Source organism: Faecalimonas sp. (assembly GCA_029264305.1).
Taxonomy (GTDB): domain Bacteria; phylum Bacillota; class Clostridia; order Lachnospirales; family Lachnospiraceae; genus Faecalimonas.
The window spans coordinates 1-115,343 of the sequence record JARICA010000022.1 but is presented as its reverse complement, the minus strand read 5'-3'; the positions used below and the strand labels follow the sequence as shown (position 1 = coordinate 115,343).

At 33.3% G+C, this 115,343-nt stretch carries 99 protein-coding genes, 2 tRNA genes and 2 pseudogenes (1 of these 103 running past the window's edge); 91 read left to right on the top strand and 12 right to left on the bottom strand.

Translation table 11 applies throughout. From position 1 onward, the window contains the following. The 6 genes from ACY2U7_RS08630 to nrdR all read left to right on the top strand — a co-directional run. Positions 1-1,543 carry the 3' portion of an ABC transporter ATP-binding protein gene (locus tag ACY2U7_RS08630; protein WP_461816246.1) on the top strand. 194 nt of this gene lie to the left of the window's left edge, so 1,543 of the gene's 1,737 nt are visible here — the last part of the coding sequence; its start codon lies off the left edge, out of view; its stop codon occupies positions 1,541-1,543. A 22-nt stretch (positions 1,544-1,565) separates the two neighbouring features. Beyond that, positions 1,566-2,894 (top strand): MATE family efflux transporter, encoded by a 1,329-nt coding sequence (locus ACY2U7_RS08625; protein WP_461816245.1) that lies wholly within the window; start codon positions 1,566-1,568, stop codon positions 2,892-2,894. 81 nt (positions 2,895-2,975) lie between these two features. Continuing rightward, positions 2,976-3,749 carry an ABC transporter ATP-binding protein gene (locus ACY2U7_RS08620; RefSeq protein WP_461813065.1) on the top strand — a complete coding sequence of 258 codons (774 nt, stop codon included), beginning with the start codon at positions 2,976-2,978 and terminating at the stop codon, positions 3,747-3,749. Next, the gene (locus tag ACY2U7_RS08615) at positions 3,750-4,964 is read left to right on the top strand and encodes an ABC transporter permease (protein ID WP_461813064.1); all 1,215 of its coding nucleotides are present in this window, start codon (positions 3,750-3,752) and stop codon (positions 4,962-4,964) included. It begins immediately after the preceding gene. Positions 4,965-5,020: 56 nt separating this feature from the next. Beyond that, positions 5,021-5,281: a PRC-barrel domain-containing protein gene (locus tag ACY2U7_RS08610; RefSeq protein ID WP_461813063.1), complete on the top strand. Its 261-nt coding sequence runs from the start codon at positions 5,021-5,023 to the stop codon at positions 5,279-5,281. Positions 5,282-5,336: 55 nt separating this feature from the next. Beyond that, a complete protein-coding gene (gene nrdR / locus ACY2U7_RS08605) occupies positions 5,337-5,789 on the top strand; it encodes a transcriptional regulator NrdR (protein WP_461813062.1) in 453 nt (150 codons plus the stop codon). A gap of 45 nt (positions 5,790-5,834) precedes the next feature. Here nrdR and coaBC read toward each other — a convergent pair whose 3' ends face one another. Continuing rightward, the gene (gene coaBC, locus ACY2U7_RS08600) at positions 5,835-7,028 is read right to left on the bottom strand and encodes a bifunctional phosphopantothenoylcysteine decarboxylase/phosphopantothenate--cysteine ligase CoaBC (protein ID WP_461813061.1); all 1,194 of its coding nucleotides are present in this window, start codon (positions 7,026-7,028) and stop codon (positions 5,835-5,837) included. 171 nt (positions 7,029-7,199) lie between these two features. On the opposite strand from coaBC, the gene ACY2U7_RS08595 reads away from it, so the two are divergent. Genes ACY2U7_RS08595 through ACY2U7_RS08575 form a run of 5 tightly spaced genes read left to right on the top strand, consistent with a single transcriptional unit; the run spans position 7,200 to position 10,693 of the window. Then, positions 7,200-7,859, top strand: a complete 660-nt coding sequence (locus tag ACY2U7_RS08595; RefSeq protein WP_461816244.1) for an ECF transporter S component — start codon at positions 7,200-7,202, stop codon at positions 7,857-7,859. A gap of 10 nt (positions 7,860-7,869) precedes the next feature. Beyond that, positions 7,870-8,634 carry a type III pantothenate kinase gene (locus ACY2U7_RS08590; protein WP_461813059.1) on the top strand — a complete coding sequence of 255 codons (765 nt, stop codon included), beginning with the start codon at positions 7,870-7,872 and terminating at the stop codon, positions 8,632-8,634. 9 nt (positions 8,635-8,643) lie between these two features. After that, a complete protein-coding gene (gene truA, locus ACY2U7_RS08585; RefSeq protein ID WP_461816243.1) occupies positions 8,644-9,381 on the top strand; it encodes a tRNA pseudouridine(38-40) synthase TruA in 738 nt (245 codons plus the stop codon). 18 nt (positions 9,382-9,399) lie between these two features. Continuing rightward, positions 9,400-10,152 carry an exodeoxyribonuclease III gene (xth, locus tag ACY2U7_RS08580; RefSeq protein ID WP_461816242.1) on the top strand — a complete coding sequence of 251 codons (753 nt, stop codon included), beginning with the start codon at positions 9,400-9,402 and terminating at the stop codon, positions 10,150-10,152. Between the two features lie 10 nt (positions 10,153-10,162). Further along, complete coding sequence (locus ACY2U7_RS08575; protein WP_461813056.1) at positions 10,163-10,693, top strand: isochorismatase family protein; 531 nt, start codon at positions 10,163-10,165, stop codon at positions 10,691-10,693. 39 nt (positions 10,694-10,732) lie between these two features. Here the strand turns inward: ACY2U7_RS08575 and ymfI are convergent, their stop codons facing one another. Then, on the bottom strand, positions 10,733-11,464 hold the full coding sequence (ymfI, locus tag ACY2U7_RS08570; protein ID WP_461813055.1) for an elongation factor P 5-aminopentanone reductase: 732 nt from the start codon (positions 11,462-11,464) through the stop codon (positions 10,733-10,735). 165 nt (positions 11,465-11,629) lie between these two features. On the opposite strand from ymfI, the gene ACY2U7_RS08565 reads away from it, so the two are divergent. The 10 genes from ACY2U7_RS08565 to ACY2U7_RS08520 all read left to right on the top strand — a co-directional run bounded on the left by ACY2U7_RS08565 (position 11,630) and on the right by ACY2U7_RS08520 (position 20,778). Then, a complete protein-coding gene (locus tag ACY2U7_RS08565; protein ID WP_461813054.1) occupies positions 11,630-12,163 on the top strand; it encodes an HD domain-containing protein in 534 nt (177 codons plus the stop codon). 76 nt (positions 12,164-12,239) lie between these two features. Beyond that, a complete protein-coding gene (locus ACY2U7_RS08560; protein ID WP_461813053.1) occupies positions 12,240-13,250 on the top strand; it encodes an asparaginase in 1,011 nt (336 codons plus the stop codon). A 9-nt stretch (positions 13,251-13,259) separates the two neighbouring features. After that, positions 13,260-14,120, top strand: coding sequence for a YitT family protein (locus ACY2U7_RS08555; protein ID WP_461813052.1), 861 nt, complete (start codon positions 13,260-13,262; stop codon positions 14,118-14,120). Between the two features lie 47 nt (positions 14,121-14,167). After that, positions 14,168-14,818 (top strand): HAD family hydrolase, encoded by a 651-nt coding sequence (locus tag ACY2U7_RS08550; RefSeq protein ID WP_461816241.1) that lies wholly within the window; start codon positions 14,168-14,170, stop codon positions 14,816-14,818. Positions 14,819-14,832: 14 nt separating this feature from the next. Further along, positions 14,833-15,210, top strand: coding sequence for a CidA/LrgA family protein (locus tag ACY2U7_RS08545; protein ID WP_461816240.1), 378 nt, complete (start codon positions 14,833-14,835; stop codon positions 15,208-15,210). Then, on the top strand, positions 15,191-15,883 hold the full coding sequence (locus ACY2U7_RS08540) for an LrgB family protein (RefSeq protein WP_461813049.1): 693 nt from the start codon (positions 15,191-15,193) through the stop codon (positions 15,881-15,883). The genes ACY2U7_RS08545 and ACY2U7_RS08540 overlap by 20 nt, the downstream gene beginning before the upstream one ends. 303 nt (positions 15,884-16,186) lie before the next feature. Continuing rightward, entirely contained in the window at positions 16,187-17,491 is a 1,305-nt protein-coding gene (locus tag ACY2U7_RS08535) for a four-carbon acid sugar kinase family protein (protein WP_461813048.1), read from the top strand. Between the two features lie 11 nt (positions 17,492-17,502). Continuing rightward, complete coding sequence (gene pdxA, locus ACY2U7_RS08530; protein ID WP_461813047.1) at positions 17,503-18,501, top strand: 4-hydroxythreonine-4-phosphate dehydrogenase PdxA; 999 nt, start codon at positions 17,503-17,505, stop codon at positions 18,499-18,501. An 11-nt stretch (positions 18,502-18,512) separates the two neighbouring features. After that, the gene (locus ACY2U7_RS08525; RefSeq protein WP_461813046.1) at positions 18,513-19,916 is read left to right on the top strand and encodes a GntP family permease; all 1,404 of its coding nucleotides are present in this window, start codon (positions 18,513-18,515) and stop codon (positions 19,914-19,916) included. 109 nt (positions 19,917-20,025) lie between these two features. Continuing rightward, on the top strand, positions 20,026-20,778 hold the full coding sequence (locus tag ACY2U7_RS08520; RefSeq protein WP_461813045.1) for a DeoR/GlpR family DNA-binding transcription regulator: 753 nt from the start codon (positions 20,026-20,028) through the stop codon (positions 20,776-20,778). A 34-nt stretch (positions 20,779-20,812) separates the two neighbouring features. On the opposite strand, the gene ACY2U7_RS08515 is transcribed toward ACY2U7_RS08520, so the two are convergent. After that, a complete protein-coding gene (locus ACY2U7_RS08515) occupies positions 20,813-22,291 on the bottom strand; it encodes a DUF1846 domain-containing protein (RefSeq protein ID WP_461813044.1) in 1,479 nt (492 codons plus the stop codon). Between the two features lie 195 nt (positions 22,292-22,486). Between ACY2U7_RS08515 and ftsH the strand changes: the two genes are divergently transcribed. From ftsH to ACY2U7_RS08490, 5 genes are all read left to right on the top strand, one after another. Next, the gene (ftsH, locus tag ACY2U7_RS08510) at positions 22,487-24,466 is read left to right on the top strand and encodes an ATP-dependent zinc metalloprotease FtsH (RefSeq protein ID WP_461816239.1); all 1,980 of its coding nucleotides are present in this window, start codon (positions 22,487-22,489) and stop codon (positions 24,464-24,466) included. A gap of 175 nt (positions 24,467-24,641) precedes the next feature. After that, a complete protein-coding gene (locus ACY2U7_RS08505) occupies positions 24,642-26,045 on the top strand; it encodes an APC family permease (protein WP_461813042.1) in 1,404 nt (467 codons plus the stop codon). A gap of 96 nt (positions 26,046-26,141) precedes the next feature. Then, positions 26,142-27,983, top strand: a complete 1,842-nt coding sequence (gene uvrC, locus ACY2U7_RS08500; protein WP_461813041.1) for an excinuclease ABC subunit UvrC — start codon at positions 26,142-26,144, stop codon at positions 27,981-27,983. Between the two features lie 43 nt (positions 27,984-28,026). After that, positions 28,027-28,962 carry an HPr(Ser) kinase/phosphatase gene (gene hprK, locus ACY2U7_RS08495; protein WP_461813040.1) on the top strand — a complete coding sequence of 312 codons (936 nt, stop codon included), beginning with the start codon at positions 28,027-28,029 and terminating at the stop codon, positions 28,960-28,962. Between the two features lie 12 nt (positions 28,963-28,974). After that, complete coding sequence (locus tag ACY2U7_RS08490) at positions 28,975-29,907, top strand: type III pantothenate kinase (RefSeq protein ID WP_461813039.1); 933 nt, start codon at positions 28,975-28,977, stop codon at positions 29,905-29,907. Between the two features lie 55 nt (positions 29,908-29,962). On the opposite strand, the gene ACY2U7_RS08485 is transcribed toward ACY2U7_RS08490, so the two are convergent. Continuing rightward, complete coding sequence (locus tag ACY2U7_RS08485) at positions 29,963-32,503, bottom strand: transglycosylase domain-containing protein (RefSeq protein ID WP_461813038.1); 2,541 nt, start codon at positions 32,501-32,503, stop codon at positions 29,963-29,965. 163 nt (positions 32,504-32,666) lie between these two features. Here ACY2U7_RS08485 and ACY2U7_RS08480 point away from each other — a divergent pair, with 163 nt between their 5' ends. Next, a complete protein-coding gene (locus ACY2U7_RS08480) occupies positions 32,667-33,323 on the top strand; it encodes a YigZ family protein (RefSeq protein WP_461813037.1) in 657 nt (218 codons plus the stop codon). Between the two features lie 58 nt (positions 33,324-33,381). Here ACY2U7_RS08480 and hpf read toward each other — a convergent pair whose 3' ends face one another. The 4 genes from hpf to typA all read right to left on the bottom strand — a co-directional run bounded on the left by hpf (position 33,382) and on the right by typA (position 37,440). Further along, positions 33,382-33,918, bottom strand: a complete 537-nt coding sequence (gene hpf, locus ACY2U7_RS08475; protein WP_461813036.1) for a ribosome hibernation-promoting factor, HPF/YfiA family — start codon at positions 33,916-33,918, stop codon at positions 33,382-33,384. Positions 33,919-34,062: 144 nt separating this feature from the next. After that, the gene (locus ACY2U7_RS08470; RefSeq protein ID WP_461816238.1) at positions 34,063-34,674 is read right to left on the bottom strand and encodes a phosphate-starvation-inducible PsiE family protein; all 612 of its coding nucleotides are present in this window, start codon (positions 34,672-34,674) and stop codon (positions 34,063-34,065) included. A gap of 25 nt (positions 34,675-34,699) precedes the next feature. Then, positions 34,700-35,617 carry a phosphatase PAP2 family protein gene (locus ACY2U7_RS08465; protein ID WP_461813034.1) on the bottom strand — a complete coding sequence of 306 codons (918 nt, stop codon included), beginning with the start codon at positions 35,615-35,617 and terminating at the stop codon, positions 34,700-34,702. Then, on the bottom strand, positions 35,617-37,440 hold the full coding sequence (gene typA, locus ACY2U7_RS08460; protein WP_461813033.1) for a translational GTPase TypA: 1,824 nt from the start codon (positions 37,438-37,440) through the stop codon (positions 35,617-35,619). The genes ACY2U7_RS08465 and typA overlap by 1 nt, the downstream gene beginning before the upstream one ends. Before the next feature lie 290 nt (positions 37,441-37,730). On the opposite strand from typA, the gene ACY2U7_RS08455 reads away from it, so the two are divergent. The 9 genes from ACY2U7_RS08455 (at position 37,731) to ACY2U7_RS08415 (ending at position 47,131) form a co-directional block, all read left to right on the top strand. Continuing rightward, entirely contained in the window at positions 37,731-38,360 is a 630-nt protein-coding gene (locus ACY2U7_RS08455) for a single-stranded DNA-binding protein (protein WP_461813032.1), read from the top strand. Positions 38,361-38,363: 3 nt separating this feature from the next. Then, positions 38,364-39,275 (top strand): 4-hydroxy-tetrahydrodipicolinate synthase, encoded by a 912-nt coding sequence (gene dapA / locus ACY2U7_RS08450; RefSeq protein ID WP_461813031.1) that lies wholly within the window; start codon positions 38,364-38,366, stop codon positions 39,273-39,275. Further along, positions 39,268-39,957 carry a 4-hydroxy-tetrahydrodipicolinate reductase gene (locus ACY2U7_RS08445; RefSeq protein WP_461813030.1) on the top strand — a complete coding sequence of 230 codons (690 nt, stop codon included), beginning with the start codon at positions 39,268-39,270 and terminating at the stop codon, positions 39,955-39,957. The genes dapA and ACY2U7_RS08445 overlap by 8 nt, the downstream gene beginning before the upstream one ends. 110 nt (positions 39,958-40,067) lie before the next feature. After that, positions 40,068-40,325, top strand: coding sequence for a hypothetical protein (locus ACY2U7_RS08440; protein ID WP_461813029.1), 258 nt, complete (start codon positions 40,068-40,070; stop codon positions 40,323-40,325). A 172-nt stretch (positions 40,326-40,497) separates the two neighbouring features. Beyond that, the gene (secA, locus tag ACY2U7_RS08435; protein ID WP_461813028.1) at positions 40,498-43,065 is read left to right on the top strand and encodes a preprotein translocase subunit SecA; all 2,568 of its coding nucleotides are present in this window, start codon (positions 40,498-40,500) and stop codon (positions 43,063-43,065) included. Positions 43,066-43,082: 17 nt separating this feature from the next. Then, positions 43,083-44,193, top strand: a protein-coding gene (gene prfB / locus ACY2U7_RS08430) for a peptide chain release factor 2 (protein ID WP_461813027.1) whose coding sequence is annotated in 2 segments (ribosomal slippage) — positions 43,083-43,157 and positions 43,159-44,193 — 1,110 coding nt in all. Because the reading frame shifts where the segments join, the coding sequence is not laid out codon by codon here. Positions 44,194-44,216: 23 nt separating this feature from the next. Further along, complete coding sequence (locus ACY2U7_RS08425; RefSeq protein ID WP_461813026.1) at positions 44,217-44,654, top strand: ACT domain-containing protein; 438 nt, start codon at positions 44,217-44,219, stop codon at positions 44,652-44,654. Between the two features lie 5 nt (positions 44,655-44,659). Beyond that, complete coding sequence (locus tag ACY2U7_RS08420; RefSeq protein WP_461816237.1) at positions 44,660-45,877, top strand: homoserine dehydrogenase; 1,218 nt, start codon at positions 44,660-44,662, stop codon at positions 45,875-45,877. Positions 45,878-45,919: 42 nt separating this feature from the next. Then, entirely contained in the window at positions 45,920-47,131 is a 1,212-nt protein-coding gene (locus ACY2U7_RS08415; RefSeq protein WP_461813024.1) for an aspartate kinase, read from the top strand. Positions 47,132-47,144: 13 nt separating this feature from the next. Here ACY2U7_RS08415 and ACY2U7_RS08410 read toward each other — a convergent pair whose 3' ends face one another. Next, positions 47,145-47,600, bottom strand: coding sequence for a CYTH domain-containing protein (locus tag ACY2U7_RS08410; protein WP_461816236.1), 456 nt, complete (start codon positions 47,598-47,600; stop codon positions 47,145-47,147). Positions 47,601-47,740: 140 nt separating this feature from the next. Here ACY2U7_RS08410 and ACY2U7_RS08405 point away from each other — a divergent pair, with 140 nt between their 5' ends. The 8 genes from ACY2U7_RS08405 (at position 47,741) to ACY2U7_RS08370 (ending at position 55,926) form a co-directional block, all read left to right on the top strand. Continuing rightward, a complete protein-coding gene (locus ACY2U7_RS08405) occupies positions 47,741-48,292 on the top strand; it encodes a DJ-1 family glyoxalase III (protein WP_461816235.1) in 552 nt (183 codons plus the stop codon). A gap of 10 nt (positions 48,293-48,302) precedes the next feature. Further along, entirely contained in the window at positions 48,303-48,968 is a 666-nt protein-coding gene (locus tag ACY2U7_RS08400) for a hypothetical protein (protein WP_461813021.1), read from the top strand. A gap of 88 nt (positions 48,969-49,056) precedes the next feature. After that, positions 49,057-50,343 carry a trigger factor gene (tig, locus tag ACY2U7_RS08395; RefSeq protein WP_461813020.1) on the top strand — a complete coding sequence of 429 codons (1,287 nt, stop codon included), beginning with the start codon at positions 49,057-49,059 and terminating at the stop codon, positions 50,341-50,343. A 31-nt stretch (positions 50,344-50,374) separates the two neighbouring features. Further along, positions 50,375-50,956, top strand: a complete 582-nt coding sequence (gene clpP / locus ACY2U7_RS08390) for an ATP-dependent Clp endopeptidase proteolytic subunit ClpP (RefSeq protein ID WP_009460425.1) — start codon at positions 50,375-50,377, stop codon at positions 50,954-50,956. A 61-nt stretch (positions 50,957-51,017) separates the two neighbouring features. Then, positions 51,018-52,265: an ATP-dependent Clp protease ATP-binding subunit ClpX gene (gene clpX, locus ACY2U7_RS08385; RefSeq protein ID WP_461813019.1), complete on the top strand. Its 1,248-nt coding sequence runs from the start codon at positions 51,018-51,020 to the stop codon at positions 52,263-52,265. A 70-nt stretch (positions 52,266-52,335) separates the two neighbouring features. After that, positions 52,336-54,657 (top strand): endopeptidase La, encoded by a 2,322-nt coding sequence (gene lon, locus ACY2U7_RS08380; protein WP_461816234.1) that lies wholly within the window; start codon positions 52,336-52,338, stop codon positions 54,655-54,657. Positions 54,658-54,665: 8 nt separating this feature from the next. After that, positions 54,666-55,271 (top strand): ribosome biogenesis GTP-binding protein YihA/YsxC, encoded by a 606-nt coding sequence (gene yihA / locus ACY2U7_RS08375; protein WP_461813017.1) that lies wholly within the window; start codon positions 54,666-54,668, stop codon positions 55,269-55,271. Next, positions 55,255-55,926, top strand: coding sequence for a Crp/Fnr family transcriptional regulator (locus ACY2U7_RS08370; protein WP_461813016.1), 672 nt, complete (start codon positions 55,255-55,257; stop codon positions 55,924-55,926). The genes yihA and ACY2U7_RS08370 overlap by 17 nt, the downstream gene beginning before the upstream one ends. Before the next feature lie 43 nt (positions 55,927-55,969). Here ACY2U7_RS08370 and trxA read toward each other — a convergent pair whose 3' ends face one another. Then, positions 55,970-56,278, bottom strand: a complete 309-nt coding sequence (gene trxA, locus ACY2U7_RS08365; protein WP_461813015.1) for a thioredoxin — start codon at positions 56,276-56,278, stop codon at positions 55,970-55,972. A gap of 145 nt (positions 56,279-56,423) precedes the next feature. Between trxA and ACY2U7_RS08360 the strand changes: the two genes are divergently transcribed. Then, entirely contained in the window at positions 56,424-57,773 is a 1,350-nt protein-coding gene (locus tag ACY2U7_RS08360; protein ID WP_461813014.1) for an MATE family efflux transporter, read from the top strand. A gap of 77 nt (positions 57,774-57,850) precedes the next feature. On the opposite strand, the gene ACY2U7_RS08355 is transcribed toward ACY2U7_RS08360, so the two are convergent. Beyond that, the gene (locus ACY2U7_RS08355) at positions 57,851-59,200 is read right to left on the bottom strand and encodes an MATE family efflux transporter (RefSeq protein WP_461816233.1); all 1,350 of its coding nucleotides are present in this window, start codon (positions 59,198-59,200) and stop codon (positions 57,851-57,853) included. 131 nt (positions 59,201-59,331) lie between these two features. Between ACY2U7_RS08355 and ACY2U7_RS08350 the strand changes: the two genes are divergently transcribed. Genes ACY2U7_RS08350 through ACY2U7_RS08330 form a run of 5 tightly spaced genes read left to right on the top strand, consistent with a single transcriptional unit; the run spans position 59,332 to position 65,800 of the window. After that, on the top strand, positions 59,332-60,729 hold the full coding sequence (locus tag ACY2U7_RS08350; RefSeq protein ID WP_461813012.1) for a Wadjet anti-phage system protein JetA family protein: 1,398 nt from the start codon (positions 59,332-59,334) through the stop codon (positions 60,727-60,729). Further along, on the top strand, positions 60,730-61,368 hold the full coding sequence (locus ACY2U7_RS08345) for a DUF4194 domain-containing protein (protein WP_461816232.1): 639 nt from the start codon (positions 60,730-60,732) through the stop codon (positions 61,366-61,368). Beyond that, positions 61,325-64,708, top strand: a complete 3,384-nt coding sequence (locus tag ACY2U7_RS08340) for an SbcC/MukB-like Walker B domain-containing protein (RefSeq protein WP_461816231.1) — start codon at positions 61,325-61,327, stop codon at positions 64,706-64,708. Before ACY2U7_RS08345 ends, ACY2U7_RS08340 begins: the two co-directional genes overlap by 44 nt. Beyond that, complete coding sequence (locus ACY2U7_RS08335) at positions 64,686-64,850, top strand: hypothetical protein (RefSeq protein ID WP_461816230.1); 165 nt, start codon at positions 64,686-64,688, stop codon at positions 64,848-64,850. Before ACY2U7_RS08340 ends, ACY2U7_RS08335 begins: the two co-directional genes overlap by 23 nt. Positions 64,851-64,882: 32 nt before the next feature. Further along, positions 64,883-65,800 (top strand): Wadjet anti-phage system protein JetD domain-containing protein, encoded by a 918-nt coding sequence (locus ACY2U7_RS08330; protein WP_461816229.1) that lies wholly within the window; start codon positions 64,883-64,885, stop codon positions 65,798-65,800. Here the strand turns inward: ACY2U7_RS08330 and ACY2U7_RS08325 are convergent. Then, entirely contained in the window at positions 65,788-66,297 is a 510-nt protein-coding gene (locus tag ACY2U7_RS08325; RefSeq protein WP_461813008.1) for a DUF6512 family protein, read from the bottom strand. The two genes, ACY2U7_RS08330 and ACY2U7_RS08325, sit on opposite strands and share 13 nt — an antisense overlap. Before the next feature lie 435 nt (positions 66,298-66,732). On the opposite strand from ACY2U7_RS08325, the gene uvrB reads away from it, so the two are divergent. From uvrB to ACY2U7_RS08120, 41 genes and pseudogenes are all read left to right on the top strand, one after another. Beyond that, positions 66,733-68,721, top strand: coding sequence for an excinuclease ABC subunit UvrB (uvrB, locus tag ACY2U7_RS08320; RefSeq protein ID WP_461811851.1), 1,989 nt, complete (start codon positions 66,733-66,735; stop codon positions 68,719-68,721). A 9-nt stretch (positions 68,722-68,730) separates the two neighbouring features. Continuing rightward, positions 68,731-71,577 (top strand): excinuclease ABC subunit UvrA, encoded by a 2,847-nt coding sequence (gene uvrA / locus ACY2U7_RS08315; RefSeq protein WP_461811852.1) that lies wholly within the window; start codon positions 68,731-68,733, stop codon positions 71,575-71,577. Positions 71,578-71,698: 121 nt separating this feature from the next. Further along, positions 71,699-72,688: a rod shape-determining protein gene (locus ACY2U7_RS08310; RefSeq protein WP_461810485.1), complete on the top strand. Its 990-nt coding sequence runs from the start codon at positions 71,699-71,701 to the stop codon at positions 72,686-72,688. Positions 72,689-72,751: 63 nt separating this feature from the next. After that, positions 72,752-74,965 carry an SF1B family DNA helicase RecD2 gene (gene recD2 / locus ACY2U7_RS08305; RefSeq protein WP_461816228.1) on the top strand — a complete coding sequence of 738 codons (2,214 nt, stop codon included), beginning with the start codon at positions 72,752-72,754 and terminating at the stop codon, positions 74,963-74,965. A gap of 20 nt (positions 74,966-74,985) precedes the next feature. After that, positions 74,986-75,681: a ComF family protein gene (locus tag ACY2U7_RS08300; RefSeq protein ID WP_461811854.1), complete on the top strand. Its 696-nt coding sequence runs from the start codon at positions 74,986-74,988 to the stop codon at positions 75,679-75,681. 57 nt (positions 75,682-75,738) lie between these two features. Then, positions 75,739-76,134, top strand: coding sequence for a hypothetical protein (locus tag ACY2U7_RS08295; protein ID WP_461811855.1), 396 nt, complete (start codon positions 75,739-75,741; stop codon positions 76,132-76,134). Then, on the top strand, positions 76,135-77,163 hold the full coding sequence (locus tag ACY2U7_RS08290) for a hypothetical protein (RefSeq protein WP_461816227.1): 1,029 nt from the start codon (positions 76,135-76,137) through the stop codon (positions 77,161-77,163). A gap of 44 nt (positions 77,164-77,207) precedes the next feature. Next, entirely contained in the window at positions 77,208-78,092 is an 885-nt protein-coding gene (gene cdaA / locus ACY2U7_RS08285; RefSeq protein ID WP_461811857.1) for a diadenylate cyclase CdaA, read from the top strand. Continuing rightward, the gene (locus ACY2U7_RS08280; protein WP_461811858.1) at positions 78,070-79,332 is read left to right on the top strand and encodes a CdaR family protein; all 1,263 of its coding nucleotides are present in this window, start codon (positions 78,070-78,072) and stop codon (positions 79,330-79,332) included. The genes cdaA and ACY2U7_RS08280 overlap by 23 nt, the downstream gene beginning before the upstream one ends. Positions 79,333-79,357: 25 nt before the next feature. Then, positions 79,358-79,624 carry an HPr family phosphocarrier protein gene (locus ACY2U7_RS08275; protein WP_461811859.1) on the top strand — a complete coding sequence of 89 codons (267 nt, stop codon included), beginning with the start codon at positions 79,358-79,360 and terminating at the stop codon, positions 79,622-79,624. A 110-nt stretch (positions 79,625-79,734) separates the two neighbouring features. Further along, a complete protein-coding gene (locus ACY2U7_RS08270) occupies positions 79,735-80,652 on the top strand; it encodes a nucleotidyltransferase family protein (protein WP_461816251.1) in 918 nt (305 codons plus the stop codon). 12 nt (positions 80,653-80,664) lie between these two features. Next, the gene (rfbB, locus tag ACY2U7_RS08265) at positions 80,665-81,741 is read left to right on the top strand and encodes a dTDP-glucose 4,6-dehydratase (RefSeq protein ID WP_461816226.1); all 1,077 of its coding nucleotides are present in this window, start codon (positions 80,665-80,667) and stop codon (positions 81,739-81,741) included. A 97-nt stretch (positions 81,742-81,838) separates the two neighbouring features. Further along, positions 81,839-82,085: pseudogene (locus ACY2U7_RS08260) on the top strand (hypothetical protein); the annotation flags it as partial. 571 nt (positions 82,086-82,656) lie between these two features. Continuing rightward, positions 82,657-84,078, top strand: a complete 1,422-nt coding sequence (locus tag ACY2U7_RS08255; RefSeq protein ID WP_461816225.1) for an O-antigen ligase family protein — start codon at positions 82,657-82,659, stop codon at positions 84,076-84,078. Positions 84,079-84,139: 61 nt separating this feature from the next. Then, positions 84,140-85,246 carry a glycosyltransferase gene (locus ACY2U7_RS08250; RefSeq protein WP_461816224.1) on the top strand — a complete coding sequence of 369 codons (1,107 nt, stop codon included), beginning with the start codon at positions 84,140-84,142 and terminating at the stop codon, positions 85,244-85,246. A gap of 2 nt (positions 85,247-85,248) precedes the next feature. Continuing rightward, positions 85,249-86,259, top strand: a complete 1,011-nt coding sequence (locus tag ACY2U7_RS08245) for a glycosyltransferase family 2 protein (protein ID WP_461816223.1) — start codon at positions 85,249-85,251, stop codon at positions 86,257-86,259. 329 nt (positions 86,260-86,588) lie between these two features. Then, positions 86,589-87,869: a sugar transferase gene (locus ACY2U7_RS08240; protein ID WP_461816222.1), complete on the top strand. Its 1,281-nt coding sequence runs from the start codon at positions 86,589-86,591 to the stop codon at positions 87,867-87,869. Continuing rightward, positions 87,869-88,969 (top strand): UDP-galactopyranose mutase, encoded by a 1,101-nt coding sequence (gene glf / locus ACY2U7_RS08235; RefSeq protein WP_461816221.1) that lies wholly within the window; start codon positions 87,869-87,871, stop codon positions 88,967-88,969. Before ACY2U7_RS08240 ends, glf begins: the two co-directional genes overlap by 1 nt. 11 nt (positions 88,970-88,980) lie before the next feature. Beyond that, entirely contained in the window at positions 88,981-90,045 is a 1,065-nt protein-coding gene (locus ACY2U7_RS08230) for a glycosyltransferase family 2 protein (protein WP_461816220.1), read from the top strand. Beyond that, the gene (locus tag ACY2U7_RS08225) at positions 90,045-91,118 is read left to right on the top strand and encodes a glycosyltransferase family 2 protein (RefSeq protein ID WP_461816219.1); all 1,074 of its coding nucleotides are present in this window, start codon (positions 90,045-90,047) and stop codon (positions 91,116-91,118) included. The genes ACY2U7_RS08230 and ACY2U7_RS08225 overlap by 1 nt, the downstream gene beginning before the upstream one ends. 174 nt (positions 91,119-91,292) lie before the next feature. Next, positions 91,293-91,712: an acyltransferase family protein gene (locus ACY2U7_RS08220; protein ID WP_461816250.1), complete on the top strand. Its 420-nt coding sequence runs from the start codon at positions 91,293-91,295 to the stop codon at positions 91,710-91,712. Then, entirely contained in the window at positions 91,694-92,155 is a 462-nt protein-coding gene (locus ACY2U7_RS08215; protein WP_461816249.1) for an acyltransferase family protein, read from the top strand. Before ACY2U7_RS08220 ends, ACY2U7_RS08215 begins: the two co-directional genes overlap by 19 nt. Positions 92,156-92,237: 82 nt before the next feature. Next, positions 92,238-95,516 (top strand): triple tyrosine motif-containing protein, encoded by a 3,279-nt coding sequence (locus ACY2U7_RS08210; RefSeq protein WP_461816218.1) that lies wholly within the window; start codon positions 92,238-92,240, stop codon positions 95,514-95,516. A 254-nt stretch (positions 95,517-95,770) separates the two neighbouring features. Then, the gene (locus ACY2U7_RS08205; protein WP_461816217.1) at positions 95,771-97,033 is read left to right on the top strand and encodes an oligosaccharide flippase family protein; all 1,263 of its coding nucleotides are present in this window, start codon (positions 95,771-95,773) and stop codon (positions 97,031-97,033) included. Then, the gene (locus ACY2U7_RS08200) at positions 97,020-97,703 is read left to right on the top strand and encodes a LicD family protein (RefSeq protein WP_461816216.1); all 684 of its coding nucleotides are present in this window, start codon (positions 97,020-97,022) and stop codon (positions 97,701-97,703) included. Before ACY2U7_RS08205 ends, ACY2U7_RS08200 begins: the two co-directional genes overlap by 14 nt. 108 nt (positions 97,704-97,811) lie before the next feature. Continuing rightward, a complete protein-coding gene (locus ACY2U7_RS08195) occupies positions 97,812-99,038 on the top strand; it encodes a DUF1015 domain-containing protein (protein WP_461816215.1) in 1,227 nt (408 codons plus the stop codon). 28 nt (positions 99,039-99,066) lie between these two features. Next, positions 99,067-100,881, top strand: a complete 1,815-nt coding sequence (locus tag ACY2U7_RS08190) for an aminotransferase class I/II-fold pyridoxal phosphate-dependent enzyme (protein ID WP_461816214.1) — start codon at positions 99,067-99,069, stop codon at positions 100,879-100,881. A gap of 3 nt (positions 100,882-100,884) precedes the next feature. Next, positions 100,885-102,012: an NAD/NADP octopine/nopaline dehydrogenase family protein gene (locus ACY2U7_RS08185; RefSeq protein ID WP_461816213.1), complete on the top strand. Its 1,128-nt coding sequence runs from the start codon at positions 100,885-100,887 to the stop codon at positions 102,010-102,012. Between the two features lie 147 nt (positions 102,013-102,159). After that, positions 102,160-103,368 carry an LCP family protein gene (locus ACY2U7_RS08180; protein ID WP_461816212.1) on the top strand — a complete coding sequence of 403 codons (1,209 nt, stop codon included), beginning with the start codon at positions 102,160-102,162 and terminating at the stop codon, positions 103,366-103,368. An 80-nt stretch (positions 103,369-103,448) separates the two neighbouring features. Then, complete coding sequence (locus ACY2U7_RS08175) at positions 103,449-104,588, top strand: LCP family protein (RefSeq protein ID WP_461811880.1); 1,140 nt, start codon at positions 103,449-103,451, stop codon at positions 104,586-104,588. Positions 104,589-104,696: 108 nt separating this feature from the next. Further along, the gene (locus tag ACY2U7_RS08170) at positions 104,697-106,124 is read left to right on the top strand and encodes a cohesin domain-containing protein (protein WP_461811881.1); all 1,428 of its coding nucleotides are present in this window, start codon (positions 104,697-104,699) and stop codon (positions 106,122-106,124) included. Between the two features lie 429 nt (positions 106,125-106,553). After that, positions 106,554-107,789 carry a S1C family serine protease gene (locus ACY2U7_RS08165; RefSeq protein WP_461811888.1) on the top strand — a complete coding sequence of 412 codons (1,236 nt, stop codon included), beginning with the start codon at positions 106,554-106,556 and terminating at the stop codon, positions 107,787-107,789. 262 nt (positions 107,790-108,051) lie between these two features. Then, positions 108,052-110,289, top strand: a complete 2,238-nt coding sequence (locus ACY2U7_RS08160; RefSeq protein ID WP_461811882.1) for a heavy metal translocating P-type ATPase — start codon at positions 108,052-108,054, stop codon at positions 110,287-110,289. A gap of 24 nt (positions 110,290-110,313) precedes the next feature. Continuing rightward, entirely contained in the window at positions 110,314-110,610 is a 297-nt protein-coding gene (locus ACY2U7_RS08155; protein WP_461811883.1) for a metal-sensing transcriptional repressor, read from the top strand. A gap of 15 nt (positions 110,611-110,625) precedes the next feature. Continuing rightward, positions 110,626-110,823 carry a heavy-metal-associated domain-containing protein gene (locus ACY2U7_RS08150; RefSeq protein WP_461811884.1) on the top strand — a complete coding sequence of 66 codons (198 nt, stop codon included), beginning with the start codon at positions 110,626-110,628 and terminating at the stop codon, positions 110,821-110,823. Positions 110,824-110,827: 4 nt separating this feature from the next. Further along, positions 110,828-112,564 (top strand): DUF3114 domain-containing protein, encoded by a 1,737-nt coding sequence (locus ACY2U7_RS08145; RefSeq protein ID WP_461811885.1) that lies wholly within the window; start codon positions 110,828-110,830, stop codon positions 112,562-112,564. Positions 112,565-112,574: 10 nt separating this feature from the next. Continuing rightward, positions 112,575-113,246, top strand: a complete 672-nt coding sequence (locus ACY2U7_RS08140) for a hypothetical protein (protein WP_461811886.1) — start codon at positions 112,575-112,577, stop codon at positions 113,244-113,246. Positions 113,247-113,312: 66 nt separating this feature from the next. Continuing rightward, positions 113,313-113,387, top strand: a tRNA-Pro gene (locus tag ACY2U7_RS08135). Between the two features lie 4 nt (positions 113,388-113,391). Continuing rightward, positions 113,392-113,462 (top strand) — tRNA-Gly (locus ACY2U7_RS08130). Between the two features lie 218 nt (positions 113,463-113,680). Beyond that, positions 113,681-114,136 (top strand): annotated as a pseudogene (tnpA, locus tag ACY2U7_RS08125) (IS200/IS605 family transposase). A gap of 448 nt (positions 114,137-114,584) precedes the next feature. Continuing rightward, the gene (locus tag ACY2U7_RS08120) at positions 114,585-115,109 is read left to right on the top strand and encodes a zf-HC2 domain-containing protein (RefSeq protein ID WP_461812124.1); all 525 of its coding nucleotides are present in this window, start codon (positions 114,585-114,587) and stop codon (positions 115,107-115,109) included. Positions 115,110-115,343 lie beyond the last annotated feature (234 nt).

Sequence of the window (115,343 nt, the reverse complement as noted above, 5' to 3'; positions counted from 1 at the left end):
AATCAAACTGGTAGGGGTAACTGTTATTACTAGTTTAACGCAATGGTTAATGAATTTATGTAATAATAGAATAACATATCATATTGTAAATAATGTTCGCACAGATGCTTTTGTACATTTGCAAAAATTACCTTTAAAATATATTGATTCTCATCAATATGGTGAAATGATGAGTAGAGTAATTACAGATGTAGAACAATTTTCGGATGGATTATTAATGGGATTTTCTCAATTATTTACTGGAATAATCACTATTTTAGGAACACTTATTTTTATGCTATCAATACATTTTCAAATCTCGTTAATAGTTATTCTGATTACTCCTCTTTCTTTTTTTGTAGCTGGTTTTGTAGCGAAGAAAACATATATATTATTTCAAAAACAATCAGAAGTGAGGGCAAAAATGACGTCTCTCACTGATGAAATAGTTGGAAATCAAAAAACAGTACAAATATTTGGGTATCAGGACAGGGCGCTAAAGCGTTTCAAAAAAATCAATGAAGAATTAAAAGAATGTAGTGTGAACGCAATTTTCTTTTCTTCTATAACAAACCCTACTACGCGATTTATTAATGGACTTGTGTATACTGGTGTGGGAATTTCAGGGGCAGTTTTTGCTATTCATGGAGGAATTAGTGTGGGACAATTATCCAGTTTTTTGAGTTATGCAAATCAATACACAAAACCATTTAATGAGATTTCCGGTGTTATCGCGGAATTACAAAATGCATTGGCATGTGCGAATCGTGTGTTTGATTTTATGGAAGAAAAGGAAGAAAAAGAGGATCCAAAAGAAAAAGAAGTTTTAAACAAAGTAGATGGTAATGTGGAATTAAAAGAAGTTACCTTTTCTTACGAATCGGGAAAAGAATTATTGAAAAATTTAAATTTAAATGTACAGACAGGACAGAAAATTGCCATTGTAGGTCCTACAGGATGTGGTAAGACAACATTGATTAATCTTCTTATGCGGTTTTATGATATAGAACAGGGAGAAGTGATAGTTAGTGGAAGAAATATACAAAATATAACTAAAGATAGTCTTCGTGAAAGTTACGGAATGGTTCTACAAGATACATGGCTGAAATCATGTAGCATTGCTGATAATATTGCATATGGAAAACCGAATGCAACAAGAATAGAAATTGAGCAGGCTGCAAAGAAAGCGTTTGCACATGAGTTTATTCAACGTATGGAAAGAGGATATGATACCGTCATTGAGGAGGATGGGGGAAATCTTTCTCAGGGGCAGAAACAGTTGATTTGTATTGCGAGAGTAATGCTCAAACTTCCATCTATGCTTATTTTGGATGAAGCAACTTCATCCATTGATACAAGAACAGAGGTGAAAGTACAAAATGCTTTCCAGAAAATGATGAAAGGAAGGACAAGTTTTATTGTAGCACATAGACTTTCGACAATACAGGAGGCAGATTGCATTTTGGTAATGAAAGATGGAAATATCATAGAGAAAGGAAAACATGAAGAATTATTAGAACAAAATGGATTTTATACGAAATTGTATAATAGCCAGTTTAGTTAACTCTAAGAGGAGAGAGAAAAGTATGTCAAATTCAATTGCAAAGGAATTCAAATTTTTTTCGTTGTTACAATTTGCGTTTCCTACAATGATAATGATGGTATTTATGTCATTGTATACAATTATAGATGGGATTTTTATTTCAAGATTAGTTGGAACAGATGCACTTTCGGCAACGAATATAGTATATCCGGTAATTAGTTTAGTGATTGCAGTGGGAGTTATGTTGGGAACAGGAGGAAGTGCCATTATTTCAAAGAAAATGGGAGAGAAGAAAGAACAAGAAGCTAGGGAAGATTTTTCGTTTATTATTCTTTCGGGAGTTGTTATCGGAATTATTTTTATGGTAGTCGGAAATATTTTTATTGATCAGATTTCTAGAATGCTTGGAGCAACAGACACACTTAAGGAGTATTGTGTTGGGTATCTTGGCATTTCACTTTTATTAGCCCCAGCTTGTATTTTACAATTATTATTTCAGACTTTTTTCGTTACAGCGGGAAAACCTACTTTTGGACTCGTATTGACAATAAGCGGTGGTATTGCGAATATGGTCTTGGATTATCTGTTTATGGGGATAATGGATATGGGGGTAGAAGGTGCAGCACTTGCCACGGGAATAGGACAATCCATACCAGCCTTGGTTGGAGTGATATATTTCTTTTTTGTGCGTCATTCGTTGTATTTTGTTAAACCTAAAGTAAGATGGTCCGTTTTGGCTGAAAGTTCTTTTAATGGAGCATCGGAAATGGTAACGAACCTTTCAGGTGCTATTGTAACTTTTTTATATAATATTGTGATGTTGAAGTTGGCAGGAGAGGCAGGAGTTGCAGCAATTACTATTGTATTATATGGACAGTTTTTATTTAATGCACTGTATATTGGATTTTCCATGGGAGTAGCACCTGTAATTAGCTATAATTATGGAAGTGGAAATAATCGAATGTTGAAAAAAATTTTTAAAATCTGTATTTCATTTATTATTGTTTCCTCAATTCTTGTTACAGTGTTTGCATTTATTATGTCACCGATAATCGTGAAAATTTTTACACCTGATGGCACAAAGGCATATGAACTTGCAAAAACAGGATTTTTTCTGTTTTCATTAAATTTTATTTTTGCGGGAATGAATATTTTTGCTTCTTCTATGTTTACGGCATTTTCAGATGGAAAGACTTCAGCACTAATATCTTTTGTTCGAACATTTATTTTAATTGTGATAAATATATTAATTTTACCTATATTAATTGGAGTAAATGGGGTATGGCTTTCAGTACCTTTAGCAGAGTTTATGAGTATATTTTTGTCAGGATATTTCTTTGTAAGAAAAAAAGAAAAATATAATTATATGTAGAGAGAAAATATTTATTGACAAATAAGAAAGAAACATATATTTATATAAATATATCAATGCGAAAGAAAATGGGAGGCGCCTATGATTGAAATTAAAAACCTTACCAAAGTGTTTAAATTAAACAAAAAACAAATGAAGGAATCAAAGACAAAAAGGAATACAAAAGTTGCTGTAGATCAGTTGAGTTTAACTGCAAATAGTGGGGAAATTTATGGTTTGCTAGGACCGAATGGTGCTGGAAAGACAACAACACTTAGATGTATTGCCACAATTATAAAGCCAACAAGAGGAGAAATTTATGTGGCAGGGCATGACGTTTTAAAAGAGGCAGAGGCTGTTCGTAATAGTATTGGTTTTTTGACAAGTGATATTAAGTTAGATCCTCAGTTTTCTCCAGATTATATGTTTGATTTTTTTGGAAGATTACATAATGTATCGAAAGATGTTTTGAAAGAGAGAAAAGAAAAGTTATTTACTTATTTTGGTATTAAAGATTTTGCACATAAACAGATTAAAGAATTGTCAACAGGAATGAAGCAAAAGGCAGCGATTGCTGTTAGTCTTGTACATGATCCTGAAATTGTTATTTTTGATGAACCGACGAATGGATTAGATATTGTTACAGCAAGGAGCGTTACGGATTATTTAAAAAAATTAAGAGATGAAGGAAAACTTGTCATTGTTTCTACACATATTATGTCAGAAGCAGAAAAACTTTGCGATAGGATAGGTGTAATTATTGATGGAAAGAAAGTAGCAGAAGGAACACTTAAGGATCTGCTAGAGGAAACGCATACAGATGATTTAGAAGATGCTTTCTTTGAATTATATAAGAGAAAAAAGGAGGAAGCATAAATGAATGGAATGAAAGAGATTTTTAAAAAAGAAATTGTTCGTGTATTTAAAGATAAAAAAATGGTATTTTCTGTATTTGTTCTTCCAATTGTTGCCATGCTTGGAGTTTTGTATTTGATGGGAAATGTTATGAGTAATATGCATGATGATATTGAAGCGCATCAATCAAAAGTATATATACAAAATAAACCAGCAGGATTTGAAATGTTTTGTAAGACGACAAAATTGGATATGCAAATAGAAAATGCAGACAAAACTATGGAGAAAAATATTAAACAGGAATTAAAAGATGGGAAAGCAGATTTGTACATTGTATTTCCAGAGAAATTTGAAGAACATATTCAAAATTATAAAGAAGGTGATAAAGTACCAGAGATAACTGTTTATCATAATCCATCGGAGGAGTATTCTCAAGCAGCATATAATAAAATAGGTGTACAGGCACTTGAGGGCTATAGACAGACACTATTGAAGGTGAGAATTGGAGATATGAGTAGGATTTCGATTTTTACTGTAAATGCTGATACACAAGAGACGATTATTCAGGATGATAATAAGGCAAGTGGAAAGGCGCTTGGAACAATGCTTCCATATCTTTTAACACTTCTTTTATTTGCTGGAGCAATGTCAATTGGAACAGATATGATTGCAGGGGAAAAAGAGAGAGGTACGATGGCTAGCCTTTTGGTTACCCCAATAAAAAGAAGTTCTATTATTTTTGGAAAAGTATTTGCACTTATGGTAATTTCAGGAATATCAGCAGTTGTTTCTGTTGTAGGTATGGTTGTAGGGATGCCAGTCATTCAAGAGCAGATGATGGGTGGAGCAGAGCAAGGAATGAGTATGCAATGGAGTGCGAAACAAATCATTATGTTAGCTGCCTTGATTATTGCATTGTCATTTTTATATGCAACAATTATTGCCCTTGTATCCGTATTTGCGAAAACAATTAAGGAAGCAAATGCATTTGTTATGCCAGTTTATATGATTGTTTTGGTCGTTGGATTACTAACTATGTATACAACAAAAGAACCAACAACGCTTTCGTATTTTATTCCATTTTACAATAGTGCTATTGCATTACAAGGAATCTTGACTCAGGAAGTGTCAATGATGCAGTATGGGATTACGCTTTTTATTACGTTAGGCGGAGGTATTCTTTTGACTGGTGTAATAGCAAAAGCTTTTGAGAGTGAAAAAGTAATGTCATCATAAGAAGTAAAGAAAGTCGCATATATTACTACAGATAGCGGTAGGAGGGGTAGTAGTATATGCGACTTTGTGAATTGAGGGAAAAGGAAGTAATCAATTCTTGTAATTGTAAAAGGCTTGGTTGTGTGGTAGATTTAGAAGTAAATTTTTGTACTGGAAATGTGGAGGCAATTATTATACCTGGGCCAGGAAGAATATGCGGATTTCTTGGAAATGATACAGAATATATTATTCCCGTTGAATGTATAAAAAAAATAGGAGAAGATATTATTTTAGTCGAAATAAATGAGGAAAAATTCTTGAAAAATTGTAAATATTGACAAGTTTTAAGTGAACTTATATACTAAAGAAAATAAGTGAAAAGAGGGAAGAAACATGAAATGCCCATATTGCAATCATGAAGATACAAGAGTAATTGATTCAAGACCTGCGGAAGACGGGACTTCCATTCGCAGAAGGCGTTCTTGTGATGAATGTGGAAAACGTTTTACCACATACGAGAAAGTTGAAACAATTCCGCTTATCATAATTAAGAAAGATAATAATAGAGAACAGTATAACCGCTCTAAAATAGAGGCGGGAGTTCTTCGAGCTTGCTACAAACGACCAGTATCAGCGGAAGAAATACAAAGAACAATAGATGCCGTTGAAACAGAGATTTTTAAGCGAGAAGAGAAAGAAATTTCGAGTAATATCATAGGTGAAATTGTTATGGAGAAACTGAAGGATTTGGACGCAGTTGCTTATGTGAGATTTGCCTCAGTATATCGTGAATTTAAAGATGTGAATACGTTTATGGCTGAGTTAAAGAAGATATTAGATAAATAATAAAGAAGCGGGATTATATCACACAGATTTTCCCGCTTTTTCATTTTATAACAGTTTTTTAAGAATGGTATCTATGATTACAGTTGCTACTTCATCTTTTGACATAATATCAAGGGAAATTTGATTTTCTCTTGTAATTAGAGTTACAATATTGGTGTCTGTACCAAAACCGGCACCGCTTTGTTTTAAGTTATTCGCTACAATCATATCTACATTTTTCTTATCTAGTTTTTTCCTAGAGTTTTCTAACATATTTTCAGTTTCCATTGAAAATCCACAAATAAATTGGTGTTCTTTTTTATTTTCTCCTAAGTATTGAAGAATATCATCTGTTCTTTCTAAATGGATAGAAAATGTATCGTCTGATTTTTTGATTTTTTCTCCAGAGATCGTTGTTGGCCGATAATCAGCTACAGCTGCTGATTTAATGATAATATCTTGTTCTTTTGCATGATTACATACAGCATCAAACATTTCTTTTGCTGATACAACCGGAATAACATGAACAAAAGGAGGAGGGACGATATTGGTTGGACCTGTAATTAATGTGACATCAGCACCGCGAAGCATACAATTTCTTGCTAGAGCATATCCCATTTTTCCAGTTGAGTGGTTAGTAATATAACGAACAGGATCGATAGCTTCTTGAGTTGGTCCAGCGGTAACAAGAACACGTTTTCCAATCATATCTTTTTCAAAAGCAATTTCTTTGAGAATATATTGGAGCAATACTTCAGGAGAAGGCATTTTACCTTTGCCAATATCTTCGCAAGCAAGAAATCCAGTATCTGCTTCAATAATTTCAAATCCATAATGTTGTAATTTTTTTAAGTTATCTTGTACGATAGGATTGCAATACATATTTGTATTCATGGCAGGGGAAATGATTTTTTTGCATGTACATGCAAGTACAGTTGTTGTTAACATATCGTCAGCAATTCCATTTGCCATTTTTCCAATTATATTTGCAGTTGCAGGTGCGATAAGAACAATATCTGCTCGTTTTGCAATAGAAATATGTTCGACTTTATGTTGAAAATTTCGATCAAACGTATCGATAAGACATTTATTTTTTGTCAGTGTTTCAAAAGCAATTGGATGAATAAAGTTAGTTGCATTTTCTGTCATGATTACTTGAACATTACAATGTAGTTTTACAAGCATACTTGCCAAATTGGCAATTTTATAGGCTGCAATTCCACCTGTTACACCAAGAACAACAGTTTTTCCTTTTAACATAATTTACCTCCCTAGTATTTTCTATGTACGATTGTAGCATAGTTTTAAAATGAAATCCAACGCTTTAGTAGAGAATAGTAAAACAAATATTGCGAGAAAGGATTAGGCATGCTATAATTACGCGGTATTGTATTGTATCTCGCAATGAGAATAATAACAAGGAGGAAAAAAATGAATAACACAGCAATTGGCAATAAGCCACACACACAAGTAAAGGGAATGGTTCAGGTTGCACTTTTCGCGGCACTGATTGTTATTATGGCCTTTACCCCATTTCTAGGATATATCCCGCTCGGATTTACAAGAGCGACGATTATTCACATACCCGTCATTATAGGTGCTTTAATATTAGGTCCTCAAAAAGGAGCGATTTTAGGATTTGTATTTGGATTAACAAGTTTAATTAATAATACAATGAATCCAACGGTCACTTCTTTTGTATTCTCACCATTTTATTCTTTGGGAGAAATTTATGGAGGAATTGGAAGCATTATTATCTGTTTTTTACCAAGGATATTAGTAGGAATTGTTCCATATTATGTATATCAGTTCATGATGAAAATTACGAAAAAATGGAAATCATCTATGATTTTTTCATTGGGCATTTCAGGAATTATTGGCTCATTAGTAAATACATTATTAGTTATGAATTTGATTTTTGTTTTCTTTAGAAAAGCCTATGCAATGGCAAATAATGTATCAGCGAAAGCAGTATATGGATTTATTCTTTCAATTATTGGAATAAACGGAGTACCAGAAGCCATTGTGGCAGGAGTTATTGTTACCTTTGTTGGAAGGGTACTGTTAAAGTCAAAAAGTGTGGTAGGTTAAGGAGAATAATATGATTTTAGCAATAGATATCGGAAATACAAATATTGTAATAGGTTGTTGCGATGAAAACAAAATTTATTTTGTGGAGCGCTTATCAACGAATAGTACAAAGACAGAATTAGAGTATGCGATTAGTTTTAAAAATGTATTGGAATTATATAAGATTGATCCTAAAGAGATTGATGGAGGAATTATATCTTCTGTTGTACCACCGATAACGAATATTGTTCGTGATTCGGCTGAAAAAGTATTAGGAAAAGCAGTAAAAATAGTAGGACCAGGAGTAAAAACCGGATTAAATATTCTAATGGATAATCCAGCCCAAGTTGGAAGTGATAGAATTGTAAATGCTGTAGCAGCAATCAATGAATACGCAACTCCTCTTATCATTATAGATATGGGAACAGCAACAACATTTTGCGTTGTAGATGAAAATAAAAATTATATTGGTGGTATGATTCTTCCTGGGGTAGGTATTTCTGTGGATGCATTGACAGCAAGAACATCTCAATTGTCAAGAATTAGTATCGAATCACCGAAAAAACTTATAGGGAAAAATACAATTGATTGTATGAAAAGTGGAATTATTAATGGAAATGCAGCTTGTATTGACGGTATGATTACACGAATTAATCGAGAACTTGGTCAAGAAGCTACTGTTATTGCAACAGGAGGATTATCCAAAAAAATTGTTCCGTATTGTGAACAAAAAATTTGTATAGACGATGAACTTTTGCTAAAGGGACTTCGCTTAATATATGAAAAAAATAAGTAGTGGTATAGTATGAGAAATTATAAAATGATAATTGCTTATGATGGAACGAAATATCAGGGGTGGCAAAGACAGTCTAGTACCCCCTTGACTATACAGGGAATATTGGAAACTACAATTAGTGAAATAGTAGGATATTTTGTGGAAATAGATGGTTCTGGACGCACTGATAGAGGAGTTCATGCGATTGGACAGGTAGCTAATGTGAAATTAGCAGGGAAGATAGAAGAAAGAAAATTTCAGGAACAGTTGAATAAAAAATTACCTGAGGATATTCGCATTCGACAAATAAAGCTTGTTCCCAATTGTTTTCACAGCAGGTTGAGCGCTGTTGCGAAAACATATGAATATGTTGTGGATACACGGGAAAAACCAAATGTATTCACAAGGAAATATTGTTATCATTATACGAAAACGCTAGATGTGCAATGTATGCAAGAAGCTGCAAAAAAATTAGTAGGTAGACACGATTTTTCGGCGTTTACAGATAAAAAAGATGAGAAATCAGCAGTGAGAATACTGTACAATATAAAAATAGAAAAGCATGGTTATAAAATATATTTTCGTTTTTATGGAAATGGATTTATGTATCATGAGGTTAGAATTCTTGCAGGCACATTGTTAGAAGTTGGAACAGGCGAACGTACTATACAAAGTATATCTGAAGCGTTACAATCGAAGAATAGAAGTGATGCAGGTTTTTTAGCGCCAGCACTTGGACTTGTATTGAAAAAAGTAGAGTATAAATAATCTAAAGGGGGAGAAAGAATGAAATTAATTTCGTGGAATGTAAATGGAATACGTGCCTGTGTTCAAAAAGGGTTTTTAGATTTTTTTCATGAAGTAGATGCAGATATATTTTGTATACAGGAAAGCAAAATGCAAGAAGGGCAACTCAGGTTAGAATTGGAAGGATATCATCAATATTGGAACTATGCGGAACGAAAAGGATATTCGGGTACGGCGATTTTTACCAAGGAAGAGCCGATCTCTGTTTCGTATGGAATGGGAATAGAAGAGCATGATAAAGAAGGAAGAGTAATCACATTGGAGTTTCCAGAATTCTATTTAATCACTGTATATACTCCAAATTCTCAAAATGAATTGGCTAGATTAACCTATCGAATGAAATGGGAAACAGATTTTCTTTTATATTTAAAAAAATTAGAAGAAAAGAAGCCAGTGATTTTTTGTGGAGATCTTAATGTAGCACATAAAGAAATAGATTTGAAAAATCCAAAAACAAATCGAAAAAATGCAGGATTTACGGATGAAGAAAGAAATAAGTTTGAAGAACTTTTAAATGCAGGTTTTATAGACACATTTAGATATTTTTATCCAGAAAAAGAAGGAATATATTCTTGGTGGTCATATCGGTTTAAGGCAAGAGAAAAGAATGCAGGATGGAGAATAGATTATTTTTGCGTATCAGAATCTTTACAAGATAAATTGGAAGATGCAAAAATTTTAACAAATATATTTGGATCAGATCATTGTCCGGTAGAGTTGGACTTAAAATAGGAGGCATGATATGAGAATAAAAGCAGAAGATGCGATTGCGATTGTGGTTGATTATCAGGAAAAATTGATTCCTGTTATGCATAAAAAAGAAGACTTATTGAAAAATACAAGTATTTTGCTTTCTGGTTTGAAGGAACTACAGATTCCTATTGTTGTTACACAACAATATACAAAGGGACTTGGACAAACGGTCAAAGAGATTTCAAATGTTATAGGACAATTTAACTATTTGGAAAAAGTTGCATTTAGTGCTTTTGAAGAGATTAAACAAGTAATCGAGGGGAAAAAATACGTTATTGTATGTGGAATTGAGGCACACATTTGTGTATTGCAGACGTTACTTGATTTAAAAGAAAATGGATATATTCCAGTGTTAGTCGAAGATTGCATTTCTTCACGCACACTACATAATAAGGAAATCGCATTGGAGAGAGCAAAACAAGAAGAAGTTATTTTGACAACATATGAATCGATATTGTTTGAATTAATGAGAACTGCAGGAACAGATACGTTTAAGAAAATACAAAAATTAATAAAATAAGGTGTGAGCAATTTGCTCTCACCTTATTTTATTTGTTTACTACCACCCACCATCTAAACCGATAATTTGACCTGTTAGGTAGTTATGATCATTTGCAATATCAAATACAAGTTTTGCCACTTCTTCAGGTTTTCCGAATCGACCTGCTGGAATTTCTTCTTCTAAAACAAGGCGTTCTTCTGCATCTAGTTGTGCGTTCATAACTGTATCAATGGCACCACAGGCGATGGCGTTTACCTGTATATTACTTGGAGCAAGTTCTTTAGCTAAAGCCTTTGTGAATCCGTGTAGACCTGCTTTTGATGCAGAATATGCAACTTCACAGGAAGCACCTACATTTCCCCAAATAGAAGAAATTTGTATGATTTTTCCGCTTTTTTGTGATACCATATGAGGTATGGCTTCTTTAGAACAGTAGAAAGCAGATGAAAGGTTTGTTTGTATTAAATGATTCCATTCTTCAATAGTCATATCCGTGAGTAAACCAATATAAGAAATGCCGGCATTATTGATTAGGATATCAATACCATCGCATTTGTTCTGGATTTGTGCAAATATATTTTTTACATCGTCAGGTTTCCCAATATCACCTGTAACAATGTAACACTCACCTGTATTCATGGACTCAATTTCCTGTTTTACTTTTTCTAAATCAGAAATAGAACGTGAACAATTAATAAAGACACGAAAGTTCTTTTGAGCAAAAAGCAATGCAATGGCTTTTCCTATACCTCGAGAAGCTCCAGTAATAAGTACGTTTGTTTTGTTCATAGACCTATCCTCCAGTTAGACATTTTTTAAAAATGCTCTTTTGAGATATTATACATAAAAAACAAGAATAGTCAAAGGCAATACTTTTCACATATATGGAAAAGTGGTATGATAAAAATGTCATTTTATAACGGAAAAAGGGAGTTCCCAGGAAGGATGTGGCCTATGATAGAAGAAGCAATTCGATTTGCAACAAGAGCACATGAAGGACAATTCAGAAAAGGAACGAATAAGCCTTACATTGTGCATCCACTGGAAGTTGGTGAGATTCTTTCGGAAATAACAGAAGATGAGGAAATTATTGCAGCAGGAATTTTACATGATACAATTGAGGATTGTGCTAATGTAACAGCAGATATTTTGAGAAAACAATTTGGAGAACGGGTTGCCACATTGGTATTGCATGAGAGTGAGGATAAAACAAAAAGTTGGAAAGAAAGAAAAAGTACTACAATTGAAAAATTAAAAACAGCACCATTGGAAGTGAAATATATTGGATTAGCAGATAAATTATCAAATATAAGAGATATAGATAGAGATTATCCAATATATAAAGAGGAACTTTGGAAGCGGTTTCGTATGAAAGATAAAAATATAATAGGGTGGTATTATAAAGGAATAAGAGAAGCACTTAGAGATTTGCGAGAACTTCCAGCTTATAAAGAGTATTGTCGACTTGTAGATAAAAATTTTTCTTAATCTATAGTGGGTTGATTATCTTTTGTTCTTGCGATAGAATAGTAATGCTAATTTAAAACAGAGGAGAAAATAATAAATGAGAAAACGAATATTGATGATTGGTACAGGAGGAACGATTGCATCAAAACAGACGGAGAATGGATTGAAACCAGGATTGTCCTCAGAAGATATTTTATCCTATATTCCACAGGTAGAACAAGTATGTGAAGTAAGGACGATGCAAGTATGTAATATAGATAGTACAAATGTTACCCCAGAACATTGGACGATTTTATCAAAAACAATAGAAGAACAATATGATAAGTACGATGGATTTGTTATTTGCCATGGAACAGATACATTGGCATACACAGCTTCAGCTCTTTCTTATATGATTCAACACTCAAGAAAACCTATTGTTATCACAGGGGCACAAAAACCAATTAACATGGATGTGACAGATGCAAAAACAAATTTATTAGATAGCTTTATTTATGCTGCTGATGAGGAGTCGCAAGATGTTAACATTGTGTTTGATGGAAAAGTTATTGTGGGAACTCGTGCAAAGAAAGTAAGAGCAAAGAGTTATAATGCATTTGAAAGCATTAATTTTCCATATGTTGCAGTCATTCAAGATGGTAATATTATACGCTATATTCCAACTGTTCCACATAAAAGCAGAGTACGTTTTTATCATGAGATGAAAAATAGTATTTATGTATTGAAATTGATACCAGGAATGAAACCGGATATTTTATCTTATATTTTTAAAGATTATGATTGTATTGTAATAGAAAGTTTTGGAGTAGGCGGAATGCCAGAAAGTATTGTACACGAATTTTATGATCAAATGTCTTCATGGAAAGAAAAAGGGAAGTTGGTTGTTATGACAACACAAGTAGCCAACGAAGGCAGTAATATGACAGTGTATGAAGTTGGACAAAAAGTAAAGCAAGATTTTGATTTGATTGAAGGATATGATATGACATTAGAATCTATTATTACAAAGTTGATGTGGCTTATGACTTTGCCTAATTTACAGTTTGAAGAAATCAAAGAAATGTTTTATCAGACGCTGAATCATGATATTCTGTTTAGAGAAAACTAGGAGGAAAAGATGGATAAGAAAAAGTTTATTAAAGAATATGGATTTATAACACTTGGAATTTTTATTATTTCTCTTGCTGTATATTTTTTCATGATCCCAAGTAATGTTATTGTGGGAAGTTTATCTGGTCTTGTTATTGTTCTTGCAAATTTTATTCCGTTACCAATATCTGTAATGACGTTCATATTAAATGCGGTATTACTTGTGATTGGATTTATTTTTATAGGAAAAGAGTTTGGTGCTAAGACAGTTTATACTTCTATAATGCTTCCAGTATTTTTGTTTCTTTTTGAGAAAATTGTACCAAATAATAAGTCGTTAACAAATGATATTTTAATCGATACTATTTGCTATATACTTGTTGTAAGTATTGGTCTTGCCATGCTATTTAATGCAAATGCATCATCAGGTGGACTTGATATTGTAGCAAAGATTGTAAATAAATACCTTCATATAGAAATTGGAAAGGCAATGACAATTACAGGCATGTGTGTGGCTGTAAGTTCTATGCTAGTATATGGTACAAAAGAAGTTATCTTAAGTATTTTAGCGACTTATGTAAATGGTATTGTTATTGATAACTTTATTGGAGGATTCAATAGAAGAAAACGTGTTTGCATTTTGTCAGATCATTATGAAACTGTGCAGAAATTCATAACAGAAGAATTGAAACGTGGAGTAACATTGTATACGGCTATGGGTGGTTACAATAAGACGGAGAAAATTGAGGTTGTAACAATTCTTACACAAAATGAGTATGGAAAACTTCTTGAATATCTTCACACAGTAGATATGCGTGCGTTTGTAACTGTTTCGACAGTTAACGAAGTTATTGGGGAATGGAATGTAAAAACAAAAGCGAGAGGATAAAAATAGGGACGGGAACGTCCCTTTGTTATTTTAAAGGAGAAAAAAAGATGAAAAATTATCAATATATTTTATTTGACTTAGATGGAACATTGACAGATTCACAGGTAGGTATTACCACCTGTGTTGCATACGCTTTGGAGGATTTTGGTATACATACAGAAAATCTTGAGGAACTTAAAAAATTTATAGGACCTCCGTTAAAAGAATCCTTTATGAAGTATTACAATTTGACAGATGAAGAAGGCGATAAGGCTGTTGAAAAATATAGAGAACGTTTTGCAACGATTGGCTTATATGAAAACGAAGTGTATGTAGGAATTCCTCTATTGCTAGAAAAACTAAAAAAACAAGGAAAAACACTTCTTGTTGCTACATCAAAACCAACTGTATATTCTGAGAAAATCTTAGAACATTTTGGATTAAATAAGTATTTTTGTTTTGTTGCAGGAAGTGAATTAGATGGTACTAGGGTAAATAAGGCTGAAGTTATTCAGTATGCATTAGAAAAAAATGATATTACAGATTTGCAAAAGGTTGTAATGATTGGTGATAAAGAACATGATATGATCGGTGCAAATTTCTGTGGAGTAGATTCTATTGGGGTTCTTTATGGATTTGGAGACCGTGAAGAATTGGAGAAGCAAGGAGCAACATATATTGCAGAAACAGTTAATGATTTAGAAAAAATATTATTGTAATAAAGGATGAAAAGATGAGGTTATTATATCAATTTGGTGTTATTTTAACGATGACATTTATTGGAGAGGTTTTGCATAGTGTTATTCCTCTACCAATTCCAGCAAGTATTTATGGACTATTATTAATGCTATTTTGTCTGTGTACAAAGATTATAAAATTAAATCAGGTAAAAATAGCTGGAGATTTTTTAATAGATATTATGCCTCCTATGTTTATTCCAGCAGCTGTTGGGATTATAGTGGCGTGGGCGGATTTAAAGGAAATATTACTACCAGTGATAGTTATTACATTTATAACAACAGTAATTGTTATGGTGTGTACAGGAAAGATTACGCAGATGATAATTCGCTTAAAGAAGAGGGGGGAAAATAGTGAAAACAATAGTAACTGAATCAGTTTATTTTGGGGTGACAATTAGCATTGTCGCTTATGGGATTGGATTATTTTTAAAGAAAAAATTAAAGTGGGGAATTTTAAATCCGTTACTTGTGTCAATCGTATTTGTGGTTGGTTTTCTTCTTGTTTTTCACATTGATTATGATACGTATAATGAAACGGCGAAATATTTAAGTTATCTTTTAACCCCAGCAACGGTAGCATTGGCAATTCCTCTTTATCAGAAGATTACTCTGTTGAAAGAAAATGGTCTAGCGATTTTTCTTGGAATAGTATCAGGTGTTTTATCTAGTCTTTTTAGTGTATTGGTATTGGCATATCTCTTTGGATTATCTCATCGAGAATATGTTACATTATTACCGAAGTCTATTACAACGGCTATAGGAATCGGGGTAGCAGATGAACTTGGTGGAATTACAACAATTACAGTAGCTGTTATTATTGTGACTGGAGTACTTGGCAATGTCATAGGACAAAGCGTGTGCAAACTGTTTAAAATATATGAGCCGATTGCGGTAGGACTTGCGTTTGGTACTTCTTCCCATGCTGTGGGAACAGCAAAAGCATTGGAAATTGGAGAAATCGAAGGGGCTATGAGTAGTCTTTCGATTGTAGTATCAGGATTGATTACAGTTGTTGGAGCATCTGTATTTGCAACGTTTTTATAAATACTTCTAATAGTGGATGATTATTCTTAGGGAAACCGTATTTTTACGGTTTCCTCAATTCTTTCAATTCTAAATAAATTTTCCTAAAAGAAAATGATTTTGTAGTTTTAAATAAATTCAATATAGTTATTTCCTAAATAAAGAATGTTTGAAAATGTTATTTTGAACAAAAAAGAACATAAATATAATTAAAATATTGACTAAATTTGATAAAAGTAGTAATATAAAACAAAATAAAACAAAAACAAACATCAATTAACATTCGAAGGTGTTATAAGAAGAAATTTAGAAAGGGGTGAAAATATGCCACAATGTGTAGTGATTGCAGATGATTTGACAGGAGCAAATGCCACTGGAGTGTTATTAAAAAAGATGAATTATAAAGCATATACCGTTATGAACATGGAACGAATTGAATTGGAAATGGTATCAGAATGTGATTGCGTGTTATATCCGACAGATAGCAGAGGAGTAGATGCGGAAATATCTTATAACCGGGTGAGAAATGTTTGTAAACTGTTGAAGAATGAAGAGGTAAAAGTATATTCAAAAAGAATTGATAGTACCCTTAGGGGAAATTTAGGGAGTGAGACAGATGCAATGTTAGATGAGTTAGGGGAAGAATATATAGCGATTGTTGCTCCCTGTTTTCCGAGTTCGAAAAGAATTGCCATAGGTGGATATATGTTAGTGAATGGAATTCCCTTGCACAAAACAGATATTGCTATTGATCCCAAAACTCCAGTAAAAAAATCAGAGATTGCAGTATTATTTGCTGAACAAAGCAAATATAAAGTGTCGTTGATTTGTATGAAGGATTTGATGCATGGAAAACATTATTTAGCGAATAAAATGAAAGAATGTGTGCGAACTGGAAGTAGAATTTTAGTGTTAGATTGCATAACCCAGGAAGATTTGGACTTGATTGCAGATGCGGTTATTACGAGTAAATTAAAGATTGTAGCAGTAGATCCAGGAGTATTTACCGCAACATTATCTAGAAAATTAATTGTTCCAGCAGAGAAAAACGAAAAAAGTCGAATACTTGCAGTTGTTGGAAGTGTAAATCCTAATACGAGATATCAACTAGAAGAGCTATGGTTATCACAGCGTACAAATAATGTATTTGTACAAACAAAAGAATTATTAGAAGGAGAGTCAAAAAGAACAAAGGAAATTGAACGTGTAATAGAAGCGATTCTTGCAGAAAGCAGTAAGAATATTATATCTACAGTAGTTGGAGATGGTATTTATCCGGAAAATAGAATTGATTTTATTCCATATATGGAGAAAAATAATTGTTCATTGGAAGAAGTGACAGAGTGTATTAACAGTGCTTTTGCAGAAATTACATATCAGATTTTTAAAAGGGAAACAAGTTTTAAAGGGCTGTACACAAGTGGAGGAGATATAACAGTAGCTATTTGTAGAAAATTCAAGACAGCAGGTCTCTTATTAAAAGATGAAGTGCTTCCATTAGCAGCATACGGGCAGTTTTTGAAAGGTGAGTTTGAAGGCGTACATATTATTACAAAAGGGGGGAGTCAGGGAGAAAATGATGCTATTAATCGGTGCATAACATATCTAAAAGAAAAATTATACATTTAGGAGGGAAAAAGATGAAGAAACCATTTATAGCAATTCCTATTGGAGATCCAGCAGGTGTTGGACCAGAAATAGTAGCAAAATCTCTTGCGACCAAAAAAGTAGTAGAGGCTGCAAATTGTGTGATTGTTGGAAATAAAGAAGTAATGGAAAATGCTATTAAAATTACGAAAGAAAATTTGACAATTCGTATGATTGATGAAGTAGACCAGGGAGACTATAGAGAAGGTGTTTTAAATCTTATTCATATGGATAATATGGATATGGGGCAATTTTCATTTGGAAAAGTAAATGGAATGTGTGGAAAAGCAGCATATGATTATATAGAAAAGAGTATTGAATTAGCGAATGATGGAAAAGTAGATGCAGTAGCTACAACTCCTATTAATAAAGAATCTTTACGTGCAGGAAGTGTTGATTTTATTGGTCATACGGAAATTTTTGGAGCATTAACGCATACAGAGGATCCTTTGACAATGTTTGAAACAAATGGATTAAGAGTATTTTTTCTTACAAGGCATGTTTCTTTAAGAGAAATGTTAGATATGATTCGGAAAGATAGAATTATAGATTATGTAAAACGTTGTACAAAAGCATTAGAAAAATTAGGGGTAGCAGATGGGGTTATGGCAATAGCAGGATTAAATCCACACAGTGGAGAGCATGGTTTATTTGGATGGGAAGAAGTAGAGGAAATCGCTCCAGCAGTTAAAGAACTACAAAGGCAAGGGTACAGTGTAGAAGGTCCTATAGGGGCAGATTCTGTATTTCATCAAGCTGCACAAGGAAAATATAGTAGTGTGTTGTCTTTGTATCATGATCAAGGGCATATTGCAACAAAAACATTAGATTTTGAGAAAACAATTGCAATTACAAATGGAATGCCAATTTTAAGAACGTCTGTAGATCATGGAACGGCATTTGATATTGCAGGAAAAGGATTAGTAAGTGCAGTTAGTATGATTGAAGCAATTTTACTCGCAGCGAAATATGCTCCAAATTTTAAAAGATAGGAGGTCAGATTATGGTAAATGGACTTAGCGGAGAACGAATGTTACTTGGACTTGGGATTGGAATTATTGTTTTAATTTTTTTGGTATTAAAAACAAAAATACAAGCATTTTTAGCGCTGATTATTTGTACAGTTATTGTAGGTGTAGTAGGGGGCATGCCGTTAAATAATATTACATTAGAAGATGGAAGAACATTCGGTATTTTGAATTCAATTACAAGTGGATTCGGTGGAACATTAGCTAGTATAGGAATTATAATCGGTTTTGGAGTTATGATGGGACAAATCTTTGAGGTGACTGGAGCTGCAAAGAGAATGGCTCATACATTTTTAAAATTGTTTGGCAAGAAAAGAGAAGAAGAGGCATTGGCTTTTACTGGCTTTCTTGTGTCTATTCCTATTTTTTGTGATTCTGGATTTGTTGTACTTGCACCAATCGCAAAAGCAATTTCAAAAGTAACAAAGAAATCTGTCATTGGGCTTGGAGTTGCTTTAGCGGCAGGTTTAGTTATCACACATTCACTAGTTCCACCTACACCAGGACCATTAGGAGTGTGTGGGATTTTTGGTGTTGATGTTGGAAGTTTTATTTTAATGACAATCCTTTTAGCAATTCCTATGGCGATTGCTTGTATTGCATATTCACGGTTGTATTTGTCTAAAAAATATTATCGTATTCCTAACGAAAATGGAGAAATTGTAGAAGCGAAATATCAAGAACCAGATTATGATGCCGCTTTTTCTATGGATATGAAAAATCTTCCAGGTGTATTAGAATCCTTTATTCCATTACTTATTCCTATCATTTTGATTTTAGTGAATACAGTAGCAACAGCAATGGGGAAGACAAAAGGAATTATGAGTGTATTGATATTCTTAGGACAACCGATTATTGCTGTTGGGCTTGGCTTAGTAGTAGCTATTTTTACATTGGGAAGAAAATTAGATAGACATACCGCATTGGTAGAAATGGAAAAAGGAATGATGTCAGCAGGAATTATCATGTTGGTTACTGGTGGTGGTGGTGCACTTGGACAAATTATTAAAGATTCGGGACTTGGAAATTTTATGGCAGAAGGACTTGCGAAAACAGCAATTCCAATTATTATATTACCATTATTAATTGCTACGGCAATGAGATTTATTCAAGGATCTGGAACGGTTGCAATGACGACGGCAGCAAGCATTTCGGCTCCAATCATTATTGCATCTGGAGCAAGCCCACTTTTAGGAGCTGTAGCTTGTTGTGTTGGTTCATTGTTCTTTAGTTATTTTAATGATAGTTATTTTTGGGTAGTTAACCGCACATTAGGTGTTAGCGAAGCGAAAGATCAACTTAGGGTATGGTCAATTACATCGACAGTAGCTTGGGCAGTTGGTGTAGTAGAATTATTAATCTTAAATATCTTTATGTAAACAAATACTTGGAATATTACGTTATGAAACAAGGTATTCCAAGTGTTTTTTTGCTTTAACTATGGTATACTGAAAACAAGTTAGGTTAGCGATGCAAGGAGGGAATGAAATGCTTGCGGCAGAAAGAAGAGAGAAAATAACAGAATTTCTCCATCAGCACGGTAGTGTAGAGGTTGAAGAATTGGCAAAAGATTTAAATGTGAGTACGATGACCATACGACGAGATTTGTTGAAACTTCAACAAGATGGAAAAATTGAGAGATGCCATGGTGGAGCAGTAATAAAACAAGAAGTAACATATATAGATAAACAAACGAGTTATCGTGAAGAAAAAATTGCAATTGCAGAAAAATGTGCTGAGTATGTGGAGTCAGGAAATACAGTATTTTTAGATGCAGGAACAACAACATATGAAATTGCTAGAAAAATCATGGAGATTCCAGATATTTTGGTTGTAACAAATGATTTGGAGATTGCACAATTATTGAAAAATAGTCAGGTTGAATTATTTGTATGTGGAGGGTATGTACAAAAATCTACGGGAAGCATGTTTGGGCGTTATGCAACACAGATGTTAAAAGATTTTAAATTCGATATAGGATTTTTTGGTGCTGCATCTATAAATGATCAATTTGAGGTGATGACACCTACCATAGATAAAATGTGGTTGAAAAGAGAAACACCGAAACAGTGTACGAAAGTTTATTTAGCTGTGGACGGTTCTAAATTTGGTAGACAAGCAATGTCAAAGATTAATTGTTTAAGTGATTATACTGGAGTTGTTACAGAAAAAAGTTTTAGTAAAGAAGAAGAAGAAATTTTGAGCAAAATGGGAGCAAATATTATAAAGAGTACCATATAAAAAAGGAAAGAGAAAAAACTCTTTCCTTTTTATGTTATTGATAAATTCTTTTGTTTTCATCTTTTGATTCTGTTGTTAATTGAATTCCAAGGCGTTTAAACATTTTTGTATCTACCGAAGATAAACGAACAGTTGTGTGTACTTGACATCCCTTTAATTTTGGAATTTGTTCTAAGGCAAGTTCAGCATTTGAATTAGATGCAGCACTGATTGATAGAGCAAGAAGAACTTCATCTGTGTGTAAACGTGGATTTTTACTTCCAAGATATTTTGTCTTTAAAGTTTGAATTGGTTCTATTGCTTCTGGTGAAATCATATGAAGTTCATCATTTATTTTGCAAAGATATTTCAATGCATTTAAAAGAAGAGCAGCGGATGCTCCGAGTAAATTAGATGTTTTTCCAGTAATAATTGTTCCATCATCTAATTCAATTGCAGCAGCAGGTGCACCTGTTTCTTCAGCACGTTTTAATGCAGCAGAAACAACAATGCGATCATCAGTTGTAACGTGAGCTTGTTTCATTAATAATTCAATTTTGAAAATCTCTTCTTCTGAATGAGTTCCTTCAGAAAGCCCATTTAATGCGTCGTAATATCTACGAATAATTTCCTGTTTAGATGCGTTTTGACAAACTTCATCGTCGGAAATACAGTTTCCAACCATATTTACCCCCATATCTGTTGGAGATTTGTATGGATTTTCACCGTAAATTTTTTCGAAAATTGCATCAAGTACAGGAAAAATTTCTACGTCACGGTTATAATTTACTGTAGTCACACCGTAGGTTTCTAAATGAAAAGGATCAATCATATTGACATCATTTAAGTCGGCGGTAGCAGCCTCGTAAGCGAGATTGACAGGATGTTTTAGTGGGATATTCCAAATAGGAAAAGTTTCAAATTTGGCATAGCCAGCACGAACACCTCGTTTATGTTCATGATAAAGTTGAGAAAGGCAAGTTGCCATTTTTCCACTTCCAGGACCTGGAGCTGTAATGATAACAAGGGGTCTTGAAGTTTCGATGTAATCATTTTTTCCATATCCATCATCACTTACAATGAGAGGGATATTTGAAGGATATCCTTCAATACAGTAATGAATATATACTTTGATTCCTAAATGTTCGAGTTTACTTTTAAATAAGTTGGCACTATTTTGTCCAGAGTATTGAGTAATTACAACACTTCCTACAAATAGCCCATTTTCTTTAAATGCTTCCATCAAACGAAGAACATCAGTGTCGTATGTGATTCCTAAATCACCACGAATTTTATTTTTTTCAATGTCCCCAGCACTGATAACAATAACAATTTCCGCTTGATCAGAAAGTTGCATAAGGAGGCGGAGTTTACTATCAGGAGCAAACCCTGGTAATACTCTAGATGCGTGATAGTCATCAAATAGTTTTCCTCCAAATTCTAAATATAATTTGTTATCAAATTGGTTGATGCGTTCACGGATATGTTCCGATTGCATTTTTAAATATTTGTCATTATCAAATCCGATTTTCATAAACTTGCTTCCTCTTCCTTTAATTTGTATAAGTAACTTGTCATACCTAAAAAAACAGTATACTACAAAAAGAGAAATTTGTCTAAAACTATTTAATAGAAGTTTTAGAAATGGATAGTAGTTTTCACAATCTTTTTATTGATTTATAAGGAAGCCATACTTATAATAGAATAGATGATAAATAGGAGGAAGGATATGGATAATAAAAATAATAAAAATAAGAATAAAAACCAGAAAAACAACAAGCAGGGTTGGGCGATTATTCTTTTTACAACACTAGTGACATTGCTTTTAGTGTTAGGATTATATCAATTTATGCCAGGAAGTAATCCAAAGGAGATCTCGTATAACAAGTTTTTGGAAATGGTTGATCAAGGGAAAGTACAAAAAGTTAAGGTTTATTCAGATAAGATAGAGATTACTCCAAAGAAAAGGGATGGAAGCAAGGATACAGAATTTATGTTTCCAGGGATGGCACCGAAATATTATACGGGTGTTATGAAAGATGATACATTATCAGATAGATTGTATAAGGCAAAAGTAGAATATAGACGTGATATTCCAGATTCTGGTAGCGAGATTTTTTGGAACATTATGCTTACATTGGTATTACCTACATTACTCTTATTTGGAGTGTTCTCATTTTTTATGAGAAAAATGTCAAAAGGTGGAGGAATGATGGGAATTGGCAAAAGTAATGCCAAGATGTATGTAGAGAAACAAACTGGAGTAACCTTTAAAGATGTGGCCGGTCAGGATGAAGCAAAGGAATCGTTACAGGAAGTAGTTGATTTCCTTCATAATCCAGGAAAATATACAAGTATTGGTGCAAAACTTCCAAAAGGTGCGTTGCTTGTAGGACCACCGGGAACAGGGAAAACACTTTTAGCAAAAGCTGTTGCGGGAGAAGCGAAAGTACCATTCTTTTCGCTTTCAGGTTCGGCATTTGTGGAAATGTATGTTGGTGTAGGTGCTTCGAGAGTAAGAGATTTGTTTAAACAGGCACAAGCCATGGCACCATGTATTATTTTTATCGATGAAATCGATGCTATCGGAAAAAGTCGTGATAATGCTATGGGAAGTAATGATGAACGTGAACAAACACTAAATCAATTGTTAGCAGAGATGGATGGATTTGATACAGATAAAGGACTTTTATTATTAGCTGCTACAAATAGACCAGAAATTTTGGATCCAGCTTTACTAAGACCGGGACGTTTCGATAGACGAATTATTGTAGATGCACCAGATTTAAAAGGTCGTGTCGATGTGTTAAAAGTACATGCAAAAGATGTAAAAATGGATGAAACGGTGGATTTAGAGGCAATTGCTCTTGCAACTTCAGGAGCTGTAGGTTCAGATCTTGCGAATATGATTAATGAAGCTGCAATCAATGCGGTTAAAAATGGAAGGCAAGTAGTTTCACAAGCAGATTTATTTGAAGCTGTAGAAGTTGTTCTTGTAGGAAAAGAAAAGAAAGACCGTATTATGAATGCAGAAGAAAGAAAAATTGTTTCATATCATGAAGTTGGTCATGCATTGGTAAGTGCATTGCAAAAAGATGCAGAACCTGTGCAGAAAATTACAATTGTACCGAGAACAATGGGAGCTTTAGGATATGTTATGCAGACTCCGGAAGAAGAGAAGTTTTTAAATACGAAGAAAGAGTTAGAAGCAATGCTTGTAGGTATGCTTGCAGGTCGTGCTGCAGAAGAAATTGTTTTTGATACAGTTACAACAGGGGCTTCAAATGATATTGAAAAAGCAACCAAGATTGCTCGAGCAATGATTACGCAATATGGAATGTCTGAAAAATTTGGTTTGATTGGTTTGGAATCTATTCAACATAAATATTTAGATGGACGTCCAGTAATGAATTGTGGAGAAGAAACGGCAGCAGAGATTGATAGAGAAGTAATGAAAATGTTAAAAGATGCTTATGAGGAAGCAAAACGTCTTCTTTTGGAAAATCGTGAATCATTGGATAAAATTGCTGCATTCTTAATTGAAAAAGAGACAATTACAGGTAAAGAATTTATGAAGATTTTTCATGAGGTGCAAGGAAGTGAAGAGGAGCCACAGAAATCAAGAATAGAAATGAGAGTGGAAGAATCGGAACAGTTAGAATCTGTGAAAGAAGAAAATACAGAAGAACTTAAGAAAACGGAAGAGTAAAGAACTCAAAAGATTGCGACTATGTTCGCAATCTTTTTTTTGTAGTGAGTATTGTTAAAGTTGAATAAAAAAATGCAAAAATAAAAAATATATAAAGAAAAAATGAAATATTTCTTGCAAAATAAAGGGGAGTGTTATACCATAAATATAGTAATTAAACAAAAGGAGAAAAACTATGAATCAAAAAAACGAAAAAAAAATTCTGTGGTACAGCCTTGCGTTTATGGCGTTTGGTGGTGTATGGGGATTCGGTAATGTTATTAATGGATTCTCAGAATACAATGGTCTACAGGCAATCGTTGCTTGGATAATTGTATTTGGTATTTACTTTGTACCATATGCGTTGATGGTAGGTGAACTTGGTTCTGCATTTAAAAATGCGAATGGTGGTGTAAGTTCGTGGATTTCAGCGACTATGGGAAAGAGACTTGCTTACTATGCAGGTTGGACATATTGGGTAGTACATATGCCTTATATTTCACAGAAACCAAATTCAGCAGTTATTGCAACAAGTTGGATTTTGTTCCAAGACAGTAGAGCGAGTCAAATGAACACAACAGTGATGCAAATTTTATGTCTTGCAATCTTTTTCTTAGCATTATATCTTGCATCTAAAGGTGTTTCTATGTTAAAGAAAATTTCTACACTTGCTGGAACAACAATGTTTATCATGTCTATTTTATACATTGTATTAATGATGGCTGCTCCAGCAATTACAAATGCACCATTATTAGAAATTGATTGGTCTTTAAAAACATTCATGCCAACATTTGATATGAAATTCTTTACAGGTTTATCAATTCTTGTATTTGCAGTAGGTGGTTGTGAGAAATTCTCACCATATGTAAATAAGACAGAAAATCCAGCAAAAGATTTTTCAAAAGGTATGATTGCTTTGGCTATTATGGTTTCTGTATGTGCTATTTTGGGAACAATTTCAATGGGAATGATGTTTGATTCTAAACATATTCCTGCTGACCTTATGACAAATGGTGCATATTATGCATTCCAAAAATTAGGAGATTACTACCATGTAGGAAACTTATTTGTAATTTTATATGCCATTACACAATTTCTTGGACAGTTTTCTGTTATGGTTATTTCTATTGATGCACCACTTTGTATGTTACTTGGAAACTCTGATGAGAACTATATTCCAAAATCAATGTTTAAACAAAATAAACATGGTGCATATACTAATGGACATAAATTAGTGGCAGTAATCGTAAGTATTTTAATTATTATTCCTGCATTTGGTATTAAAAATGTAGACGTTTTAGTAAAATGGCTTGTAAAATTAAATTCAGTATGTATGCCATTACGTTACTTATGGGTATTTGTTGCTTATATTGCATTGAAAAAAGCAGGAGAAAAATTTGCTCCTGAATATAAATTTGTAAAGAATAAAACAGTGGGTATTATTTTTGGAGCATGGTGCTTTATCTTCACAGCAATCGCTTGTGTTGGTGGAATTTATTCAGAGGATTTATTCCAACTTGTATTAAATATTCTTACACCATTTGTTCTTTTAGGATTAGGTGCGATTATGCCTGTTTTAGCAAAAAAATCAAATAAATAGAAATATGAATAAAAAGGTATATCCTGTTTTACGGGATATGCCTTTTTTGCATATATAAGATGTGTTAAAATATAAAGGGTAGAAAGGAAAAATGAAATGTTTAATATAGAGGAAGAATTAAAAAAATTGCCAAGCAAACCCGGTGTATATTTAATGCACGATGAAAAAGATGATATTATTTATGTTGGAAAGGCGATTAGTTTAAAAAATCGTGTGAGACAATATTTTCAAAGTAGTCGAAATAAGGGGGCTAAAATTGAGCAGATGGTTACGCATATTTCGCGTTTTGAGTATATTGTGACAGATTCTGAATTAGAGGCTTTGGTATTAGAGTGTAATTTAATTAAAGAACACAGACCAAAATATAATACAATGTTAATGGATGATAAAACATATCCATTTATTAAAGTAACGGTGGAAGAAGAGTATCCAAGAATTTTGTTTGCGCGAGAGATCAAGAGAGATAAAGCAAAATATTTTGGGCCTTATACAAGTGCAAGTGCAGTAAAGGATACGATAGATTTGATTCGTAAACTTTATCATATACGAAGTTGTAATAGAAATTTACCTAAAGATATTGGTAAGGAACGACCATGTTTAAATTATCATATCAAACAATGCTATGCACCGTGTCAAGATTATATTTCGAAGGAAGAATATAGAACGTCAGTACAACAGGCATTAAAATTTCTAGGTGGCGAATACGATAAGGTTATAAAAACACTAGAGGAAAAGATGCAGCAAGCATCAGATGAACTGAATTTTGAAAAAGCAATTGAGTATAGAGAATTATTAAATAGTGTAAGACAAATTGCCCAGAAGCAGAAAATAACAAATAGTGACGGAGAAGATAAAGATGTTTTGGCGGTTGCTGTAGAAGAGGATGATGCAGTTGTACAAGTGTTTTTCATTCGCAGTGGAAGGTTGATTGGACGGGATCATTTTTATATGAAAACGAATAAAGCAGAAACGAAAAGTGAAATTTTAGAGAATTTTATTAAACAGTTTTATGCAGGAACACCATACATTCCACGCGAGATTATGATACAAGAAGAAGTGAAAGACAGTAAACTTTTAGAAGAATGGCTTACACAAAAAAGAGGACACAAAGTATATATTACAATTCACCAAAAAGGACAGAAAAAGAAGTTAGTAGATTTAGCAGAAAAAAATGCAAAAGTTGTTCTTTCTACAGATAAAGAAAGATTGAAAAAAGAAGAAAGAAAAACAATTGGTGCAATAAAAGAAATTGAAAAGTTACTTGGATTATCGAATCTTTTTCGAATAGAAGCGTTTGATATTTCGAATACAAACGGGTTTAATTCGGTTGGCTCTATGATTGTATATGAAAATGGGAAACCAAAGAGAAATGATTATCGGAAGTTTAAAATAAAAGGTGTTCATAATATAGACGATTATGCAAGTATGGAAGAAGTTTTGACAAGACGATTTGAGCATGGTATAAAAGAAAAAAAAGAAGGAAAAGAACTTGGAAGTTTTACATCATTTCCGGATTTGATTATGATGGATGGTGGAAAAGGGCAGGTAAATGTTGCGTGTAGTGTTCTAGAAAAACTGCATTTGCATATTGCAGTTTGTGGTATGGTAAAAGATGATCATCATCGAACAAGAGGGTTGTATTATCATAATGTGGAAATACCGATAGATAAAAATTCAGAGGCTTTTCGTCTTATTACGCGTATTCAAGATGAAGCACATAGGTTTGCTATTGAATTTCATCGAAAATTACGTGGACAAGGACAAGTTCATTCGATTTTAGATGATATAAATGGAATAGGGCCGGCGAGAAGAAAAGATTTAATGAAACATTTTTTGAGTTTAGAGAAAATAAAAAATGCAACAGTTGAAGAATTGAAAAAGTTGCCATCGATGAATGAAAAATCTGCTCAGGAAGTGTACAATTTTTTCCATAAATGATATACTAAACAAAGTGAGTATTTTAAATAGGAGGAGGAAATGTATGAGTTGCGCTGGAAGTGTTGAGTTGGAAAAACTAGTAAAAAAAATGGAGTTAGAAAATCTCACACCAGATATAGATATGACGAAGAGAGTAATTACTGTGCCAGATATTAATCGACCTGCGTTACAGTTGACTGGTTTTTTTGATCATTTTGACTCAGAACGTATTCAAGTAATAGGGTATGTAGAGTATACTTATTTACAAACGATGCCAGAGGAGAGAAAAGAAATTATATACGAGCAATTATTATCGTATGATATTCCATGTTTGATATATAGTACAAAAGTATATCCAGATGAATTGATGTTGAAAAAAGCAAATGAAAAAAATATTCCAGTATTTGCTACAGATAAAAAAACATCTGCATTTATGGCAGAAGCAATCCGTTGGTTGAATGTAGAGCTTGCACCTTGTATTTCTATTCATGGTGTTTTGGTTGATGTGTATGGTGTAGGCGTATTGATTATGGGAGAAAGCGGTATTGGGAAAAGTGAAGCAGCTTTGGAATTAATCAAGAGAGGTCATAGACTTGTAACAGATGATGTGGTTGAGATTAGAAAAGTCAGTGATGAGACACTTGTTGGTACAGCACCAGATATTACTAGACATTTAATTGAATTACGAGGTATTGGAATCGTAGATGTTAAGATGCTTTTTGGTGTGCAAAGTGTAAAAGAAACACAAAATATTGATCTTGTTATAACCTTGGAAGATTGGAATAAAGAAAAAGAATACGATAGACTTGGCTTAGAAGAAGAGTATACGGAATTTCTTGGCAATAAAGTGGTGTGTCATTCTATTCCAATTCGTCCGGGACGAAATCTTGCAATTATTGTGGAATCTGCATCTGTAAATCATAGACAGAAACAGATGGGATATAATGCAGCACAGGAATTGTATAGAAGAGTACAAGAAAATTTAACGCAAAACAAATAGGAGAGAAAAGAAATGAGATATTGCTTTGGAGTTGATATTGGTGGAACAACAGTTAAAATGGGATTATTCCATTTTGATGGTTCATTAGTAGAAAAGTGGGAAATTGAAACAAGAAAAGAAAATCATGGGGAAAAGATCCTTCCAGATGTAGCAGCTGCTATACAGGAAAAAATGAAAGCACATAAGTTGAATCAAGAAGCAATTTTAGGTGTAGGAGTCGGAATTCCAGCACCAGTTACAGATGAAGGAATTGTACAGGCAACAGCCAATTTGGGTTGGGGATACAAAGAAGTAAAACATGAATTAGAAACATTAGTAGGAATCCCAGTAAAAGTAGGAAATGATGCCAACGTAGCTGCTTTAGGCGAAATGTGGAAAGGTGGCGGATTTGGTCATAAAAATATGATTATGGTAACACTTGGTACAGGTGTTGGTGGTGGAATTATTTCCAACGGACACATGGTAGTAGGTGGACATGGTGCAGGCGGTGAAATAGGACATGTCTGTGTAAATTATGATGAAACAGAACAATGTGGTTGTGGAAATAGAGGATGCTTAGAACAATATGCATCTGCAACAGGGATTGTAAGATTGACTAAAAAACGTCTTGAAAAAAATGAAGATGCAACTGTGTTGCGTAATGAAGAAATTAGTGCAAAAACAGTGTTTGATGCAGTAAAAGCAAAGGATGCGGTTGCAATTGAAATAGCAAGAGAATTTGGAAAATATTTAGGATATGCGTTAGCAAATTTAGCGGCAGCAGTAGATCCAGAAATGATTGTAATTGGTGGTGGAGTTTCCAAAGCTGGGACAATACTTTTAGATTACATTACAGAATCATTTAGAGAAAGAGCGTTATTCGCTAATAAAGAATGTCGTTTTGAATTAGCTCGACTTGGAAATGATGCTGGAATTTATGGTGCAGCAAAGTTGATTTTAGAATAATTTGAATAAAATTTTAGAGACCAAAGTGTTTGAAAACACTTTGGTCTCTTCTACGTTATGGAAAAGTTGGAGGAACAGGTTGCCCCGTGTTCTGATTTGCATCGGAATCATTACTATTAGTATTTTCATCGTCTTCATCAGTATCCGTATCATCTTTATCAGATGGATTTGGATTTGCGTTATTTTCATTCGGAATCGTACTGTTTTCGATTGGTTTATTTGGTTCATGTGTTATTCCACCAACAGAGCCTGAATATCCAGCATGACTCGAACAAACTTTATCTGAACCACCATCTAGTGCAATGTATTCCATATGATATGGACAAGAACTAGAAGCTACTTTTCCAGAAATAGAGCAAACTTTTCGTTTGGCTACAGTGTTCGGTATTTCAAAATCTTTATATGGAAGACTTTTGTGAATTCTTGCCATAATACTTTTCCATAATTTTTGGTTATAATTTCCATGTGGAAGTTCTTTGTTATCATCAAAACCGACCCATACGGAGCCAGTGTAATAAGGGGTGTAGCCACAGAACCAAATATCTACGCGAGAAGTTGTTGTACCTGTTTTTCCAGCAACTGGCATATTTGGAAGGGCGGCCTCTTTACCAGTTCCTTGTTTAACAACATCCTCCATTGCACTTGTCAAAAGGTATGCTGTAGATTCACGTAAAGCCGTTCTTGATTTAGATGTATTGTCAATAAGAACATTCCCCTCATGATCTAAAATTTTTGTATAAAAGATAGGAGAGTTATACACACCGCCGTTAGCAATTGCGGCATAAGCGCCTGTCATTTCGAGATTAGAAACACCATCTGTGATACCTCCAAGAGCTGTTGGAAGTTGTAAATCACTATATACTTTTCCATTAATTTTTTTTGATTTAACTAATGTTGTAATCCCCAATTTTTCTAAGTATTCAAATCCTAGTTGAGGAGTAATTTCCTCGAATGTTTTTAAGGCACTGATATTGATTGAATCCTGAATAGCCGTTCTCATTGTGACATTGCCTTTAAAACCAGGATAGGCATTTTTATAAGATTTTCCGTTTCTTTCAAAAGGCTCATCTTTTGTTACTGTGCCTAAAGATTGTCCAGCACTATCTAGTGCAGGAGCATAAACAGCTACAATTTTAAAAGCAGAACCTGGTTGTCTTAAAGAACCAGTTGCACGGTTTAAACTTCTATTTGACTGTTTTTTTCCGCGTCCACCGACAAGAGCTTTTACTTCTCCAGTGTGTTGATCTAGAATGACTGCAGAAGCTTGAGGTTGAGGAGAAAAGAGGATTTTCTCATCGTACTTATCGCCCTCTTGTGCAAGAGATGCTTTAAATGCTTCTATACGAGCCTTTGCTTTCTCAGGAGAAGAAAAGAGAAGCCCTTGTTTATCTTTGTATCGTTCTTTTCCGAATCTTTTGAGATGTCCTGAACTATAGTTTTCTTGCGTTCCATCTTTCCGAGTGATAGTTAATGCATATTCAACACCAGTATATACAGATGAAGGATAGTTTCTATTATTATTCATTTCTTCGTCAACAATTTTTTGAATCGCAGAGTCTTGTGTGGCGTAAATAGTTAATCCACCACTATATAATGCGTTAATAGCTTGTGCTTCAGAATAACCAGGATAACCAGCATCTGTTCGTTGTAAATCTTCAATTACTTGATCTGCTAGGGCATCAATAAAATAAGAATCAACATCTGAACTTGCAAGTTGTGTATTTACATTTTGAATACGAGCATATACATCATCTGCTAATGCTTCATCATATTCAGCCTGTGTAATAAATTCCTGTTCCATCATTTTAGTTAAAACTTTTTTGCGGCGCTGCTCATTCTTTTTAGGGTTTGTCACAGGGTTAAATGTACTTGGACTCTGTGTGATTCCAGCGATAGTAGCACATTCAGATAACGTTAGTTGAGAAACATCTTTATTGAAATAGCGCTTAGAAGCAGCTTGAACACCTAGGGTGTTCTGACCTAAGTTGATGGTGTTCATATAATTTTCTAGAATTAAATCTTTATCCATCTGCTTTTCTATTTCTAGAGCAAGATATTGTTCTTGAATTTTACGTTCCAGACTTTCAAAAAAACTATCTTCATTCATAAAATCAGGAAAGACAGTATTTTTAATTAATTGTTGTGTAATTGTACTAGCACCTTCAGAAAAATTTCCACTGGTTAATCCAACAATTCCTGCACGCACAATTCCTTTTAAATCTACGCCGTTATGCTGATAAAATCGAGAATCTTCAATGGCAATAAATGCATGACGAAGATGAATTGGGATTTGATCAAAAGTTTTGTATACACGGTTAGAACCAGAAGAAACAAATTTTTCTATTTCTTTTCCATTTTTATCAACAACAAATGTTGTATACCCGGTAGGTTTTACATTTGCTGGGGATATGTTAGGTGCATTGTCTATAGTTTTCTTTACAAAGAAACCAGCACCAATTATACTGACAATTCCAATGAGTAGAATACAAAGTATAACGGATTTAAAAAGGCGGGAAAAAATTCGTTTTTTCTGCATTTTCGATTTAGAAGTAATTTCCCGTTGCTTTTTTGAAGCGTTCTTTTTTCCATAATTCATGAGTTTTGCCTCCTTTTACTATGATATTATAACAAATAACCAATTTTAAATAAAGCGAAAAATAAAAAGTTCATAAATAGTAGGAAAAACTTAAGAAAATCTTGTGAATAATAAGAATTTCTTTTATAGTAATAGTAAATAAGTAAGAAAAGGTGAAATGAATATGTTATTAGAATATAAAACGGTATATAAAGGTGGAGAGGCAGAAATCATAGAAAAAAAATCTAGATTTATTGCAATTGTGCAACCAATTGAAACAGAAGAGGACGCCTTAGAATTTATTGAACAAGTGAGAAAAAAGCATTGGAGTGCGACTCATAATTGTTTTGCATATACAGTAGGAGAGCGGTTTGAAATACAACGATGCAGTGATGACGGAGAACCTAGTGGTACAGCAGGCAAACCTATGTTGGATGTTCTTTTAGGTGAAAAGATTCATAATGTAGTAGTTGTTGTTACAAGGTATTTTGGCGGTACGCTTTTAGGTACAGGTGGTCTTGTTCGGGCTTATTCAAAGGCTACACAAGAAGGAATTGCAGTTAGTAAAATTATAACCAAAATGCATGGATGTAAACTGCAAATAACAACAGATTATACGGGGTTGGGGAAAATTCAATATATTTTAGGACAAAGTGGGATAACTGTTTTGGAACCAATTTATACGGATAAGGTTGTGTTAAACGTTCTGGTTCCAGAAGAAAATGAAAAGAATCTTATTGCAGAAATAGTAGAAGGAACAAACGGACAGGCACTTATTGAAAAAGGTGAGGAATGCTATTTCTCTAAAATAGATGGAGAAATGGTTATTTTTCAGGATTAAGAAAAGAATAATAAGAAAAGAGCCTCAGTTGAAGGCTCTTTATCTTTGAAAGGGATATTTATTGAAATTCTGGTTCGATTAAACCAAATGAACCATCCTTACGTTTATAAACTACGTTTACTTGTTCTGTTTCTGCATTGCTAAATACGAAGAAACTATGTCCTAATAAATCCATTTGCATACAAGCATCTTCAGGGAACATCGGTTTGATTCCGAAGCGTTTTGTACGAACGATTTTAATTTCATCAGATTCTGAAGCGTTATCTTCTGATTCAAAGAAAGATTGATTGAAATTTCCACCTGCTTGATGTCTTGCTACTAATTTGTTTTTGTATTTTCGAAGTTGTCTTTCAATAACTTCTTCTACTAAATCAATGGATACATACATATCATTGCTTACCTGCTCCGAGCGAATAATGTCTTTTTTAACAGGAATAGTAACCTCAATTTTTTGACGATCTTTCTCTACACTAAGTGTTACAATAATTTCCGTGTCAGGAGTGAAGTATCTTTCTAATTTTCCGAGTTTGTGCTCGATGGTTTCTTTTAAACCTGGTGTTACCTCAATGTTTTTTCCGCTAATAATAAAATTCATGCTGCCCAACTCCTTTTCGATATATTGTACAAAAGATAGTTTGTACTATGTGTATATTATACATAAAATCAAAAAGAAATGCAATAAAAAGAAAGATAAAAATATTAAAAAAAAATAAAAGACTGACAATTACAATTCTATAGTTTATTTGATTGACCGAATGACTTCTACACGGGAGATTTCACCTTTGTGCATTTTTGCAACACGAAGTCCTAGATTCGAAAAATAAGCACATGCACCAACTCCGATATCTTCGTGGTGTTTCTCTAATTGTCGAATAATGACATCTCGTAGTGTGTCACCTTCTTCAAAAGGAATACTTACATGAATTAGACGATTAACAAGGAATACTTTTTGTGTTGCACGAAAAAGTATTTTTTCGGATTCATCAAATTCACAGAATAAGAATTTTCTTGTTGCAAATAGAGCAGCAATAGCGATTACTCCAATAAGGCTGTTTAATGGAGAATTGTGCTCTATAATGACTTGGCGTGCAATGGCAAAAAGTAGCACTTCAAAAACAGTTGAAGGCTTATGAGTATACACCATTCGAATCAATTCTACTCCAATAATTAGATTAAAACAGTTTTTCAACAAATCGTCATAATTTGGAGAAACTTCTAAATTGGGAATATGAATCAAATCAAGAGTAAGTTTTGCAGAAAGTAAAATAATACCAACAGCAAGTAGAAAAGCAATAAAAAGTTCCATTGCATTTGCCAATTTTTTCAAAATTGCAGATAGATATTTTGCCATAAAAAGCCCTCGCTTCCCTTTTCTTTTATTCTATCGAATCTTTCCTTTTCTGTAAAGAATATTTCTGTATTAGGTTAAAGCAGTATGGATAGATAACAAGGATCCAAAGTACAAGAATAAAATATTCTGTCATTTTCCCAAAAATGTTATTCCCTATGAAATAGGTAAGAATCAATTTTATGAAAAGAGCGATAGAAAGTCCTATAATTACTTTCAAAAATTGTGTGTAAATGTGTTTGGTTTTTACATTGAATGTCAAATAAGTTTGTTCTATATACCAACCGAATGCAAAACCGATACCAGCACCGCAAGCTTTTAAACAGTCGGAAGCATATTTGTAGGAAATTTTATCGAATTTCAATAAAAAAAGTGCGTATATAGAAATAAGAATAGCAATGCTAGTTAGACATAGAAAAATATATTTCTGATTTTTCTTTTTGTCTAAGAAAAAATAGGAAAAGTGTGTAGTTAGCCATGCAAAAAACAATGAAATTCCCATAGAAACAAATACGTCTTTTGGTGTATGTACGCCAAGATACATACGTGAAAATCCTACGAGTAAAAAAGCACATGTACAGCAAATAGAAACAATACGTTTTTTGGTGTGCAAGGCGATTGGAGCAAAAAGCGAAGTGGCTCCTTGGGTATGTCCGCTAGGAAAGGAGTATCCTGTGGCAGCTGGAACAGCGCTTTTTACAGGGGAAAAATTTGGATCAAGTATCCATGGTCTAGGTATGCGAAACGTAATTTTTAAAGTTTGTACACAAAGTCCGGCAGTGAAATAAGTAAATCCCAATATATAAGCAAAGCGCTTATTTACACACCAATAAAGTGTGCAAATAAACGCAATGATTAATAGTTCTTGACCAAAATAAGTGATAAATTGAAAAAAGTTATTTAAAATAGGAGAACGAATCCCCTCAAGAAATCTTAAAAAATTCACTATTTTATTCCTCTTTTTCTCATTTTAGAATCTAGAATTTTTTTGCGAATACGCAATGTTTTTGGAGTGACTTCTAATAATTCATCTGTGTCAATAAAGTCTAAGGCTTCTTCCAAACTTAAAATACGAGGAGTTGTTAATTTTAAAGCATCATCAGAACCTGAAGAGCGAGTGTTTGTTAAATGTTTTGTTTTACATACATTTAATTCAATATCTTCAGCTTTTCCATTTTGCCCAATGACCATACCAGAATAAACTTTTTCCCCTGGTCCGATAAATAATGTTCCTCTTTCTTGAGCGCTAAACAGTCCGTATGTTACAGATTCTCCAGTTTCAAAAGCGATAAGAGATCCTTGTTTACGATATTGAATATCTCCTTTATATGGAGCGTAACCTTCAAATGCTGTGTTTAAAATACCGTTTCCTTTTGTATCGGTCATAAATTCTCCGCGGTATCCAATAAGTCCTCTAGCTGGGATGGAAAATTCCAAACGAGTATAGCCTCCGTTTGATGCTCCCATGTTTTGAAGTTCACCTTTTCGTTGGCTTAATTTATCAATAACTGTTCCTGTGAATTCGTCAGGCACATCAATATAAGCAGTTTCAATTGGTTCTAATAATTTGCCCTTTTCATCCTTTTTATATAATACTTCGGCCTTACTAACGGCAAATTCGTATCCTTCTCGACGCATATTTTCAATCAATACCGATAAATGAAGTTCCCCACGTCCTGATACACGGAAACTATCAGCACTTTCGGATTCCTCTACACGAAGGCTTACGTCAGTATTTAATTCTTTTAAAAGACGTTCACGTAAATGACGAGAAGTTACATATTTACCTTCCTGTCCAGCAAAAGGGCTATCATTTACAATAAATTGCATAGCAATAGTTGGTTCGGAAATTTTTTGGAATGGAATGGCAACAGCGTTTTCAGGTGAGCAAAGTGTATCTCCAATAGCAATATCAGAAATTCCAGAGATAGCAACAATTGAACCAATTCCGGCTTCTTTTACTTCTACTTTATTTAAACCATCAAATTCATATAATTTACTGATTTTAACTTTTTTCTGCTTGTCGGGTTCGTGAGCATTTACAACAACCATATCTTGATTTACAGAAATTGTACCATTATCAACTTTTCCTACACCGATACGACCAACATATTCATTATAATCAATTGTACTAATTAAAACTTGTGTATCTGCATCAGGATCTCCTTCAGGAGCAGGAATGTAGTCTAAAATTGTTTCAAATAAAGGTACCATATTTTTAGGATCGTCAGTTAAATCCAAAATAGCATGTCCTGCTTTAGCAGAAGCGTAAATAAAAGGACAATCTAATTGTTCATCTGAGGCATCTAAGTCCATGAAAAGTTCTAAAATTTCATCTATAACTTCGTCTGGGCGAGCTTCAGGACGGTCAATTTTATTAATACAAACAATAACAGGAAGTTGTAATTCTAATGCTTTACGAAGAACAAATTTAGTTTGTGGCATTGCACCTTCAAAAGCATCTACAACAAGAATAACACCGTTTACCATTTTTAACACACGTTCTACTTCTCCACCGAAATCGGCATGTCCAGGGGTGTCAATAATATTGATTTTTGTATTTTTATAATATACGGCAGTATTTTTAGCAAGAATAGTAATTCCACGTTCACGTTCAATGTCATTTGAGTCCATAACACGCTCTGCAACTTCTTGATTCTCGCGGAACACACCACTTTGTTTTAATAATTCGTCAACAAGAGTTGTTTTACCGTGGTCTACATGGGCGATAATAGCAATATTTCTTATATCTTCTCTTTTGGTTTTCATTGTAAGTTACCTTCTTTCTTTTATCAAAAGCCAATTCATTGGCTTATTACCAAATTACAACTTATACAGTTTATCACATTATCATTAGATTACAAGGGGTTTGAAAGAAAAAATACATATATATATGAAACTAATTTTAAACTAGGAGATGAAGTGTTAGAAAAATGTCGAGAAAAGTTGTCGAGAAAAGGCATACGGTTTTCGGGAGATTTTGGTCTTAAAGAGAAAAGAAGAGAATAAGATAGTATAGACAAAAAAATACGACGAAGAGGAAGGGAGAATTACAAATTATGTCGGATAAGGTTATTGAAAACAATCAAGTTACAATTATGGGAGAGGTAGTATCTGAATTTATGTTCAGCCATGAGGTGTTTGGAGAAGGATTTTATATGGTTGAGGTTTTAGTAAAAAGACTCAGTAATTCAGATGATAGAATTCCATTAATGGTTTCTGAAAGACTTATTGATGTGACACAAGATTACCGGGGAGAATATATTATGGTCACAGGGCAATTTCGCTCATATAACAGACATGAAGAAGATAGAAACAGACTTGTATTATCTGTATTTGCACGAGAAATTTCTTTTGTTGAAGAAGAATTAGATGGAGCCAAAACAAATAATATTTTATTAGACGGATATATCTGCAAGACACCGGTTTATCGAAAAACACCATTGGGAAGAGAGATTGCAGATTTATTATTGGCAGTTAATAGACCATATGGAAAATCAGATTACATACCATGCATTTGTTGGGGAAGAAATGCGAGATATGCATCTTCGTTTGAGGTTGGAGAACATGTCCAAGTTTTGGGGCGTATTCAGAGTAGAGAATATGTAAAAAAACTATCAGAAGTTGAAACGGAAAAAAGAGTTGCTTATGAGGTGTCAGTTAGTAAATTAGAATGTGTTGGAGAATAGAAAATGGAATCTATTTTTGTCGGTTCAGGAGTTGCTTTAGTAACTCCTTTTTGTAAAGATGGAAGTATTAATGAGAAAATGCTAGAAGAATTGGTGGAATATCATTGTGTGCATCAGACGGATGCGATTATTGTTTGTGGAACAACAGGTGAATCAGCTACTTTATCAAAAGAAGAGAGATTGTTTTGTATAAAAAAGACAGTGGAATTTGCTAAAGGGAAAATACCGATTATAGCAGGGACAGGAACAAACTGTACTCGAACAACAGTACAACTATCAAAAGAGGCAGAAGCTTGTGGTGTAGATGGTGTGCTTGTAGTTACTCCATATTATAATAAACCGACGCAAGAAGGACTTAGAGTACATTATGGAAAAGTTGCGCAAAATATAAAAATTCCGATGATTATATATAATGTAGGAAATCGAACGGGGTGCAATATTCAGCCAGAGACGATTTCTTTACTTGCACAGGAAAATGAAAACATTATAGGAGTTAAAGAGGCGTCAGGAAGTATTTCACAGGTGGCAAAAATCATAGAGCTTACAAATGGAAAAATAGATGTTTATGCGGGAAATGATAATCAAATTGTGCCGGTATTATCTCTTGGTGGAAAAGGTGTGATTTCTGTTTTGGCAAATATAGCACCTAGAGAGGTTCATAAAATTTGTAATGATTTTTTTGTGGGAAATATAAAAGAAAGTTGTGCTTTACAATTAAAAGCACTACCTCTTATACGACAATTAGCTTGCGAGGTAAATCCTATTCCGATAAAAAAAGCATTGTCGTTTATGGGCAAAGATGTTGGGGGGCTTAGAATGCCATTGTTGGAACTGGAAGAAGAAAAAGGGAAAAAATTGGCACGCATTATGTGCGAATATGGGATAAGAGTATCGCAGAAGGTGAAGTATGGTTAATATAATTTTACATGGATGTAGTGGGAAAATGGGGAGAATTTTTACTACAGTAACTAAGGAAGATAAAGGAGTGCAGATAGTGGCAGGAATAGATAAATGTAGCGGGGAAGAAACAACATATCCTGTATTTAGAAATTTAAGGACATGTACGGTAAAGGGGGATGTTATTGTTGATTTTTCAGATGCTTCCGGAGTAAATGAACTGGTGAAATTTTGTGAAGAAAACAAGATTCCATTGGTGACATGTACAACTGGACTATCAGAAATTCAGCAAAGAAAAGTAGAAAAACTTGCGGAAAGAGTGCCGGTTTTACAATCGGCTAATATGTCGATGGGGATTACAACATTATGCGAGTTGCTAAAAGGATTGAGAAAAAAATTAATTTTTCAAGAATATGATATAGAAATTATTGAAAAACATCATCGCCATAAAAAAGATGCACCTAGTGGAACTGCAATTCTTTTGAAAAAAGCTATAGAAAAAGAAGAAGTTCCTATTATTTCGATTCGTGGTGGAACGATTGTGGGTGAACACCAAGTGAGTTTTGCAGGTCAAGATGAAGTAATTGAAATTAAACACACAGTGTATTCTAGAGCAGTGTTTGCAAGAGGGGCATTGAAAGCGGCAAAATTTTTGGTGGAACAAAAAGCGGGTTTGTATACAATGGAAAATATTTCATAAAATGGCAAAACTTTCTAAGGTTTAAATGTGTATAGAAAAAAAAGAATTGTAAATAGTACTGATAAGAAGCAATTCTTAATGCATCAAATACACAGAAAGGGAGAGTTTAGATGAAACAAATAAAAAAGATAGTTGTAGCATTGTTGTGCATATGCACGCTTTTTACAGTTGGTTGTGGAACGAAAGAAAATGCAAATGATAATGGAAATAGAACTACAAATACAGAGGGAGTTATGGAAGATGTTGGTGAAGGAATAGATAAAGGAGTTCGAGATACTATAGACGGGGTAGAAGATACGGCAGATCATATTGCTGGAAAAAAACAAAATCCAACAAAAAGTAGCGGGAATACTACAACAAAAAAATAAGTTGAACGAGAAAGAGTGGGGCAACAAGCAACACTCTTTTTTGTGTATTTCTCATAGAGACATTTGTAAGAGAAAATAGTTGAATTGACGTATATATAGTGATAGAATGGAACATAGTTGGACTTCGGAAAAGAGACCGAAGATTCTTGAATTTTCAAACAAGGAGAAAGATATGGGCTTATTAGAAAAAATTTTTGGTACACATAGCGAACATGAATTGAAGCGTATTTATCCAATTGTCGATAAGATTGAAGCATTAGAGCCAGATATGCAGAAATTATCAGATGAGGAATTAAGAGGAAAGACAAAAGAATTTAAAGAAAGATTAGGAAAAGGAGAAACGCTTGATGATATTTTACCAGAAGCATTTGCTACGGTAAGAGAAGCTGCTGTTCGTACCTTACATATGAGACATTATAGAGTACAGTTGATCGGTGGTATTATTTTACATCAAGGGCGTATTTCTGAGATGAGAACAGGTGAAGGAAAAACTTTAGTTTCTACATTACCTGCTTATTTGAATGCGTTAGAAGGAAAAGGAACACATATTGTTACGGTTAATGATTATTTGGCAAAACGTGATGCTGAATGGATGGGACAGGTGCATGAGTTCCTTGGACTTAAAGTTGGTGTTGTATTGAATTCGATGGATAATGATGAACGTCGTGAAGCATACAACTGTGATATTACTTATGTAACAAATAACGAACTTGGTTTTGATTACTTAAGAGATAACATGGTTATTTATAAAGAACAGTTAGTACAAAGAGGACTTCATTTTGCGGTGATTGATGAGGTCGATTCAGTATTGATTGATGAAGCAAGAACACCACTTATTATTTCTGGACAAAGTGGAAAATCCACAAAATTATATGAAGCATGTGACATTTTAGCAAGACAGATGGAGCGTGGAGAAGCTAGTGGAGAATTTTCTAAGATGAATGCCATCATGGGAGAAGATATTGAAGAAACTGGGGACTTTATTGTTAATGAAAAAGAGAAAAATGTAAGTCTTACAGAAGATGGAGTTAAGAAAGTAGAAAGATTCTTCCACTTAGAAAATTTAGCAGATCCTGAAAATCTAGAAATTCAACATAATGTTATTTTAGCACTTCGTGCACATAATTTAATGTTTAAGGATCAAGATTATGTTGTTACTCCTGAAGGTGAGGTTGTAATTGTCGATGAATTTACAGGTCGTATTATGCCGGGACGTCGTTATTCGGATGGACTTCATCAGGCGATTGAAGCAAAAGAACATGTAAAAGTAAAAAGAGAAAGTAAGACACTTGCTACAATTACATTCCAAAACTTGTTTAACAAATATAAAAAGAAAAGTGGTATGACAGGTACTGCGTTAACGGAAGAAAAAGAATTTAGAGATATTTATGGGATGGATGTTGTGGAAATTCCAACAAATCTTCCTGTGCAGAGAAGAGATTTAGACGATGCAGTTTATAAAACAAAAGAAGAAAAATTTAGAGCGGTTGTAGATGCAGTTATAGAGGCACATGCAAAGGGACAGCCAGTTCTTGTTGGTACAATTACAATTGAAACATCTGAATTGTTAAGCAGAATGTTGAAAAAAGAAGGAATCCCTCATAATGTGTTGAATGCAAAATTCCATGAAATGGAAGCAGAAATTGTAGCTCAGGCCGGTGTACATTCAGCAGTCACAATTGCTACAAACATGGCTGGTCGTGGTACGGATATTAAATTGGACGAAGATGCAAAGAATGCAGGCGGACTTAAGATTATTGGTACAGAACGTCATGAATCAAGACGTATTGATAATCAGTTGCGTGGACGTTCTGGACGACAAGGGGATCCAGGAGAATCAAGATTCTATATTTCGTTAGAAGATGATTTGATGAGATTGTTTGGATCAGAAAAACTTATGGGTATTTTCAATACACTTGGAGTTGAAGATGGCGAACAAATTGAACATAAGATGCTTTCAAATGCAATTGAAAAAGCACAGAAAAAGATTGAGAGTAATAACTTTGGTATTCGTAAGAATCTTCTAGAATATGATCAGGTAATGAATGAACAAAGAGAGATTATCTACGAAGAAAGACGTCGTGTATTAGACGGGGAAAGCATGAGAGATTCGATTTATCATATGATTACAGAATATGTGGAAAATCTTGTAGATGCTTGTATATCACCAGACTTAGAGTCAGATGAGTGGGATTTATCTGAATTGGAAAGAAGTCTTCTTGCTACAATTCCGATGAAATTTGTTACTCCTGATGAAGTGAAAAACATGCGTCAGAAAGAATTAAAACACGTATTGAAAGAAAGAGCTGTAAAAGCATATGAAGCAAAAGAAGCTGAATTCCCTGAAATCGAACATTTAAGAGAAGTAGAGCGTGTTATCTTGTTGAAGGTGATTGATGCAAAATGGATGGATCATATTGATGATATGGATCAGTTACGTCAAGGTATTGGACTTCAAGCATACGGACAAAAAGATCCATTAGTAGAATATAAGATGCTTGGATACGATATGTTTGGAGCAATGACAAATGCTATTGCAGAAGATACAGTGCGTTTGCTATTCCATGTAAGAATTGAACAAAAAGTGGAAAGAGAACAGGTTGCCCAGGTAACAGGTACAAATAAAGATGATACATCTGTGAGAGAACCTAAAAAGAGAGAGGAAAAGAAAGTTTATCCAAATGACCCATGCCCATGCGGAAGTGGGAAAAAATATAAACAGTGTTGTGGAAGAAAATAATTAAAAGAGGTGAAAAAATGGTTGAATTAGACCAATTTAAAAGTGTCATAAATTCATATGAGGAGCCATTAAATGAATTGAGGGATTCACTTTGACCTAGAAGGAAAACAGGCTAGAGTAGAAGAATTACAAAAGAAAATAGAAGAGCCTAGTTTTTGGGAAGATACGGAAGGTTCCCAAAAGGTCATGCGCGAATTAAAAGGACTCCAAAGTTTTTTGGAAACAGCAGAAAATCTCTTTATAAATTATGAAGATATAGGTGTGTTAATAGAAATGGCATACGAAGATAATGATGAAAGTATGATTGATGAAATACGTAAGGAAATTCGTCAGTTTGAAAATAATTTTGAGGAAATTCGTATTAACACTTTACTTTCGGGTCCATACGATAAGGATAATGCGATTGTAACCTTGCATGCGGGAGCTGGAGGAACAGAATCGTGTGATTGGGCAAGTATGCTTTATCGAATGTATAGTAGGTGGGCTGAGAAAAAAGGATTTTCTATTTCTGTTTTAGATTACTTAGACGGTGATATTACGGGGATAAAAACAGTTACATTTGAAGTGAATGGGGAAAATGCATACGGTTATTTACAGTCAGAAAAAGGTGTTCACCGATTAGTGCGTATTTCTCCGTTTAATTCAGCTGGGAAAAGGCAAACTTCGTTTGCATCGTGTGATGTTATACCGGATATAGAGGATGATATTGACATTGAAATCAATGAAGATGATTTGAAAGTTGATACATATAGAGCAAGTGGGGCGGGAGGACAACATGTAAATAAAACGTCTTCCGCCATCCGAATTACGCATTTACCTACAGGAATAGTTGTGCAATGTCAAAATGAGCGTTCGCAACATTCCAATCGCGAAAAAGCTATGCAGATGTTGAAAGCAAAATTATATTTGATTAAACAACAGGAGCAAGCGGATAAAGTTTCAGATATACGTGGGGAGGTAAAAGAAATCGGATTTGGTAATCAGATCCGCTCTTATGTTATGCAGCCATATACGTTGGTAAAAGACCATAGAACAAGTGTTGAAAACGGAAATGTAACTGCAGTATTAGACGGAGATATAGAGCCGTTTATTAATGCATATTTAAAGAAAAGAAACGAAGATGAGTAACGAAGGCGAAAGGAAGGTGCGACATGGATTCAAATTACTATGTCATTAAGAAAAAAGCAGTTCCTGAGGTACTTCTTAAAGTGGTAGAGGTAAAAAGATTACTTGCGACTGAGCGATTCATGACAATACAGGAAGCGACAGAGAAGATAGGTCTTAGTCGAAGTTCTTTTTATAAATATAAAGATGATATTTTCCCATTTCATGAAAATGAAAAGGGACAAACCATTACTTTAGCAATTCAAATGGATGATATGCCGGGACTTCTTGCCGAAATCTTGCAGGAGATTGCAGAGTATAAAGCAAATATTCTTACTATTCATCAGAGCATTCCGTTGAATAGAGTAGCCACCTTGACAATTAGCGTGGAAATTCTTTCTACAACAGGAAATATTTCTGATATGGTAAACGAAATAGAAAATAATGAAGGTGTGCATTACTTAAAGATTGTAGGCAGGGAGTGATACAGATGATAAAAATAGCGGTGTTGGGTTATGGAACAGTTGGTTCAGGTGTTGTTGAAGTATTAGAGAAAAATAGAGAAATTATAGCAAAACGCGTAGGAAGTGTAATTGAAGTAAAGTATATTTTGGATAAAAAAGACTTTTCTGGAACACCAATAGAAAACAAGATTATAAATGATTTTGAACAAATTGTTCAAGATAAAGAAATTGAAGTAGTTGTGGAAGTACTTGGAGGGGTTGAACCGTCATACACATTTGTGAAACGTTCATTACAGGCAAAAAAAAGTGTAGTAACTTCTAACAAAGAATTGGTATCACAGTGTGGAACTGAACTTCTTGCGATTGCTGAAGAAAATGAAGTAAACTTTTTATATGAAGCGAGTGTTGGGGGAGGAATTCCAATTATTCGCTCTCTTCATCAGGCGTTGACAGGGGATAAAATTGAAGAAATTACTGGTATTTTAAATGGAACAACAAACTATATGATGACCAAAATGTTTAATGAAGGTGCCGAGTATGAAGAAGTATTAAAAGAAGCTCAAGAGAAAGGCTATGCAGAAAGAAATCCAGAAGCAGATGTGGAAGGATATGATGCCTGTAGAAAGATTGCTATTTTATCTTCTGTAATATCTGGACAATCTGTAGATTATAGAGAAATTTATACAGAGGGAATTACCCAAATTACAGCTATAGATATGAAATATGCCAAGAAATTAAAGAAAACAATTAAACTTCTTGCTTCTGCAAAGAGAGAGGGAGAAAAAATAAGTGCGATGGTTTCTCCTTGCTTATTGGATGATACACATCCGCTTTACCATGTGAATGGAGTATTTAATGCTGTGTTTGTAAGAGGAAATATGTTAGGAGATGCCATGTTTTATGGTAGCGGCGCAGGAAAACTTCCTACGGCTAGTGCTGTTGTGGGAGATATAGTAGATGCAGTCCGAAACAAAGGAAGGATTGTAATGCCTGTGTGGACAGAAGAAAAAGTTGTGTTGAATGATAAGGGAAATGCAGAAAAAAAATTCTTTATTAGAATGAAAGGAACGTTTGAAGAATACACAAGTCAGATAGAGAAAGTGTTTGGAGCAACAAAAAAAGTGCTTTTGGAAGATGTGCCAGGAGAATTTGGGGTTATGACAGAAAAAATGCAAGAAAGTGTTTATGAGGAAAAAGCGTCACACTTTTCCAATATTTTGCATATGATGCGTGTGGAAGAATAAAATGACTGTAATAATAGATAACCACCAAGGCAGGAGGAATTTATGTTAATTGTAAAAAAATTTGGAGGAAGTTCCGTAGCAAATAAAGAAAGAATTTTTAATGTTGCGAAACGTTGTATAGAAGATTGGCAAAATGGGAATGACGTTGTTGTGGTACTTTCGGCTATGGGAGATACTACGGATGAATTGCTTGCAAAAGCCACAGATATTAATCCGAAAGCAACGAAGAGAGAAATGGATATGTTGTTAACAACAGGAGAGCAAGTTTCAGTGTCGCTGATGGCGATGGCCATGCAATCAATGGGGGTTCCAGCAATTTCATTAAATGCATTTCAAATTTCCATGCAGTCTACTTCAAAATACGGAAATGCAAGGTTTAAACGGATTGATACAGAACGTATTACACACGAATTGGAAAATAGAAAAATTGTTATTGTAACTGGATTTCAAGGAATAAATAAGTATGAAGATTATACAACACTTGGAAGAGGTGGTTCAGATACAACAGCAGTTGCTTTGGCAGCAGTACTTCATGCAGATGTATGTGAAATTTTTACAGATGTGGATGGAGTATATACGGCAGATCCAAGAGTTGTTAAAAACGCAAAAAAATTAGAAGTAGTCACCTATGATGAAATGTTAGAATTTGCCACTTTAGGAGCACGAGTCCTTCATAATCGTTCTGTAGAAATGGCGAAAAAATATGGCGTGACATTGATTGTACGTTCAAGTTTAAATAATGAAGAAGGAACGATAGTGAAGGAGGCAGTGAAAAAAATGGAAAAAATGCTAATCACAGGTGTGGCGGGAGATAAAAATGCAGCAAGAATATCTGCAATTGGAGTGAAAGATGAACCAGGTATTGCATTTAGTTTGTTTCATACGCTTGCCAAAAATAATATTAACGTAGAGATTATTTTACAGTCAGTTGGAAGAAATGGAAGGAAAGATATTTCTTTCACTGTATCGCAAGATGATTTACAAGCGACGATTGAATTGTTGGAGGATAAAAAAGAAGTTCTTACTATTCAAGAAGTTGAATATGATGAAAATGTAGCAAAAATTTCTATTGTAGGTGCGGGAATGATGAGTAATCCAGGAGTAGCTTCTAGAATGTTTGAAGCACTTTACAATTCGAGAGTCAATATTAAAATGATTTCTACATCAGAAATTCGAATCACAGTATTGATTGATGAAAAAGATGTAGATCGAGCGTTAAATGCTGTTCATGAGGAATTTAATCTTGGAGAATAAAAAAGGTCTGCTTCTAGGGAAGCGGGCCTTTTTGGCTAAGAGAACTATTCTGATATGCAGGAGAGAAAGTTACATCCTTGCCAAACCAATTTGGAGGAATAAATGCATTGGCTGAAGTTTCATCAGGAAATTCTACTTCTGCTAAAATAAGAGGAGAAAAATCACCTAAAAAATAATCGAGTTCTATTGTAAGATGATTGTCATAAGGAATGTTATATCTTTCTTTTGTGATTAGGAACCCATCAATTTTAGATTTTAAATGCTCATAAGATAAATGGGTAAGAGGAAGAGTGTGTTCTTCTCGAATCATTAACCCCTTTGATTTATAAGTTAATTCGTATTTTTCCCCATCTTTGCGTATACGTATAACAGGATCTGTGGAAAGATAACCTTGTTCGATTATTCGGTGTGGATAAGAAGAAAGATTTTCGGGAAGATGGTTGATTAAATATTTTCTTTCGATTTCCATATGTTTTCGCCTTTCTTTGTGTATGAAAAATAATTCTTTTGACAAATATCATAATATAGAGTAGAACAAATGTAAATATTTGCTTTTTTTTTGGTTGTCTGCTAAAATGCAAGGTAATCTGTGAAAAGGAGGGAAAAGATATGACGAAAAAAGTATGTGTATTTCTTGCTGACGGGTTTGAAGAAGTTGAAGGATTGACTGTAGTAGATATATTAAGACGAGCTGAAATCAAAGTTGAAACAGTATCTGTTACAGGAAATAGAGAAATACATGGAGCACATGAGATAAACGTACAGGCAGATACGCTATTTGAAGAAGCGAACTTTGAAAATGCGGAAATGCTTGTTCTTCCAGGTGGAATGCCTGGAACCATTCATTTACAGGAACATAAAGGACTAGAGGCATTATTGAGAAAATTTTATGGGAAGAAAAAATATGTGGCTGCAATTTGTGCTGCACCCACTATTTTTGGAAAATTAGGATTTTTAGAAGGAAGAAAAGCCACCTGTTATCCAGCAATGGAAGAAGGATTGATTGGTGCCGATGTAACAAAAGAAATGGTTGCTATAGATGAGCATATCATTACAAGTAGAGGAATGGGGACAGCAATTCCATTTGCACTTTATCTTGTAGAAGTGCTCATGGGAAAAGAAAAATCAGAAGAAATTAGAACAGCTATTGTTTATGAATAAGGAGAACAGCATGAAACGATTAAAACAAGTAGTAGTTCTTCTCCTATGTTGTAGTCTTATATTTGTTATGACAGCTTGCGGAAAATTTGATGCAAAAGGTTATGTACAAGCATTATTAGATCACAGATTTCAAGGAGAGACAGAAAAGTTACTCAAGTTTGACAAAGATATTGAAAAGAAAAAATTAAAAGACGATTATGAGCAATATATTCATACGTTTTCTCAAGGTTTAACAGAGGGATTGAATGCTAGCGAGAAAATGGAAGAAAAATTTTATGTAATATGTAAAGAGATTTTCCGATCGGTGAAATATAATGTGGTTAAAGAAGAAAAAATCAGTAGTGATGAATATAAAGTAACTGTAGAAATACAACCAACAGATGTATTAGTAAAATGGAAAGCTATGTTGAAAGAAAGTATGGCAGAAGTTCAACAAAAATCCGACCGAGGAGAATATAAAGGAACGAAAGAAGAAATTCTTCAAGCGATGCTGTTAGATATTACGGCACAGTCGTATGAATTGTTAGAAACAGCTTATGAAGATACAACTTACGGGGAGAAAGAATCCGTTACACTTACAATTAAAAAAGGTGAAAATAAGGAATTTGCTCCAAAAGAGGAAGAAATATCCGGTTTAATCACGAAAATACTGCGTTTAGATGCAATTCAAGACTAGAAATTTATAAGATATTATGATATACTACGCTAATGAGTGTGAAAGAAGAAAGCCACAAGGCGTTTTTCATATAAGGAGGAAAAGGTAAATGAGTTTACAAGTAGAAAAATTAGAGCACAATATGGCAAAACTTACAGTAGAAGTTTCAGCAGAAGAATTTGAAAAAGCACTTAATGGTGCATATATGAAACAAAAAGGAAAAATCAGCGTTCCAGGATTCCGTAAAGGAAAAGTACCTCGTCAAATGGTAGAAAAAATGTATGGTGTAGAAATCTTTTATGATGATGCGGCAAATGCAATTATTCCAGGAGCATATGCAAAAGCATATGATGAAGCTGATTTAGAAATCGTTTCTCAGCCAAAAATTGAAGTGGTACAGATTGAAAAAGGAAAAGAATTTATCTTCACAGCAGAAGTTGCTTTAAAACCAGAAGTAACTTTAGGTGAATACAAAGGATTAAAAGTTGACAAATACTCTAACAGAGTAACTCAGAAAGAAGTAGAAGAAAGACTTGTAAAAGAACAGGAAAAGAATGCTAGAACAATCGCTGTAGAAGGACGTCCTGTACAAGATAAAGATGAAGTTGTATTAGATTTTGAAGGATTTGTTGACGGTGTTGCATTCGAAGGTGGAAAAGGAGAAAATTATCCATTAACAATTGGTTCAGGAGCATTTATTCCTGGATTTGAAGAACAGTTAATCGGTGCTGAAGCAGGTAAAGAGGTAGAAGTAAATGTAACATTCCCACAGGAATATCATGCACCTGAATTAGCAGGAAAAGAAGCAACATTCAAATGCACAGTACACGAAATTAAAGCAAAAGAACTTCCAGAATTAGATGATGAATTTGCAGCAGAAATTTCTGAATTTGATACATTAGATGAATTAAAAGCAGATATTAAAGCAAAAATTAAAGAACAGAAAAATGCTGATGGAAAGAGACAGAAAGAAGATCAGGCTATGGAACAGGTTGTAGAAAATGCAACTATGGATATTCCAGAAGCAATGATTGAAACACAAGTACGTCAGATGGCTGATGATTTCGCACAAAGAATGCAACAACAAGGATTGAACATGGAACAGTACTTCCAGTTTACAGGAATGACAGCTGAAAAAATGTTCGAAGAATTAAGACCACAGGCTGTTAAGCGTATTCAGACAAGATTAGTGTTAGAAGCAATCGTTAAAGCAGAAAACATTGAAATTACAGATGAAAAAATTGATGAAGAATTAGCAAAAATGGCTGAAGCATACAAGATGGAAGTAGAAAAATTAAAAGAATTCATGGGCGAAAACGAAAAAGCGCAGATGAAAATGGATCTTGCAGTGCAAGAAGCAGTAACTTTAGTAGTGGACAACACAGTAGAAAAATAATTAATAGTATTTTAAATAAGGAGGCAGCATGATGAGTTTAGTACCTTATGTTATTGAACAGACAAGTCGCGGTGAACGTTCTTATGATATTTATTCAAGACTTCTAAAAGATAGAATTATCTTTCTTGGAGAAGAAGTAACAGATGTGTCGGCAAGTATTATTGTGGCACAGTTATTACATCTTGAAGCGGAAGACCCTGAAAAAGATATTCAGTTGTATATCAATAGTCCGGGTGGTTCGGTAAGTGCAGGGCTGGCAATCTATGATACAATGCAGTACATTAAATGTGATGTATCTACAACCTGTATCGGAATGGCTGCGAGCATGGGTGCATTTTTGTTGGCAGGAGGAGCAAAAGGAAAACGTTTCGCACTTCCAAATGCTGAGATTATGATTCACCAACCATTAGGTGGAGCACAGGGGCAAGCAACGGAAATTCAAATCGCTGCAGAACATATTTTAAAAACACGTCAGAAATTAAATGAAATTTTAGCTGAAAGAACAGGAAAAAGTTTTGAACAGATTTCTGCGGATACAGAAAGAGATAATTTTATGTCTGCTAAAGAAGCAGAAGAATATGGCTTGATCGATAAAGTAGTTGTAAGCCGTTAATAAGAACAAAGGGGGTGTCTAAAAGACATCTCCTTTGCGTGTGTAAAAAAGAGGTGAAAGTATGGCAAAAGTGGACGAAGCAATCAGATGTTCATTTTGTAACAAATCGCAGGCGCAGGTACGCAAATTAATTGCTGGACCAAACGGTGTCTTTATTTGTGACGAATGTATTGACGTTTGTTCAGAAATTATAGAAGAAGAATTGGAATATGAAGAAGATAATGAGTTTAGTGAAATTAATCTGATAAAACCAGAAGAAATGAAAGCTTTTCTTGATGATTATGTAATTGGTCAAGATGAGGCGAAAAAAGTTTTGTCAGTAGCTGTATATAATCATTATAAAAGAATTATGGCGGAAAAAGATTTGGGCGTGGAATTGCACAAAAGTAATATTTTGATGTTAGGTCCTACTGGATGTGGAAAGACACTTCTTGCCCAGACACTGGCAAAAGTTCTAAATGTACCGTTTGCAATCGCAGATGCTACCGCATTGACAGAAGCAGGATATGTCGGGGAAGATGTGGAGAATATTTTGTTAAAAATTATTCAAGCAGCAGATGGAGATATACGCAGAGCAGAATATGGAATTATATATCTAGATGAAATTGATAAAATTACAAGAAAATCAGAGAATCCGTCTATTACTCGTGATGTATCAGGAGAAGGAGTGCAGCAAGCACTTTTAAAAATTATTGAAGGTACAGTTGCTTCTGTTCCACCTCAAGGTGGAAGAAAACATCCACATCAGGAATTAATTCAGATTGATACAACTAATATTTTGTTTATTTGTGGTGGAGCATTTGAAGGCATTGATAAAATTATTGAGACTCGTATTGATAAGAAGTCAATTGGGTTTAATGCTGAAATTGCAGAAAAACATGAATATGATATTGACAGATTACTTGGGCAGGTATTGCCTCAGGATTTAGTGAAATTTGGTCTTATTCCTGAGCTCGTTGGACGAGTTCCAGTAACAGTTTCTTTGGAAATGTTAGATGAGGAAGCATTAATTCGTATTTTGACAGAACCAAAAAGTGCTATTGTAAAGCAATACCAGAAATTATTGGAATTAGATGGTGTTGAGTTGGTGTTTGATCAAGATGCACTTGTAGAAATCGCAAAAACTTCTTTAGCAAGAAAAACAGGAGCAAGAGGACTTCGTGCAATTATGGAAAAAATTATGATGGATACAATGTATCATGTTCCATCAGATGATAGTATTAAATTCTGTAGAATTACAAAGGAAGTTGTACAAGGAATTGGAAAGCCAGTTTATGAGACAGAGAATAAAGAAGTAGTCAGTGCGTAAACTTGAAAAGAAATTAAGACGGCGTTGATGGGTAACCAGAGACCCGTCTTTTTGAATAGAGGGAAAACAGATGAATGAAAAGATAAAAAGATTGCCTATGGTAGCTCTTAGAGGAATGACAATCATGCCAAAAGAAGTTGTTCATTTTGATGTGAGTAGAGAAATTTCTTTGGAAGCTATTCAAAAAGCAATGGCAGAAGAACAACAAATTTTCCTATTGACACAAAAATGCATTGAGGCTGAAAATATAACACAGGATGATTTGTATGAAATAGGAGTTATTGCTTCTATTAAACAAATTGTAAAAATGCCGAAAAAGATTTTGCGTGTGCTTGTAGAAGGGGAAAAAAGAGCGAAACTCAATGAACTTGTGCAAACAGAACCATATTTAGAAGCAGATATTACTGTAGTTGATGAATATCCGTATGTAGAAGAAGAGCCGGTTAAGCAGGAAGCCATGTGTAGAACATTGCAGGAATTGTTTTTACAGTATGCAGCAAAAAATGCAAAAATGACAAAAGAAATTGTAGAACAAATTGCTAAAATTGACGATTTAAAAAGGCTTATAGATGAGGTTTGTGCAAATGTTCCTTTTCGGTATGAAGAAACGCAGGAATTATTAGAAGAAACGAATCCCACAAAGTGCTATTCTCTTTTAATAGAAAAATTGGAAAAAGAAATAAGAGTGTTTCAAATTAAAGAAGAATTGGAAGAAAAGGTAAAAGCGAGAATAGATAAACATCAAAAAGAATATTTACTTCGAGAAGAATTGAAAGTGATTCAGGAAGAGTTAGGAGACGATTCTACGCTTTCAGATGCAGATGAGTTTGCAAAGGCGATAAAGGAACTAGATGCCTCTGAAGAAGTAAAAGAAAAACTTCGTAAGGAAGTAAGAAGATTTCGAAATACAGTAAATGGTCCAGCAGAAAATGCAGTCACAAGAACATATATTGAGACGATGTTGGAAATGCCATGGAATAAAATGGGTGAGGATAACTTAGATATTCACTATGCGAAAGAAATTTTAGAAGAAGAACATTATGGATTAGAACAAGTGAAAGAAAGAATATTAGAATTTTTAGCTGTTCGTGCCTTGACATCAAAAGGAACTAGTCCTATCTTGTGTCTTGTTGGTCCTCCGGGAACAGGGAAGACATCCATTGCCAGATCATTAGCAAAAGCTCTACATAAAAAATATGTTCGCATTTCTCTTGGAGGAGTAAGGGATGAAGCAGAAATTCGAGGACATCGTAAAACTTATGTTGGAGCAATGCCAGGTCGTATTGCAAATGGATTGAAAATGGCTGGTGTTCGAAATCCTCTTATGTTGTTAGATGAGATTGATAAAGTAAGTACAGATTACAAAGGGGACACATTTTCAGCATTGCTAGAAGTGTTAGATAGCGAACAAAATGTAAAATTTAGAGATCACTATTTAGAAGTTCCAGTAGATTTATCTGAAGTATTATTTGTAACAACGGCAAATTCGCTACAAACGATTCCAAGACCTTTGTTAGATAGAATGGAAATTATTGAGGTAACGAGTTATACGGATAATGAAAAATTTCATATTGCAGAGAAGCATCTCATCCCAAAACAATTAAAGAAACATGGATTAGAAAAAAATATGCTTACAATAAGCAAAGGAGCAATTTGGAAAATTTCAAATAATTACACAAGGGAAGCAGGGGTTCGCCAGTTAGAAAGACAAATTGGGGATATTTGTAGAAAAACTGCAAGAGAAATATTAGAAAAGAATAAGAAAAAAATTAGAGTGACAGAGAGCAATTTAGAAAAATATCTTGGAAAAGAAAAATATACTTATCAAAAAGCAAATGAAAAAGATGAGGTAGGAATTGTTCGCGGATTAGCATGGACAAGTGTAGGGGGAGATACACTTCAAATAGAAGTGAATGCAATGCGTGGAAAAGGTGAAGTGATGCTGACAGGGCAGATGGGTGACGTAATGAAAGAATCAGCAAGAACAGGCATTAGTTATATAAGGTCTATTGCTGAAGAGTTTAATATTTCTAAAGAATATTTTGAAGAGCATGACATTCATATTCATATACCAGAGGGAGCTGTACCAAAAGATGGTCCATCGGCAGGAATATCTATGGCAACGGCTAATTTTTCAGCGATTACTAATAAGAAAGTTCGAGCAGATGTGGCAATGACAGGTGAAATCACATTGCGTGGTCGCGTACTTGCAATTGGTGGACTAAAAGAAAAGTTACTAGCAGCAAAAGTTGCGGGAATTAAAACAGTAATTATTCCTTTTGAAAATAAAAAAGATGTAGAAGAACTTTCTTCCGAAATTACAAAAGGATTAGAAATCATTCCGGTAAGTCAAATGAGAGAAGTTTTAGAAATTGCACTTGTAAAAGAATAGGAGGGCATATGGTAATTAAAAATGTAGAATTAGAAATTGTGTGTGGGATTACAAGCAAACTCCCAGATACAGATTTAATGGAAATTGCATTTGCAGGAAAATCAAATGTAGGAAAATCTTCTTTGATTAATGCTTTGTTAAATAGAAAATCTTTGGCAAGAACATCGGCTACACCAGGAAAAACACAGACAATTAATTTTTATAATGTAAATAAAGAATTATATTTGGTAGATCTTCCTGGATATGGATATGCAAAAGTATCGCCAAAAGAAAAAGAGCAGTGGGGGAAATTAATAGAGAGATATTTGAATACATCTAAAAAACTAAAAGCGGTATTCCTTTTAATAGATATACGGCATGAACCAACTGCTAATGATAAAATGATGTATGATTGGATTGTATATCATGGATATAATCCGATTATTATTGCAACTAAACTAGATAAATTAAAACGAAGTCAAATTCAAAAACATATAAAAATGGTAAAACAGGGATTAGATTTAATTCCAGGTACAAAAGTAATTCCTTTTTCTTCTGTAACAAAACAAGGACGGGAAGAAATTTGGGATTTAGTGAAGACGATGGAAGATGAGGAAGATGACAGAACAGAATAGAAAATATTTAGAAGAAAGACTCACTTTTTGGAATCAGATTACAAAAGAAGAGCAGGAAATATTGATACAAAATACTGCGGTAGTAAAATATACACAAGGACAAAACATTTACGATGCACAGCAGGAATGCATAGGGGTATTGCTTATTAAAAGTGGAGAACTGAGAACGTATATTCTTTCTGAAGAAGGAAAAGAAGTGACGTTGTATCGTTTGAGTGATGATGATGTATGCATTTTATCAGCTTCTTGTATTTTGAAAAATATTACATTCGATGTTCATGTAGATGCAGAAAAGGATACGGAAGTACTATTAATTAACTCATCGGTATTTTCAGCATTAAGTCAGAAAAATATTTATGTAGAGGCATTTGGTCTTCGCTTGACTGCAGATCGATTTTCGGATGTTATGTGGGCGATGGAACAAATTTTGTTTATGAGTTTTGATAGAAGATTGGCAATTTTTTTGCTTGATGAAATGGCAAAAATGGGAACAGATATACTTCCGTTTACCCATGAACAAATTGCAAAGTATGTAGGAAGTGCAAGAGAAGTCGTATCAAGAATGTTGAAATACTTTGCTAAGGAAGGGATGGTTGAACTTTCTCGGGGAAGTATAAAGATTGTTGATAGACAGAAATTGAAAAAATTATTATAAAATAAGAAGCAAGGTGTGGAATATATGCACCTTGCTTTCCCTATTATCCGATTAATTCTAAAATTTCTTCTTTTGATTTAGCGCCAACTTCACGTTTAGCAACCTCTCCATCTTTTACAACTATAAGAGTTGGAATACTTAATACGCGGAATTTTTTTGCCAATTCAGGTTGCTCATCCACATTTATTTTGCAAATTTTTGTGTCAGTTACTTCTTCTGCAAGTTCTTTAATAATTGGAAGTACCATTTGGCAAGGACCACACCATGGTGCCCAAAAATCAATTAGTACAGGTTTATCTGATTGCATAACCTCTGTTTCAAAATTATCTATTGTGATATTTAAAGCTTCCATAATCAAATCTCCTTTTCGTTTGTTTTAATGATAGTGTCATTATAGTTGGTATACCCTGTTTTATCTGTGACTATGTCACAAAAAATGAAAACTTTTCAAAAAGTGTTGTTTTTGATAGAATAAAAGTAGAAATGGAGGAATGAGTATGGAAATAACTACGTCAAAAAACTTGATGACAGAAGGATCAATATGGAAAAAGATTACATTTTTTGCAATGCCGATTTTTTTAGGAAATCTATTTCAACAAATGTATAATACAGCCGATTCGTTGATTGTTGGAAATTTTTTAGGGAGTAATGCATTGGCGGCAGTGAGTTCTTCTGGAAATCTTATTTTTTTGATGATTGGATTTTTTAGTGGAATTTCTATTGGTGCTGGTGTTGTTATTGCGAGATATTTTGGAGCAAGAAATAAAGAAAAAGTAGAAAAAGCGGTACATACCACAGTTGCATTTGGTTTAGTTGCAAGTGTGATTTTAACAATTTTAGGTGTATTTTTTGCACCACAAATCTTAATTTGGATGGATACACCGAAAAATGTATTGCCTGAATCAATTGCATATTTTCGAATTTATTTTATGGGTTCTCTTGGATTTGTTATGTATAATATTTTTGTGGGAATTTTACAGTCTGTAGGGGATAGTAAACATCCTTTATATTATTTGATTGTTTCTTCACTCATAAATATTGTATTGGATATTGTATTTATTGCGGGATTTCATTATGGTGTAGGAGCAGCAGCTTTAGCAACAACAATTTCCCAATTTGTAAGTGCATTTTTGTGTATGGGACAGTTGATGCGAACAAAAGAAGAATATCGTTTGTGTTTGAGAAAAATTCGATTTGATAGAGAAATACTAGGACAAATCATTCGTATTGGGTTGCCATCGGGGATTCAGAATTCGATTATTGCCATTGCAAATGTTGTTGTGCAATCTAACATCAACTCTTTTGGAGAGATGGCAATGGCAGGATGTGGTGCATATTCGAAAATAGAAGGCTTTGGTTTTTTGCCAATTACAAGTTTTACCATGGCATTAACAACTTTTGTGGGGCAGAATTTAGGAGCAAAGCAGGAGGAAAGGACGAAAAAAGGAGCCAAATTTGGAATTTTAACAACGGTCATTCTTGCAGAACTCATTGGAGTCTTGATATTTATTTTTGCATCACCACTTACACGAGCATTTGATAGTAACCCTGAGGTAATAATGTATGGTGTTGCAAGAGCAAGAACAGCAGCGCTATTCTTTTGTCTGTTAGCGTATTCTCATGCGATTTCAGCTGTACTTAGAGGTGCAGGGAAATCCATGGTTCCGATGATTGTTATGCTCATCTGCTGGTGTGTTATTCGAGTGACGATTTTAGTTGTTTTCGGTAAATTAGTAGGGAAAATTGACATTGTATATTGGGTATATCCAATAACATGGGGATTAAGTTCCATTATCTTTTTCATTTATTATAAGAAAGCAAATTGGATGAATGCATTTGGGGAGTAAGAAAATTTAGAATAAGATGTATATATTGAGGTAGGTAAAATAAAAGGGGCTGTAAAAAGTCCCTTTTATTTTATTGTTTAAAGTGAAAGTAATTTTTTTCGTTGATACAAATAGTACGGAAAGAGAAAGAGTAATGTAGCTGCCCATGCCATAGGATAGCTAAATAGAAGAGTAGAAACTTCATTTTTCATAGGAGTAACAAATACAACCCAAGGAATACGAACAAAGCAAACACCACCAAGGGTAATTAAAGTTGGAATAAATACATCTCCAATACCTCGAAGTGCACCTGAATAAATTTCAACAAATACATAAATGATATAGCTAGGTGTAATTAATTTTAACATATATACACCAAGGTTGATTACATCTGTATCCGTAGTGAAAATATGATATAGAGGCCGACAAGCAATCATAAGAAAAGTAATTAAGATTGCAGATACACTTAATGCCATGATAAGACTCACACGTATACTCTTCTTTACACGTTCGTAACATTTTGCTCCATAATTCTGTCCGGAAAAAGTTGTGACAGCAATTCCAAATGAACCACAGATTGTCCAAAAAATTGCATCAAGTTTTCCATAGGCTGCCCATGCAGCAGCGGTGTCTGTTCCGAAATTATTTACAGCGGCTTGAATAATAATATTTGTTAAGCTATACATACAGGATTGCAATCCACTTGGAAGTCCGATTTTAAATTCAGCTTTCAACATAGAAAAATCAATACGTATTTCTCGTAAATTTAGTTTTAAAATATCATAAGAAGTCATCAAAGAGTAAGTAACTAAAATAGCACTGACTGCCTGTGCAATTAATGTAGCAATTGCAGCTCCGGCAATACCCATATGGAAATAAACAACAAATAAAATATCTAATCCAATATTGATAAAACAGCAGATAATCAAATAATATAGTGGACGTTTAGAATCCCCAATTGCACGTAAAATGCTCGAACCCATGTTATAAATAAGCATAAAAATAAGCCCGGCAAAATAAATTTTAAGATAAAGAACAGAATCTGCAAATACATCATTTGGTGTTTTTGTAATGCGTAATAGCCAAGGGGTAAGAATGAACCCAGCGATAGAAATAATGATTCCAAATAAAATCGAAAATGCATAGGCGGTATGCAAACCTTTTTGCATATTTTCACGGTCATTAGCTCCGCAAAATTGTGAAATAATTACACTTGCTCCTGCAGAAAGACCAGTAAAAAATCCAATAACAAAGTTGGCAAGAACAGCAGAAGAACCACCTACACTAGCAAGAGCTTCTTTCCCGACAAAGCGCCCAACAATAATTGCATCGACAGTATTATATAATTGTTGAAATAGTGTTCCGATAACTATCGGAAAGAAAAAAATTAATAATTGTTTCCAGATAACACCTTCCGTAATAGGATTTGTTATCTTATTTTTTTTCATAAAATCCCTCCTTAAAAAAATCTCATTCCAATAGGCATCATATCATAGGATTTGTCGAAAAATCAATTACATTTATCAGTTCATTTTGGTATAATAAAAAATAGTGATATCAAAAGAAAAGAGGTAGGCGAGTGAATTTAATAAATAAAATCCCACCAGAGTTTTATAAACTTTTTTCAAGTAAATATAGAACATATTATCAAAAATTTCTGTTGGCGATTTATGGAGAAACAAGTAAATCGTATTCTCTTCTCGGGTTGACAGAAGAAGAGTGTAAAAACATTATGAATGAAAATATAGCGGATATGGTATTGGAGTGGAGCGAAGAGCAGGTTGATGAAGAAGGGGAATTTTTAACACGAGCAAATATGGCATCGGTTTGTTTGAAAAACTTGGAAAACTGGGGCTGGCTTCGACAAGACTATGATGAGACTTTGAATAGATATGTGGTATCTTTTCCAGAATATAGTAGGTTGTATGTAGAACTATTTGAGAAATTGTTTAGTGAGGAAGGAAACCGAGAACGAGAAAGTGTACTTGCTGTATATAGCCATTTATATACATATAGTTCAGATCAAGAGAAAAATAACGACATTTTAAAAAGTGCGTGGAATACCTCTCGTACCTTGGTACAGATGCTTGCTAATATGCAAGAAGGAATGCGCGGATATTTCGATGAATTATCCAAGCAGAAAAGTTTTATTGGTATTCAAGAAGTCCTTGTGAAAGAATTGAATAATAGTGATAGCAAGAAATATGCAATTTTAACAACAACAGATAGCTTTTATCGCTATAAAGAGGCGGTAAAAGAACTGATTGAGAAAAATTTGTGGGAAAATGAAATACGAAAGCAATCTTTTGTGGAAAAAAGAAAACAATTGGAAAAAGATAGTCCTCAGTATGTGCGAAATGAAAGAGCAATTGAATTGTGTGAAGAGGCGATGGACATTATTTATGGGATTGAACGTGAATTTGATACAATTGAAAGAAGATATAATAAATTGATTGAGCAGAAGACAATTTTCGCCAATCGTGCTGCAGCAAGAATACGTTATCTTTTCATGGAAGGAAGCCCTGAAGAAGATGGAACAGTTCAATTTGTAAATTTATTAAATCAAAGTGATAAGCAGGAAGAAATTTTAGGAAAATTAGCTGAGAGTATGCGGTTAACAGAACGATACCAAGAAGTAACGGACCGAAGTATGTATCAGTTTAAAAATACAGAAAAAGAAAAATTTGATCCAATCATCATAAAGAAGGAGAATCTTTCTAATGAAGAGATGGAAGAATTTATTTTAAAACCTCTTTATACGCAGAAAGAAATCCGAGATTTTCGTAAGAAAAATGAAAAAGATGGAGAGTTTAGAGTGACAGAAAACACAGTACAATCCATTGAAGATTTAGAAAAATTATTCTTTGTATGGCAGGATGCAACTGAGAGAGCAGAGAGCGACACGATTGTAGAAATAGAAAAAGAAATACAGACAAAAGATTTTCGATTTTCAAAACTTAGAATAAAGGAGAAATAAATGTTTAAATATATGGAAGAATTGTCCGTGACGGAGGCGGAAAATTTACGAAAAACAATATCAAACCTATTCAGACAAACTTGTATTTTGCAGGTCAAATATGATCCAATCACTTTGGTTCCAAGAGATAATATTTATTATGAAATGTGTGTGAGACATAAAAAATTTATCGAAGATTATTTGATGGTACTTGGATGTGAACTGACACACGATCCACAAGAACATATTTTTAGATTAGGTGGAGATGGTGTAGAAACAGAAAGATTTAGTTTGACAACAACAGTGATTATTTTACTTGTTAAAATGATTTATAGAGATAAGATTTTGGGAGAAGGTTTAGAGGCTACTGTAACTACGTTGGAAGAGATTCGAGAGTATGGGAAAAACACAAATCTTTTAAACAGAAAATTAAAAGTATCAGAATGGCAAGAGGCACTCTATTTGTTGAGTAAACATCAAATGATTGAACTTCCAGGAGCAGTAAGAGATGTGGAAGATACTACACCGATTTATCTTTATAGTACGATTAATTTATATTGTAGCGCATTGAGTATAAATGCATTATTGAAAGAATACGGAGAGGAGATTGCAAATCATGAAACAATCGAAGAAAATCTTTACGAAACTGTTACTGAATAATTGGGGTGGAATTAGCCATAAAGAATTAATATTTCATGAATATGTCAATCTATTTAGTGGGAAAAGTGGATCGGGAAAATCCACAGTTATGGATGCGATACAAGTAATTTTATATGGGAGTGTAGCCGCTTCCTTTTTGAATAAAGCTGCTGATGATGCAAAAAATAGAAGAAGTGTTTTAAGTTATCTTAGAGGAGAACAGAAAGATGGAACAGCGAATCGTGAAGGAATGGATTTTTGTTCTCAAATTGTGTTAGAAGTAGAGGATACGACAACGCATATTGTGAATTGTATCGGTGTTTCTTTTGAAGTAGGGAAAAAAGATTTAGAGTTAAAACGCTATAGCTTTTTTAGCCATTCTGGAAGAGTAGCTGAAGATGGATATATTGGAGAAAATGGAAGCCCATATACTCTTGCAAGGTTAAAGAAATTTATTGAAAAAAGGAAAGAGTCTGAATACAATCGGGGAAGAGGAGAAGTGAATCGATTGTATCCTTCCAAAGAAGCATATTTGAATACGCTTTATGATGTGATCTTGGGATATATTGAACCAGGACGTTTTATGACTATGGAAAAAAGTGCAATTGCACTTCGTATGACAAACGGAACAGGTCAATTTATTCGAGACTATATGTTCCCTAAAAGTAAAGAGGGAACAGTTGCTATCATTAGTGAACAATTAGGAGCGTATCGTGAAATCAAAGAACGTGTGGAAGATTTGGAAAATCGTATCCAGATGCTTGAAACGATTAGAGAACATAATCTCAAATACATTCAATTCAAAAGTGATGTGATTCGCACCAAGGCAATTTTAAAAATCATTGCTATTGAAGGGTTGAAAATGCAGCTACAGTCTAAGAAAGAAACTTTGCAAACTGTTAGCCAGGCAGTAGAAAAAATAGGGGAATGTTGTTTAGAACTAGAGGAAAAAGAAAAACAATACCTTGAGGAAAAGATAGAAGTTGAAACGCAAATTCGAGCAAGCGATTATGGTCAGAAAGAAAAAGAGTTGGAGGAAGTGTGCCATACAATAGAAATTTTGGCAGGCAACTCGTCACAATGGAGAAAGATTTTACAAGAATTGAGAATGTGGGAAGAAAACGAGGATATCAGCGCATATATATCGAATCCGACATTACATACAATAGAAGAAGTGGCAGATGGAAATATAACAGAAGAAATTCTTGAAAAATTGAAAAAGCATTTAGAAGATACGTTAGAGAATATTGAAGAAGAATTGCAAGACTTACAGGACAATATTCGTAAAACAAGAAAAGTTTTAGATGAGAAAAAAGAAATTATTGAAGATTTAAAACATGATAGAAAACCTTATAAGAAAGAATTGAAAAAGGCCAAAAGTAGATTGCAAAGTGCGTTAAGTGATTTATATGGAAGAACTATTCATGTGGAAATTTTTGCAGATTTGTTTGATATTACAGATGAAAAATGGAAAAATGCCATAGAGGGTAGACTTGGACGCATTAAGTATAGTTTAGTTACCGCACCTGAATATGCCATAGATGCAGCTAAAATTTTTAGAAAAATGAAAGAAAAGGAATTTGCAGATTTCAATTTAATTAATACAGCTGCAATCAAGAGAGATGAACCAAAGGCAAAAGAAAATACATTATATGAGGCGGTAGCGACAAGTGAGCCATATGTCGATTTATGTTTAAGGCAATATTTGGGAAGAATTATTAAATGTGAAACAATAGAAGAATTACATAAAGTGAGAGAAGGGGTTACATCAGATTGTTATTCATATAGTAACTATATTTTCCGTCATTTGAAAGAGAAAGATTACGGAGATTATGCATGTATCGGAACAAAAGTATCGAAAGCAAAATTAATTGAACTAGAAGATGAAGTATATCATTTAGAGGAACATTTACTGGCAGATATGCATATGCATAGTAGTTTGAAACAAGCAAGGACTTTTGAACGATTAAGTAGTTATAGTACAAAACAGTTAATTCAAATGTCGAATGCATCTGAAGACTTAAAAAATTATTATAAAAAAGAGGAAAAATTACGCCAAGAGTTACAAGAGTTAAATGAAGGAACACTCCTTCCTCAATTAAAGGAAAAGAAGAAACAGTTGGAAGAAAAGATAGCAGTTCTTCGTGATGATTTGCAGAAAAGGAATAAAGAACGGTTGGAACGAATTAAGATTCAAGCAAATGTGGAAACGGAATTGAAAAATTTAGAAGATAGATTCCAACAAGAACAACAAGGATATGTTCCGAATGAAGAACTTGAACAGAACGTTTTGCAAACATTGGAAGTGAAAACGGAATCGGTTTACAGAAGAGAAAAGTTGCAAGAATTGGAAAATTTGGAGAAGCGTATTGAAGTAGAAGCAGAAGAGCGTTTCATTGCTAGAAATAAGTTTAATCAAATGTATGCTACATATGGATTTACAGGAAGTGAGCATGAAAATGATGTTTATGATAAAGTGCTTGAGCAGTGTCAAAAAGACTTTGAACCAAAATATAAGGCAGAATTCGAACAACAATACAAACTTGTATATAATACTTTGAGAGAGAATGTGATTGCAACTATTCATGGGGAAATTAAAGCGGCGTTTCGTCATAAGCGTGAAATCAATCGGATGCTTGGGAAAATTAGATTTTCAGACAGTATTTATCAAATTGACATTCTTCCAGCAGAGAATGAAAACAGACAATTTTATGAGATGCTTATGGCACCAGAATTAGATAGCAAAGTGCTTGATAATGATGGATATGATGGTCAGTTAAGCCTAGGAGAAGATGAATTTTATCAAAAATATGAAGCACAAATTTTAAGACTTACTGAGAAGTTTATGCCACCAAGAGACGAAGATAGTGGGAAACGTGCACTTTATAAGGAACAGATGGAATTTTATGCCGATTATCGAAATTATCTTAATTTTAGTATGTATGAACAAGTGGAAGATGAAGATGGCAATATAAGAAAAAATGCTGTCGACGATATGGCAGGAAGAGACTCTGGTGGAGAAGGTCAAAATCCAAAATATGTAGCACTTCTTGCAGGATTTGCAATGCTTTATATGAATCAGAGTAATAGAGATTCGAAAATTCGCCTTGTTCTTTTAGACGAAGCCTTTTCAAAAATGGATAAAGAACGAAGTGAAGTATGCCTTCATTATGCGAGAGAATTGGAGCTGCAGTTGATTGTTTGTGTGCCTGATGAACGATTACAATCATTAATTAGAAATGTGGATAGCGTATATGGATTCCGCAGACATCAAAATCAAATTTCTATGATGCATATTGATAAAGGGAATTATTTGAAAATGATTGAAGGTGAGGAAAGTGAAGAAAGAGCTGACGCTTAGTCAGTGGATCATTGCTAAAACAAATGTGGATTCATATCGTGCAGGACGGTTGAAAGGAGAAAAACATCCTTGTGTAGATCTGTTGCTTTTGAATCAACTAGGTGGTATGGAAAAGATATTACAAAAGTTCATTATTCCATAGAAATTCTTTCACTTCTTTGTAAAAAAGAGAATATGGAAGAACCACTAGAAAAACAACGAAAATATATAAGGAAAATGAAAATTCTACTTCAGAATGTTTCTGGAGTAGAATGGCTATACGCCTATTACTATTCTCTTTTAGAAAAACTTGAACAAGGAAAAGTTGTAAAAGAAATGGAAGACGAAAATTTATTTTTGTGTTTGAAGGCAGTGGCAGATATAAAAAAACCTGTTTGGAAACGAGTTTTTAGTGCGAATATACTTAAAAATTCTAAAAAATTTGAACAAGAATATGAAACGAAAATTGTTGGAATTTTAAGGAACTATTCTAATTTACCGGATAAGGGAGAAATGACAGATGAAGAAATTTTAAAAAGTTGTGGTATTCTTTCTTATGCACAAGTCTTAGAATGGAAAGGCGCGGTTGTATATAAGTTGGATACAGGAAAAATAATTGATACAAGTGATTTTTCCTATGGAACAATTATAAATTCGCAGACATTAGAGCATTCAAAACCAATAGCACTTCCAGATATAAGAAAAATTATGATAGTAGAAAATAAGGCAAATTATGAGAATATGATATATGAAAAGAATACAGTATATATTTATTGTCATGGTTTTTTCTCTCCGAAAGAAGTTAAATATTTACAGGAATTAGAACAATTATGTGATGAAAAAGTAGAGTTTTTCCATTGGGGAGATATGGATTTAGGTGGTATTCGTATTTTTTTGTTTAATAAAGAAAATATTTTCCCTAAATTAAAGCCATATAAAATGGATAGAGAAAGTTTTATGGAGAGAGTGAATAGAAAGATTGGAATTTGTCTAGGGGAAGAAAAAAGACAAAAACTAGAGAAGATGAATGTGGGGGAGTTAGAAGAGGTGAAAAACTGTATTTTGGAATACGGAATGGAAATAGAGCAAGAAAGCTTAATCTATGGTTGTTGAAAAATTCCCAAAGATGGCGGTGAAAATGAGAAAATAGAAAAAGCGATAATAAAAAGTAATAGTGTAAAAATAGCAAGGACCTCTGAATAAACAGAACAAGATGAGGGAGAGGTATATAGGTGATAATAGGAATAAAGATACGATACAATAACTCCGAGTAAGAATGTTAAAATATCCAATGGAAAATAATTTTTTCCAAGTATTCCTGTATAAGTGTAAAAGACAGTAACAATAGTCAACATTCCGAGAAGAACAGCACATACTTTTACAGAAAAAAAGCATGTGGTTTCATTTCCGTATAGAAAATATTCAATGATTGCAAAAGTAATGAAAGGGAAAAATAAAAGTTTTAGATGTTCCCATGTACTTTCATTGACAGCACTGAAAATGGCGGTTAGGTTACTTTGCCCAGACCATTCCCATACAAAATGAAGAAGGGTTCCTACGACTATTGTAAAAATTACGCCGATGATATGAATGGATTTTAAAGAACGCATGGTTACCTCCTTGTATAAATGTAAAGATGTATATAGTTTATGCATTTGCATATGAAAGTATACGACAAAGAAAATTATATTAAATTCAGGAAGAAACTTAAAACATTCTAAAAATGTTACAAGTCGTCATAAAAGTGGGAAAAGACTATTTGAGGTTTGCGAGTATGTTATTGATAATTGTGGAGAAATTGGCGATGTTTCAATGATCATTGAAGGTGTGAAAGGGAAATGGTAGTACCTGTATTTTTAAGTGCAAATGTGGATGATGGTGATTCGTGGAATCATGCGATAATGAAAGAATATTATGATATTATATGAGAAAAGTAAAATAGGTAAAAAGTACAGAACAAATGTTCATTTGTTTACTGTACTTTTTCTTTTTTTAATGCTATAATCGGGAAGTAAACGGACATAGTAGAAGAGAGGTGCATTTTTATGGATAAATTTGAGTTACATTCCCAATATAAACCAACAGGTGACCAACCACAAGCAATTGAACAGCTTGTAAAAGGTTTCCAAGAAGGCAATCAATGTCAGACACTTCTTGGTGTTACAGGATCGGGAAAGACATTTACCATGGCGAATGTTATACAACAGTTGAATAGACCAACGCTTATCATAGCGCATAATAAAACCTTAGCAGCACAACTTTATGGAGAGTTTAAAGAATTCTTCCCGAATAACGCTGTAGAATATTTTGTAAGTTACTATGATTATTATCAGCCAGAGGCGTATGTTCCATCATCGGATACCTATATTGCTAAGGACTCTTCTATTAATGATGAGATAGATAAATTAAGACACTCAGCAACAGCAGCTTTGTCTGAAAGAAGAGATGTTATTATTGTTGCAAGTGTTTCTTGTATTTACGGGCTGGGCTCTCCGATTGACTATCAAGAAATGGTAATTTCTTTGCGCCCAGGAATGATCAAAGATCGAGATGAGGTTGTAAATAAATTAGTAGAGATACAATATGATAGGAATGATATAGATTTTAAGCGTGGAACATTTCGGGTACGAGGGGATGTGCTGGAAATTTTTCCGGCGATTTCAGAAGAATATGCTATCCGTATAGAATTTTTTGGAGATGAAGTAGAACGTATTACAGAGATTGATATAGTAACAGGGGAAATTAAAAATGTTTTAAATCATGTGGCGATTTTTCCAGCATCACACTACGTTGTGTCCAAAGAAAATATGGAAAGAGCTATAAAGGCAATTGAAGAAGAACTGGAAGAAAGAGTGCGTTATTTTAAAGGAGAAGATAAATTATTAGAAGCACAACGAATTTCAGAGAGAACAAATTTTGATATTGAAATGATGCGAGAAACAGGATTTTGCTCAGGTATCGAAAATTATTCAAGACATTTATCAGGACTTGAAGAAGGGCAGCCACCGCATACATTAATAGATTATTTTCCAGATGATTTCTTAATTATGATAGACGAATCACACAAGACGATACCACAGATTGCGGGAATGTATGCAGGAGACCAGTCAAGAAAATCCACATTGGTAAATTATGGTTTTAGACTTCCGTCAGCGAAAGATAATAGACCATTAAATTTTGAAGAGTTTGAAAGTAGAATTAATCAAATTTTATTTGTTTCTGCTACACCTGGAGAATATGAAGAAAGAAATGAATTATTACGGACAGATCAAATTATCAGACCAACAGGTTTGTTAGATCCAGAAGTGGAAGTTAGGGGTGTTGAAGGACAAATTGATGATTTGATTGGTGAAATAAATAAAGAGATTGCAAAGAAAAATAAAATACTTGTTACAACACTAACAAAAAGAATGGCAGAAGATTTAACAAATTATATGAGAGAACTTGGAATACGTGTTAAATATTTACATTCGGATATTGATACTTTAGAAAGAACAGAAATTATTCGTGATATGCGCTTAGATGTTTTTGATGTTTTGGTTGGAATTAACTTGTTAAGAGAAGGACTAGATATTCCTGAAATTACATTAGTAGCTATTTTGGATGCGGATAAGGAAGGATTTCTTCGTTCAGAAACATCTTTGATTCAAACAATTGGACGTGCTGCTCGTAATGCAGAAGGACATGTGATTATGTATGCAGATACAATGACAGATTCTATGAAAAATGCTATAAGAGAAACGGAAAGAAGACGAAAAGTACAAATGGCATATAATGAGGAACACGGAATTACGCCACAGACAGTAAAGAAAGCAGTTCGAGATTTGATAAGTATTTCTAAGAAGGTTGCAGCAGAAGAATTACAAATGGAGAAAGACCCAGAATCCATGAGTAAGTCGGAATTAGAAAAAATGATTAAAGATATGACAAAACAGATGAAAAAAGCAGCAGCAGAGTTGAATTTTGAAATGGCCGCTCAAGTAAGAGATAAATTGGTAGAATTGAAAAAACAATTACAGGAGATAGAAAATTAGGAGTATAAGATGGCAAAAAGAACAGAGCAGAAGCAATATATTAAAATAAGAGGTGCAAATGAGCATAATTTGAAAAATATAGATGTGGATATTCCAAGAAATGAGCTGGTTGTATTGACTGGACTTAGTGGTTCGGGAAAATCCTCTCTTGCTTTTGACACAATTTATGCAGAGGGACAAAGAAGATATATGGAATCTTTGTCATCCTATGCAAGACAATTTTTAGGACAGATGGAAAAGCCAAATGTGGAAAGCATAGAAGGACTTTCCCCAGCAATTTCTATTGATCAAAAGTCGACAAATCGAAATCCACGTTCTACAGTTGGAACAGTTACAGAAATTTATGATTATTTTAGGCTTCTTTATGCTAGAGTAGGGATTCCGCATTGCTACAAATGTGGAAAAGAAATTAAAAAACAGACGGTAGACCAAATGGTAGATCAGATTCTCGAACTACCTGAAGGAACAAAAATACAGTTACTTGCGCCGGTTGTGCGTGGGAGAAAAGGACGGCATGAGAAATTATTTGAACGTGCGAAACGAAGTGGTTATGTGCGAGTTCGTGTAGATGGAAATTTATACGAATTGACGGAAGAAATTTCCTTAGATAAAAATATTAAACATAATATAGAGATTATTGTGGATAGATTAATTGTTAGACCGGGGATAGAAAAAAGATTGACAGACTCAGTAGAAAGTGTACTTGCACTGGCGGAAGGATTATTGACGGTAGATGTAATCGGAGGAGAAGAAATACATTTTAGCCAAAGCTTTTCATGTGCAGATTGTGGAATTAGTATAGAAGAAATTGAACCGAGAAGCTTTTCGTTTAATAATCCATTTGGTGCATGTCCGGTTTGTTACGGATTAGGATATAAAATGGAATTTGACGTAGACTTAATGATACCAGATAAAACGCTTAGCATTAATGAAGGGGCAATTACGGTTATTGGATGGCAGTCATGCACGGATAAAGGAAGCTATACAAGAGCTATATTAGAAGCACTTTCGAAAGAATATAATTTTTCTCTTGATACACCATTTCAAGAGTATTCAAAAGAAATACAAGATATTTTGATTCGAGGAACAAATGGTAAAGAAGTGAAAGTGTATTATAAAGGGCAACGAGGAGAAGGAATTTACGATGTAGCTTTTGAAGGGATTATAAAGAATGTAGAAAGACGCTACAGAGAAACTGGTTCAGATGCAATGAAAGCAGAGTATGAGTCGTTTATGAGAATTACACCATGTCATGAATGCGGAGGACAACGATTAAAGAAAAGTGCATTGGCTGTTACAGTAGGAGGAAAAAATATTGCAGAAGTAACAAATCTTTCTATAGGAAAACTGCAAGAATTTTTGGATACACTAGAGCTAACACCGACACAAGAATTGATTGGCGGGCAGATATTGAAAGAAATTAAGGCAAGAACAGGATTCCTTATGGATGTAGGTCTTGATTATCTTACGCTTGCGAGAGCAACAGGAACTCTTTCTGGAGGAGAAGCGCAGCGTATCCGATTGGCAACTCAAATTGGTTCAGGATTAGTTGGGGTGGCATATATTTTAGATGAACCAAGTATTGGACTTCATCAACGGGATAATGATAAATTGTTGAAAACTTTGAAACATTTAAGAGATTTGGGGAATACTCTCATTGTGGTGGAACATGATGAGGATACAATGTTAGAAGCAGACTATATTGTGGATATTGGACCCAAAGCAGGTGAACACGGCGGTGAAGTTGTAGCTGTGGGAACAGCAAAACAGATTATGAAAAATAAAAATTCCATTACCGGAGCATATCTAAGTGGAAGAATTAAAATTCCTGTTCCAGAACAGAGAAAGCAACCTACGGGATTTTTAAAAATTGTAGGGGCAAGAGAAAATAACTTGAAAAATATCAATGTAGATATTCCACTCGGAGTATTAACTTGCGTTACAGGGGTGTCTGGTTCGGGAAAAAGTTCATTGATTAATGAAATATTATACAAAAAATTAGCAAAAGAACTGAATAAAGCAAGGACAATTCCAGGGAAGCATGACAAAATAGAAGGAATAGAACAGTTAGATAAAGTAATTGATATTGATCAATCTCCAATAGGAAGAACACCTCGTTCTAATCCAGCCACATATACGGGTGTTTTTGATTTGATTCGTGATCTATTTGCGGCAACAGCAGATGCGAAAGCACGTGGATATAAAAAAGGAAGATTTAGTTTTAATGTAAAAGGCGGAAGGTGTGAAGCTTGTAGTGGAGATGGAATTTTGAAAATAGAAATGCATTTTTTACCGGATGTATATGTGCCGTGCGAAGTGTGCGGTGGAAAACGCTATAACAGAGAAACATTGGAAGTGAAGTATAAAGGAAAAAGTATTTATGATGTATTAAATATGACTGTAGAAGAAGCAATGCACTTTTTTGAAAACGTTCCTTCAATAAGAAGAAAAATGGAGACACTTTACGATGTTGGGCTATCTTATGTTCGTTTAGGACAACCTTCCACTACACTTTCAGGAGGAGAGGCACAAAGAATTAAGTTGGCAACTGAATTGAGTAAAAGAAGTACAGGAAAAACGATTTATATTTTGGATGAGCCAACTACGGGGTTACATTTTGCAGATGTACACAAATTGACGGAGATTTTGAGAAGATTAGCTGAAGACGGAAATACAGTGGTTGTTATTGAACATAACTTAGATGTGATCAAAACTGCAGATTATATTATTGATATTGGTTTAGAAGGAGGGGACAGAGGAGGAACTGTTGTTGCAACAGGAACACCAGAAGAAATTGCTAAAAATCCAAGTTCATACACAGGTAGATATATTGATGCAATCCTTAAGAAAAACTAAAAATAAAAAAAAGTCTTTCCATTTATTACAATTTTGATTATAATAAGGGATATATGTGATGATTAGTGTCAACAAGTACAAATGATGTAAGAATAGATGAGTTTTGGAAAGGAGAATTTAGATGTCAATAGATATCGGTATCGATTTGGGAACCGCGAGTATTCTCGTGTATGTAAAAGGAAAAGGTGTAGTTTTGAAAGAACCATCTGTAGTGGCATTTGATAGAGATACAAATGTAATCAAGGCAATTGGAGAGGAAGCACGATTAATGCTTGGAAGAACTCCTGGGAACATTGTTGCGGTAAGACCACTTAGAAAAGGGGTTATTTCTGATTATACAGTTACAGAGAAAATGATTAAATACTTCGTTCAGAAGGCTATGGGAAAACGTACATTTAAAAAACCACGTATTAGTATCTGCGTTCCAAGTGGAGTAACAGAAGTAGAAAAGAAAGCAGTAGAAGAGGCAACTTTTGCAGCAGGAGCAAGAGAAGTACATTTGATTGAAGAACCAGTAGCAGCAGCAATTGGAGCCGGAATTGATATTGCAAAACCATGTGGAAATATGATTGTAGACGTAGGAGGAGGTACTGCAGATATTGCAGTTATTTCTCTTGGAGGTACAGTTGTAAATACATCAATTAAAATAGCTGGAGATGATTTTGATGAAGCAATCGTTCGTTATATGCGTAAAAAGCATAATCTTTTGATTGGAGAACGTACAGCAGAAGATATCAAAATCAAAATCGGAACAACTTATCCATTGGTAGAAGATGAGACAATGGAAGTAAGAGGACGTAATCTTGTGACAGGACTTCCAAAGACAGTAACAGTTACATCGTCAGAAACAGAGGAAGCTCTTCGTGAAACAACAGGACAGATTGTAGAAGCTGTTATTGGTGTGCTCGAGAGAACTCCACCTGAGTTGTCAGCAGATATTTTAGATAGAGGTATTGTTCTTACTGGTGGTGGTTCAATGCTTCGAGGCTTGGAAGAGCTTATTGAAGAAAGAACAGGAATTAATACGATGACGGCTGAAGATCCAATGAAAGTAGTTGCTATTGGAACAGGACAGTTCGTTGAATTTATGAGTGGCAAAAAAGATGCGTAAATAGAGAGGGCGAGGGATTCATCCCTCGCTTTTTTGGTGGGGTAGAAAAGGAGGAACTACAAAGTGGAAGTTGTTACAGGGTATGTGGAACATATTGTTTTTCGCAACGAGGATAACGGCTATACGGTTTTTCAATTTAATGCAGAAGATGGGGATTTAACTTGTGTTGGGAATTTTCATTATATTAGTGAAGGAGAAATGTTAGAATTAAGTGGGGAATATGTAACCCATAAAGTATATGGTGTACAGTTACAAGTTCTTTCACATAAGGCAAAAGAACCTGAAGATTTATTTTCTATTGAAAGATATCTTGGTTCAGGTGCTATAAAAGGATTAGGAAGTGCTTTGGCGGGACGAATTGTGAGAAGATTTAAGGGAGATACAATTCGCATTATTGAGGAAGAACCAGAAAGATTAGCAGAAATAAAAGGAATCAGCGAAAGAAAAGCAAGAGAAATTGCAGAGCAAGTGGAAGGAAAAAAGGATATAAGAAATGCCATGATTTATTTGCAAAAATATGGGATTTCGACTGTGCTTGCAGCAAAAATTTATAAAAAATATAAAGATAGCGTATATCGAGTTTTAGAAGAAAATCCATATCAATTGGCAGATGATATACAAGGAATAGGCTTTAAGACAGCAGATGAGATTGCTTTACGGATAGGAATTCATACAGATTCAGATTTTCGAATTCGTAGTGGAATTTTTTATGCATTAATTCAAAGTGTGTCAGATGGGCATGTTTATCTTCCGAAAGAAGAATTGTTGAAAAAATCTGGAGAAATTTTAGAAGTAGATATAGAAGACATAGAAAAATATCTAATGGATTTATCTATAGAAAAGAAAGTTGTTTTAAAGGAAAAAGAAGGAAGTATTCGTGTATATCCGTCAAGTTATTATTATATGGAATTGAATACAGCTAAAATGTTGCATGATTTAAATATTCACGAAGAAATTTCGGAGAGTATGGTGGAAAGACGTTTGCATAAAATCGAGGATAATACAGGAATGATTTTAGATGAAATGCAAAGGAAAGCTGTTATTGAGGCGACAAAGCATGGGATTTTAATTGTGACTGGAGGACCTGGAACGGGGAAAACGACAACAATTAATGCGATGATTCACTACTTTGAAAGTGAAGGACTAGACATTACGTTAGCAGCTCCGACAGGGAGAGCAGCGAAGAGAATGACAGAAGCAACAGGATATGAAGCTCAAACGATTCACCGTCTATTGGAAGTGAATGGAAATCCAGAGGATAGTGAAAAAAGGGTAGGATTTGGAAGAAATGAGGAAAATCCGTTAGAAACAGATGTGATTATTATTGATGAAGTTTCTATGGTGGATTTGACATTGATGTATGCACTTCTTTGTGCAGTTACTGTTGGTACAAGAATTATTTTTGTAGGAGATGGAAATCAATTACAATCAGTGGGAGCGGGAAATGTTTTGAAAGACATGATATTGTCAGGGTGTTTTCCGGTTGTGCGTTTAACTAAAATTTTTAGGCAGGCAACAGAAAGTGATATTGTTATGAATGCACATAAAATCAATAGAGGAGAAAAAGTTGTACTGAACAATAAAAGTCGCGACTTCTTTTTTCTAAAACGTCAAGATGCCAATGCAATTATTAGTGTGATAATCACTTTATTGCAAAAAAAGATGCCAAAATATGTAGATGCCCAACCTTATGACATACAAGTGTTAACTCCAATGAAAAAAGGTCTTTTGGGTGTAGAACGACTTAATAAAATTTTGCAACAATATATGAATCCACCCGATCGGAAAAAGGCTGAGAAAGAATATGGGGAAAAACTTTTTCGCGAAGGGGATAAAGTGATGCAAATCAAAAATAATTATCAACTAGAGTGGGAAATTTCTACAAAATTTGGTCTTGTTGTGGATAAAGGTGTTGGTGTGTTTAATGGAGATATGGGAATTATTACAGAGATTAATACATATAACGAAACATTAGAAGTGGAATATGATGAAAAAAGGAAAGTAACCTATTCATTTCAGTTATTGGACGAACTAGAGTTGGCATATGCTATCACGATCCATAAATCTCAAGGAAGCGAATACCCAGCAGTAATTATTCCACTTCTGCAAGGACCGAGACAGTTATATCATCGAAATTTGCTTTATACTGCGGTTACAAGGGCAAAAAAATGTGTTACGTTAGTGGGAAGTGACAGCACATTTTATGGAATGATAGAAAATACGAATGAGCAAAATAGGCATACGAGTTTAGCAGAACGTATTCAAGAGTTTATGTAGTAGTAGAGTCGATAGAAAAAATGATAAAAAAATTACTGGAATGGTTATATCCATCTGTATGCATTTTCTGTGGAAAAATTTGTGAAAGCGGGATATGTGAGGAATGCAGAAAAAAAGTTGAAGTAATCGAAGAACCGAGATGCAAGAAATGTGGAAAACCAATTCGGCGAGAGGAAGCGGAATTTTGTTATGATTGTGATAAAGAAGAATTGTGTTATGAACAAGGAAGAAGTTTGTGGTTACATAAAGTTCCAGTAAGCAACTCGATTTATAGTTTCAAGTATAAAAATAGAAGAGTGTATGGAGAAGTTTATGCCAAAGAAATGGTGAAAAAGTTTGGTGCGTTAATTCGTTTATGGAAAATAGAGGTTATTGTTCCAGTTCCGTTGCATAGAAAAAAACAGAAAAAACGAGGATATAATCAAGCGGAGATTTTAGCAAAGGAAATTGGTGTACGTGTAGGTATTCCAGTAAATACAATGATGGTTAAGAGAAAAATAAATACAGTACCGCAGAAAGAGTTTACAAGAAAAGAGCGCAAGAAAAATCTGAAAGATGCTTTTGAAGTAACGGAAAATATTAAAGAGAAACGAGTACTCATTATCGATGATATATATACAACAGGTAGTACAATTCACGCAATGAGTAATGAATTAAAAAAGGCGGGTGTGGAAAAAACGTACTTCCTAACTATAAGTATTGGACAAGGATTATGATTAATGCTATACTAAACCATAATGCCATAGAAAGAAAAAGAGTATTGAGGTGATGGAATGTTAAATGAAAAGCGAGTGAAACTCATGACTCAGATGGCAATGTATGAAGCGAGAGACGGAGAGAGGGATTTTAAAATAAGCGGATATTATCAGAAAGATTATATAAGTCTATATACATGGATTACAGTTATATGGACAACGATAGGATACGCGATGATTACGGGAGCCCTTCTTCTAGTCTTTTTAGATGAGATTTTTACGAATCCTAGTTTGTTTCGATTTTTGATACTGGGAGGTGTCGTGCTTGCTGGATACATTGCAATAGTTGTTATATCAATCATTGTAGCACGTAATTTTTATAGAAAAAAACATGTGGATGCAAGAAAACGTGTGAAGAAATTCAACCGCGAATTACTTCAATTGTCCAAGATGTATGAAAAGGAGATAAGATAGATGAGTAGATTATTGGAGTGGAAGGAAAAACTACAATTACTGTACGCTGAATATTCAACATACATAGATAAAGTAATTAGGTTTGTTTTGGCACTGATATGTTTCTTGTCAATTAGCGGCAATATTGGTTTTATGGAAAAGTTGGCAAAGCCGATTGTTTCTATTGTAATGGCAGTTGCGTGTGCGTTTCTTCCAATGATTGTTACAGTGATTGCTGCAGCAGGACTTATGCTTGCGCATATGTTTGCTTTGTCTGAGGGAATTGCAATGATTGTTGCAGGAATTATTATATTAATGTTTATTTTTTATTTTCGATTCACCCCGAAGAAAGCAATTATTTTATTATTAACACCAATTGCGTTTGCGTTTAAGGTTCCAATGCTTATACCGATTGCTTATGGATTAGCTGGAACACCGATTTATATTGTGCCTGTTATTTGTGGAACAATAGTTTATTTTATGATTAAATTTGCAAAGACTTTTTCTACAACCATTACAGGAACCAATGAAGGTGGAATGATGTCGGCTATAGGAACGTTTGCAAAACAAATTTTTCAAAATAAGGAACTTTGGTCGGTGATAATTGCAATAGTAATATGTTTTCTCATTGTGTATGCAATACGTAGAAAATCAATCAATCGTGCTTGGGAAATTGCTATTATTTCTGGAACAGTTGCGTACATTATTACAATGGTAATTGCAGGCGTTACAGTGGATACAGATGTGCAGTATGGTACATTGATTGTAGGAAGTGTAGTATCTGTAGTGATTGGTTTTATTTTGGAATTAATGCTGTTTTCAGTAGATTATGCGAGAACAGAGTATTTACAGTTTGAAGATGATGAATACTATTATTATGTAAAAGCATTGCCGAAAGTTTCTGTTTCTGTGCCAGAAAAACAAGTGAAGAGAATTAATAGACGTCAAGAAACAGATATGACGGAAAATAAAGGTGCGACAGGAAGATTGCAGTTAACTGGAGAAGCAGATATAGATAAGATTATTGAGCAGGAATTGATGAAAAAATAAAATTCCGGCAACTATGAAAAAGATTACAAAGGGGAGGTGACGAGATGAAAGAATGGATAGCACAGTTAGTCAATGAATATTTTGCCTATGTACCACATATAACGATAACCGATATTGTTGAAATGATTATTATTGCTTTTATCGTGTATGAAATAGCTCTTTGGATTAAAAATACAAAGGCGTGGATGTTGTTAAAAGGTTTGCTTGTGCTTGCCGTATTCATTTCTGTCGCTGCAATATTTCAGATGAACACAATATTGTGGCTTGTGAAAAATTCCATAGGAGTTTTAGCAACGGTTATGGTTGTGGTCTTTCAGCCAGAACTTAGAAGAGCGCTTGAAAAATTAGGGGAGAGAAATTTATTGAGTGCAGTTGTTCCGTTTGATAAATCGAAAGAAAAAGAAAAGTTCAGTAAGGAAACAGTAGAAGGAATTGTAACGGCAACATTTGAAATGGCTAAGGTGAAAACAGGTGCATTAATTGTTGTGGAAAATGCGATTCAATTGACAGAATATGAGCGAACAGGTATACGTTTGGACAGCGTTATTTCTAGTCAGCTTTTGATTAATATTTTTGAACACAACACCCCACTCCATGATGGTGCGATTATTATAAGAGGAGATAGAATTGTGGCAGCAACTTGCTATTTGCCACTTTCAGACAACCGTAATTTAAGCAAAGATTTGGGAACGAGACATCGAGCAGCCGTAGGAATGAGCGAAGTGAGTGATTCGTTGATTATTGTTGTTTCTGAGGAAACGGGAGCGGTATCGTATGCACAAGGGGGAAGAATAGTACGCCATGTAAATGAAAGACAACTTAGAGAAAAATTAAATCAAATTAGTAGAAAATCGGTTGAAGAGAAAAAACGAGGTTTGGCTAGATTGTGGAAAGGAAGGGAAAAAGATGAAAGAAAGATTGAAAAATAATTTCGGTCTGAAGGTTTTGTCACTTCTTTTTGCGATTGTATTATGGCTTTTGGTTGTTAATATTGATGATCCAATCGGAGAAGTTACATTTAGAAATATTCCGGTAAAAGTATTGCATGAAGAAATTTTTACATCTAAATCTAGCACATACACTATTGTGGATGATAGGGATACAGTTTCAGTAACGGTGAGTGCAAGACGTAAAGTGCTTTCGCGTATAAAATCTTCCGATATCATTGTAACGGCCGATATTAAAGATAGAGTTACAAATTCTTTGACCGAGGCAACATTGCCTACAGAAGTAAAAATTGTCGGATTTGAAGGAGAGTATCAAGATGCTTATACAACTCCTAAAAATCTTAATATTGAAATAGAAGCAAGTACGACGAAAAAATTTCCTGTTAGTGTGACTACAATTGGAACACCAAGAGATGGGAATGTTATTGGAAGTGTGATGGCAAATCCTGAATTTATTACATTGGCTGGTGGAGAGTCGCAGATTAATCGCGTGAAGAAAGTTGTGGCAAAAGCAGATGTGTCTGGAATTTCTTCTAGCGGACAAGTAAATGCAGAATTGATTTTATACGATGAAAATGAAAAAGTGATAGACCAAGCTCTTTTCGATAATAATTTAGGAAAAGAGGGCGTAAAAGTTGATGTTCAAATATTAAAGACGAAGGAAGTTCCATTGCGATTTGATATGTCTTCTATAAGTACAGCTTCAGGATATACTCTTGGCAATATTTTTTATGAGCCGAAGAAGATTCTTATAGCTGGGGAAGAAGATGTTATTAAAAAGTTAGATGCAATTGATATTCCAGCACAAGCATTGAAAATGAATAATCTTTCCGAGACAACAGAAGTCAAGGTAGATGTGAGTAAGTATTTACCAAAAAAATTACAATTAGTTGATGATACAGTAGGAACGATTATCGTTACAATTTCAGTTGAAAAATATGGAACAAAAGCGTTTAGTATTCCGGCAAATAATATTATTTTAGAAAATGCATTAGCTGGTTTGAAGGCGAATATAGGAACGGTAGAAAATATAGAAATTCAGGTCAAAGGTTCAAGAGCTGCGTTAGAAAAATTGACGGAAGCACCAAAAGTGTTTGTAGATTTACAAAAATATACAACAGCTGGAACAATAACCGTTCCGTTACAAGCAGAATTGCCATTGGGATGTACACTTGTTGGGAATGTAACGGTTTCGGTGGTTCTTACAGGGCAACAAGAATAGTTACTCCAAAAGAAAGGTGAAACGAATGGTTAGTAAAATAGTGAAAATAATTAATCCAACAGGTTTACATTTAAGACCAGCTGGAATGTTCTGTAGGAAGGCAGCAGAGTTTGAGGAATGCAGAATTACATTTCATATAGGGTCTACAACAGGAAGTGCTAAAAGTGTATTGAGTGTTTTGGCTGCCTGCATTAAACAAGGAGATGAAATTGAAATTATTTGTGAAGGAAAAAATGAAGAAAAGGCATTGGAAGCAATGGCTCGCCTTGTGGAAAAAGAACTAGAAGACTAGATAGAAGAATTTGGAGAGCATTTTATAGAGAAATCTGTGGAATGCTCTTTTGAATTGTGATAAAACTATAATAAGAAATGATATTAGATAATAAAGGAAAGGGTATGAAGATGAAAAAAGCAACATTAGTTATTATGGCGGCAGGAATTGGAAGTAGATTTGGTGGAGGGATTAAACAATTAGAACCAATCGGACCGAATGGGGAAATTATTATGGATTATTCCATATATGATGCGAAAGAAGCTGGATTTAGTAAAGTTGTTTTTGTTATTCGCAAAGATTTAGAAAAAGATTTTAAAGAAGTTATTGGTAATAGAATTGAAAAAGAAATAGAAGTAGCCTATGCTTATCAAGAACTTAAAGATATTCCTGAAAGATTTCAAGAAAAATTTGCAGATAGAACAAAACCATGGGGGACAGGACAAGCTATTTTGTGCTGTAAAGAAATAGTGAAAGAACCGTTTTTGGTTATCAACGCAGATGATTATTATGGGAAGGAAGCCTATCAAGAAGCATTTCAGTACTTAACAGAAGAGAAAACAGGAAGCGAGAAAGTGCAAGCTTCTATGATTGGTTTTGTGCTAGGGAACACTTTAAGTGAAAATGGTGGTGTTACACGTGGCATCTGTCAAGTGGATGAAAATGGGATGCTAACAGATATTGTTGAAACATCAAATATTGAAAAAACAGAAGAGGGTGCTGGAATTCGGACAGAAGAAGGAATTGTTCCAGTGGATGCGTATTCTCCAGTTTCAATGAATATGTGGGGATTACATCATGACTTTTTTGGTATATTGGAAGAAGGGTTTGCGAACTTTTTAGAAAATACAGAAAAAAGTGATTTGAAAGCAGAATACCTACTTCCTACTATTATTGGAGGACTTTTGCAAGAAGGAAAAATTGATGTGAAAGTATTGAAATCACATGATAAATGGTTTGGAGTGACATATAAAGAAGATAAAGAGTTTGTAGTAATGTCAATTAAAAATCTTGTAGAACAAGGAAAGTATCCACAAAAGTTGTTTTAAGGGAAAGCGAAAATGAGAACATATTTAGTGACAGGTGGAGCAGGATTTATTGGTTCGAATTATATCCATTATATGTTTGAAAAATACGGTGATACTATTCGGATTATTAATGTTGATAAATTGACATATGCAGGAAACCTAGAAAATTTGAGAAGTATAGAAGATAGAGAAAATTATACATTTGTTAAAGCGGATATTTGTGATACGGATGTAATCAATGAGATTTTTGAGGAAAATGATATAGATAGAGTTGTGCATTTTGCTGCTGAAAGTCATGTGGATAGAAGTATTAAAAACCCAGAAGTCTTTGTAAAAACAAATGTGTTAGGAACACTTGTTATGTTAAATGCAGCAAAAGCGGCATGGGAATTAGAGGGTGGTACTTTTAAAGAAGATAAAAAGTTCCTTCATGTATCAACTGATGAAGTATATGGTTCATTAGAAAATGAAGGCGAATATTTTTATGAAACAACACCATATAATCCACATAGTCCGTATTCAGCGAGTAAGGCATCAGCAGATATGTTGGTAAAAGCTTATATGGACACATATAAATTTCCAGCTAATATCACAAATTGCAGTAACAATTATGGACCATATCAATTTCCAGAAAAACTTATTCCGTTAATCATAAATAATGCGCTACAAGGTAAAAAATTACCTGTGTACGGAGATGGAAAGAACGTTAGAGATTGGCTTTATGTTGAAGACCATGCAAAAGGAATTGATATGGTTCAGGAAAAAGGGAAACTGTTTGAAACATATAATATTGGTGGGCATAATGAAAAAAGGAATATCGAAATAATTTATATTATTTTAGATACTTTGCAGGAAATGCTTCCTGATACAGATTCTAGAAAAAAATTAATTAGTAGGGACTTGATTACTTATGTAGAAGATAGAAAAGGGCATGATAGACGTTATGCAATTGCTCCTGGTAAAATTAAAGAAGAAGTGGGATGGGAACCAGATACAATGTTTACAGAAGGAATTAAGTTGACAATCAAATGGTTTTTTGAGCATGAAGATTGGATGCGAAACGTGACAAGTGGTGAGTACAAGAAATATTATGAAGATATGTATAAATAATAACAACCAGCAGTAGAAATGAGGTACTGCTGGTTGTTTGTTGAGTTTAATAAAATGTTTTTGGTTAAATGTCAGGGCTTACTGAGATTCTGTTCTATTGTCAGATTCGAAAGAGTTTTTGCATCTTAATACACTAAAGCTTCTTTCAAATTTAGAAACAATCATTCCAGTAGGTAATTCTGTGCGATTACTGAGTCGGTTTTATGGAGATTGTGGATTTAACTGGTTTATATTTTATTTATGAAAGAATAAATATAATTTTGCCAAGAATTTTTTTGAAGATTGTTTTGTGTTCTTACATGAATGATGACTATTCCTCTTATTCTATGAAGTTTAACTGTAAATGAGATATTAATTTCATGTATCTTTTAGAGCGAGAACTAGTGCTTGATCACGCTACGTTTGTTTGACTTCGTAGTGTCTGTTCTGCTCCATATATCTGACGAAAGAATTCTTTTCGGAACAAATAGGAGTATTTAAGCAGAAGGTTCTTTTAAAGAGTTGAAGCAGGATATGTAATTTCCGAGATGTTTAAGTCGAGGTATATTAAATCTTTTCGCTGAAAGTGTTATGCTTACAATGATAAAAATGTGAACGAACTTCATAACAAGATACAAAAAGAAAAAATAGACAGACATTTATTGTTTTTATGAAAAAATCTGAAATTGTTAAAAATGTTATGGAAGAAAAAGAAGGAGACACGATTTGTTGGTAGTGGGTTTGAAATCTGATAGATTATAGAGGAATGAAATTTTCTGAGTATGGAAAAATATGTGATGAAAACTGTTTAAGGAAAGTGAAAGTAAAAGAAGCCACATACCTAAAGAATAACGATAGGGTTGAATAAATAAAAAACTGATGATATAATGAAAAGCGATATGTAAAAACAAAGATGTATGAGGAAGGAATAAATAAATGGAAAAGAGTACGTCACAATCATCGTTGTCAGATAAAGTGTTGGATTTTATGGAATGTTCTTTTAAAATAAGTTATTTGCTTTTAGCGATAACTACATTTAATTCATTTGTATTTGGAAAGCCAGTAATGTCTTTATTAGTAGCTATAACATTTGCGCTAGGAAGTATATTGATAGTTGAAAGAATAATACATTGGAAAGCATATATAGGAATGCCATATTTATTTTTATTGCTTATATTTTGTATAAGTTTTGGAATTTCGACAGTATTAAATATGGAATTTGGAGTTGTTGAGAATGCAAAATGGTTTGTATGGACAAGTTTCCAAATGCTTTTGTTATATGTAAAAAAGAAGGATGAAAAAGTAGAAAAATATCAATGGGAATTTAAATTAATATCAAAACTAATTATATATTATAGTTTTTTTGCAGCGATTGTGAGTGTTGTACTCATGTTTATGAGATATTCGAGAATTTTGATGTTTGAGTCTAATGGTCAAAGGATTATACAAGGATTTGTTTGGGGAAGATTATGGGGGGTATACACAGACCCTAATTATGGAGCGGTTATAGGTGTTATCTCTATTATTTTGTCTTTTTATTTTCTGCAAAAACAATCAAGGAAAATCAAAGTGATATATATTATAAATATTGTAGTTCAATTTTTGTATATAGTATTTTCTGATTCAAGAACAGGAAAAGTGACACTTCTTATATCTGTAGGATTTTATTTGTATACACTATTACTGAAAAAGGAAAGTGATATGAGGAAGAGCAAAAAGCGGGTTATAGATTTAGCTGTTGTTTTTTTTGTTTGTGTATTACTTGTTATTGGAATGAAGGCAGTTAGAATATCTTATAATAATGTAGTATATCCATTTATGAGTAAAAACTTTTTCGCAGAAAAAGAAGTTGATTCAGAAGAAGAAATTGAAGATGAAAAAATAGGAAGAGAAGAGGATATCAAAGCAGATCCAAGTAATCGAAGATTTTCTATTTGGAAAAGTGGAATGGAGGTATTAAAAACATCACCAATTTTTGGTACTGGATATGTTACATTTGTTCCGTATACTGAAAAAAAATTACCTGATACCTATGTGGTAAAAAATGATCATGGTGTTTTTGGAAGTATGCATAATGGATTCTTAAATGTTTTAGTATATCAAGGTGTTGTTGGATTTGTTATATTTCTTGTTTTTACAATTTGTGCGGTAGTAAAAGTATTTAGAACAATATGGAAATTGGATGGAGAACAATATAGAGTGGGAGTGACAATGCTAGCTTGTATAGCAGCAGTTGTGTGTTCTATGATGTTTTTGCTTGAAGGTACATATACGAATTCAATAGGATGCATTGTTTTGTGGTGTTATTTGGGATGGCTAATGAGATTGGTTGAGATTAAAAATAAAGATATGATTTAGAGTGGAAATTTTAGCAATTAAAATATAGTCAGTTGAGAGTTATAAAAGAAAGGAAAAGGCGATGAAAGTTTTAATAGGATTTATTATAGATGGACAAGCAGGTGGAATTGATAAATATCTATTGAATTTTGCTAAAAGTGTAAGATCTGACAAAGTGAAAATTGATTTTTTGACCAATCATAAAAATTATAAATTAGAACAAGAATTAAAAGAATGTAATTCGGATTTATATGAGGTTGCAAATTTAAAACATCCGATAAAACAATATAGACAGATATTAGAATTGTTGAAAGAAAAAGAATATGATATGACGTATTTTAATATATCTACTGCAATAAGTATTATAGGACCATATGTAGCGTACAAAGCAGGAATACCTAAAAGAGCTATACATAGTCATTCTAGTGGAAACGATTGTGAATGTTTTTGGAAAAGGAAGTTATTAGATTGTGTGCATAATTTTGCTAAGTTATTTCTCTATAGGTATGCTAATCAATATTATGGTTGTTCAAAAGCAGCGGGATACTGGCTATTTCCTTCTGAAGTGGTGGATTCTTCTGCATTTAAGATGATATATAATGCAGTAGATCTAGATAAATTTAAATTTGACAAAGAGTTAAGAGAACGTTTGAGGAAAAAATATAATTTGGAGGAATGTTTAGTCTTAGGCCATATAGGGAATTTTGTTTATCAAAAAAATCATACATATCTGATTAGAATATTTGATGCGTTAGTTAAGAAAGAACCATCAGCACGACTTCTTTTGATAGGCGAAGGAAAGAATTACGATAAAATAAAAGAAATGGTAAAACAGTGGAAATTAATGGATAAAATTTTTTTCTTAGGCTGGCGCAGTGATGTGAGTGAATTGTATCAAATGATGGATATGTTTTTATTACCATCTAATTTTGAAGGATTGCCTATAGTAGGGGTAGAAGCTCAAGGAACAGGATTGAAATGTATTTTTAGTAATAAAATAACGGATGAGGTAAAATTAACAAAAGAGGCTAGATTTTTGCCAATTAATAAATCGGTAGATGTTTGGGTTAGATGTATACAACAAGAAAAAGAATATTCTAGGGAAGATAATGTGTTACAAGGATGCAAATCTTGCTATGATTTAAAAAAACAAGAGGAAAATTATAAGTCTATCATTGGAGAAGAATAGAAATGGAGAGAAATATGTCTATAGTAAGTGTAATTGTTCCAGTTTATAAAGTTGAGAATTATTTAGATAAGTGTATAACAAGTATTCAACAACAAACTTGTTCGGATATAGAGATTATACTTGTAGATGATGGATCGCCAGATAAATGTGGAATAATGTGTGATGTGTATGCGGATAAAGATTCGAGAATTGTTACTATTCATAAAAAAAATGGTGGATTAAGTGACGCGAGAAATGAAGGAATAGAAAAAGCTACAGGAAAATATTTACTATTTGTAGATAGTGATGATTGGATAGACGAAAAATTAATTGAGAGGACAGTAGAAGTGGCAGAAAAGAATCGAGCAGATGTTGTTATGTTCGATTATATGAGTGTGGATGAAGAAACAAATGCAACAAAAACTTTTTCAATGCCTTTTGAAGAAAATACAGTGCTATCAGCTACAAAAGAACCTCGACTTATAAGTAAATCATGTAGTGCTTGCAACAAGTTATTTCGTAAAGAATTTTGGGAGAGAAATAATTTGAAATTTCCAGTTGAGAAACATTATGAAGATTTAGGGACGATCCCCAAATTGTTGGGAGTTGCAAGCAAGGTGGTGTATTTGAAAGAAACTTTGTATTTTTATTTACAGAGAGGTGGTTCAATTATGCATAGTACAGATTTTTTTAGGAATTATAAAGACCGAACAGAAATGTTGGATAGTGTACTTTTGTTTTATAAAGAAAAAGGGTTATTTGAAAAATATAGAAAAGAATTAGAGTATCTTGTTTTTGAAAATGGATATTTTATTCCATCAAAAGAAATTGTGCTTAATGATAGAAAAAACCCTTGTTTGCCACAATTTAAGAAATATGTACTAGAAAAGTTTCCGTGTATTTATAAAAATCCTTATATTAAGGAGTTATCCAAAAAAGATAAAATTTTGTATAGGCTTTTGAGAATTAGAATGTATGGTGTGATGATTGCATTATCAAAATGTCGTCAGATCATGGATAAAAATGGATCGTAAAGGAAAGTGTAGATATAAAAATAAAGGAATTCGATACGTAGGCAATATAGAAGTATGTTTAATTGCTAAGTAATTGAATTCTTTTTGATTTTGTTGGACTATATGGTATAAAAAGAAATATTACAGAAATATTACAAGAGGTTACGAAAAAATCTTGTGAAAAATTGCAATATCATATATAATAAAGAGTAATATTGTGATAGGATTGGTGAGATAGGATGTATTGGATAAGGAAATTTGAGGCGACAATGTGGTTGTTAATAAAGGCTATATTATATATTTCTTTGCTAGCAATTTTTATAATTGTTTTATCGCAAGAGAATCCACCTTTGGCAAGGTTATCAAGAACAATGGGAATTGCAATAACAACATTCATCATTGTGGGAATTTTATTTTTGCGAATTTATGGGATGTATGATATAGGAAGAAGAAAAAGCAAACCCATTATTTATTCTATTAGTTTGGCAACATTTTTTACAGATGCAGTTGTGTATTTACAATTAATGATTATGAATACGATTACGCCTAGTATTTCGGCATTTAGATTGAGCAGTATAGGGGCATTGATAATAACATATATTGTGCAGATTATTATTATTGTTATATTTGCATATGCGGGAAATGCATTATTCTTCAAAATACATGATCCTGAAAGTTGTTGTATCATCACTTCTTCTCAACAAAGTTTAGATTGTATTGTTCGGGCTTTATTGCGTTTTAAAAAGCAATATAAAATTGATTATATTCTAGACTACAAGGATAGTGCAATATGGGAAACAATGGATAAAGTAAATACTGTATTTATTCAGGATGTTCCTATTGTGGAAAGAAGCAAAATCGTACAATACTGCTATAAAAATAAAATAAATATTTATTTTAATCCAGAAATAGAGGACATTGTAGAGATGAATGCCAAGTATTATCTTTTAGATGATGTCTCTGTTTTGAATGCAAATGTAAAAACTTGGACAATGGAACAGAGAATAGCAAAGAAATTGTTAGATATGGGACTTGCTATTGTGTTGGGGATTTTAACATCACCGATTTGGATTGTAAGTGCGATTGCAATTAAAGCATACGATGGAGGAAAAATTTTCTTTAAACAGAAACGTGCTACATTGAATGGACGTGTTTTTGAAGTGTATAAATTTCGTACGATGAAAGAAAATGTGGAAAATCGTTCTGTTACAGATGATGATGATCGAATTACGAAACCGGGGAAAATTTTGAGAAAGATTCGTATGGACGAGCTCCCTCAATTATTAAATATACTAAAAGGGGATATGAGTTTTGTGGGTCCGCGTCCAGAAATGCTAGAAAATGTAAATGAATATGAAAAAGAACTACCAGAATTTAGATATCGCCTTCGTGTAAAGGCTGGTTTGACTGGGTATGCACAGATCGCAGGAAAGTATAATACTACCCCAAAAGATAAACTTATTATGGATATGATGTATATAGAACAGTTTAATATATTAAAAGACATTCAATTGATTTTTCAAACATTTATTGTATTGCTAAAATCAGATAGTACAGAGGCATTTAAAACAGGTGGTAGTCAGGAATATGTTTTCCGTGCAGCAGAAAATGATGAAAAGGAGTATAAGTAATGAAGAAATATGATTATGTCATTGTAGGTGGAGGCTTGTTTGCAGGAACATTTGCTTATTTTGCAAACAAACAAGGGAAAAAGTGCTTGGTAGTGGAAAAAAGAGAAACATTAGGTGGAAATATTTATTGTGAAGATGTGGAAGGAATTCATGTGCATAAATATGGTGCGCATATTTTCCATACAAGCAATCGTAAGGTATGGAATTTCGTGAATTCATTAGTTGAATTTAACCGCTATACAAACTCGCCAATTGCAAATTATAAGGGTGAAATTTATAATATGCCATTTAATATGAATACGTTTAGTAAGATGTGGGGAGTGGCAACACCAGAAGAAGCAAAAGAAATTATTGATAGACAGCGTTCAGCAATTAGTGGAGAACCAAAAAATCTTGAAGAACAGGCTATTAGTCTTGTGGGAGAAGATATTTATAAGAAATTAATTAAGGGATACACCGAGAAGCAATGGGGAAGAGACTGTAAAGATCTTCCGTCGTTTATCATTAAAAGATTACCTGTTAGATACACTTATGACAATAATTACTTTAATGACTTATACCAAGGTATTCCTATTGGTGGTTATAATGTTTTGATTGATGCTTTATTTGAAGGTTGCGATGTAGAACTTGGTGTAGATTATAATGAAAATAAAGAGAAGTATGATGCATTAGGAGAAAAAGTGCTGTATACGGGAACATTGGATTCTCTTTATGGTTTTTGCTATGGAAAATTAGAATATAGAAGTCTTCATTTTGAATCAGAAGTGTTAAATGAAGAAAATCATCAAGGGGTGGCAGTTGTGAACTACACAGATAGAGAAACACCTTACACACGTGTGATTGAGCATAAACATTTTGAATACGGTACACAGGATAAAACGGTTATTACAAAAGAATATCCGGTAGATTGGAAAGAAGGAATGGAACCATATTATCCAATTAATGATGAGAAGAATCAAGAATTATATCAAAAGTATAGAGAAAAGGCAGATAAGGAAAACAATTTGATTTTGGGTGGACGTTTGGCAGAATACAAATATTACGATATGGACAAAGTAATTGAATCTGCATTTCAGTTAGTAGAAAAAGAGTTATCATAGGAGAAATGAAAATGGGAAATAGTAATATAAAAGTAAGTATCATTATGCCAGTATATAAGGTAGAAGAATATGTGGGAAAAGCTATTGAGAGTATTCAAGCACAAACATTAAAAGAATGGGAATTTTTAATTGTGGATGATGGAACACCAGATAAAAGTGGTGAGATTTGTGATGCCTATGCTGAAAAAGATGAAAGAATTCATGTTATTCATAAAGAAAATGGTGGTGCTCCAAGTGCCAGAAACATGGCGATTGAAATGGCGAAAGGAGAGTATTTCTATTTTCTTGATTCTGATGATTGGGCAGAACCAACTATGTTAGAAGATATGTATAATCTTGCGAAACGTGATAATGCACAACTTGTTGTGGCTGGATTTTATATTGATACATTTATTGGGAATGGTCAGTTTATGACTGATAATTATGTAGTAGAAGATGCGGTTTATCCAAATAAAGAAACTTTTAGAAGAAATGCTTATAAGTTATTTGATAAAAATCTTTTATATACACCATGGAATAAGTTATTTGAAGCAAAATATGTTATGGAAAATAATTTGCGTTTTCCAACAACATTTTGGGATGATTTTCCATTTAATGTTAGTGTAGTAAGAAATGTAGAAAGAGTTACGGTGACTTCTAAACAGTATTATCATTTCCTTAGAGCACGAACAGAGTCTGAAACAGCAGCATATAGACCAGGTATGTATGAGAAACGTGAGGAAGAACATGGATGGATGGTAAACTTGTATAAGGAATGGAAAGTTGGCGGTCCTGAGAGTATGGAAATGATTGCTAGACGTTATATGGAACGTTTTGTGGGTTGTGTAGAAAATATTACAAATCCAAAATGTGATATGACAGCGAAAGAAAAGAAAAAAGAAATTAAGAAAATGTTGAAAAATCCAAGAATTAATGAAATGGGTAAATTAGCAAAACCTCGTTCTTTATATATGAAAATATTATTATTGCCAATTAAATGGCATTGTACATTCCTCACTTATTTAGAGGCAAAAACAATTACTTATGTAAAGACGAAAAACACAAAATTATTTACCAAATTAAAGGTGGGAAGATAATGGAAAATTCAAAACCATTTTTTAGTATTGTAATGCCTATTTATAATGTGGAAAAACATTTGCATCAGGCAATCAATAGTTTATTACATCAGACATTTCGAGAGTATGAAATTATTTTGGTGGATGACTGTTCTCCAGATAAATGTCCTGAAATATGCGATGACTATGCTGAAAAATATCAAAATGTATACGTGATTCATCATAAGGAAAACCAAGGACTGAGTTATACAAGAAATACTGGTATGAAAGTGGCGACAGGAAAATATATTTGGTTCATGGATTCTGATGATTATGTAGACTCGAGTTTATTAGAAAAGGTGCATTTTTCACTAAAAAAAAATGAAGCAGAAATTGTTGTAATAGGATTAGTAGAAGAATATTATGACAATAACGACAAATTACATCACAACCAGATTGTTTGTCATGAGGAAAAATTCTTTTACACTAAAGAGGAAGTTAGAAATGAAATTATGGTCTTGGAAAAAGAAACCTTATATGGTTATGCTTGGAATAAATTTTATTCCTTAGAATATTTAAAAAAAATAGGAATAAAATTTGAAAAGGTTACTTTAATAGAAGATATTTTATTCAACGTGCAATATTGTATGGATATTCAAAGTATGAATATATTGGATTTGCCAGCCTACCATTACAACAAAAGAATGGATAACAGTTTAACTGCAAAGTTTGTACCAGATTATTATGAATTACATCAAAAAAGAATAGAATTGTTATATGAACAACATAAATATTGGGGAATTTGTACAGAAGAAAAGAAGGCTGTTTTAGCAACACTCTATGCACGGTATATTTTTTCTGCCTTACAACGTAATTGTGATAGGCGAGCAAATATGAAAAGTAGAGATAGATTGGAGTGGATTTCAAACGTAATGCAAAAAGAAATCTACAAAGAGGTTATTCCATATGGAAAAGGCGAAAGTAAAGTAATGAAAATAATGATGTCTATGTTAAAAACAGAAAGAAAAACTGCATGCATTTTACTTGGACGAATTATTTATATTGTGAAAAATAAATTACCGATGTTTTTTTCAAAAGTGAAACAAAAAAGGTAAAAAGATGGAAAAAAATGAAAGAGTAATTTATTATGATTTACTAAATAGCGTTGCGAGTTTTTGTGTTATTGCGATGCATTGTAATTGGATAGTACATCGATATAATGGGTCTTTTGCGTGGAAACAAAGTTTGCTTGTAGATGTATTAGGTTATTGGGCGGTTCCTATTTTTTTATGTTGTCTGGTGCTACTTTAATGGAATATCCTCAAAAATATAGCACAAAAGTATTTTTAAAAAGAAGGTTCAAAAAGACGGTAGTTCCATTTGTTGTATGGAGTGGAATAGCATTTATATATGCAATATGGAATGGTTCAATAAATATTTTGGATTTTACAGTGGAAAAATTTTTGGATATGTTTTTAACAACAAAATTTATGGGGATATATTGGTTTTTTATTCCATTATTTATGGTATATTTAAGTATTCCGGTATTGGCATATTTAGCAATGACAGAGAAAAAGTATCTTTGGTACATGGGAAGTTTGGGGTTTGTTTCTTATTCAATTTATCCGTTTTTTTGTAATTTATTTGGTATTAGGCAGAACGGGTTTTTGTTTTTTCCGTTGACAAGTGGATATGTTTTTTTGCTATAATAGGGTATTTACTTTCTACTACAGAGTTTTCGCAAAAAATGAGATATGTTATTTATGGGATTGGTTGCACAAGTGCTTTGATACAGTATCTAGGAACTAGTTATTTATCTATGAATATAGGAAAAGAAAGTATGCTTTTTAGAGAATATTTAAATTGGCCATCAGTGTTGTATTCGATTTCTGTTTTTGTATGGTTTAAATATAGGAAATGGAATAAAATTAAACAGAAAAAAATTTTTAAGTTTATTCAAGAACTTTCGAAAACATCGTTTGGTATTTATCTAGTTCATATGTATGTAATTAATTTTATATGTGAAAAGTATAGTATTAATGGAGAGTCAATTGTTTGGAGAATAGGTGGACCATTCTTGATATATAGTGTCTCTTTTATTTTAATCGAATGTATGCAAAAAATACCAATAATAAAGAAAATTGTTCCGTAGTTTTATTAAAATGTTGAAATAAAGTTTTAGTAGGAGAAGTCTATCACTGTATGATGCATATAATTAAGAAAGGAGAATACATATGAAAAAAAGAGGTGCTGCTATTTTAATTGCTTTATGCTTAGTTATGAGTGGAACTTATCATGTAATAAGTCGTGCATCAGATCAAACAATAAGAAATGTGGCAGAAAAAAAAGAACAAAACAATACACAAAAAGGAGAACAAAATAATTTTTCTGAAAAATTAGTAGAAGAAAATATAATAAAAAGTGAAGATGGACAAGTTGATAAATTTCATGGAGAAAAAGTAGTTGATGAAATGAATGTTTCTATCATGGATAAAGAGGGAGATATTAGTTATATTGATATATCAAAGGATAAAACAGAGGTGAAAACAAAAGTTGTTGAGAAAACGATTACCTCTCAAATTGTCAATTTAAGAAAACAACCAGGAGTTCTTGAGTATACAGAAGAAGAAACAGGAGCAAGTGGTTATACAGTTGGAGCTTATGGGGCAGATGCAGCGTATCTTGGTATGAGTGGGAATAATGTTAAATTTATGCTTGGAGGAGTTATTGGAATTATACCAAAAGATAAGGTGCAGATAGTTAATAAGTCAAGTGCAAAATCAGTTAGTCATTATTCTGTGTCTAATGGTAGATTATATCATTATATTTCTACCAATGTAAATGAATCAAGTTATGGAAGTACAATTGATAATGGACCAGCTCCACCATATTTGAAAAATGGTGTTAGGTATTATAGCTATGATGGACATTATTTTTATGGAGAGAATGATTTTGAAAATATGTTAAATGATTACAATAATGGAAGAAGAAATTATTCCGTTAATAAAAATAATCCGTTTTATAATTATTTTCAGTATTTGCCTTTAAGAAGTCAATCTAGTTACAGTGAAAATGTATTTAATAGCATTATTAATAGTAGGGTTTCATCAGCGTCAAAAATGAAAAATACTGGTAAAGATTTTGTGGAATATCAGAATACATATGGTGTAAATGCTTTGTTAGTAGCAGGAATAGCTGGAAATGAAAGCTCCTGGGGGACGAGCAATATCTGTGTAACAAAAAATAATTTATTTGGTTTAAATGCAATTGATGTATCACCAGGGGAAAGTGCAAACTATTTTTCGAGTGTTAATCAGTGTATCGGAGAATTTTCTGAAAAGTGGATGTCGAAGGAATACCTTAATCCAGTTAACTGGAAATATTTTGGTGGATTTTTAGGGAATAAAGCAAGTGGAATAAATGTGAAATATGCATCAGATCCATATTGGGGAGAAAAAGCAGCATCAGGAGCTTGGCATTTGGATTCAAAAGGTGGTAATAGAGATGCTAATAAGTATAGTATTGGTATAAAAGATACTATCGGACCTCAAAATAGAGTAAATGTCAGAAGAGATAACAATATATCTTCAACTGCATTTTATAAAACGCCAAAACAAGGCAATATAGCATGTCTTATATTAGATAATGTGTCTACAAATAAATTCTATAAAATTCAAAGTGATGCAGTGTTAAATACTAATAGAACAGCTGTTGATAAATTTAGTGGGAAATATAATTTTGAGAACATGTATGCTTATATTAGTTCTGATTATGTTCAAGTTATTTCAAGGGGAAAAGAAAATACAGAAAGTTGGAACATAGAAGATATTGTGTTTGACGTACCATCACCACAATTATTTAATTCTAATATAATAATAACACCGATAATATCAGGAGAAGTATCTGGATTAGAGTATAAATATGTTTGGCAGAAGAATGATTGGGCAGAATGGGGGATTTTACGTGGCTTTTCACAAAATCAAAATGTGAATTGGAAACCGACTTCAGGTGGATTATATACATTGATAGTTGATGTGAAAGATAGTAGTGGTAGAATTCTTTCCTTTTCAAAAGAATATGAGATAAAAGATTGGAGGTTTTCCAAAATAATTGCAAATTTGCAATCTCCACAGCCAGTGAATACCATGATTAATATAGAGACTATTTGTGAAGGGAATATTTCTAAATTACAGTATAAATATGTATGGGAGAGAAATGATTGGGAAGAATGGGGAGTTTTGCGAGAGTTTTCTTCGAAAAAAAGTACTGTTTGGAAACCACAAAGTCCAGGAAAATATAAAATTCATGTTGATATTATGGATGAAAAAGGATATGTGAAAAAATCAGAATTAAACTATCAAATTATAAATAGAGATTGGGAATTAGAGCAAATATCAATAGATAAAACATCGCCTATAGAAGTAGGAGATATCCTTACAATTATTCCTCGAATTAAAAACGAAAATACTAAATTACAGTATAAATATGTATGGGAGAGAAATGATTGGGAAGAATGGGGAGTTCTTCAAGGACCATCAAATGAAAATCAAGCAAAATGGACGGCAAGTAAGCCAGGAAAATATAAAATTCATGTAGATGTGATAGATAGTGTTAGCGGGAAAATAGCAAAAAAATATGTAGAAATTAAAGTGAATCCACAGCAATGGGGAATAAAAGGGTTTGAGACTTCTATAAAAAGTCCACAGAAACTTGGAAAAACAATCGAAATCACAACAGAGATAAAGGGAAATAAATCTGGATTACAATATAAGTATGTATGGGAAAAAGACGATTGGAAAGAATGGGGAGTTTTAAGAAACTTTTCTACTATTCCAAATGTAAAGTGGAAACCTGAAAAGGAAGGAAAATATAAAATCCATGTAGATGTTTTAGATACTTCAGGAAAGACAATTAAGGAAGCGTTGGATTATAAAATTGAAGAAAAGTGGAAGTTGACCTCAATTAAAACAGATAAAACATCACCTATAGAAGTAGGGGATAGTGTTATAATTATGCCGCAAATTAATGGTGAAAGTATTGATGTGCAGTATAAATATGTGTGGGAGAGAAATGATTGGGAAGAATGGGGAGTTCTTCAGGGACCATCAAATGAAAATCAAGTAAAATGGACGGCAAATAAACCTGGAAATTACAAAATCCATGTAGATGTAATAGATGATGTTACTGGAAAAATACAAAAAAAATATGTAGAAATCAAAGTGAATATACAGAAATGGGAAATAAAAGGGTTTAAGACTTCTATAAAAAGTCCGCAAGAACTTGGAAAAATAATCGAAATCACAACAGAGATAAAGGGGAATAAATCAGGATTACAATATAAGTATGTATGGGAAAAGGACAATTGGAAAGAATGGGGAACTTTAAGAAACTTTTCTACTGCTCCTAATGTGAAGTGGAAACCTGAGAAAAAGGGAAATTATAGAATACATATCGACGTTTTGGATTCATCTGGTAAGATTCTTAAAGCAGATTTTCCATATATTATAAAGTAAATTAAGGCCTAGAAAAAAGTTTATTGTGAATCTGGGTTAACAGTTTTGGGGATTCTTGGAATCCCCTTTTATTATGAGGTTTAGGTCGATAATAGGGAGGATTATTTTAAATCCAACTCCATTTTGAATAAGATATATAAGTTGAATTAAAACAAGTTTAATGCTATAATGAGAAACAGTTTTGAAAGTGTAGATATATAATATTCAAAATTAAGATAAGTATATTATAAAATTAGAAAATAAGAGGGAAAAAGATGCATAGTAGAAAAAAAACTTTAATGAAAAATACATTAATGTTGTATTTGCTAAGATTTTCAACATATTTTTTCAGTTTTATAACTGTCCCATATCAAACAAGAATTATGGGAAAAGAAATTTATGGTAAAATAGGACTTGCGACAGCACTTATGATGTATTTTCAATTATTTTTGGATTTTGGATTTCTTTTATCAGGAACAGAAGAAGTTGCAAAGAATAAAGATGACAAGAAAAAAATATGTGAAATTTTCAGTTCTATAATAGTATTGAAAGTTATTTTTTCAATACTTTCAGTTATAGGATTATATGTTGTTTGTAGTATATTCACACAATATGAAAAAGATAAAACACTATATATGTTATTTTTGGCACAGGCTATAGTTTCTTCATTTTTGCCAGATTACTTATATAGGGGATTAGAAGATATGTCCATGGTAACATATAGAACAGTGTTTGTAAAAGCCTTATTTACAGCTTTAATCTTTGTGTTTTTAAAAAAACCAGAAGATTATTTATGTGTGCCTATTATTTTGACTATTGGGGAATTTTGTGCAGTGACATGGTCATGGGTTGATTTGAAATTGCGATACAAAATATGTTTAGTAAATACGACTAGACAAACGGTATGGAAATATTTGAAGAAATCGAGTCAATTCTTTTTATCAAGAATAGCTTCAACATTATATACTGCAACGAACACAGTTATATTGGGATACATAGATCCTATAGGTGGGACGGTTGGATTGTATACGGCGGCAAATAAATTAATTACAACAGGACAATCAGCATTAGCTCCAATATCAGATAGTATGTATCCATATATGATTAAGAATAAAGATTTTAAATTAGTAAAAAAAATACTAAGTATAAGTATGCCGATTATATGTGGAGGAGTTTTAATTATAGCAATTTGGGCAGAACCTTTTTGCACACTGATTTTTGGAAAGGGATTTGAAGGAACGGGTAAAATTTTGAGAGCAATGTTGCCGATAGCGATACTAACATTGCCAGATTATATTTTAGGATTTCCAACTTTAGGAGCCATGGGTAAATCAAAACATGCAAATATTTCAATTTATGTTAGTGCTGGAATACATGCTATTAATTTAAGTTTATTTCTTGTCGCAGGAAAATTAAATGCAGTAACACTAGCATGGTTAACATCTGTTGCGGTTTTTGTAGAAGTTTTATATCGCTTGGTAATTGTGTTAAAAAATAGAAAAGAATTTCAGAAAGGTGAAAATAATGGGGAAAATTAAAAGATATATTGGAAAATTTCTCAGACAATATATGATGGGAGTATATAGATATTATGAAAGAATATACTGGTTTATTGTTGAGAAGAGAAAAAAGAAAGGATTACGTAAATTAGGATATGATTATTTAAAAAAAATTAATGAAAACTTAGAAAAAAGTGGTTTTCAATATTTTATAACATACGGAACACTTCTAGGAATTATACGAGAAGGGCAGTTTATGGGACATGACAATGATATAGATATGGGAATAATTTATGATGATAACTTTTCGTGGGACAAGTTAGAAGAAGCATTGAAACAAATAGGAATGAGTAAAAAGCATCAATTTACTATGGAGGGGAAAATAACAGAACAGACATATATATATGGAAAGTTAAGTGTTGATTTTTTTATGTATGAACAATTTGATGATAATCATCAAGTTTCATATGTCTACTTTAGACAAGAAACAGAACGGTATGAAGAAGGTGTCTTTGAAGTAGCACGTCATATAACAAAGAAAATCGAAGGACTAAAGAAAATTGAGACATCTAAAGGTGCGTTTTCTGTGCCAGAAAATGCAGAAGACTTTTTGGAGGAAGTATATGGAAAGGACTGGAGAGTTCCACAACCAGACTGGAAACCAAAAAGAGATATTGTTCAGGGAAAATATGGATATCTTGAAAAATAGTTTATTATGGAAAAGATAATAATAAGCAATACATTTCTTGTAGAGAAATATAAAAAATGTTATAATAGTAAAAATTATAATAATAAAAATGTGTAAGGAGATTTTGTTATGGCAAATATTAAACCTTTTTGTAGCGTTCGTCCAAACAAAGCTTTGGCGAAAGAGATTGCGGCACTTCCATATGATGTATATAACCGGGAAGAAGCTAAACAGGTAGTAGAAAAAAATCCGAAATCATTTTTGAAAATAGATAGAGCAGAAACGCAATTTGATGACGATTTTGATATGTATAGCGAGGAAGTATATCAAAAAGCACATGATACATTAATGGAAATGTTGGATGCTGGAGAATTTGTAAAAGATGAAGAACAATGTTTTTATGTATATGAATTGATTATGAATGGGAGATCACAGACAGGAATTGTAGCTTGTGCTTCTGTAGATGATTATATGAATAACATTATCATGAAACACGAGAATACAAGAGAAGACAAAGAACAAGATCGTATTCATCATGTAGATACTTGTAATGCACAGACAGGTCCTATTTTCCTTACTTATCGTTCAAATAAGGAGATAAATAATATTGTTTCAGAAAAGAAAAGAGAGGAACCTTTGTACGATTTTGTTGCTGAAGATGGAATTTCACATCGTGTTTGGAAAATTAGTACAATAGAGGAAGTAGAGAAAGTATCACAGCTTTTTGCTGAAATACCACATATTTACATAGCGGATGGTCATCATAGAGCGGCGTCAGCGGTAAAAGTTGGATTGAAACGAAGAAATGAAAATCCTAATTATACAGGGAATGAAGAATTTAACTATTTCTTATCTGTACTTTTTCCTGACGAAGAACTTATGGTTATGGATTATAATCGAGTAGTAGAAGATTTGAATGGATATACAGAAGAAACATTTTTAGAGGCATTAAAAAAAGACTTTTCTATTTCTATTCAGGGAAAAGAAACATATGCACCTAAGAAAAAAGGTGAAATGGGCATGTTTTTAGGAGATAATTGGTATTCTCTTACTTTTGCAGGTGAAATATCAGAAAATCCAGTTGAATCTTTGGACGTATCTATTTTACAAAACAAAGTATTAGAGCCATTGTTGAATATAAAAGATCCTAAAACAGATAAAAGAATAAAATTTATTGGAGGAATCCGAGGATTAAAGGCGTTAGAAGAGCAAACAAAAGATGGTGTAGCATTTTCAATGTATCCTACTTCTATGCAAGAGCTTTTTGCTGTATCTGATGCAGGACTTCTTATGCCACCTAAATCAACATGGTTTGAACCTAAATTAAGAAGTGGATTATTTATTCATCAAATTTAGTTGTAAGGATAAGAGAAAGGAAGATAAGATGCAAGCGATTATTTTAGCAGCAGGAATGGGAAAACGTTTAAAAGAGCTAACAAGTAATGCGACAAAGTGTATGGTTGAAGTAAACGGGGTAACAATGATTGAACGAATGTTATCACAATTAGATGCACTAAAGTTGAACCGAATAGTAGTAGTGGTAGGATATGAAGGAAAAAAATTGATGGAATACATCGGAAGTTTGAACATATCTACACCAATCGAATATGTAGATAATGATATTTATTATAAAACAAATAATATTTATTCATTATATATGGCAAAGGATTATTTGGTACAGGATGATACATTATTGTTAGAATCAGATTTGATTTTTGAAGATTCAATATTGCAACGGTTATTAGACAATCCCTATCCAAGTCTTGCATTAGTTGCAAAGTTTGAAAGTTGGATGGATGGAACTGTAGTTACATTAGATGAAGAGGATAATATTAAAAACTTTTTAGGAAAGAAAGACTTTGTTTTTGAAGATATTCCGAATTATTATAAGACAGTTAATATCTATAAGTTTAGTAAAGAATTTTCTAATAGCCATTATGTTCCATTCTTGGAAGCATATAGCAAAGCTTTAGGAAATAATGAATACTATGAACAAGTTTTAAAAGTAATTACCTTGTTAGATAAGCCAGAAATTAAGGCAGAACGTTTAGGACATGAATCATGGTATGAAATTGATGATGTACAAGATTTGAATATTGCAGAGTCTATTTTTGCTACAAAAGAGGAAAAATTAAATAAATTTAACAGAAGATTTGGTGGATATTGGAGATATCCTCAGTTGATTGATTTCTGTTATTTAGTAAATCCATTTTATCCTAATCAAAAACTTATGGATGAAATTAAAGCAAATTTTGAAAGATTATTATGTGATTATCCTTCGGGAATGGAGGTTAATAGTCTTTTGGGAGCAAAATACTATGGACTACATAAAGAACAGGTTTGTGTTGGAAATGGTGCTGCAGAATTAATTAAATCTTTAATGGAAAATCTTGAAGGAAAAGTGGGAATGATTTATCCTACATTTGAAGAGTATCCTCATCGTAAAAATGAAGAGGATATTGTACCATATTGGATTGAAAGCAAAGATTTCAGATATTCTGCTGATGATTTGATGAATTTCTATGAAGATAAGGATATTCAAATTCTTGTATTAATTAATCCAGATAACCCTTCAGGAAATTATATTCAAAAACAGGATGTATTAAGGGTTGCAGAGTGGGCTCAAAAGAAAAATATTAAATTCGTTGTAGATGAATCTTTCGTAGATTTTGCGGAGACAGAAGAAAGTTCTACATTATTAGAAGAAGAAATTATAACAGAATACAATAATTTGATTGTAGTAAAAAGTATTTCTAAATCTTTCGGAGTTCCAGGATTAAGATTAGGTATTTTAGCAACGAATGATTTACAACTTATTGCTGATATGAAGAAAGATGTTGCTATTTGGAATATTAATTCATTTGCGGAATTTTATATGCAAATATTTGAAAAGTATAAATCAAATTATGAAGAAGCGTTGGATAAATTCAAACAAGTTCGTAGAGAATATGAAGAGATGTTAAATCAGATTGAATATTTAAGAGTGATACCATCTCAGGCAAACTATTTGATGTGTGAACTTACAGGACAAATGACAAGTAGAGAGTTAACGGAAATTTTATTGAATGAATATAATATATTGATAAAGGACTTATCATCTAAAAATGGATTTTCAGGAAAATCTTATATTAGGGTTGCAGTAAAAAGACCGGAAGAAAACTTGAAATTGGTTGGAGCAATTAAAGAAGTATTGAGGTAATATATGAATATATGTATTTTAGGTGGAGGCAATATTGGTACAGTGCTATTAGCTGATATTGCCGCAAAAAAGGTGCATACAGTAAATTTATATACTGGGAGACCAGAACGATGGGAAAAAATAATTAGAATTACAGATGTAGAAAATAATGAAGTAATTGAAAGTGAAATTGATTCAATCTCAAATGATTTAAAAATTTTGGAAGAGGCAGACATGATTTTATCAACTTTGCCATCGAATATTTTTAAAGAAATGTCAAAAGATATTATTTCTCATATTAAAAAAGGAACTTTTTTAGGGTTTATACCAGGAAGTGGTGGTTGCGAATTTTGTTGTAAAGAATTGTTAAATAAGGGGTGCACACTTTTTGGCTTTCAAAGAGTGCATAGTATTGCACGAATTCATGAGTATGGGAAAGAAGTTTATGTAACTAGTAGAAAAAAAGAAATCCAAATAGGGACTATTCCATCGGAAAAATCAGAAGCGGTTTGTGAAATAATTTCGGATTTACTTAATATGCCTTGTAGATCTTTGGAAAATTATATGTGTGTTACGTTGACACCTTCTAACCCCATTCTTCATACGAGCCGATTATATGCAATGTTTAAAGAATACCAAGATGGTATGATTTATGACAGAAACAGTTTGTTTTATGAGGAATGGACAGACGAAAGTTCACGAGTTATGATTGGGTTAGATGAGGAATTACAAAGAATTTGTGATTCGTATGATGAATTGGACTTGCGAGAAGTTAAATCTTTGAAAGAACATTATGAATCTAACACAGTGGAAAAAATGACAGAAAAAATTCGAAGTATACAGGCATTTAAAGGAATTGTTTCACCGATGCAAAAAGTCGAAGATGGATATATACCAGATAAAAAGTCAAGATATTTTAAAGAAGACTTTTTATTTGGGCTTTGTATCATAAAATCTTTTGGAAAAATTGCAAATGTCAGAACACCAATTATTGATGAAGTCTTAAGTTGGTATGAAAAATTTGCAAATGTAGAATTTTTTATAAATGGAAAATTTGAAGGGAAAGATTTGCAATTAGCCAATCTTCCACAAAACTATGGAATAAATACAAAAAAAGAGGTATATGAATTTTATTCTAAAAATAAGATATAAAACTGTTATTTTAATGGGACAAGATATTGAAATCTTGTCCTGTTTTTAGATAAAATTAATTTATTGGATACTTTAAGTTGTAATCACCTTCCAGATAGTGTATAATATCTGACGTATATCTAAACATAAGAAAAAAGAGGTAAATATATGGCAAAGAATGGATCGTTAAGTCCAAAGGAAAAGAGAGTTGCAAGAAGTAGACGAAGAAGAAAAAGACAAAAAAATTGGTTCCTTAAATTGAGTATAGGAAAAAGAATAGCTATTTGCTTTTTGGGGGTAATGATTTGTCTTATTGCAACAGGGGTTGTATATGTATCAGCAAAATTAAATAAATTAAATACGGTGAAAATTCCTAAACAAGATATTGTTGTAAACGATTTAGCAGATTATGTAGGGGAAGGATTTACTAATTTTGCACTTTTAGGCAGTGATTCGAGAGCGGCTGGAGATGATGTAGGAACGAGGACAGATTGCATTATTGTAGCTAGTTTAAATAATAAAACAAGAGAAGTGAAAATGGTGTCTGTGTATAGAGATACTATTTTAGATTTATCAGAAGGAACATTAAATAAATGTAACGGAGCATATAGTCAAGGTGGTGCAAAACAAGCAATTGATATGCTTAATATGAATTTGGATCTTGAGATTAAGGACTATATAACAGTTGATTTTGCGGCTATTTCAGATGTGATTGATTTACTTGGAGGCGTAGAAATCGAAGTTAATGAAGTCGAATTACCGTATTTGAATAAATTTTTAGGTGAGACTGCTCAGGTTGCAGGAAAGAAAGCGAATCCAGTAACAAAAGCAGGATTACAAACATTAGATGGTGTACAAGCAACTACATATGCAAGAATACGTTCAACAAAAGGTGGAGATTTTAAAAGAGCAGAACGTCAAAGATATGTTATTGAAAAGATGGTAGAGAAAGCGTTAAGAGCAGATTTGGCTACAATTAATAAAATTATTGATACGGTATTGCCAAAAATAAAGACTAGTCTTTCTGCAACAGAGATTTTAAATTATGCAAAATCTTTCAACAAATATACTCTGGGAGATAATATCGGATTTCCAACAGATAAAACAACAGATACATTGCCAGGTTTAGGAAGTATAGTTATTCCTGTTACATTAAAGGATAATGTAACAGAGTTACATAAATTCTTATATGGAGAAGAAAATTACGAACCTTCATCAAAAGTAAAATCTATTAGTAGAAAAATAGAGAGAAAAGTTGGAGAAAGAGTGGCTGATCCAGAAACACAGTGGCAAAGTCCAAGTGATAAAAAAATGAATGGAAGTGTTGCGAAACCAGAACAAAATGTGGAAGCGCAACCGCAAATTCAGACTAACTAAAAAATAATAAAAAAGATTGTGTTTAACACAATCTTTTTGTGCTATCAGGGAAACATAAAAATAAAAAGGGGAGCGAAGTTATGTCAGAAAATGAAAAAGCAAGAGAATTACAACGACGGGCAAAACAAAGGAAAAGAAAAAGACGAAAAATCAAAAGAGTGATTTTTTTAGTCTCAGAAATTCTCATTTTATTAGTACTGTGTGGAGCAGCATATGTTATGGCAACTTATGATAAGTTTCAGACAGTAACTTTTAGTAAAGAGGATATTCGATCAAACAAAGGAGTAAAACAAGAGGGGTATATGACGGTAGCGTTGTTTGGTGGAGATTCGAGAAATGGAGATTTAGAGAAAGGTGCGCATACAGATACAATTATTTTAGCATCGATTCATCATGATACAAAAGAAGTACGTTTAGCATCTGTTTATAGAGATACATTAACAGAGCAGGTGAATGGAAAAGTTCAAAAGGTAAATTATGCATATTTTGCAGGAGGACCTAAAGATGCCATTAATGTATTGAATAAAAATTTCGATTTGGATATTCAAAATTATGTGACAGTTGATTTTAAAGCTTTGGCAGATGTGATTGATTTGCTTGGAGGAATAGAATTAGAAGTGACAGACCAAGAAGCAAAAGAAGTGAATAATTACATTGATGAGACAGGTACAGTTGCTGAAAAGAAAGCAACACATTTGACACACGGTGGAACGTTGAAGTTAGATGGAGTACAAGCTGTGACTTATGCAAGAATTCGTAAAAATGTAGGTGGTGATTATAAACGTGCAGAGCGTCAACAGAAAGTTATTACTAAAGTTGTAGAAAAAGCGAAAACAATGAAGATAAAAACAATAAATAAGATTATAAATAAAGTGTTTCCTAAAATTTCTACAAATTTCTCTTTGTCGGATATAATAAGTTTAGCGAAAGGTGCTTTTGATTATCAATTAACGGAAACAACAGGTTTTCCTATGGAAGCTATGAATGGAAGAGTAGATAAAGTTGGAAGTGTTATTATTCCTGTTGGAGTAACAGAAAATGTAGAGGAATTACAGAAATTCTTATATCCAAAAGAGGAGAAGAAAGAAGTTTCGGATACAGTTAAATCTATAGAGAAAAAAATTGAAATGATTACAGGGATTACAAGGGATAAACTAAATGATCCCAAAGCAGATATTTCAAAAAGTAAACACGGTGTAGCAGGAGAAGAAAAAAAGTAGACATTTTTATGAAAAAAGTGTATTATAGACAATATGATGTTTGTTGGAGTAAGCACTTTAACAATACTATATAATACAAGGATAACTATATTAGTGGAGGAAAAGTACATGAAGATAATGAAGAAAATAGCGGCATTTATGCTAGCATTTTGCTTAACTGTTCCGATGTATTCAGTGATGAGTTATGCTGCATCAGGAATAGTATCGTTTACTGATTTGCAGACAAAGACGGGAGAGACTGTAGAGGTAGCTTGTGCATTGAGAGCTGGGAGCGGTTCGCTAGAAACTTTTAATGCTACGTTGAAGTATGACCCTTCATTACTCTCTTTTAAAGAAGGAAATGGCGTAACAAAAGAATCAGATGGTGTATTGAAGTTCTCGGGAAAAGGCGATGGAAGTAACAAGATTCGTTTTACAATGAAATTTCAAGCATTAAAAGTAGGTACAGCTAAAATCGAAGTAACAGATTCTACTGGAACAGTAACTGGTGGAGAGAAAGTTGAGTGTGAAAATGGAACTTCAACAATTCAGATTGCAGAGGGAACAACACCCCCAGCAGAACCAGAACAGCCAGCAGGAGACAATAAAGAAGAAACAAATCAAAATGGTATCACAATTGGCGATAAATCTTATAAGTTTTCAGAAGAATTTGCACCTACAAGTATTCCGGTAGGATTTGTAGAAACAAAATTACCATACGATGGTGGAGAACGAAAATTTGTACGCCAAGAAAATGGAAGTATTACTTTGGGATATTTGGTTGATGCAGAAGGAAAAGGGGATTTCTTCTTATATAATGAGGATGATGCAACATTTTCTCCTTATGTACAAGTAACGGTATCACCATCTACCTCAATTGTTTTGTTGGAAAAAAGTAAAGAAGTGAAAGTGCCAGAAGGTTATCGAAAAGTAAAATTGACTGTAAACAATCATGAATTTCCAGCTTGGCAAGATAAAAAGCACGAAGGGTTTTATCTTGTATATGCTATGGACAGTCATGGAGAAAAAGGATTTTATCAGTATGATGCAAATCAAGGTTCTTATCAAAAATATATTACACAACAAATTGGTGCTGTAAATCAAGATTCTTCTAAAGTGAGTAAATTAAATAATTTTATTATAGGAAATCTTTCTATGATAATTTTATGTACAGGATTAGGAATTTTATTATTAATTATCATTATTATTGTGTTGTCAGTAAAACTTCGCCATCGTAATTTGGAGTTAGATGATTTATATGAAGAATATGATATTGACGAAAAAGAATTAAGTAATGAAGAAGATGAAGAAGAGGCTTCTTTTATTGAAGAAAATGAACTTGAGGATACAATTGTAGAAGAAGATGATCAGGAAGAAAATGATTTCTTCGAAGACGATTTTGAAGAGAGATTTACAAAGGAAGACGATTTTGATTCAGAAGATTTAGATGAAGATGATTTTGAAGAAGAATTTGACGATTTGGATGATTTTGAAGATTTTGATTTTGATGATGATGATGAAGATGACTTTGATATAAACTTTGTTGATTTGGATTAATGAAAAAATTGAAGCGTAAGTGATATGTCTCTGTTAAGTAGAGGGGGAACATATCTAAAATAAAGCATAGAAACGATCACACATTTGTGTGGTCGTTTTACTATGTACGCCCTTTTTCATTTTCCAAAATAGTGAATAATTCAAAAAAATTTTAATGAATAAACACAGTTTAAACACAAATTCTTTTTACAATAATATCCATAGAGAAGAAAAGGAAGGAGTCGGAAAGATATGGACAATGATTATAAATTAGGAGATGAAAATGAAGAAATACAGGAAAGAACAAAGGAAGAGGTAAATTTTGTTTTGCAAGAACCTCAGGAAGAAGAGAGAACTACATCATCTACTGAACCGATGCAAGAAACTATAAAAGAAAATAAAAAGAGTGCCAATTTGAAACAAGAATCACATATTGGAGAAAATTATCAGATGGGAGGAAATGTTCCACCAAGAACTACTGTACCACCTACACAACCAAAAGCGAAGAAGAAAAGCAAAAATAAAGGTTGGATGAAAGTGGCTGCTTGTGTAGGTCTTGCTGTTTTATTTGGTGTAGTGGCAAGTGGAACATACCAAGCAAGTAACTTTGTTGTGGATAGATTACTTGGAAGACATCGTGTGGTACCTCGTGAAACAACGCAGGTGAATACAACAAAGATAAATGGATCAACTAAGACGGTAACATCAGATGTTACAGAGATTGTAAAAGAGGCAATGCCTTCGGTTGTATCTATTACAAATATGAGTGTACAAGAAGTACAAAGTTTCTTTGGTGGTACTCAAAAGCAAGAAAGTCAAAGTAGTGGTTCTGGAATTATTATTGGCAAGAATGATGCAGAGTTATTAGTTGTAACCAATAATCATGTGATTGAAAATAGCACAAGCCTTACGGTTTCATTTATTGACAATGAAAGTGTGGAAGGGGTTGTGAAAGGAACGGATGCTAGTAGAGATGTTGCTGTTGTTGCTGTTCCGTTAAATAAAATTAAAAGTGAGACATTAGAGAAAATTTCTATTGCAGCAGTAGGCGATTCTTCTAAATTAAACGTTGGAGAACCTGCAATTGCTATAGGAAATGCATTGGGATATGGACAGTCTGTTACAACAGGAATTATTAGTGCGACAGAAAGAGAATTGGAAGGATTTAAAGGGAAACTAATTCAAACAGATGCAGCAATTAATCCTGGTAATAGTGGTGGCGCATTGTTGAATGCAAATGGAGAAGTAATTGGAATTAATACAGTGAAGATTAATGCTGAGGCTGTAGAAGGAATTGGATATGCTATACCACTTTCTGATATTAGAGGGTTATTGGAAAATTTAATGAATAAAGAGACAAGAACGAAAGTACCAGAGGCACAAAGAGGATATTTAGGAATTACAGGATTTGATGTAACAGAAGAAAGCGCTAAAATGTACAATATGGCAAAAGGTGTCTATGTTTCAGAAGTAATTAAAGGTGGAGGAGCAGATAGAGTAGGGGTTATTAAAGGAAGTATTATCACAGGATTTGAAGGTGTGGGAATTGATACAATGCAAGTTTTACAAGAACAACTTCAATATTATAGAATTGGAGAGAAAGTAAAAGTAACCTTGCAAGTACCTGCAGATAAGGGAACATATAAAGAAGAAACGGTTACAATTGTTTTAGGGAAAAGACAATAGGTAATGAAAAAATGAGTAGACGATATGAAAATTGGCGTGCTACTGATCAAGGAGACAATTAAAAAGATAAAAATTTTATGTTGCTCAGCATATGCTGGGCAACATTTTTATGTAGTTAAAAGTTACTTTTTGAGATTCATTATACTTCATAAATTTTTTTCTCATAAAATGAGGTCTGTTTTTCGGGATTATATCTTGACGGAATGAACATATAGTGATAATATGAAGATACCCCATAGGGGTATTGAAAGGATGTGAAAAGGTGAGGACAGAAAAATATACAATTAGTGGAATGAGTTGTGCAGCCTGCAGTAGTGCGGTAGAACGAGTGACTAGAAAAATGGACGGTGTTCAGGAAAGTAATGTGAATTTAACTACAGGAAAAATGACAATTACTTATGATGATACGATGGTGACACGAGATGCTATTATCACAAAAGTAGAGAAAGCAGGTTTTGGTGCGGAATTAGACGTGGAAAAGAGCAAGGAAGAAAAACGACATGAAAAAGAAGAATTACAAGAAAATATTAGACAAACAAAACATCGTTTGATTACAAATGTGATTTTAGCGATTCCGTTGCTTTATATTTCCATGGGACATATGATTCCGATAACTTTGCCACTACCTAAATGGCTTGATATGGCAGAAAATCCATTGAATTTTGCGCTGGCCCAGTTGATTCTAACAGTTATTATTCTTTTTAATGGAAGAAAATTTTATCTTGTCGGTTTTAAAAGTTTATTCAAAGGAAATCCGAACATGGACTCTCTTGTTGCAATAGGAACAGGAAGTGCTTTTTTGTATAGTCTTGTTATGACAATTCGAATTCCACAGAATGTTTCTAGTGTGCACAATTTGTATTACGAATCAGCGGCGATTGTTGTTACGCTTGTTATGGTTGGAAAATACATGGAAGGTAGAAGTAAAGGAAAAACGTCAGAGGCAATACGAAAATTAATGGAATTGGCTCCAGATAAAGCAATAGTTTTAAGAAATGGAAATCAAGTAGAAGTGCCTGTAGAGGAAATTAAAACGGGTGAATTGATTTTGGTAAAACCAGGGAATAAAATTGCCTTAGATGGTGTTATTGTTGAAGGAAATACGACAGTAGATGAGTCTATGTTAACTGGAGAAAGTATCCCTGTAGAAAAAGAAAAAGGAATGACTGTGATTGGTGGTAGCATAAACTATCAAGGGGCAATTCAAGTAGAAGTAACTCGTGTAGGAGAAGAAACAACTCTTGCCAAAATCGTTAAACTAATGGAAGAAGCTCAAGGAAAGAAAGCACCTATTTCTAAATTGGCAGATATTGTAGCAGGATACTTTGTGCCGACTGTAATGGCAATTGCTGTAGTTTCAGCAATTATTTGGGCAATTTTAGGGCATGATTTAGCTTTTGTATTAACTATTTTTGTTTCAGTGTTAGTTATTGCTTGTCCATGTGCGTTAGGTCTTGCTACACCTACTGCGATTATGGTGGGAACGGGACTTGGAGCAAATCACGGAATTTTGATTAAGAGTGGAGAAGCCTTGGAAACGACTCATAAGATAGATACAGTTGTTTTGGATAAAACAGGAACAATTACAGAAGGAAAACCAAAAGTGATGGATGTTTTTGGAGATAAAGCAGATGAAGAATTATTACAAATAGCAGCTTCTTGTGAGCAACATTCAGAGCATCCGCTTGGGCAGGCCATCGTGGAGGAAGCCAAAGAAAAAGGTTTACAATTGAAAAATCCAGAAGCTTTCAACAGCATTACAGGAAAAGGAATAGAAGCAATTCTCGATGGAGTGAAATACTATATTGGAAATAAAAAACTTTGTGAAGAATTGGAAATCGATCTTGGTGACAATGAAATAGAAGCACAGAAAATGGCAAAAAAAGGGCAGACACCAATGTTTGTTATTGCTGATGGAATAATTATAGGAATCATTAGTGTAGCTGATCCGATTAAATCTACAAGTAAAGAAGCTATTGCAGAATTACAAAGTTTAGGAATCACAGTCTACATGCTTACAGGAGATAATCGTTTGACTGCTGATTATATTGGAGAAAAGGTAGGAGTAGATAAAGTTGTATCAGAAGTTCTTCCACAAGATAAAGTAAGTGTTGTGGAAGAGTTGCAAAAAGAAGGAAAACGTGTCATGATGGTAGGAGATGGAATTAACGATGCTCCAGCTCTTGTACAAGCGGATGTGGGTATGGCGATTGGAAGTGGAAGCGATATTGCTTTAGATTCAAGTGATATTGTTTTGATGAAATCAGATTTGCAAGATGTTTATAAAGCGATCCGTTTAAGCAAGGAAACAATTCGAAATATTAAGCAAAATTTGTTTTGGGCATTTTTCTATAACGCTTGTGGCCTTCCGCTTGCAGCAGGCGCATTGTATTTAATTAATGGTACATTGTTGAATCCGATTTTTGCTGGTCTTGCTATGTCGCTTAGTTCTGTATCAGTTGTTGGGAATGCGTTGAGACTTCGTAGATTGAAATTGTAGTGTTTTACAGAGGGAGAAAAATTAATGGAAAACAATTGCTGTGATAGAACAAAGCATAGAGAAGCAAAAGAGTATAAAGATTTACTCAATAGGTTAAGCAGGATTGAGGGACAAGTGAGAGGAATACGTAAAATGGTGGAAGAGGAACGATATTGCGTAGATATTTTGACACAAGTTTCAGCTATACAGTCTGCATTGAATAGTTTTAATAAAAAACTTTTAGCTTCCCATATTCACTCTTGTGTAGTGCATGATATTCAAGAAGGAAGAGAAGAAGCAATTGACGAATTGTGTGAAATTATTCAAAAATTAATGAAATAATAGGAGGAAAAGGATATGACAGTAATTAAGGTAGAAGGAATGCATTGTGAGAAATGTGTAGAAAGAATTTCAAAAGCGATGAGTAAAGCTGGGTTAGAGTACAAGGTGAATTTGTCGGACAAGAATGTTCAAATTGATGGTTGTGAACATTGTGTAAAAACAGCTATGGAAATTCTAGATGATTTAGGGTTTGATGGAGAGATTGAGGCGTAATTAAATGAATGCTAAAAAGAGTATTATAGCAGGAATTTGCATGATCTGTATATTGTGTACAGGAAAAACAGGGACAGTTTGGGCAACCGAAACTGTCCCTAAAGTGTATGAAAATGTTTTGCAAAATGAAAAATATATAGAAGTTTCTTTGGGAAAATGTTATTTAGGACAAAAGATTTTTTATGATCTTCCGAATAAAAAAACATTTATACAACCATTTGACGAACAAAAACAGATGATTTTGCGAGATGGCGAAAAAGCAAAAATTTATTACGGAAAATATAGGGGGAGTGAAAAGTATGACAATTTCCGATTTGTATCCTCTATGCTTGATATAGAATTTTTCTTTGAACCATTTTTAGCTTTAGAGATTACAAAAGAAAAAATTGAAGAGGAAAATTTTTATGTTCATATAGAGGAAGCGCAAGAAGTAGAATATTTTTCCGAACTGTTAATTTTTGCAGAGGTATTAAATAGTGACGAAGTAGATATGGATTCTGTAGATATTTTGTTTGATGAAAAATACAGACCAGTACAAATTCAATTTCATTTTCAATCAACAGTTTTAACAGAAGCACAAGTGGAATATTTAGAACAGGAAATGACACAGCAATATAAGTATATTTCAGAAGAAGAAATGGAAAATAAAATGTTGGCAGTTGAAGAAAAAATGAGTTATGTTGTGCCAGAAAAAGAGATTACGATAGAAGATTATATAACAGAGTTACCTAATATTTTACGGACAAGAAATAAATATCTTATGCAATGTCTTCTTTATCAAGGAAAGGAACTAAAGGAGAAATATTGTTGGGATAAAAATGCAGTATTTGCATATTTGGAAGCAGTAGATACAAAATTCAATCTATTTGGATCGAATGGATATGAAGTTGAAAGTGTTACAGAAGAAGAGTATTTGCAAGAAATTGAACAAATTTATGCATCTGCTCATTGTGTGGGCTCAGATGTATATACATATATGTTTGAAGAAAGTAAAATTTCCCCAAAGAAAAAGGTATTGCTTGTTATTGAACAAATGGGAGGGTATTTGGATGAAAACGGAATGCTTCAATTTGGTGAGGGGGATAGGTTTGCACCAGAAATGGCACCACACTCCGTTTTTTTAGAAGAATATGCGAAATGTGTCAGAAAAGCATATATGAAAAAAAGTTTAGATAATGAAATGATACACCAATTTAGAATGTACATAGATGAACATAATATTGCGTATGTACGAGGGTATTATGAAGGAAAAACGGATTATGAACGGTTAAAAGCTTATGCCCAAAATTTCAATATGAAGTTGTATTATGATGAACCTTCAAGACATCATAATAAAAAAGAAAAGAAAGAGGAATTTAAAAAACAAAAATATGATAAAATATTGACGCCAAATAAATTGTCCGAATTTATTGTAGATGTGGAAACAGGTAGTTTTGTAACAGAGTGGGATGTTTTGATGAAAACGGGCAATAACCAAGTGCAAAGCAAAGTAACATCGTATGAAAATATGGAAAAATCACAAAAAAAGAAGGTGGTTAATAGCGAATCCTTTAATTATGCACCTGCAGATTATGATGACGCCCATTATAGACTAGATGTTTTCCCAGCAACACCTGCAGACAAAAGGAAGAAGACATATTTAGAAAATGATTTAAAAAAGAGTTTGAAGAAAATATGGAAAAGTCCAACAAGAATAGAATATAAAGAAAAGTATAAATCCCCAAAAGATTATTTGAAATAAAGGAGAAAATATGAAAAAAATAGTAATGTTAGGTATGGTACTTGGCATATCATTTTTTACAATAGCCTGTCAGAAGGACAGAGTAGATTCGGAAAAAATAAATGATATTTTTAAGAAGGAAGAGTATGTTAAAATAGAGTTGGGTGAGAACTATCACCAATCTATAGTATTATTTGCGTTACAAGATGAAAAAGCTGTTATTCCAAAAGGAGTGAAGTGGGGACTTCCGAAATATAGAGCAAAAAATACAATTGGTGTAAGCTTTGGGGAAGAAGGAGTGGAAACCTATAAGGCAGATGGAGAAATGTACCCAGAGTTATACGCAAAATCATATCTATCCTCTATTAGCCGATTGAATTTAACTGTAAAAGAAGTGAAAGATAGTAATTACCATATTAAGGTTGCAGATAAAAAACAGTTGGAATGGTTTGAAAAAGAATTATATACAATGTCTACTATGGTAATAGGAGATTCTTATGAATTATCAGGAGTTAGTATTGAATTTGATCAGCAATACCGTCCTATCAAGAAGATATTTCAACTAAAGAAAAAGGATACAACTATGTTAGGAAAAGAAGAAAAGGAGAGTATAAATTGTACACAAAAGTTTTCTTATAAGATTGGAATGATGGAATTTAATCGACAATTTAGACGAGTGAAAAAAATGATTGAAAAAAATTAAAAAAACACTTGCATTTTTCTCTTGGAAATGATATTATAAATCCTGCTTGAAACAAATAATATATAGCGGGGTGTGGCTCAGCTTGGCTAGAGCGCCTGGTTTGGGACCAGGAGGTCGCAGGTTCGAATCCTGTCACCCCGATTTTGCGGGTGTAGTTCAATGGTAGAACACTAGCCTTCCAAGCTAGATACGTGGGTTCGATTCCCATCACCCGCTTTTTATTTTTGAGAATGCTATCTGATGAAGATGGCATTTTTTTATATGGACTTTAGTCTGTTTTGCCCATTGGAGTTTTTCGTTGATCCGAAAAATGGAGATGGGCGAAACAATAATCCACCCGCTATGCGGGTGCGCGTCGATTGTTATACAAAAAAATTACCTTTCCGTGTACAATAAAGTTGTTCAGGCTATATTGTAGAAAGGAAAGGTAATTTATGGCGAAGAAAGAATATTCACTCGCACATACAAAATGGATGTGCAAATATCATATCGTCTTCACACCAAAGTATAGACGAAAAGTAATTTATAATCAATATAAAGCGGACATCAGAGATATTATAAAACAATTGTGAAGTTATAAAGGTGTTGAAATAATTGAAGGCCATCTGATGCCAGATCATATTCATATGTTAGTAAGTATTCCACCGAGGATAAGCGTATCTTCATTTATGGGATATCTAAAAGGTAAAAGTGCACTTATGATATTTGATAAACACGCAAATTTAAAGTGTAAATTTGGAAATCGTCATTTCTGGGCGGAGGGATATTATGTTAGTACAGTCGGATTAAATGAGGCAACAATAAAAAAATATATCCAAGAACAGGAAAAGCATGATATTGCAATGGATAAATTAAGTGTAAAAGAATATGAAGACCCTTTTAAGGGGTAATGCCAAGTAGTAACAATACCCCTTAAGGGGTAGCGACGAGTCAAGAGCAATATGGCTTGAACGGAGTTGTGGGAAGGCTGTGTAAACAGAATTCCCATAGCCGAAAGAGAAAGCCAACGCCTTGAGACGCTGGCCTAGTAACAAGGGCTTATAGCCCTAGAGCAAACCACCCGTTGGACGGGGAGTCATGATTTTCAGAAAAATGTTTAAAATATAATTGGTTTGTTATATTATATATAATATACAGTAGATAATTATGAAACTCACTTAAAGCAAAGAAAAATTCTGCAAAGACAACCGCAAAAAGATGTGTTTGCAATCTCTTTCTATTACGATTCTATTTTATATGTAGGTAGTCTTATAAGGAAAATAGAAATTTTGAATACGAGTTGCCAATTATCTAAAAAGTCATTAGAATATAAATTACGAGAAAGGAATGATACTAATAATGAAAAAACAAGAGTGTAAATTAGTACAAGATTTATTGCCATTGTATATTGAAGATGTTTTGGGTGAAGAGAGTAAACAATATGTTGAACAACATTTAAATGAATGTGATGAATGTCAACTTACAAGGAATAAAAAGGGAAAGAGAGTTGAGTGTAGAACAATTGATAAAGCTAAGTGTGATGATAAGAGTGTTTTAAAATATATTGCAAAAATTATGGCATGGTATATGATATGTCCGCTTGTGGTAATTCTAATTATTGTTTTAGGTGGAGAAATATATCTTAAATATTATGAAGGAATATTGATTCTTTTTGCATTATGTTGTATTGGTTCGGAGGTATTCCATAAAAGTACTTGGTGGGATCCGGAATGCATACAATTACAAGAGGAAATACGACAAGAAGAAAAGAGAAAATTTGGGAAATTTTACATAAGACCAATTTTAATTGGATTACCAGCGATATTAACAATCTTAATATTAAATATTCCGAAGATTATTCAGTATATTTCGATGATGCTGTAAAATTGATATAGAAATAAACTTGAGGGAAGATTATAAGAGGCAACATAAATTTTGGAGTTGTTGACAAACTAAAGGAAAAAGTGTATTCCATGTAGTATAATGAAGGGCTCTAAGTAAATAGTTGGGGTGGGATTTTAAAATCCTGCCCCATTGTTGTCTTTGAGATTGTTATATCTATTTAGGATGAGCTTTCTGTTTCGATTATAATTGCTCAACAAGAAAAGAGTAATTTTC

Excerpts from the sequence above, each read along its gene's own strand:
- ACY2U7_RS08625 (WP_461816245.1), top strand. The coding sequence starts at position 1,566 with ATGTCAAATTCAATTGCAAAGGAATTCAAATTTTTTTCGTTGTTACAA.
- ACY2U7_RS08620 (WP_461813065.1), top strand. The coding sequence starts at position 2,976 with ATGATTGAAATTAAAAACCTTACCAAAGTGTTTAAATTAAACAAAAAA.
- ACY2U7_RS08615 (WP_461813064.1), top strand. The coding sequence starts at position 3,750 with ATGAATGGAATGAAAGAGATTTTTAAAAAAGAAATTGTTCGTGTATTT.
- ACY2U7_RS08610 (WP_461813063.1), top strand. The coding sequence starts at position 5,021 with ATGCGACTTTGTGAATTGAGGGAAAAGGAAGTAATCAATTCTTGTAAT.
- nrdR (WP_461813062.1), top strand. The coding sequence starts at position 5,337 with ATGAAATGCCCATATTGCAATCATGAAGATACAAGAGTAATTGATTCA.
- coaBC (WP_461813061.1), bottom strand. The coding sequence starts at position 7,028 with ATGTTAAAAGGAAAAACTGTTGTTCTTGGTGTAACAGGTGGAATTGCA.
- ACY2U7_RS08595 (WP_461816244.1), top strand. The coding sequence starts at position 7,200 with ATGAATAACACAGCAATTGGCAATAAGCCACACACACAAGTAAAGGGA.
- ACY2U7_RS08590 (WP_461813059.1), top strand. The coding sequence starts at position 7,870 with ATGATTTTAGCAATAGATATCGGAAATACAAATATTGTAATAGGTTGT.
- truA (WP_461816243.1), top strand. The coding sequence starts at position 8,644 with ATGAGAAATTATAAAATGATAATTGCTTATGATGGAACGAAATATCAG.
- xth (WP_461816242.1), top strand. The coding sequence starts at position 9,400 with ATGAAATTAATTTCGTGGAATGTAAATGGAATACGTGCCTGTGTTCAA.
- ACY2U7_RS08575 (WP_461813056.1), top strand. The coding sequence starts at position 10,163 with ATGAGAATAAAAGCAGAAGATGCGATTGCGATTGTGGTTGATTATCAG.
- ymfI (WP_461813055.1), bottom strand. The coding sequence starts at position 11,464 with ATGAACAAAACAAACGTACTTATTACTGGAGCTTCTCGAGGTATAGGA.
- ACY2U7_RS08565 (WP_461813054.1), top strand. The coding sequence starts at position 11,630 with ATGATAGAAGAAGCAATTCGATTTGCAACAAGAGCACATGAAGGACAA.
- ACY2U7_RS08560 (WP_461813053.1), top strand. The coding sequence starts at position 12,240 with ATGAGAAAACGAATATTGATGATTGGTACAGGAGGAACGATTGCATCA.
- ACY2U7_RS08555 (WP_461813052.1), top strand. The coding sequence starts at position 13,260 with ATGGATAAGAAAAAGTTTATTAAAGAATATGGATTTATAACACTTGGA.
- ACY2U7_RS08550 (WP_461816241.1), top strand. The coding sequence starts at position 14,168 with ATGAAAAATTATCAATATATTTTATTTGACTTAGATGGAACATTGACA.
- ACY2U7_RS08545 (WP_461816240.1), top strand. The coding sequence starts at position 14,833 with ATGAGGTTATTATATCAATTTGGTGTTATTTTAACGATGACATTTATT.
- ACY2U7_RS08535 (WP_461813048.1), top strand. The coding sequence starts at position 16,187 with ATGCCACAATGTGTAGTGATTGCAGATGATTTGACAGGAGCAAATGCC.
- pdxA (WP_461813047.1), top strand. The coding sequence starts at position 17,503 with ATGAAGAAACCATTTATAGCAATTCCTATTGGAGATCCAGCAGGTGTT.
- ACY2U7_RS08525 (WP_461813046.1), top strand. The coding sequence starts at position 18,513 with ATGGTAAATGGACTTAGCGGAGAACGAATGTTACTTGGACTTGGGATT.
- ACY2U7_RS08520 (WP_461813045.1), top strand. The coding sequence starts at position 20,026 with ATGCTTGCGGCAGAAAGAAGAGAGAAAATAACAGAATTTCTCCATCAG.
- ACY2U7_RS08515 (WP_461813044.1), bottom strand. The coding sequence starts at position 22,291 with ATGAAAATCGGATTTGATAATGACAAATATTTAAAAATGCAATCGGAA.
- ftsH (WP_461816239.1), top strand. The coding sequence starts at position 22,487 with ATGGATAATAAAAATAATAAAAATAAGAATAAAAACCAGAAAAACAAC.
- ACY2U7_RS08505 (WP_461813042.1), top strand. The coding sequence starts at position 24,642 with ATGAATCAAAAAAACGAAAAAAAAATTCTGTGGTACAGCCTTGCGTTT.
- uvrC (WP_461813041.1), top strand. The coding sequence starts at position 26,142 with ATGTTTAATATAGAGGAAGAATTAAAAAAATTGCCAAGCAAACCCGGT.
- hprK (WP_461813040.1), top strand. The coding sequence starts at position 28,027 with ATGAGTTGCGCTGGAAGTGTTGAGTTGGAAAAACTAGTAAAAAAAATG.
- ACY2U7_RS08490 (WP_461813039.1), top strand. The coding sequence starts at position 28,975 with ATGAGATATTGCTTTGGAGTTGATATTGGTGGAACAACAGTTAAAATG.
- ACY2U7_RS08485 (WP_461813038.1), bottom strand. The coding sequence starts at position 32,503 with ATGAATTATGGAAAAAAGAACGCTTCAAAAAAGCAACGGGAAATTACT.
- ACY2U7_RS08480 (WP_461813037.1), top strand. The coding sequence starts at position 32,667 with ATGTTATTAGAATATAAAACGGTATATAAAGGTGGAGAGGCAGAAATC.
- hpf (WP_461813036.1), bottom strand. The coding sequence starts at position 33,918 with ATGAATTTTATTATTAGCGGAAAAAACATTGAGGTAACACCAGGTTTA.
- ACY2U7_RS08470 (WP_461816238.1), bottom strand. The coding sequence starts at position 34,674 with ATGGCAAAATATCTATCTGCAATTTTGAAAAAATTGGCAAATGCAATG.
- typA (WP_461813033.1), bottom strand. The coding sequence starts at position 37,440 with ATGAAAACCAAAAGAGAAGATATAAGAAATATTGCTATTATCGCCCAT.
- ACY2U7_RS08455 (WP_461813032.1), top strand. The coding sequence starts at position 37,731 with ATGTCGGATAAGGTTATTGAAAACAATCAAGTTACAATTATGGGAGAG.
- dapA (WP_461813031.1), top strand. The coding sequence starts at position 38,364 with ATGGAATCTATTTTTGTCGGTTCAGGAGTTGCTTTAGTAACTCCTTTT.
- ACY2U7_RS08445 (WP_461813030.1), top strand. The coding sequence starts at position 39,268 with ATGGTTAATATAATTTTACATGGATGTAGTGGGAAAATGGGGAGAATT.
- ACY2U7_RS08440 (WP_461813029.1), top strand. The coding sequence starts at position 40,068 with ATGAAACAAATAAAAAAGATAGTTGTAGCATTGTTGTGCATATGCACG.
- secA (WP_461813028.1), top strand. The coding sequence starts at position 40,498 with ATGGGCTTATTAGAAAAAATTTTTGGTACACATAGCGAACATGAATTG.
- ACY2U7_RS08425 (WP_461813026.1), top strand. The coding sequence starts at position 44,217 with ATGGATTCAAATTACTATGTCATTAAGAAAAAAGCAGTTCCTGAGGTA.
- ACY2U7_RS08420 (WP_461816237.1), top strand. The coding sequence starts at position 44,660 with ATGATAAAAATAGCGGTGTTGGGTTATGGAACAGTTGGTTCAGGTGTT.
- ACY2U7_RS08415 (WP_461813024.1), top strand. The coding sequence starts at position 45,920 with ATGTTAATTGTAAAAAAATTTGGAGGAAGTTCCGTAGCAAATAAAGAA.
- ACY2U7_RS08410 (WP_461816236.1), bottom strand. The coding sequence starts at position 47,600 with ATGGAAATCGAAAGAAAATATTTAATCAACCATCTTCCCGAAAATCTT.
- ACY2U7_RS08405 (WP_461816235.1), top strand. The coding sequence starts at position 47,741 with ATGACGAAAAAAGTATGTGTATTTCTTGCTGACGGGTTTGAAGAAGTT.
- ACY2U7_RS08400 (WP_461813021.1), top strand. The coding sequence starts at position 48,303 with ATGAAACGATTAAAACAAGTAGTAGTTCTTCTCCTATGTTGTAGTCTT.
- tig (WP_461813020.1), top strand. The coding sequence starts at position 49,057 with ATGAGTTTACAAGTAGAAAAATTAGAGCACAATATGGCAAAACTTACA.
- clpP (WP_009460425.1), top strand. The coding sequence starts at position 50,375 with ATGAGTTTAGTACCTTATGTTATTGAACAGACAAGTCGCGGTGAACGT.
- clpX (WP_461813019.1), top strand. The coding sequence starts at position 51,018 with ATGGCAAAAGTGGACGAAGCAATCAGATGTTCATTTTGTAACAAATCG.
- lon (WP_461816234.1), top strand. The coding sequence starts at position 52,336 with ATGAATGAAAAGATAAAAAGATTGCCTATGGTAGCTCTTAGAGGAATG.
- yihA (WP_461813017.1), top strand. The coding sequence starts at position 54,666 with ATGGTAATTAAAAATGTAGAATTAGAAATTGTGTGTGGGATTACAAGC.
- ACY2U7_RS08370 (WP_461813016.1), top strand. The coding sequence starts at position 55,255 with ATGACAGAACAGAATAGAAAATATTTAGAAGAAAGACTCACTTTTTGG.
- trxA (WP_461813015.1), bottom strand. The coding sequence starts at position 56,278 with ATGGAAGCTTTAAATATCACAATAGATAATTTTGAAACAGAGGTTATG.
- ACY2U7_RS08360 (WP_461813014.1), top strand. The coding sequence starts at position 56,424 with ATGGAAATAACTACGTCAAAAAACTTGATGACAGAAGGATCAATATGG.
- ACY2U7_RS08355 (WP_461816233.1), bottom strand. The coding sequence starts at position 59,200 with ATGAAAAAAAATAAGATAACAAATCCTATTACGGAAGGTGTTATCTGG.
- ACY2U7_RS08345 (WP_461816232.1), top strand. The coding sequence starts at position 60,730 with ATGTTTAAATATATGGAAGAATTGTCCGTGACGGAGGCGGAAAATTTA.
- ACY2U7_RS08340 (WP_461816231.1), top strand. The coding sequence starts at position 61,325 with ATGAAACAATCGAAGAAAATCTTTACGAAACTGTTACTGAATAATTGG.
- ACY2U7_RS08330 (WP_461816229.1), top strand. The coding sequence starts at position 64,883 with ATGGAAGAACCACTAGAAAAACAACGAAAATATATAAGGAAAATGAAA.
- ACY2U7_RS08325 (WP_461813008.1), bottom strand. The coding sequence starts at position 66,297 with ATGCGTTCTTTAAAATCCATTCATATCATCGGCGTAATTTTTACAATA.
- uvrB (WP_461811851.1), top strand. The coding sequence starts at position 66,733 with ATGGATAAATTTGAGTTACATTCCCAATATAAACCAACAGGTGACCAA.
- uvrA (WP_461811852.1), top strand. The coding sequence starts at position 68,731 with ATGGCAAAAAGAACAGAGCAGAAGCAATATATTAAAATAAGAGGTGCA.
- ACY2U7_RS08310 (WP_461810485.1), top strand. The coding sequence starts at position 71,699 with ATGTCAATAGATATCGGTATCGATTTGGGAACCGCGAGTATTCTCGTG.
- ACY2U7_RS08300 (WP_461811854.1), top strand. The coding sequence starts at position 74,986 with ATGATAAAAAAATTACTGGAATGGTTATATCCATCTGTATGCATTTTC.
- ACY2U7_RS08295 (WP_461811855.1), top strand. The coding sequence starts at position 75,739 with ATGTTAAATGAAAAGCGAGTGAAACTCATGACTCAGATGGCAATGTAT.
- ACY2U7_RS08290 (WP_461816227.1), top strand. The coding sequence starts at position 76,135 with ATGAGTAGATTATTGGAGTGGAAGGAAAAACTACAATTACTGTACGCT.
- cdaA (WP_461811857.1), top strand. The coding sequence starts at position 77,208 with ATGAAAGAATGGATAGCACAGTTAGTCAATGAATATTTTGCCTATGTA.
- ACY2U7_RS08280 (WP_461811858.1), top strand. The coding sequence starts at position 78,070 with ATGAAAGAAAGATTGAAAAATAATTTCGGTCTGAAGGTTTTGTCACTT.
- ACY2U7_RS08275 (WP_461811859.1), top strand. The coding sequence starts at position 79,358 with ATGGTTAGTAAAATAGTGAAAATAATTAATCCAACAGGTTTACATTTA.
- ACY2U7_RS08270 (WP_461816251.1), top strand. The coding sequence starts at position 79,735 with ATGAAAAAAGCAACATTAGTTATTATGGCGGCAGGAATTGGAAGTAGA.
- rfbB (WP_461816226.1), top strand. The coding sequence starts at position 80,665 with ATGAGAACATATTTAGTGACAGGTGGAGCAGGATTTATTGGTTCGAAT.
- ACY2U7_RS08255 (WP_461816225.1), top strand. The coding sequence starts at position 82,657 with ATGGAAAAGAGTACGTCACAATCATCGTTGTCAGATAAAGTGTTGGAT.
- ACY2U7_RS08250 (WP_461816224.1), top strand. The coding sequence starts at position 84,140 with ATGAAAGTTTTAATAGGATTTATTATAGATGGACAAGCAGGTGGAATT.
- ACY2U7_RS08245 (WP_461816223.1), top strand. The coding sequence starts at position 85,249 with ATGGAGAGAAATATGTCTATAGTAAGTGTAATTGTTCCAGTTTATAAA.
- glf (WP_461816221.1), top strand. The coding sequence starts at position 87,869 with ATGAAGAAATATGATTATGTCATTGTAGGTGGAGGCTTGTTTGCAGGA.
- ACY2U7_RS08230 (WP_461816220.1), top strand. The coding sequence starts at position 88,981 with ATGGGAAATAGTAATATAAAAGTAAGTATCATTATGCCAGTATATAAG.
- ACY2U7_RS08225 (WP_461816219.1), top strand. The coding sequence starts at position 90,045 with ATGGAAAATTCAAAACCATTTTTTAGTATTGTAATGCCTATTTATAAT.
- ACY2U7_RS08220 (WP_461816250.1), top strand. The coding sequence starts at position 91,293 with ATGTTGTCTGGTGCTACTTTAATGGAATATCCTCAAAAATATAGCACA.
- ACY2U7_RS08210 (WP_461816218.1), top strand. The coding sequence starts at position 92,238 with ATGAAAAAAAGAGGTGCTGCTATTTTAATTGCTTTATGCTTAGTTATG.
- ACY2U7_RS08205 (WP_461816217.1), top strand. The coding sequence starts at position 95,771 with ATGCATAGTAGAAAAAAAACTTTAATGAAAAATACATTAATGTTGTAT.
- ACY2U7_RS08200 (WP_461816216.1), top strand. The coding sequence starts at position 97,020 with ATGGGGAAAATTAAAAGATATATTGGAAAATTTCTCAGACAATATATG.
- ACY2U7_RS08195 (WP_461816215.1), top strand. The coding sequence starts at position 97,812 with ATGGCAAATATTAAACCTTTTTGTAGCGTTCGTCCAAACAAAGCTTTG.
- ACY2U7_RS08190 (WP_461816214.1), top strand. The coding sequence starts at position 99,067 with ATGCAAGCGATTATTTTAGCAGCAGGAATGGGAAAACGTTTAAAAGAG.
- ACY2U7_RS08185 (WP_461816213.1), top strand. The coding sequence starts at position 100,885 with ATGAATATATGTATTTTAGGTGGAGGCAATATTGGTACAGTGCTATTA.
- ACY2U7_RS08180 (WP_461816212.1), top strand. The coding sequence starts at position 102,160 with ATGGCAAAGAATGGATCGTTAAGTCCAAAGGAAAAGAGAGTTGCAAGA.
- ACY2U7_RS08175 (WP_461811880.1), top strand. The coding sequence starts at position 103,449 with ATGTCAGAAAATGAAAAAGCAAGAGAATTACAACGACGGGCAAAACAA.
- ACY2U7_RS08170 (WP_461811881.1), top strand. The coding sequence starts at position 104,697 with ATGAAGATAATGAAGAAAATAGCGGCATTTATGCTAGCATTTTGCTTA.
- ACY2U7_RS08165 (WP_461811888.1), top strand. The coding sequence starts at position 106,554 with ATGGGAGGAAATGTTCCACCAAGAACTACTGTACCACCTACACAACCA.
- ACY2U7_RS08155 (WP_461811883.1), top strand. The coding sequence starts at position 110,314 with ATGGAAAACAATTGCTGTGATAGAACAAAGCATAGAGAAGCAAAAGAG.
- ACY2U7_RS08150 (WP_461811884.1), top strand. The coding sequence starts at position 110,626 with ATGACAGTAATTAAGGTAGAAGGAATGCATTGTGAGAAATGTGTAGAA.
- ACY2U7_RS08145 (WP_461811885.1), top strand. The coding sequence starts at position 110,828 with ATGAATGCTAAAAAGAGTATTATAGCAGGAATTTGCATGATCTGTATA.
- ACY2U7_RS08140 (WP_461811886.1), top strand. The coding sequence starts at position 112,575 with ATGAAAAAAATAGTAATGTTAGGTATGGTACTTGGCATATCATTTTTT.
- ACY2U7_RS08120 (WP_461812124.1), top strand. The coding sequence starts at position 114,585 with ATGAAAAAACAAGAGTGTAAATTAGTACAAGATTTATTGCCATTGTAT.